Raw genomic sequence first — 115,343 nt, 5'->3', positions numbered from 1 at the left:
AAGGCCAACGAAACGCCTAAAAAACCGATTCCCATTTCCGGAAATCCTGCCGCTAAGACGGCACTACCACATCCACCCAGAACCAGCCAAAGGGTTCCAATAAACTCTGCTACTAGTTTTCTCATAATAAAAGAAGTTGAGGTTGATAAAAATTGATGGACTAAAAGATACTAAAAAAGGGGCAACTAGCTTATGCTAAGAGGGTTGTGAGGAAATATTTTTCACTCTTGTTTTTTTAAAAACACCGGAGCTAGCTGTGTACGAATCAGGGTATCAGTCAAAATCCTGGTCTCCTTGGATTGCCAGTCCATCAGGACGATGTGATATTGTCCCGAAATTGTATCCTGATACTGCTCATACACCAACCATTTCCCGTCTGGACTCCAGTCGTGATAGACTTCGTCTTTGCCACTTTGAGAGATCTGTTGATTGCTGGTTCCGTCAGGATTTATCCTAAAGATGAACGTATGCTCGCCTCTGGAACTGGCATAGGAAATGAAATTTTCCGTCGGGTGCCACTTCAGAGCACCGGCCTTGTAGCCGTGTCCCGTAGCTGCCGGATCATCGCCTGGAAAATGTGTCAGTTGCTTCTCTCCCGTACCATCCCGATTGATGAGGAAAACCTCCGGGAAAATACCTTCCACCTTCGCCTTTGGGCTTTTGACGAAAGCAATCTGAGATCCATCCGGCGAAAATACCGGATCCTGAAAGCGGAAAGAAGTGTCGTTGAGCAGTGGCTTTGAGCTTCCGTCCGTCAGGTTGATTAGAAAAAGCTGGTGTCTGACGTATGGTTCTGGTCGTGCCGACACAATCATTTCGTTGGCATTCGGATCGATATCCATCCAGCTGTCTTCCAATCTCAAGTCGCTGAGTTTTTTCAGGTTCTTTCCTTCGGAGTCCATCTCGTAAAGAAAGAAATTGCGATAGGCCGTATCCCTGTCACTGATGAAGTAGATCTTATTTTCGTGCGCCAAATAAGTCCAGGCTACGTCCGGATGATCGGTCAGTTTTGTCGAGACGGCTCCGGAGTCCAGTCCGATGATCCGGATTTCCCAATTGTCTGGTGCTGCGGAGTCCGGCTCGAAGGTATTGAAGGCGATCAGGTAGCTGTCGGCTTCTGTGTCGGCAGCTTTGTGGCTGCAGGAGCTAAGGAAAATCAGGGACAAAAAGGTAGCGTAGATCGAATTCATGGAAGCCCGTTTTCGGAATTTAGCCAAAACATTACTTTTTGAAAATAAAATAGACCGCCAATATCAGAAAGACTGCTCCGATGCCATGGTTGAGTTTTAGCGTTTCGTTCTTGAAAGCGATCAGGGTGAAAACCATAAAAACCACCAGCGTGATCACTTCCTGAAGGACTTTGAGCTGAACCAGGGAAAAAGGCCCGCCATTCCCCGAATAACCAATCTTGTTGGCCGGGACCTGAAAACAATATTCAAACAGGGCAATTCCCCAGCTGATCAGGATTACCGCTATCAGCCCGAGCTTGCTAAACCATTTCCACTCTGCAAACTTCAAATGGCCATACCAGGCCAAGGTCATAAAGGTGTTGGACAGGATCAGAAGTCCGATGGTGAGGAGTGCTTTCATTTGCGCGGATTTTAGCTGCGCGAATTTCCGCAAAAAACCGACCGCCTGTATCGCCCTCAGGGCTGGGAGTGCTACTGGATTTTCTTGCCATTTACCCGAACATTCTTCACCTGGAAGCCGTCGACGATCTCGGGATTGAAATCCGGTTTGTTGGCCTGAATTTCGAGATTTTCGAAAGTAAAATCCGCAAGTCTATCGTGCTCGGTGATCGCGACGTCAAAGAAGATCTCGCAGTCCAAGTCGATGTTTCGCATCGTGATATGATCTGAGTACGAGAGCGGCACATCTTGCCGGCCTTTCAGGTCAAAAAATTGCGTCCAGGGCTTCACATAGATCATGCTATGCGCTTGTCCGCTGATATTTTCGACGGTGATGTATTCGTAGTGCTGTGGCGTGTCCGGGCGCATCTTCAGCCAAAGAAGCCTGACCGCATCCTGTACCTTGATGTTACGCATGATCACGTTTTTGTTGTGGATGGCCTCGCTTCCCGCAGTCAAGGCCGCATGGCAAAAACCAAATTCGCTGTCCTCGATCAGGATGTGGGTATTCTCGCCGTTGTTGGGATCTTGGTCGGCCCAAGGCCCTTTGCCTCCCTTCAGCGCAATGGCGTCGTCATTGACCGCGAGGTAGCAGCCCTTGATGAGGACGTTGTTTACTACGTCCAGATCGATGGCATCCGTGCTGGGAGCTTTGACGGGAGCGTGAGGAGAAGTGATCGTTAGATCGAGGATTTTGACGTTTTCGCATTGGTAGTAGTGACTGCTCCAGAATCCCGCATTGATCAGCTTCACGTCCTGAAGCTGCACATCCTTGCTTTTCCAGATGAAAACCAGGCGTGGCCGGGAAACTTCCAGATTGGTGCAATTCGGGTCTTCCTCCCTTCTTTTCCAGAACGCGTCCCAAAACTTCAAGCCATTTCCGTCGATGGTGCCTTTGCCCGAAATGGTAAAACCGTCCACGCCGTAGGCATTGACCAAGGCGGCAAAGTAATCCAGGTTTTGGCCCTCCATGCGCGAAGGGATCTTGGGATAATTGGCGATGTCATCCGAGCCTTTGAGTACTGCGCCTTCTTCCAAGTGCAGGTGGGTTTTGGGTTTGAAAAAGAGTGCCCCGCTGAGGAAAGTGCCCTTGGGAATGACGATCACCCCTCCGCCATCCGCTGCCGCTTGGTCGATGAGCTGCTGGATTTGGACGGTTTGCAGAAGGGAGGGATCAGCTTTCACCCCAAAATCAGTGATTCGATAAGCCTTGCCGAGGTCTTCGACCTTCACTTTGCTGTAGTCGCGAAACCAGTCTGACATGGGACTGCCGTCTGGCCAGGTGTCGGTAGCTTGGTGCTGTGAAAAGGCCTGCTGGATCAGTAGCATCAAAAAGACGAAGGGGAATATGCTTTTCATCTGGGTGGTTTGAGGGTTTTATTTGCTTCAGAAAGTATCCAATTATAAGGGCTTTGAATTGAAAGTGGGCTTCATTTATCGATAAACCACTACTTATCCGGGCTCCAAAGCCACTTCAGTCCCTCTGGAAGCAAGGCTCCGGGATGCTTGTCGCTGTGCTCGCCATCCGTCCAAACGGCGGTGAATTCATACCTTGGAGCAGGGAGGTTCTTTTTGTCGGCGTTTAGATTGGCGTATTCCATGGCGGACACCATCTGCTGGTTTGCCAGAAACCAATTGCCCCATTCATTACTCAGGTCATGGCTTCCGTCTTGGATGAAAATTCGCATCGGTCTAATCGCTTCCCGGCGGATCAGCGCGGGATAATCTTGCCCGCCAAGCTTGATCGGCGTTTCATTGGGTCGAAAACCAATCGAAACATAGCTGCCGATGCCGCTGTAGACTTTGCGAAAGAAGTCAGGATAGTGCCAGCCCACTGTAAAAGCGGCAATCGCCCCGCTACTCGAACCTCCAATCGCTCGCTGATCCGGGTCAGTCGTTAGGTTATATTTTTGCCCAACCAGGGGCAGCATCTCCTCTATGACAAACCGGGCATAGCGATCATCCATCGCATCGTATTCGGCGGCGCGGTTGTCTGGATTGCTGGATCCCAGATCGCTCGGATAGCTCGTCGAGCGATTGCCCGGGGAAATGAAAATACCAATCGTGACAGGGATATCACCAGAGGCAATCAGGTTTTCCAAAACCTGCGGAGCACGGATGGCTCCTGCCGGATTGGTCGCCCTGAAACCGTCCTGGAAAACCAGCACACTTGCCGGTTTGCTGGCTTCGTATTGGGCCGGGACGAAAAGCCAATACTGCCTTACCGTCCCCTCAATGATCTTGCTGTGAAATTCATAGGGTCCGAGGAGCTCGCCTTTTGGCACTCCTTCCTGCGGAAAATGAGCTGGTGTGAGCTCAACGCCGGTTCGGATTTCCAGCTGGGCAAAAAGACCAAAGACCGTAAAGAAGGAAAACAGGAAAAGGAGAGTGGTTTTCATAGGCTTGAGAATTTTGGGCCTCTCAATTTAGCTTTCTTGGTCATGATTTTGACCAAGAAAGAATCTTTCTGTCCCCACTAAAAATTAGGAATACCCCCAAACACCCTCAGATGATTTGGTTTTTTAAGGCCCAAATTCTCCAGATCAAGTGATCGAGGCCTGATAGATCTGGTCAATCGCCGAACCCAAGGCCTCGGAAAAATCCCCGTCACTTTGGCTCACGCGGAGGTCATTCAACAAGGCTCTCGAAAAACTCGCTATCATCCCTTGATTTTCGCCCAATAGCTCGCAGGCCTCTTCCAGATCATATCCGCCAGACAGCGCGAAGACCCGCAGAACTTTGGGATGCTTGATCAGAGGCGAGTAAAGATTGGCCTCCGTAGGAATAGTGAGCTTCAGGATGACTGATTGTCCCTCTGGAAGCAGGTCCAATTCTGCCAAGAGCGCTTCGAGCAGCAGCTGTTCGATTTCACCTTTTGCTTTCGCGTGGATATCCACCTCCGGCTCCAAGATCGGAACGAGGCCGTGAGCCAGGATGACTTTTCCTACGGCAAATTGCTGCTTGGCGATGGAGACGATTCCTTCGATGTCATTTTCGAGGATCACCGACCTCATTTTGGTGCCAAAAATCCCCTTCTGCTTCGCGTCCGTCAGCATCTTGGGCAGGTCGGGAATGTCCTTCATGTGCTGGACTCCCTTGGCCTTAGATTCAAGGCCTTTGTCGATTTTCAGGAATGGGACGATGTCTTTAGCCCAAAGAAAAGCCGGTGTCGGCATCCCGTCTACCTTCCCATTCATCGTTTTTTCAAACAGAATGACTCCGATAATTTTATCTCCGTAAAAGCCGGGATCCCGCATCACTCTCGTTCGCATCTGGTGCATAAGGGCATACATTTCTTCCTCAGACTGGTATTCGCTTTCGGCAATCCCGTAGCCCAAAAGTGCTTTGGGAGTGCTTCCCCCGCTCTGGTCCAGAGCGGCGATGAAGCCTTTCCCTTCCTTGATTCGTTGCGTTTGTTTCTGAAAAGTGTCCATGGTGTTTTCGGTTAAGTTGAAAGATTCAGTATCAATTTAACTCAAAACCCGTGCGGGATTAAAATCCGGTGTCTTTCCGGATTTTTTTGATCATGCCTTCTCTGGTTCCCCAAGCCCTTTTGTTTCGAAGTGAAGAAGTGTGGGATTTCAACAGCTTCAGGATCCAGTCCAGCGACTGCCCAAAACGGGGGCCGCCGAAGGCGGTCTTTTCTTCTGTCTCAATCCAATTTAAGTTCCCGATTTTGATCGGAGTGCCTGCCCGCTGCAGGAGGGGCGAAGCTATGCCTGTGCCACAAAAAGCCCTTCCAAAACGGGTTTGAAAGAGCGGAAAAAACCAAGCATCGAAAGACTTTTTAAACGTGACCAAAAATTTTGAAGCGATTTTTTGAATTTCCGATCTTGCAAATATCCCTAAAATCCCGACACAATCCCCATAAGAACCTCCCCGGTTTCCCCGATACGCTGCGCTATCGGGACAGGCAGTGCAACAGCGGATTCATTGTTCGTGCTTCGCACGCAACGAAAACCTAGTTGTTGTAAGCCGTTTTATTTTTCACTTGTTTTTTCAACTTTTGGCCGTCCAGTTGATACTGTAAATTTCATACCTGAACTTTTTACCTCAAAGCTTTTACTTTTTTTAATTTTATTTGGAAGATTGATTTTCCACAATTCTTCTATAGTTTCTAACTCTTCTAGAAATTTTGCCTTATAATAACTTCGAAATGTATTATGAACTATTATTTTTTCCATGTTCTCTAATTCATTTACGAAATCATCAGACAAAAATGGCCTGATTCGTATATAATCAGGCGAATTTAGAAAGCGTTCTTCTTTGGGATCATTTTTTTCAAGATAGTAACGAAGATCATTTACCAACTGAATTTTGTTTCTTCGGTTTTCTTTTTTCTCTTCTATTTTCCAATTAACCCATGGCGCTAATAATGAGCCAAAAGCTCCAGTGGTTAATCCAACAATTCCAGAAATAATGTATTCTAATTTCATTCAGCTTAAGTTCTGTTTTTCAAAATTCTGATAACGGCACCCAAATCCCTTAAAATTCAGCTGTTTTGAGGCCTAGGTCATCTTCGGTGAGACCGAATTTATCGATTTGCTTCTTTATCCTCTTAACTAATCCCAACTTTCTTTTTTGATCCAGAAACAGGTATCCTTCCGGATCGACGTAGGGAGTTCCTTTTACTACCATGTTCCAAATGATGACTGCCAACTTTCGAGCGGTCGCACTGATGGCGGAGACTCGATCTTTCCTAAAACTTATCCTTTGGAAAAAGTCTCTCAGAGGCGTTGATTCTTTCAGGTTTCCGATGGCATTGGCTGCGTTTCGGAGTGCGATTTTGAGGCGATTGCTTCCTTTGGGAACTTTGCGCGAGAGAAGTTTTCCTCCGCTGACCTTGTTGTTGGGTGCCAATCGAAGCCAGGAAGCAAAGTGCTTGGCGGTTTTGAACTTTTTGATTCCTTCAGGCCCGACTTCGCTCATCAGAGATAGTACGTTGGAGAAGCTCATTCCTTCAATGGCCAACAGATCTGTTCCTTCAAAGAGTTGATAGGCTTTCAGATTGAGGTCAATGTCTTTTGGCGTGGTTTTGTTGACTCGTTTATGGACTTTGGGTTCTAGGTGGTGCTGTCTTTTGTTGTCATCGGATTGGATGATTTCATTGAGCATTTTTTCGATCTCCATGTCTCATCGGGTGATTTTTTCCTGGGTCTGATCATAGGTTTCCAGTTCCTGTCTGAGTGCGAAGAGGTAATCTCCTCGTCCGTTGCTTTGGAGCGCTTTGGCTACTTCTTCCTCGCTTTTTCGACAGTTTCCGTGGCGGAGAGCAGCCAGTTTTTGTGGGTCGGTTTCACCTTCGCAGATGGCCCGGATGATCAGAAGTCCGGTGAGTCCGCAGATGTCCCTGACTACTACGCCAAGCCGTAGATTGAGGAGGCGGAGGTACTTTTGCATTTTCTTGGAAGCAGATGCGGCAGAAAGCAGTAGATTTGCCCGATGACGACAATAGGTTCGCAATTCCTCTGTCTTGCCTTCAGGCAGAAAGCTGCCGGTCAACAGTCCCAGCGTATGCAGCTTTTGGATCCACTGACAGTCTTTGATGTCAGTTTTCTTGCCCTTGATGTTTTTGGTAAACTTTCCGTTGCAGAGAATCACCTCAAAGCTTCTTGAGATCAACACGGCATAAAGATTCTGCCAGTTAGGTCCCCGTATTTCCATTGCCACAGTTTTGATTCCTTTTTCCTTCAACCAGTCGGCCATGGCAAACAGATCTTGGTTGAACATCCCGTACTCCCGAACGTCCTGTTCGGACTGGCCCACTGCCACCCAGTGGGAACGACTACCGACGTCTTCTCCCGCAGCCTGCGGATTGACGACTTCCATTGAAATAGATTCCAGTTCCATAAAAATCAGGTTTTGGATACTCTCCAGGGATGTGCTTTTGGCAAGAAAATATTCTGAACGGGGTTGTCCCGCAAATGCGGGACACCGCCACTGAGGTCATCGCAAGCATCCCAACCAGAATGGAACCCGTGCTTCCCGAAGAATCAGGAGCGACAGTTCTAAAATCGGCCTTGCAGAGAGTCGTGGAATTTAGTAAAAAAGGGTTGAGGTGCCTTTACCCCGTTAGCATACGAAGTCAACTTTCTAAAAGTAGGGGGAATTACACACAACGTTTAGTATAAAAAGCGTTTTTAATGCTTTTCTGAGGTGACCATTTAAATTCATATCTTTAACCTGCATCAGCTTAAGGAAATGGACATTTTTAAAGGACAAAGCATCATAGAGTTTACTCAACGCTTCAAAACTGAAGAAGATTGTAAAAAGTAACTAAGTGAATTGAAGTGGAACCAAGGATTTATTTGCAGGATGTGCGGTCACAAGGGAAACCAGATCCGCAAAGACTACTCGAGAACCTGCAACAAGTGCAGTGATACGGAAAGCTCCGGCTCAGACACCTTGTTCCACAAAGTGAAATTTGGTCTGTTGAAGGCTTTTCACATCTGCTTTGAAATGGCCACTACCACCAAAAGCCTCTCTGCCCTCCAGGTGTCCAGACGCTACGCTGTCCGGCCGCAAACCGCCGGAATGTTCATGAACAAAGTGCGTGAGGCCATGAAATCCAGTGAATCTCAACCCCTCACCGGCACCGTGCATGTGGATGAGTTTGTTCTGGGAGGCAAGGATACAGGCCACGTAGGAAGAGGGTATGGAGGCGAAAAGAAAAAAGTCGTTTGCACAGCTGAATTGACTGATTCGGGTAAAGTGAAGCGGTTTTACGCCCTACAGATCAAGGATTTTTCGGCCAAATCATTACGGCCTCTCTTCGAAAGGCATGTTTCCAAAGATGCCCAGGTCACTACCGATGAATGGAAAGGCTATGGCCCAATTGGGAAAGAATATTCGATCCGTCAAATACCCAGCAAATTTGGGCTTAATTTCATCGCTTTATACAACCTGATCCATCAAGTAAAATCCTGGATCAGAACTACCTACTCCTGGGTAAGCAAAAAGCACATAGAACGCTACCTAAACGAATATTCGTATCGAATCAATAGATCGCAGTCCAAGCAAACTGTTTTTCATAATCTGATCACAAGAATGGTGTCAGCCAACAAACTATCGATCTACTCAATAGTATGATCCTAAATAGTCACCTCAGATGCTTTTTATACAGTGTTGTCAGCTTTTTTAAGTTCCTTTCTAAGCGGATATGATAAAATTGAAAAAATTATTCCTCCCAAAATTATTCCTATAAATGGTGTTATTATCTTTAGTGGATCATCCGTTACCAAACTAGTAATATTCTGGATTAGTATCATACTTGATAAGCCAAAAAATAAATACAACCCTGCTAGTCCCATCCCAATCAATCTAATTTTATTATTCTGTTTGAACATCATCTTATAAGCGATAGCATTACCTAACCACCAAATAATAATTAGGAATGCATAGCCCAAATTATCAAAAACCAAACTGGTAATTGTGTTGTATTCGGCAAAAGGATTGAAAATCCAGGGATGTTTATTTAGAGTAATTTTTGCGGCATCAAAAGCTTCAGCATCAAAGTTATTTTTAATTTCAATTATGATTGAATTAATATTATGAAGAAGCTTTACAACTTGAAAATTTAGCCCAACAAGCATTCCGTATATAAGAGGGCCAGCATTTTTTTTATCAATCTTAAAGCTCGCAAATTCCAGTTTATCATCTGGCCTAAAACTGGCTAGAACAACAATAAGTAACGTCACAAATATCCATGTGGTAGCCTTATCAAGCGCGTCAATATTAGCTTTTAATCCATCTAGCATAAGTTTGTCCATATCTTAATTGCTGATAACGTTTTTGTATATGAGCTGTGGCGTGTCTCGGCACAGACTTTCCTGATAAAAACTGGCTTTGGAAAATCCTGCGGATTTTCCAAGTGAGGACAGACCAAGCCATAACTTATATACGGTGTTGTGGCACGTTTTTTTCGCTTATTATTTCTTTATTGCTGAAATTATGATAAATATTGGTCTCCTCATTTCGTCTTTCATTTCTGGATATTTTTTTAAAATTTCCTCCGATGGTTTTGGTTCGGATATTTCTTGAATATCAAAATTTGATTGAATAACTGTATTTATTATAGTTTCCAAAGTCCGATGATATTTAGTTACTTCGTGTCCAAGAAATTGGGCTTTTCTTTTACTCTCGTCTTGATAATTATCAATTGGCCAATGTAGGCGACTCTCGTTTTCGTCCGTAAACCAATCTTGTTCGGCTCTTGAGGTAAAAACAGGATGTTCCATTGAGAATACAAAACTTCCTCCTTTTTTTAAGGTTTGGTTAATTTTCCCAAAAACAGTTTTCAGGTCTTTTAGGTAATGGAAAGCAAGCGAGCTAATAACCACATCAAATTGTTCAGTCTCAAAGTCAATATCCTCGATTGCCATTTGCTTGTAGTCAATTGCCAAGTCTTTGGAATTATCTTTGGCTTTATCAATCATTTTTTTTGATAAGTCAATTCCAATTACATTTTCTGCTCCTTGCTGTTTGGCAAAAATACAATGCCAACCATATCCGCAACCAAGGTCAAGAACATTTTTTCCTTTAAAATCAGGTAACATTTTTCTTAAAACATACCACTCTCCAGCCGAATTTAAACCGTCTATTGAACGTGGCATTTTTCCATAACTTTCAAAAAAGTCGTTGTCATCGTATTTATTCTGTTTCATCTTAATCTTCTATGTTTCGGTGTTTTTTTTAATGTGCCACAACACTTGAATTTACAGCATTCCCGCTACGTTATTGCGTCTATATCGCACTTGTCCACAGGCATTCGGGGTTCTGATGTGACCAAATTAAGAATTTCGTCTATCCCGTCAAGAGCGCTTTGAATATTTTTGTTGGAAATAGACAGCACATGGGTATAGATTTCAGTTGTCTTGCTGCTTTCATGCCCCAGTAGGGCCTGGACGTAGCGGAGATTGGTCCCCTTTTGAAGGAGGTGGGTAGCAAAACTGTGTCGCAGCGTGTGCACAGTCGCCCAGGGATTGGAATTGCTTTTCTCCACTGCCCGCCTAAAGACTGCCTGAATTTCCCCACCGTGGTTTGTGTCCTCTCAGACCCCCTTATTTCCAATTTTTTCCAAAAAAATCAACGGGTACACCCCCTCCAGCTTGCTCACCTAGACCACTTCGATCTGGATTTTCTTCAGGTTCTGCCCTTCCCCAAGGGTTATTTATTGAATCGGTCGGGATGCAATTCAGAATATTTTTTATCCTCGGAAAGGCCCATAAAAAGCGGCTCCATCAGCGTAGTCTTCCACTGCTCTATCAGCTTCTCCACCGCTCGAACCCGCTCGGCCTGACTGGCTGCCAGATTCACCTTTTCGGAGATGTCCTTTTGGATGTCGAAGAGGTAGATCTCGTCTTTCTGCATGATTTGCTTGCTGTCCACGGTTCGGATAGCAAACTTGTTGGCATCGTGATTTCTCCAGTAAAGTTCCTGATGGGGAAAGTCCCTGTTTTCGCCCGTGAGATACGGGATCAGATTGACCCCGTCCAATTCATTCTTGGGAGCCGTCTGGGAAAGTGCCGCGGCAGTCGAAAAGATATCCAGGGAAATCACCGGATGGTGATATCGGATTCCGCTTGGGATGACGCCCTTCCACTGCACGGCAAAAGGAACACGGACTCCCCCTTCGAAGAAATCTCCCTTAAAGCCCCTCAGCGGGGAATTGTCCGAGGCGTTGTGCGGAGTCGGTCCGCCGTTGTCTGAGAGAAAGAAGACCACGGTATTGTCGTCTATACCCAGTTCTTCCAGCTTATCAAGCAGCGTACCGACCCCGTCATCCACTGCACTGACCATCGCTGCGTAGGTTCTTCTCTTTTTGTCTTGGATATGGGAAAATCTTTGGAGGTATTTCTCCGTGGCCTGCAGTGGCGTATGCGGGGCATTGTAGGCCAAATAGATGAAAAACGGGTCTTTTTGATGCTTTTCCACAAATTCAACTGCTTCCCTGGACAGGGCATCCGTCAGATATTCCTTCTCCTCGACCCGGGTCGTATTGTGGAGTAACTTCGTTCGGTAGCCGTCGATCTGGGTTTTCGCCTGCTCGATATCCGCCAAAACCCAATCTTCGGGGAAGTAGTTGTGGCCTCCGGAGAGAAAGCCGTAAAACTCATCAAACCCTCTCTTGTTGGGCCGCAAATCCTGGTGTGCGCCCATGTGCCACTTGCCGAATGCGGCAGTGGTGTAGCCACCTTTTTTCAAAAGATCGGCCATCGTCTCCTCGCTCAGGGGAAGGCCTTGGGTGGGATCCTTGGGAGCCAACAGTGGATTTTTGGCAAAGCCGAATTTATCCTGATACCGACCCGTCAGCAGCCCGGCTCTGCTCGGCCCACAGACTGCGTAGGACACATATCCTGAAGTAAACACCACGCCGTTTTTGGCTATCCGGTCAATTCCGGGTGTGAGGATTTCCGTACTCCCATTGAAGCCGACATCCTTGTATCCCTGGTCATCGGTGAGGATGACAATGATGTTTGGTTTGTCCGAGGCCGCGCGGTTTTGCGCTATTGCACCTGCAGAGAGTACGAAGAAAAGGAAAAAGGCAATGGTTTTCATAATTAGTTATTGTTGTAGGATTTGGGTGGGCACCTAGCCAGCCAAATTAAAAGTAACTGCGGTCTTCCGAGATTGCATGCGGGCTCAGCAGGGGTTTTAATGATAAACCGGTGCTCAAAATCCAGACTCGTCTCGCTCCCAATTTTCGGGCAAGTTTATTCTTTAATTTCTTCACAGGGAAAATAATGCGTAAAAAAATTGAAGAATAGCGCCTAATTAATCGAAAAAACTGACAAAGCTTCTTTGTTCCAAATAAAAAATAATATTATTGGGCTGCGTTTTAGGAGAGAACTCTCCGAATCTATCCTCCGCCAATGAGTCTTGCGAATAAATGCAAGAACTCAAATGAGGATAAGAAGCGCTCCAAAAACGAACCAGGTAGCAAGCCGAGCGTATGTCCAAGGTCTTTTCAACCTATTCTGATAGTCAACTAATCACTTTTCTGAAGAGTGGAGACATACGCGCGTTTGACGAATTGTATCGGCGCTACGCAAAAAAGGTGCTGGCCTATGCCAAAACCTTCTTTTGGGATAAGACCGAAGCTGAGGAAGTAGTGCAGGAAGTGTTTGTGAAAATCTGGGAAACCCGCGAAAAGCTCAATGAAGAGTTGAGTTTCAGTTCTTTTCTCTTCACGTGTGTGAAAAATAGAATCTACAATCGGCTCAAAGCACAGAAAAAGAAGGTCATCCTTGAAACCGAGGAACTGGATTCCTTGGTGGACGAATCGGTTGAGGAGGAGCAACACTTTCTTGAAAACCGCAAACAAGTAGCCTTTCAGCTCCTGGGCCTATTGCCTCCAGTCCAAAAGAACATTTTTACACTGAGCAAACTCGAAGGACGCTCCCATCAGGAGATCGCAGAGATGCTCAATATTTCGATCCGTACGGTAGAGCATCAAGTCTATCTCGCCAAAAAGCAATTGAAAAGCCAACTGCTGGAGCAAACGCCCTTTGCCTTGGTGGTGGGTTTGTCACTGATTTCGTAGCTTTTTCTGAAAGAATCGTCGGCGGCTAGGTCACTAAACCGAGGGAGAAAAATCAAAGTCTGCGCTACTCCGCCCAAGCTTTCTTTCCCTTGATCTATCTTCCCTACTGCAGGATAGAATTTGGCACCGCAAAGATTTTGAAGAAATTTATGAAGTCCATACGGTTTGAAAATCAATATGTTACGTCCTGATTAAACCAATCCAAAATATTTTTTTCGAAAATCCCATAAGTAGTTGACGGCATCCGCTTGTATTAGCACCAAAGGATACCGACAACAGTGGATAAGAGATTGCTTATAAAGTTTTTGAACGGAGCTTGTTCCCCAGAAGAACAGTCGCAAGTCATGCAATGGCTGGATCAACCTGGATCCCAGGAGGAATTGGACGGCATGCTATCCGAGATGTGGGAAAAAACACCGGCCATAGGAGATGGGGAAGCGCTCGATCGGATCCTGGAAAACATACACGCAGAAGTAAACCCTCCTAAGAAAATCGCCTTTTGGAAGTCCACGGGCTTTCTTGGTAAGATCGCTGCCTGCTTTGCGTTGGTCAGTCTGCTGGCCTTCGGGCTATACAAGCAGACGGAGGTAGAGCCACAGCACATCGAGGACCAAGTCACCGTCTACGTCAGGGAAACCAAAGTAGGGGAAAAGCTGCGGATCAGACTCCCTGACCAGACTTATGTGGTACTCAATGCCAACTCCAGGATTGAGTTCGACTCGGACTATGGCAAGAAGAAAAGGATGATCAAGATCGCCGGAGAGGCTTTTTTTGATGTAGCTACTAATGAAAAAATTCCTTTCATCGTCGACTCGGGCGAGCTGAAAACCACGGCTTTGGGTACGGAGTTCAATGTCTTTTCGAGAGACGGCGTGGAGAAAATCGCCTTGACCGAAGGCAAGGTGAAAGTGGAGATAGAAGATGTCCCAACGTCGGAGTCGAAGTTTTTGGAACCAGGCCAGATGGCAACACTTCTGGAAGATGCCCGGGAAATCAAGAGCGGGACCTTTGATCCCAGCAGCTTGACTGCTTGGAAAGAGGGCCGCATACGCTTCAAGAGAACCCGTCTGAAAGACATCGTCTCAAACCTCCAAACATGGTACGGGGTGGAGATCGAGGTACAAAAGAAGATCGACCTCAACCGCAAGGTGTCCGGAGAATTCAACAACGAAAGCCTCGAGAATATCCTCGAAGGCCTCTCATTCTCCATGGGTTTCAACTTTACCATCAACGAAAATCAAGTGTCAATTACCAATTAAAGTCCCAAATGTCCAACAACTACCCGCTCTCTGCGCTTCGGCTGCTGGAGATTTTCGCAACTGGATCCACTAACCCTAAAACGCTATGAAACAAAAATTACTGCATCTAGGCAAGACATTGTCCAAGAATGTCCTCCTGGGGATATTCATTCAATGCCTCTGCCTGACCACGCTGATGGCAGGCGAAAGCACTGCCCAGATCAAGCCTATCGACAAGGCTACGATCAAAGTCGAAAAAAAGTCATGGAAGGCTACCGCGCTGTTTGAATATATCGAATCCACGACTGAGTATCTCTTTGTATATCCGGAGGATGTCGTAGCGGACCTGCCATCGGTCGATTTGACTGGCCAACACAAGACCGTGGAGGATGTGCTGACGACCGTGGCCCAAGGGACAGGCTTGAAATTCAAGCAAGTAAACAACAGTATCTATGTAGGAGGAAATCAAAAACAGAATATCCTCATTCAGGCACCGGCGGCAGATGTTATCGTCAGCGGCGTGATCAAAGACGACACCGATTTTCCCATTCCTGGGGCGACGGTCATCGAAAAGGGCACTACCAACGGTACGGTCACCGATGTGGATGGCAAGTACACGCTGACAGTCGAGGAAGGTGCGGAGTTGGTGTTTTCCTTTGTGGGATACCTTGCTCAGACCGTCCCTGTGCAAGGAAGATCCATGATTGACGTGGTCTTGCTGGAAGATATCGGCCAGCTCGAAGAAGTGGTCGTGGTCGGCTACGGTACCCAGAAAAAAAGCAACCTGACAGGTGCAGTGACTGACCTCAAGGCGGACAAGCTCGTCCAGACCCCAGTCACAAACGTAAAAGGCCTATTGATCGGCCAGATCCCAGGGTTGATTTCCAACCAAAACCCAGGCTTGCCAGGGGAAGATAATGCGACTCTGAGCATCCGGGGCTTCGGCTCCCCGCTTGTGATTGTAGACGGAATCGAGTCCTACCTGGATCGTCTCGATCCGAATGACATCGAGACCGTGACCGTGCTGAAGGATGCATCTGCTGCTATCTACGGTGCCCGTGCGGGTAACGGGGTAATCCTAGTGACCACCAAGCGTGGCAAAGAGGGAACCATGTCCGTGAACTATCACGGGTATGTCGCCACCCAAAAAAGGCTGACTTTCGCCGACCAAGTCGATGCGGCAGGCTTTATCAAACTGGGTAGAGATGCCGTGTTCAATGGACAATACAACCCACTCGATCCGGATGCACCGATCAGTTATGGTACGCTTTTCACCGAAGAGAATCTCGAAAAATACCAATCAGGAGCAGCACCGAGCTACGACTGGGTAGATGCCGTACTCAAGGATACCGGCTCACCGCTTATGAACCACAACCTGAGCATCCGGGGCGGAAGCGACAAGGTTCGATACTATTCTTCCGTAGGCTACAGCAGCCAATCCGGGATCTTCAAGGGCGACTATGAATACAAAAAGTTGACCTTGACCAATAACTTGGATATCGATCTGGGCAAAAACCTCGCCCTGATCATCAACGGTCAGTACATCAACGAAACCAAGGACTACTCTATCGTCGAGCCTTCACAGATTTGGAACGACCTGCAGACAGCCCAGCCGATCTACAATCCAAATTTGCCGGATCCTGACAAAGCCCCCTATTCCGGCTTCAACGAGAGATCTCCGGTAGCGAGAATCAACCAGCGCTTCTCCGGATACAGCAAGACTTACATGCATACGCTCACCGGATCTGCTGAGCTGAAGTATTCGGTGCCTTTTGTCAAAGGTTTGGCAGTAGGCGGCAAGGTAAACGTAAGGGCGAGAAACCTCCAAAATGCCTCCTTGGCTACTCCGTATGACGTGTGGACCTACGATGCAAATGCTGTCACAGATGATTTTGACGGATACACATTGCAGGGATCGATTCTGGGAAATTCCTTCACCAGATCCTACTACTACGGCGGAGCGGATGATCCTAACAGCCGAGTGCTTTCCAGAGGCTACGCTTCCTTTGACAGACAGTTTGACAAGCATGAGTTCGGCGTGTTGGTCTTTGGAGAAATTGAAAACAACATCTATCGATCACTCACGGTGAGACGAAGAGATCTTCTTTCTACAGAAGTTCCCCAAATCGGCGGTACGGATGAGCTTACCCGCTCTTCAGGTACTGGCCGTGATATCGAATACACCAGAGTGAGTTTCGCCGGTAGATTCAACTATGCCTACGACACCAAGTACCTCCTCGAGGCGACACTCCGTGCGGATGCCAGCTCTAAATTCGGTTCGAATGCCTGGGGCTATTTCCCATCCGTTTCCGTGGGATGGAATATTGCCCGTGAGGAATTCCTCGCCAATTCTTCCGTCTTGGATCAGCTTAAATTGAGACTTTCCTATAGCCAAACCGGCGTGGACAGCAACGTGGGCAATACCTCCTTTGAATTCCTGTCCGGTTACGAAGAGGCTGTAGGCTCCGTCTATTATCTGGATGGCGTGGCCAATCCCATCATCGCAACCACAGGTCTGGCAAACCCAAATATCACTTGGGAAGAAACCACCCTCTACAACGCGGGTGTCGATCTGACCATGCTCAGCGGTAGATTGTATGCGACGTTGGACGGATTCTACAGATACCGAGATGGCCTGCTGAGAATTCCGCTCGAAGCACTTCCAAGCACCTTCGGAGCCACTCTTCCTCAGGTCAACCTGGACTCCCGAAGCAACAGAGGCTTTGAACTCTCGATCGGAAACCAGGGAACTATCGGAGATTTCAAGTATGACATCAGTGCCGGAGTGGCCTATGCCAGAGAGAAATATGAAAACTATCAGGAAGACATCAACATGGACGATCCGATCCAAGTCGAATTCGACCAGCTCAGCGGCAGATGGGTGAATGTCACTTATGGCTACAAATCCGACGGGCTGTTCAACACGCAGGCGGAAGTGGATCAATATCTGGAGACCTACACGATCCAGGACATCAACACCCTGCCTAAGCCTGGCGATATCCGCTATGTGGATATCAACGGTGACGGAGTCATCAACAGAGCCGACCGCTACCAGATCGGCTACGGAGCCAACCCGGACATTACCTATTCCTTGTCTCCACGTGTGTCTTACAAAAACTTCAGCTTGGCGATGTTGTTGCAGGGCGGAACCCGATTCAATGTCAATATCTCCGGAGCCTTCAGGGGAGCATTCAACAATGAGCAGATCCCACTAGAACTTCATGAGCAATATACCTGGACACAGGACCCAAGCAATCCCGGAATCGGATCCAACCCCAATGCACAGCTTCCGGCCTTCGAACGAAGCGGAACCAGACCTTGGAACAACATCCAGTCTGACTTCTGGATGTACAACGGCACCTACGTTCGTCTGAAGACTGCGACCCTTACCTACTCAGTGCCTAGTAGCTTCCTGTCCAAGATCAAGATGAGCAGTGCCAATATTTACCTTTCTGGCGATAACCTGCTGTCTTTTAACAACATGGGGATCTTCAAAGATGCTGTCGATCCTGAGGAAGCCACCACGGCTAACGCCTACAAGCTGCCACTTCTGAGAACGATGTCATTTGGTGTACAACTTGGGTTTTAAAGAGTTAACAGAAAAAACATGAAAGTCATGAAACCAAAAATATTAATAGCAATACTAGGGTTGGCCATTTTTGCATCCTGCGAAAGTGAACTGACCAAGACTCCCGATTTTATCTCTGAGGAAGTAGTCTTTGAGGACAAAAACCTCACGGAGGCCTACCTGTCCAATATCTATCAGGACATGCTCTTCATTCACGTGAGTGGGGAAGGAAATATGGACATGGGGATGATCCCAGCCGCAGGTGCCGAGCACATCAACTTTGCCGATTGGCAGACTCCGAATACGACCTATCGAAGAGCCTATACCGCTGCGGCTGGAGCTGGCCCCCTGAACTATTGGGGATACAATTCCATCCGAGACATCAATTTTCTTTTGGAAAATATCGTCTCCAGCCAATCCCTGGATGAGACTTATATCCTCCAGAAGACCAACGAGGCAAGAGTGCTGAGAGCCTACACCTACTTCCAGATGGTCATCCGTTTTGGGGGGGTGCCTTTGATCACCAAGGTGCAGAACATTGATGATCCGGAGGAGGAGCTCTATCCGAAGCGAGCCACTGAGCAGGAGATCTATGAGTTTATCCTGTCGGAACTGGAGGACGTGATCAGTATGATGCCGGATACCAGAACCGGCGCTGCAGGCAGAGTGGATAAGTACACCGCTCTTTCCCTGCTTTCCCGCGCTTCCCTCTATGCAGCCAGCATTGGCAAGTTTGGCCAGGTACAGGCAAACGGCTTGGTGGGAATTGCCCCTGGTGACGTGCAGGAGTTGTACCAAACCTCCTACAACGCATCCAAGGAGATCATGGATTCGGGCGTGTTTGCCCTCTACAACAAGCACGCGGACAAGACCGTAAACTTCACGCAGCTATTCCTCGACGAGGGCAACAGCGAGGTGATCTTTGCGGAGGTTTTTGAGCCAGTGATCAAAGGTCACTCTTTGGACAACTTGGGCACACCCGCTGGATTTGCGGCTACTTGGAATTCCAACTATCCGGTGCTCTACGACATGGTCGAGCTTTTTGACTTTGTCGATGGCAGAAAAGGGACCGACATCTCCCGCAGCGACCTGGTAGCTTCCAAGTCTTGGGATATCGATGATTTCTTCGGAAAAAGAGATCCGAGATTTAAAGCTTCCGTCTTCTATCCGGAATCTGAATGGCAGGGCGATCTGGCCTATTTCCACACCAGCACGACCTATACCAACGCCGCCGGTAAGCGAGTGACTGCCACCAGCGGTACCCTTGACAGAAACGGGGAAAGCTGGCCTGCAGCCTGTGCCGCAAGAAATGCCCGAAATACCTCCTTGCTGCTTCGCAAAAAGCTCGATGAGTCCAACACCGAGCCTATCTCAGGCAGATCCGGACAGGACTTCTATGTCTTCAGATACGCCGAGACTTTGCTCAACTTTGCCGAAGCAGCCTTTTACCTGGGTAAGCCGGGAGAAGCGCTGGACGCTTTAAACCAGCTCAGAGATCGCGCCGGCATGCCGCTGCTCACCGAGGCGACGGAAGACAACATCAGACACGAGCGTCAGGTCGAGTTGGCCTTCGAGAGCCAGCGCTTCTGGGATCTGATCCGTTGGAGAATCGCCCCCAAATATTTGGACAAGGTGAGAACCAAAGGCTTGGTCTTCGCCTATGATATGGATATCGACCGCTATGTGATCACCCTGAAGAATGCCGAGAGCCAGGATCGCGTGTTTGGGCCAGAGCGGTTCTACCTTCCGATCTCCCAGAACTTGATAGCCGACAATCCCAACCTCGAGCAAAACCCGGGGTATTAATCAAAGTCTTCATTTGGTGTGTTGGGGGGCCGGAGAAATCTGGCCCTTTGACTTAACCTTGTTTTAAAGATGATTCAATTTGCAAAAATCGGGCTGGGCGGCGTCGCCTGCTTCGCCCTTTCCATCCTGGCTTCCTGTAGTTCCGGGACATCCCAGCAGATCCCCGCCAGCAAGCCCAACATTATCCTGATCTACACCGACGACGTGGGCTATGGGGACATTTCCGCCTATGGCGGCAAGATCCCCACGCCAAACATTGACAAACTGGCCCAAAACGGCCTGATGTTTACCAATGCCTACGCCACCGCGGCGACCTGCACGCCTTCCCGCTATTCCCTGCTCACCGGAGAATACGCCTGGAGAGCCAAGGGTCGTGGAGTGGCTCCCGGAGATACTTCGGCGCTGATCCGTCCGGGAGTGGAGACGCTCCCGCTGGTATTGCAGCGCAGTGGCTACCGCACTGCCGTAGTCGGCAAGTGGCATTTAGGCTTGGGAGGAGACGAAGGGCCGGATTGGAACGGGGACTTGAAGCCCGGACCGCTGGAGATCGGCTTCGACTATTCCTTTATCATCCCCGCTACGGGAGACCGAGTGCCTGCGGTATTTGTGGAAAATCACCGCGTCGTCGGACTCGATCCCACGGATCCGATAGCCGTCAGCTACCGCAAAAAGGTAGGAGAAAGACCCACAGGCAAGGAAAATCCCGAGCAGCTCAAGATGATGTGGTCCCATGGCCATGACCAGACGATCGTCAACGGCGTCAGCCGGATCGGCTACATGGCGGGTGGAGAAGCGGCACTCTGGCGGGATGAGGACTTTGCCCAGACCTTTGTGGACAAGGCTACGGATTTCGTGTCAGCTGAGTCGGACAAGCCCTTTTTCCTCTATTTTTCCACCCACGATATCCACGTGCCTCGCGTCGCGCATGAGCGCTTTCAGGGTGCAACCGAGTTTGGACCCAGAGGCGATGTGATCGTGCAGCTGGACTGGACGGTCGGTGAGCTGATGAAACTACTGCAATCCAAGGGGCTGGATCAAAACACCCTCGTGATCTTTACCAGCGACAACGGCCCCGTACTGGATGACGGCTATGTAGACCAAGCCAAGGAACTCGCCGGTGCGCATGATGCGGCCGGGGGTCTGCGTGGAGGAAAGTACAGCGGTTTTGAGGCGGGTACCCGGGTGCCGTTTATCGTGCATTGGCCAAGTGCCATACGAGAGGGTGCCAGCCAGGGAGCGCTGTTTAGCCAGGTGGATTTGTTGGGTTCCTTTGCGGCGGTCAACCAGGTCTCCTACGACTCTGCCCAAGCCATCGACACCCAAAACCAATGGGAAGTACTGATCGGGAAATCGGAAAAAGGCAGGTACAGCCTGGTTCAGGAGGCGTGGTACAGCAACCTTGCCTATGTCCGTGCGGATGGCTACAAGCTGATCCCAGGCAATGAAGGCCCGCAAATCGTGCCCTGGGGCACGGAGATCGAAACGGGCTTTGCAAAAACAGACCAGCTGTTTGACCTGACGGCTGATCCCCACGAAGAGACTGACCTATCGGCCACAAAGCCCGAGATCCTCAAGGAAATGCAGGACGAACTGATCGGGATTATGATTCAGAAGTAAGGAGTAACTGCCTAAGTAAGGCAAGGTAGAAAAACAAAATCCACCGTATCGCGGTGGATTTTGTCTTAAAGGCTTGGGGGGACTGGTGACGTTTTGCGGATTTGCGATGGGCGGGATTTTTACCACGAATGTTTGTTCGGAGCACAAAACATTCGGCTACCACTAAACTGTCTGTGGAGTATGGAAATTCCGGTCGATACTGATCCCTGTTCCGGGGATATTGACCCCCTCTAAAATGGTTTGGTATTGGATAGACCAACAGCCTGACAATTTTACATTTTTTTTCTTAAAGAGTCTCCGGTGAGTTCGATTCGGTAAGATGAATGCAGGAGACGGTCCAGAATAGCGTCGGCGATGGTTTCCTCTCCGATGACTTCATACCAGCTCTGTACGGGCAACTGACTGACGATGACGGTGGATTTTTTTCCGTGTCGGTCTTCGATGAGTTCCATCAGGTCCAGCTGGTGCTGTTTTTCCAGATGGGTAAGTCCAAAGTCGTCCAGTATTAGCAAGTCTGTTTTGGCGATGCGATCAAAGAACTTGATTGCTGTGCCCTCCAGCCTTGACATTTTGGTTTTGAGCATGAGTTTCTGGGTGTTGAAGTAGGCCGCTTTGAATCCGAGCAGACAGGCCTGATGTCCCAGGGCGGAGGCCAGATAGCTTTTGCCACATCCTGTGGCTCCGGTGATGAGTACCGATTCGCCTTTGGTGAGGTAAACGCCTGTGGCCAGGGATGCCAGCAGGAGGTCATCCAGTCCTCTGGTGCGGTCGAGTTTGAGTTCTTCCAGACTGGCTTTGTATCGGAACTGGGCGGTGTGTTCCAACCGTTTGAAGCGGCGGTTGTCCTTTTCCAGCTCTTCAGACTGCAGTAGGAGTTCGAGGCCTTCGGTCAGGGAAAGGCTTTGGTTTTTGCGGGCTTCCTTGAGTGCGGTCCAGGCCTTTGCCATGCCGTGGAGCTTAAGCCGGGTCATCTGTGTTTCTATCTGATTCATAAGATTAGGGGGTTAAAATTGAAGTTTCTGTTGTTGGTAATAGGCCTTTCCCCGGACGTTGCGGTGTTGGGGAAGAGGTTTTTCGGGTTCGGAGTGCTCTTCATGGGCGGTATGGTTCTCCAGCACATTTTTGATGAAGCGGTACGAATATTCGCCGTGATCCATTCCCAGCTGGCAGCTTTTTCCAGGGTGGTCAAGTCTGTCTTTCTACTCAGGGACAGGAGTCCGTCACAGGTTTTGTAGAGCTGTTCGGGGTAACGGTTTTGTTCAAAAAGCCCGGAAACATACCTGCCCAAAACCGGAGACTTTTTAGCCGCCAGATTCCGGTAATAATCTGGACTGCGGTCACGGTAGTGTTGGTGATGGGAGCATAGATGATCCTTGACCGTCGAGTAGGCTCCCGCTTTAAAGCTTCTCACGTGGGCAGCTACTTTCTTGCCCTGATGGTAAAGCTGAACCATGGACCGGGTGTAGATGACCTTGAGTTTTTTGCCGATCAGGGTATGGGGGGCGCTGTAGTAATGCCTGTCACGGGCCAGATAGACATGATTGTTTTTGGAAAGGGTAAGCTCGGTATGGTGCCGGAGTTCAAAACGTTCGGTGGGGAGCGGGTTGAGCAGGGGTTTTTCCGAGGCCAGAAACTGCTCTTCCCGGCAGTAGCCCTTTTGCTTCATGCGGGTTTGGTTGTGGGCTTTGAGCCGCAGCCGGATGGCCTCATTGAGGGAATACAGGTCAAAGAACTGTCTGTCCCGAAGCTTGGCGTAGATACGGGAATACAGGATCTTGACCTGATTCTCCACCCGGGCCTTATCCTTGGGCTTCACCGCACGGGTCGGGACAACGGCCATCCCGTAATGGCTGGCAAAATCCTCGAGGGCCCGGTTGAGATCGGGTTCGTACCGGTCAGCCTTGATCACGGCAGCTTTTAAGTTGTCCGGGACAAGGATCTGTGTAACTCCGCCCAGAAACTCCAGACAGCAGGCCAGTGCATACAGAAAATCCCCCAGCGTCTGAGAAGGCACAGCGATGGCAAAGGAATAGTCCGAAAAGGGCAGACAGGCCACAAACAGCTGGCATTGGATCAGTTCGCCTGTTTCCCGGTCGATATAGGGAATGGTTTTTCCCGCAAAATCAATGTAGAGCTTTTCGGCAGGGGCATGTTCCAGTACCAGTGAGGGCTTGGCCTTGGCGGAGCTATGCTGGTCCAGGTGATGACAAAACTGGGAATAGCCGTATCCGTCGGGGCGATCCTGCTTATATTCTTCCCAAAGCAATGCACGGCTGACCCCGGTACGGCGGAGTTCTTTCAGGAAGTAATCCAGCAGGCTCTTGAAGTGCCCGTATCGGGTATCCTTGTAGGAAGGGTTTCCGGGATGGAAGAGATGGTAAATCTCCGGTTCTTCCATTGCCATAATCTGCTCAGCACTTAGGTTCCCGGCAGGAGCACCGAGCAACTTTTCCAGTTTGAACAGGTAGGCTTTTACTGTATTCCTGCTCATGGACAGGTTGCGGGCAATGGCTTTGATCCCTTGTCCCTGACGGTGCAAAATGAGGAGTTGTTTGATCTGACTCATGGGTTTTGGTTTTCCGGCCATCGTCTTCCGCTTAGTGCTTGGTGAGCGACTAAGAAACCAAAACCATTAAAAAGAGGGGTCAACATGCTCCGGAATCAGAACCCAAGGGGGTCAACATGCTCCGGAATCCAGACGGAAATCCCGCTTTGGGGGGTCAACATCCGCCGGAATGTCAGTCGAATGAAGCGCCTGAAGGCACTTTTTGAAACTGAAAATCCTCCGGACTTAGGGGGTCAATATGCTCCGGAATATCCAGAGTACGAAACCCCGCCTATTGCCAATGTGCTGTGTGTGCCCAGCATGGGCATCTGGTATCGAAGATACCAAATTATTCCAGAGGGTGTAAGTCCCTTGCAGGCAAGTTGGTGAAGCCTGTTAGCAAGTCGCAAGCTGGTTGCCGTGAGGCATACAGTAAAGGAAGCGAGACTGCAAAATCCGGTACTGACGAACAGGAACGGCATACAGAGGCCAATAAGGGAGTGTAAGCAAGCACATCTTTGCAAAGCGCGTAACCAACAATCCCTTTTAGGTAGATGCCGCAGTAATCGGAGGAAGGAATATGCCTTTACCTGGGGAGATCTCAGATTCCACGAGCTGGAAACCGAGAAGTCAGCAGAGGCCATAGTAATCAACAGGACTTGAGCTTCGGAAAACCGAAGAGTTCTCACGGGTTGATGAAGGGCCGAACGTATTGTGAAGTGAAAATTCGATAAGGAGCCTTTGTGTAGCCTTATCTTAAAAGTAGCGGAAAGAGGTTGTTGGTGTAAAGAGCGGCAATCTTTTGCTTTACGAACCGCCGTATACGAGACCCGTACGTACGGTGGTGTGAGAGGCGCACCTCGCTAACTTAACGGTTGGCGAGGCCGTCTACTCGATGTGTGCTGTGTAAGCTATGATAAAGATGAGGGCAGGCCCCTCGGTGAGGTTTTTTAGGAAAACTCACCAAACCACTTCTATGATGCGTCTGCGGCAACAAGGATGTGTGAAGCGATAGAAGAAAAGGCTGTTTAAAATGGTCAGATAAGGATAGAAGAGATGAGCGAAAGCGAACCTTCCGATGAAGTGGCGAAAAGACCAGTCGTTGTCAAAATCCGATCTATATCGAGAGATCGGAGACAAGTGCAGAGGGCGCCTAATTACTGTCTGTGCGGCAACCGTCATAAAGGGGGCATGACTTCTATTCAGGCTTTATTGTGGAACCACAGGAAGCCTATATGCTATGCCAAAAGGAAAACACAAGCAGGAAATACCTGTAAGTTGATTACTGATGAGCATATTAGGTGACGGATGAAGCCGTAGTAGTGATGAAGTTCCTGTAATGGGAATAGAGCGAAGGGCTTCAATTATGCAGTTTTTATTTAAGAACAACTTAGAGGTTTTAAGGATGATTTTTAAAGAACAGACAAAGTCGGTACCGATTACCAAAGAGATGGTTTGGGAATCCTACAAACGAGTAAAAAGTAAGGGAGGTAGTGCAGGGATCGATCAACAAAGTCTGTCGGAATTTGACAGGGTGCGCTCCAAGGAACTGTACAAACTCTGGAACAGACTGGCTTCTGGAAGTTACTTTGCACCGGCGATCAAGCGGGTAACAATCCCCAAGGCGGGAGGTAAGACCCGTCCTTTGGGAGTTCCCACTGTAAGCGACAGGATTGCCCAGCAGGTAGTAAAGACATATGTTGAACCAAGGTTGGAATCGGTGTTTGTGGACAATTCTTACGGATACCGCCCGAACAAAAATGCACATTCAGCAATCGAAAAAGTACAACAAAATGTACGAAAGTTTAGCTGGGTAATTGATCTGGACATACAGGAGTTCTTTGAGAATGTCCGCCATGAGCTTTTGATGAAAGCGTTGGAAAGACATGTTTCGGAGAAATGGGTACTGATGTACATCAAAAGATGGCTGGAAGCACCCGTCCTACTTGAAGATGGAACCGTCAAAGTATCCACGGGAAAAGGTACGCCTCAGGGAGGGGTAATCAGCCCCCTTCTTGCCAATCTTTACATGCATTATTGTGTTGATAGGTGGCTGGAGAAATTCCACCCATCAGTCATTATGGTTCGGTACGCCGACGACCTTATTATCCATTGCAGTAGCTATCAGGAAGCTGTCGGAACACTTACAAATTTAAAGGATCGTCTTGAAAAGTGCGGTTTAAGAGCCCATCCGGAAAAGACGAAAATTGTTTACTGTAAGAAGGAAGGCAGAAATCTGAATGATCACCCTGTACAGTTTGACTTTCTGGGCTTTAGTTTTCAGCCCATGAGAAACAAATTAAGAAACGGGGGAAGTTTCCTGCAATTTGATTGTAAGATGAGCCGAAAGTCCAAAGTGCGTATCAACGGGGAACTCCGAAAGCTCAACTTTCATAACAAAACCCAACGGGGTATTCAGGATTTGGCAATAACGCTGAATCCAAAGATCCGAGGATGGGTGAATTATTATGGAAAAATCAGTCGTAGAAGTTTAAAACCTGTGTTTTATTACCTGCACCACCGAATGATCAGATGGATTCTGAACAAGTACAAAAGCTTCAAAGGAAGCAAGGTCAAAGCAGTTAAATGGCTTAGACAAGTTACGGTCTCTTATCCAAACCTGTTCTATCATTGGGAATTGGGATACAAGTTAGTCTAATAGACTAAAACCGACTGCATAATAAGAGCCGTATGAATCGAGAGGTTCACGTACGGTTCTGTGAGAGGTTTAGGGGTGGAATTCCCCTTTACCTACTCGACTAGCTGCAGGGCTATAACGATTCTAAGCTTTAATTATATCAATATTACCAAACTTAGCAATAATATCTGCGTCGGATACTTTACTCGGCACAGCTATACAAGCAAAAGATTCGGGTCGAGACAAAGCTACATATAGCATTCTTTGTTTTTCATTTGGTAAGTCTGCAGGTGATGTAAAATCGGAGATTGATATTTTTTCTCCAGAGCTGTTATCACTAAGAACCAGTAAAATGGAATTGAAAGTCATTCCTTTCACTTTATGAATCGTCGAGACAGGATATTGTAATACTGTCTGAGGATACATCAATGCTCGTAAGTTTTGCGAAGTATATACAGCTCCTTTCTTTTTCAATTGCAAATCTACTTCAACCCCAAAACAAGTTTTAATATAGCCTGTCGCTTTCGATGTCCAGTTCAGTAAAGTGTCATCAGTCGAAGGAATGTTTTTGATGAAGTCATGAAGTTTAACATTTAAAGTAAAATCTTCCTTTAGTTTGTTTTCCTCCACTAATTTCTCTTTGTAATCTTTCGCAGGATAATTTAATTCAATATATATTTTTCTGAGACTGTTAATACTATCTTTAATTTTCCCAACTCCGTAGTTATAAATAGCTAAAACTAAATCTTTTGCAATTTCGTTTTTCCATGGTGTTTCATGTGTTTGTTTAACACCAAACATTTCGAGGTGGGAGCTTCCTCTTACTAATATCTGGTGTGGTAAAGTTGTGTCTATATTCAAATTGTATTCGGATACCAAGGAATCCAATTTGTCTTCGTCATACTTAATTATTTTGACTGCTATGTCTGTGCCAAGCTTGCAAATTGATTTGATTGGCTTTTCAGTTGCTCTTCTAAAGATTTGATAGAAGTCAATGATTTTCTGAGAAGAACGTCGACATGAAGACAATTCATAAGCGTTCCAATTTACTTTGTCTTCATGTCGTTGAATAAATAAATCAGGTCTTGCCTCCCTAAATTCATAAAGGCTCTGATAAGGGTCGCCAATAAATTCGATGTTAGATAATCCATTTTTTATTAATTCATCAAATATTTTGTACTGAAGTTCTGACGTATCCTGAGCTTCATCAATAACGATGTATGGAAATCTTGCTACTAAGTCTTTTCCAATTTGAGGAAACGTTTTTAGTAGTTGTAATGCAATAAATGCTGAGTCATCATTGTTTAAATACCCATTTTCTAATTGCCAAGTTTTGAACTTTATTGCAAACTTTTCAAAAATAGCTAGGTCTACAATTGCTGGATTTGGCTTATTTCCATCCCAAGTAATTGTTCCATCAATTTCGAATTTCAATAATGATGGTTTATATGAAACACTAAGGGGTTGCTTTCTTTTATTTGGAAACCATCCTAAATTCATACTGTCCAAAAAATCAACGGAATTCAAAATTGCCGGTCTTTCAGATTTACGTTTCAATAAATAATAAAAGGGTAGCGTTATATATTTATTAATAAAACTGTCTAGGGTTGAAACTATATTTGGATATGAAAGAGTTTGAGCAGAAAGTTTTTCGAATTTTCTTGAAATCTCGTCTTTTGCAACATTTGTGAAAGATAGACATGCAATACCTGAATACTTCCCATATTGTTTAGTGCATTCATTTGACAATAAAGCTAATTTATAAGCAATGGCTGAAGTTTTCCCACTTCCTGGGCAAGCGTTCAATACAATTTTCCCTCTACCTTTTATGTAATTGTCATTTTCTGGGGTTATCTCAAATGTCATACTTAGGACGTTACATGGTTTATAGCCTTTTTGATATACTCAGGAACTGTAAATACAACGTGTGTCCCTTTTTTCAACTCCAATTCAATATCATAAGAAAAGTTTTGAGCAAATTCTGCTTTTGATGGTAATGCTTTCCAAACGAGAACTGCTATTTTTTGCCTTTCATCATCTGAAAATACCTCATTGGGTAAACTGTCAACATATTTTTGTACGAGTAAATATTTTGAATTATCAACTTTGCTTAAGTAGATTATTAAGAAGTTCTTTTTGAAGTCTGTTTTATTGTTTGCTATGTTTGAGTATGCTATTTCATATTCCAATGTTTTAAAAGCGGTAAATAGCTCAACTTTATTTTTTCTAGAAGCAATAGTTGATTTTAGGTTTGAAATTCGATTATTAATTTTTGCAGAGTATAATCCCTTGTGAAAGGCATTGAGTCTTCCGAATGTTTTTGAAGTCAAATTTTTGAAACTGTTTTTGGCTTTCGAATACCTGTCATCATCTGTAATAATTGATGCCTTTTGGGAAATTCTTTTACTTGAATCATTTGAATTAAATAAATGAATAAAAGGATAAAACGACACTCCTTCGATATTCACAATCTCACAACGGTGGTCTTCAAGGTTGGATTTTAAAATACCTGAAAATGTTTTTATTAGTAGCTTTTCTGATATACCCTCAACGAATAATATTCCTCTTGCAAAAAAAAGTTGACTTTTTGTTACGTCTAAATACCTCTCTAGTTGTTTCTTTCTTGATGTAAAATCTTCATCAGTAAGTGTTATCTTTTTTGTTGATATCTCTATAATATTTTCTCTCTCCCTGTCTTTATAACATCCGCCAATGTTAATAGCCTTTTTGCTTACTAGAATTAAGTTATCAAGATTAGCCTTAGAGGTCAAGGTAGGTGAATGAGAGGTTATGAATAACTGACAATTATTGGGGCTTCCAGCTGTTTTTAAAAAGTCATATAAATTCAATTGAAGCTGGGGATGAAGATGTGCCTCTGGCTCTTCTATCAATAAAACAAAATGTTGATTAGGATTGTCAATAGTTCTTTGTTTAATATCTCCCAGAATTATCGCTATGTAAATTAGGTTGTTAAAACCTAAACTGTTTTGCCATAAATTGAATCCGTCATCGTCAAGCTTTGTTTTGTCGTGAGGTAAATATGGCTTAATTACATTGACGATGCTTTCAATTTTTGAGGATTCTTCAATCCTCATTCCAATTTGATTGTCTTTCGATATTTTAAAAATATCATCTAAATGTTCATTGACACCTGTTCTTGTGCCTAATACTTCATTCCTTTTTAAAAGTTCAGTATTTGCAGTCTGTATTATTTTTTTAAATTCATCTTGTGTTTTTTCTCTTTCGACAATTCTTTTTATAACTGAACCAAGCATATTTGTTTTAGTATTCAACAAATCATTTGTACTATCTCTCAAGGCTCCTAAATAGTAGTGTTGAAAGATTTCAAATGTTCCTGAATCGGCTTTTTGTTCAGTGCTTGCGCCAGTATAAAATGAGAACTTCGGATAGTTGTTTGCTCTTAATTCATATATCAAGCTAATTTGTGCATATTCAATACTTGGTTCGATTACTAGATATTCATACAAAGCTCCTTTTTCTGAGCTTGATAGTCCGTCAAAAATATATCTTATCTCTATCTTGGAGTTTTGAGTATTGGTAGTTTTATCGAAATGGAAGTCGTCATTAGAAATATAGTAATCCTTTTTAGGATTCCCCAAATTATACAATAATCTAATTGCATCAATCAAAGCTGTCTTGTGACTACCGTTCTCTCCAATAATAATATTAAGTTTAGAGTCAAACGAAAACTCTTGGCTTTTAATCCCTTTAAAATTTTGAATGTGAACTTTTGAAAGAAACATGGAGTATGGTTTATTAGTAGGGTGTTCAAAAAGCCTTGCAGCTAACACTTGTATTTACAGCATTCCCGTTACCCTATTGCGTCTATATCGCCCTTATCCACAGGGTTTCGGGGTTCTGATGTGACCAAATTAAGAATTTCGTCTATCCCGTCAAGAGGGCTTTGACTATTTTTGTTGGAAATAAGAGTTTTCGCTACAGCTGTCGCTTCGCGAAAAGCTGATAAAATTTTCGCTTTTTAAAACACCCTCCTAAAAAATCCTCTGATACATCTCCTCCAGCTTGCTCAGGGCTACGACTTCGATCTTGTATTTGCTTAAGTCCAGTCCCTTGACGGCATATTTGGAGACGACAATCTTCTTGAAGCCCAGCTTTTCGGCTTCGGCGATGCGGTTTTCGATACGGGAGACCGCACGGATCTCGCCACCCAGCCCCACCTCTCCGGCGAAGGATATATGCTCCGAAACCGGCGTATCCTCGTAGCTGGAGATCAGCGAGGCACAGACGGCCAAGTCAAGTCCCGGATCGTCCACCCGAAGTCCGCCAGCCACATTCAGAAACACGTCCTGCTGGCCAAGTCGCATTCCACCTCGCTTCTCCAGCACAGCCAAGAGCATATTCAGGCGTTTGGCATCGTGCCCGGTGCTACTGCGCTGGGGCGTGCCGTAGGTCGCCGGGCTGACTAGGGATTGGATCTCGATGAGCAGGGGACGGTTGCCCTCCATCATCGCGCCGATGGCGACGCCATTGAGGACTTCCTCACGCTGGGTGAGCAGGATCTCGGAGGGGTTGGACACGGCCCGAAGTCCCTCGGCACGCATCTCGTAGATGCCCAGCTCGTGGGTGGAGCCAAAGCGGTTTTTGGAAGTGCGCAGGATGCGATAGGTCAGGTGCCGATCCCCCTCAAACTGCAAGACCGTGTCCACCATGTGCTCGAGGACTTTGGGTCCGGCGATGGAGCCGTCCTTGGTGATATGCCCGATCAGGAACACCGGGGTGCCGGTCTCCTTGGCGAATTTCATAAGTTCAGCGGTACATTCTCTGACTTGGGACACCGATCCTGCCGCGGACTCCACATACTGGCTGTTGAGTGTTTGTATCGAGTCGATGACCAAAAAGTCCGGCTTGAGGACTTCGATCTGCTGAAAGATCTGCTGGGTATTCGTCTCGGAGAGCACGTAGCAGTCCGGATTTTGGGCCTCCATACGGTCTGCCCGCATCTTGATCTGGGCCTCGCTTTCCTCCCCGGAGACGTAGAGAATTGTCTTCCCCTTTAGGATCAAAGCAATCTGCAGCATGAGCGTGGACTTGCCGATGCCGGGTTCGCCGCCGATCAGCACCAGCGAACCCGGCACGATCCCGCCTCCCAGCACCCGGTCAAGTTCCGGATCACCGGTGATCCAGCGTGCCTGTGCTTCGTATTTGACCTCCCCGATTTTCTGGGGGGTGCTGGCCTTTTTCAATCCCGAACCGCTGGGTTTCCAGGTTCCTTTTCCGGTATCCTCCTTTAGGATGATCTCTTCCACGTAGGTGTTCCACTCCCCGCAGGCAGGGCATCGGCCGATCCACTTGGGGCTTTGCGCTCCGCAGTTTTGGCAGAAAAAGGAGGTTTTGGTTTTGGCCATTTTTTGATTTTGGATTTATGAAGTACGATTTACGGGGCGAAGACTAGTCTAAAGGCAAAGTGCATTTTTGACCACTAATGTCGGTGTTGGACTGAGCGGAGTCGAAGTCCACATCTTCCCCATTCCTCCGAGTTTCAAATTTTTAACTCTTCCAATTTTTCAATAGCGAGAAAAGACTGCTTCCCCGAAAAAATCGGGTCTGGCTGTGCCTCGCAGTGGCGCAGCTACTGTCAGGCTGAGCGGAGTCGAAGCCTTCTTGCCTGAGATTCCGAAACATCACCCTTCGACTCCGCTCAGGGTGACACGAGTATCTCGTGTCTTGGTACTAAAATCTAGCGTCTTGCGTCTCCCTAGTGCGCCTGCAGCCAATCCGTTCCCACACCGACTTCGACCTCGATGGGCACATTAAGCTGGATGGCATTGGACATCAGGCCGGGGATATGCTTCTTAAGCAGCTCGACCTCGTCCTTGTGCGCGTCAAATACCAATTCATCGTGTACCTGCAGGATCATCTTGGATTTGAGGTTCTCCTTTTTCATCCACTCATGCACGTGGATCATGGCGACTTTGATCAGGTCGGCGGCGGAGCCCTGAAGCGGTGCATTGATGGCATTGCGCTCGGCAAAGCCGCGGGTGGTGGCGTTGCGGCTGTTGATGTCGCGCAGGTAGCGGCGGCGACCCAGGATGGTTTCGACAAATTCGGTCTGCTGAGCCTTTTGGATGGCGCCGTCCATGTAGTCTTTCACTGCTGGAAATTCCATGAAATAGGCGTCGATGATTTCCTTGGCCTCGGTTCTTGGGATGGATAACCGCTGCGAAAGCCCAAAGGCCGAGATCCCGTAGATAATCCCAAAGTTGGCTGTTTTGGCTTTTCTCCTCATGTCGGTGGTCACCTCTTCCAAAGGAACTTTAAAGATCTTGGCGGCGGTGGTGGAGTGGATATCGCGACCATTTTTGAAAGCATCCAGCATGGATTCATCACCGGAAAACTCCGCCATCAAGCGCAGCTCGATCTGGGAATAATCCGCCGAAAGCAGAAGGTGGTTTTCATCTCGTGGCACAAAGGCCTTGCGGATCTCGCGGCCTCGGGCGGTTCGGATCGGGATGTTTTGCAGGTTGGGGTTGATGGAGGAAAGTCGTCCGGTAGCGGCCACGAACTGATTGTAGGTCGTATGGATTCTGCCGGTCTTGGGGTTGATCATGGTCGGCAGGGCATCCACATAGGTGGACTTCAGCTTCACCATTTGGCGGAAATCAAGGATCGCTTCGGCGATCGGATGCTCGTTGGCCATCTTGCTCAGAATCTCCTCCCCGGTGGCGTATTGGCCGGTTTTGGTCTTTTTTGCTTTGGGATCGAGCTTCAGTTTTTCGAAAAGCACATCGCCCAGCTGCTTTGGCGAAGCCAGGTTAAAGCGCACTCCGGCAAGCTCGTACACCTTCTTTTCGATCTCCTTGCTTTCGGTTTCGAGCAGAAGGGAAAGCTCAGCCAAGCTTTGCGTGTCTATCCGCACGCCTTCAAACTCCATGGCGGTCAGTACTTCGATGAGCGGATTTTCCACCTCGTCGAAAAGCTTGGTCAGCCCGTTTGTCGTCAGAATCGGGTCAAACTTCTCCTTCAACTGCAAGGTAATATCTGCATCTTCCGACGCATAGGCGGTGACTTCGTCTTCGTCCACATCCCGCATGTTGCCTTGGGTTTTCCCTTTTTTGCCAATCAGTTCGGTGATCGACACAGGCTTGTAGTGGAGGTATTGCTCCGCCAGCCAGTCCATGCCGTGCTTGCCATCGGGATCGATGAGGTAGTGGGCGAGCATGGTGTCGTAGATCTTGCCCTTGACTTCGATGCCGTAGTTTTTCAGCACGAGCAGGTCGTATTTTACGTTTTGGCCGATCTTGAGGATGGCTTCCGCTTCGAAAAACGGCCGGAGGAGTTCGAGTACCTCCTGTACTTCTTTTTGGTCTTCAGAGACGGGGATGTAGTAAGCCTCCCCGCACACATAGGAAAAGGACAGGCCAACCAGCTCCGCCCGCATGGGGTCGAGATCGGTAGTCTCGGTGTCAAAGCAGACTTCGGTCTGTAGGAGTAGGTAGTCGACCAGTTCTTGGATCTGTTTCGCTCCTTTGATTTTATGATAATTGTGGACGTTGGCCCAGATCGTCTCCAAGACCGGCGGAGGGCCGATTTCGAGTGTGGTATCGACAGCATCACCGTCGCTTTCCACAACGACGGTTGCCACCGGCGCAGCAGGTGCTCCAAATAAATCCATCTGGGCAGGAGCGTTGATGGCTGCTTTTTTAGAGCCGGGCTCCTTGAAAATCCGTGCCGACAGCGTCCTGAACTCCAATTCCGTAAAGATCGCCCGTAGCTTTTCTTCGTCAAATCCCTCGTATTTCAGTTCAGACTCTACAAAATCTATCGGCACGTCGATCTTGATCGTCGCGAGCTCTTTGGAAAGTATTCCCTGTTGGGCGAAGTTTTCCACATTTTCCTTCTGTTTGCCCTTGAGCTTGTCCACGTTGGCGATGAGTCCCTCGACGGTGCCGTATTCTTTTAGGAGCTTGGTCGCTGTTTTCTCGCCGATTCCAGGGATTCCGGGGATGTTGTCCACTGCATCACCCATCAGGCCCAGCATGTCCCGCACCTGATCCACGTGCTCGATGTCCCATTTTGCGCAAACCTGCTTTGGTCCCATGACATCGACTCCATTGCCCAAGAAAGCCGGCTTGTAGAGAAAAATATGCTCATCGACGATCTGACCGTAGTCCTTATCCGGGGTCATCATATAAACGGTAAACATCTCCCGCTCTGCCTTTTTGGCAAGGGTTCCGATGATATCATCCGCCTCGAACCCGTCCAATTCCAGGATGGGAATATTAAAAGCCTTGACGATTTCCTTCACCCAAGGAATCGAAATCGTAATATCCTCTGGCTGTTCCTGGCGATTTGCTTTATAGGGCTCGTATTGGACATGGCGAAAAGTTGGGGCCTTGGTATCAAAGGCTACCCCAATGTGTGTAGGTTTTTCCTTATCCAGTACCTCCACTAGGGTGTTTGTGAAGCCGAGCATGACTCCTGTATTCAGACCTTTTGAACTGATCCTTGGGTTTTTGCTGAAGGCGAAGTGCGCACGGTAGATCAGGGCAAAAGCATCGAGTAAAAATAGCTTGCAGGCTTGTTTTTGGGACATTTCTCGCGGATTGTTTAAAATTTTTGAAGGCCGGATTGATGGGTCTAAGTTACAATTTTTCCGTCCACGACCACGGGAGATTTGTTTTTCGGACAGGAGATGACGGGCTCTGGAATCGATTTTGTTTAGCGCAGCATATAATTTTTAAAACAAACGACGATATGAAAAATCTCATACTCTTACTCGCATTTTCACTGATTGTTCTGAATACCGAGGCTATGCCTGAGAAAAATCCGAAACCGGAGTTGACTGAGGCGCAGCAAATACGGATGACAGAGATTGAAAACCGGCTGAAAGAAATCAAAGGGATGGATTTCAAGTCCATGAGCAAATCCGAGATCAAAGAGGTAAGGGCTGAAATGAAGGAGATGAAAGAAGATGCAAGAGCGATGGGCAATGGCATTTACCTATCCATCGGCGCGATCATTATTATCATTCTGCTTTTGATTTTATTGCTATAAAGTAGGGCAAATTTTACCACAGAGACAGGAGAGGTTTTGGTTTGGAAAAGTGAGCCATAATTGAACTGCAACCCAGAGCCGTCCTACAGTTCTTTTTCACGAGGGCAAAGAAAATGCTGGAGCTTTTGCCAAGATAAACTCTGTGTCCCTCCGTGGTTAAAGAAAGTCTTCCCAAGTCTTACTCCTCAATATCGTTTTCATTCAGGTAGCTTCTCACCTGCAGCGCTCTGAGAAAAATCAAAATCAACGGAATCAACCACACCAATTCGTTAAAAACCAAGTGAAAAATGCTCCGCTTGTTCCAACTCAAATCAGGAGCGAAACCCAGCGTAAACCAAATTGCTGAAATTATTTTTCCGGTGATCCCCGCTAAAATGAGCCACACCCACGTCACTGGGTAGAAGGCCGAAATAAAAATTACCAACCCCACCAACAAACCAAAAGATCCAAAATAGTTCGTCGGCAACTCAGCCAGCTCAGTATTTCCCATCGCCATCCATTTTAACAAAGCTGGGCCAAACCATTTAAAAAAGGCCGACCAGGCAATCGTGTACATTCCAGCCAACAGAAGCAACCCTCTGAAATGCATTGGAAATGTGGGAAATAGAGGTTTAGGGTCCATGGGTAGGTTGATTTATTTGGGCGAATTGGACACCTTCAAGGTGTCTAATCTTTGACGTCTATGCAAAACTATCCAATGCGGCGTAAAAACCACTTAAGGCTCTGTGCTTTTATGATCTTCGGGGCGTCGGCATTTCTGGCTCTGGGGTTTACACTTGGGCGAAATACCGGCGAAATCACTCCAGCCACCATCGATTCCGCGGCCGAGCTGATCGGATTGACTTTTTCCACTTCGGAAAAAGACAGCATGCTGAACGCCCTGAACACCCAGCGCGACAATTTTGAAATCCTGAGGCAGACCAAACTGGACAATTCCGTGGCTCCGGCCTTGATATTTAACCCACTTCCACAGGGATTTTTTCCTGATCAAGCCCAAGAAACCCTTGACTGGGGACTGGATGAAACCGTGACTTTACCAGCGGAAGAAAAGGACATTGCTTACCTGACCGTTTATCAACTAGCCGTCTTGATCAAAAACAAACAGATCAGCTCCGAGCGGCTGACACAAATCTATCTGAATCGAATCAAAACCTACTCCGACACGCTGCAAAGCCTGATTACTTTGCTGGAAAAACCTGCGCTGGCAAAAGCCCAAGCCATGGACGCGGAGCTTGCTGCCGGAAAATATCGCGGACCACTTCATGGCATACCCTATGGTATTAAAGATTTGCTTGCGGTAAAAGGGACGAAGACGACTTGGGGTGCCAATCCCTACAAGGATCAGGTGGTCGATGAAACGGCAACGGTGGTTGAAAAACTGGAGGAAGCAGGCGGGGTTCTGGTTGGAAAATTTACCCTTGGTGCCTTGGCGATGGGAGATGTTTGGTATGGAGGAGTGACCAAAAATCCCTGGAACCTCAAGCAGGGATCGAGTGGTTCTTCGGCAGGATCGGCCTCGGCGGTCAGTGCGGGTCTGGTGCCCTTTGCTATCGGAACTGAAACTTTGGGTTCGATCGTCTCGCCCTCGACTCGCAATGGTGTCACCGGACTTCGCCCGACTTACGGTAGGGTCAGCAAACATGGAGCCATGGCGCTCAGTTGGTCGATGGACAAGATCGGACCGATTTCCAGATCTGCGCTCGACAACGCAATTGTGCTGTCCGTCATCAACGGAATGGACGAAAAAGATGCCTCCAGTATCCCTGCCGCTTTCAACTATTCTGTGGAAAATGAGGTCAAGGAACTCAAGGTCGGGTATTTCAAATCGTTTTTCGAAGGAGATCGCCCCAATATCAAAAATGATCAGGCGGTGCTGGAAGTCCTGAAAAATCAGGGATTCGAGCTTCACCCACTCGAACTCAAGCCCAGCATCAACCCCGCTCCGATTGCCAACATGCTATTGGTGGAGGGTGCGGCTGCTTTCGATGAATTGACCCGACTGGATCTGGACGATCAGCTGGTCGCTCAGCATCGCAATGCCTGGCCCAATATCTTCCGCTCGGCGAGGTTCATTCCGGCTGTTGAATACGTGCAGATGAGCCGGCAGCGGACGCTTTTGATCCAGGAAATGCACGCGCTGATGAAAGACTACGATGTGATCGTAACGCCGTCTTTTGCCGGGCAGCAGCTGCAGATCACCAACCTGACGGGTCACCCGGCTCTTTGCCTGCCCAATGGCTTTGGGGAGAATGGCAGTCCTACTTCCATCACCTTGCTGGCAAATCTATTCGAAGAGGAAAAGCTGATTATGCTGGGGCGATTGATCCAGGAAAACACCGACTGGCAGAGCAAGCGTCCGCCGATGTTTGATCGCTAGGATCTAAAACTTGATTTTAACGATCAGATTCAAAAAATCCCCTGCCCTCCAAATTGGGAACCCTACTCCATTTCTTCACCGGCACCAATTTTCCTATTTCTCCCATCTTGATACTGGCGTCTGGCTACTTGATACTTTCATCCTACTTCACCACTCCCGAGATCTTAATATGCGTCGGATCGAGAAACCATACTTTTTGGCTGGTTTCGAGCGTGTAGTGATCCAGCTTTTCGTTGGCTTGACTGATGTAGAATTCCCCAATCGTAGTTGTCGAGAAAAAAAGGTTCTTGTCAGTCGTCTTGATACTCACCGAGACCGGATACTCTTTGATGTACTTGATCCTGATCTCCTTCACCTTTCCCTTTGCCTCCGGCAAAAGTCTGTGAATCAGGTATTCGCCCTCCGTCTCGGTCAAATAGGAAAGTGCCAGCGCGGGGGTATTGATGTCTGCACTGTAAAAAGCCTCGAATTCCTCTTTCCATTCTTTCAGCGAATAGGTCTTTTCGACCGTCGTCTCTTCGCCATTGATTTCAGAGATTTTGGATACTTCCGCACCATCCAGTTTGGCCAGCTCCAGGTCCATGAGACCCTTCAGATTGAAGTAGGGAAGGACTTCCATCTTCTTGGCCTCTTCAGGGGATATACATGAAAAAGCTGCCCAAATGAGCAGCCCAAATATTAAGTATGTCTTCGATTTCATTACTTCAATAGGATATCTCCGGTCATTTCCTCCGGAATCTGGACACCGATCAGCTTGAGTATGGTAGGTGCTAAGTCTCCCAATTTTCCGTCGTTGACGGCGAGCTGGTCATGGTCATCAACCATTATAATAGGTACCAAGTTCGTGGTGTGTGCGGTATTTGGCGTACCGTCTTCGTTGATCATCATGTCAGAGTTGCCGTGGTCGGCAATCACGATGATGGTGTAGTCATTGGCCAAAGCCGTGGTGATTACGCTTTGAGCACATTCGTCCACCGCCTCGCAGGCTTTGACCGCGGCATCAAAATCGCCGGTGTGACCGACCATGTCGGCATTTGCAAAGTTGAGGCAGATGAAGTCAGCACTCTTCTTTTTCAGCTCAGTATTGATCTTAGAGGCGATTTCATAGGCGCTCATCTCTGGTTTGAGATCATAGGTGGCGACTTTTGGAGAAGGGCAGAGGATCCTGCTTTCTCCATTGAATTCTGTCTCTCTTCCTCCGGAAAAGAAGAAGGTCACGTGAGGATATTTCTCTGTCTCGGCGATTCGGATCTGCTTTTTTCCGGCCTTTTCCAGCACTTCGCCGATGGTATTGTTGAGATTATCTTTTTCGAACAACACCTGTACCCCTTGGAATGTGTCGTCGTAATTGGTAAAAGTGATGTAGTCGACGTTGAGTTTTTTCATGTTGTAATCCTCAAAGTCCTTTTGCGTCAGTGCTTGGCTGATCTCTCTGCCACGGTCGGTTCGAAAATTGAAACAGATCACCAAATCGCCGTCCTCAATAGTTGCAAGCGGTTTATTGTTTGGCCCCACGTGGATGATCGGTCGGATAAATTCGTCGGTTACATTGTTGTCGTAGGATTTTTTGATGGCAGTGAGGATATCTTTGGATTTTTCACCCTCGCCCTTGACCATGGCATCATAGGAGAGTTTGACTCTCTCCCATCGGTTGTCGCGATCCATCGCGTAGTATCTTCCTACGACAGAGGCGATCTGCCCGGAGGAAGTTTTCAGATGCTCTTGTAGGTCCGAGAGGTATTTGATTCCGCCTTTTGGATCGGTATCCCGTCCGTCTGTGAATGCATGGATGTAAACCTGATCCATGTCGTGAAACTTCGCAGCGTCACAGAGACCTTTCAAATGCTCAATGTGGGCGTGCACGCCGCCATCCGATACCAAGCCGATGAAGTGTGCTTTTTTGCCGGCCGCTTTTGCTTTCGCAAATGCTGCTGCCAAAACGGGATGCGTATTGAGCTCACCGTTGGCGACGGCTAGATTAATCTTGACAAGGTCCTGAAAAACAATTCTCCCCGCGCCGATATTCATGTGGCCTACTTCGGAGTTGCCCATTTGACCTTCGGGCAGACCCACCGCCAGTCCGGAGGCTTCCAGCTTGGCATGCGGATATTTGGGATAAAGGCTGTCCACAAAAGGTGTTTTAGCTTTGTCAATTGCGGAAACCGCCGGATTGGTTGCGATACCCCAACCGTCCAAAATCATCAATAAAACTTTCTTGTCCATGCGGCAAATATATTACTTTTCAATCCAAACTTTCCCCCGATTTCTTTTCTGGCAGGACTTGTCTGCTTCATTTTCGTAGCGGAATAGACGGCCTTGCACCGATATTTTTTTGGCTTGGAATTTGCCAAACAAGGCTGATGCAATTGCTAAGTATTCTCTTATCCGTTTTCCTTTGGATCGCTCCCCCTACGATGGGAGATAAACTCGACGCTAGTATCGGGCCGGTCATATCTGCTCTCGAAAGTGGCTCCAGCAGTGATTTGGCGCGTTTTTTTGACTCCAGCATCTCGATGAACATCAATGGTCAACAGGGCGAATATTCCAAAAACCAAGCTGAAATCGTCCTTCGGGATTTTTTTAAGAAGAATCCGTCTTTAGGATTTTCGATCGTATTTCAGAACGAAAATCCAGGAAGTCTCAGTACCTATATCGGTGAGTATTCGAGCAATCCAGGAAAATTTCAGGTTTTTATCAAAGTCTCCGAAAATGGGAGCAGCTTTCGGATCTATAGTTTGGATTTTGTAAAAAGCTAGCCGCAAACCGCTTAAATCAACAGTTTTGGCTATTTTTGCGGCATGAAGCCATCTTATCTTACTCCTGAAGCCCTCCACTTTTTTATCACTTCGGCACTTTTGGAAGACATCGGCCCGGGAGATTATTCTTCATTGGCATCTATCCCCGTGGAAAAAACAGGCAAAGCTCAACTACTCATCAAGGATGATGGAATCATCGCCGGACTGGAATTGGCGGGAGAAATATTCAAAGCCGTCGATCCAGCACTTCAGGTGGAATTTTTGAAAAAAGATGGCGACGAAGTTAAATTCGGCGATGTGGGATTGATCGTTTCAGGCTCTTCCGCATCGATACTTTCCGCCGAGCGGCTGGTGCTAAACTGCCTACAACGCATGAGCGGCATAGCAACCAAAACTCAGCGACTGACTCGGCTGATCTCGCATACCAAGGCAAAATTGATGGATACGCGCAAGACCACGCCGAACTTTCGGCTGATGGAAAAATGGGCCGTACTCATCGGCGGAGGAGTCAACCATCGCTTTGCACTCTACGACATGGTCATGCTGAAGGACAATCACGTGGACTTTGCCGGAGGCATCCGTCCGGCAATTGAGAATACCCGCAGGTTCCTGGCGGAAAAAGGCCTGAACCTCAAGATCGAAGTAGAAACCCGAAATCTGGAAGAAATCCAGCAAGTCTTAGAAGTCGGCGGTATAGACTACATTATGCTCGACAACATGGATTATGACACGATGAAAACGGCTGTAAAACTGATCGACGGGCGGTTTTTGACAGAGGCGTCTGGAGGAATTACCGATGAAACGCTGCCTTTTGTCGCGGAATGCGGCGTTGACTTCATCTCTATGGGTGCGTTGACGTACTCAGTCACTGCGCTGGATATGAGCCTCAAAGCATTCTAACTACGTAGAACAGCGGCCATTGCTGCTTTTTTGGCCCTTTTTGTGCTTACTCTTACAAACTCATACATTCCAGATAGACTTATGAAAAATTTGATATTGGGCTTCGTCCTGCTGCTCTCTTTTTCTTCATGCAAAAGTAGCTTCCCTGATTCCAACTGGACAAACAAGCATTGGACTGTGGTAGAAATGCTCGGCGTACCGGTTCAAACCTCCAATTCTCTCCAAGATGCTCACCTCATTTTTAGTGCTTCTGACAAAACTGTGACCGGCAGCGGCAGTTGCAATCGGATTTCCGGGCCCTATGAAATGGGCAAGAAGCACTCTCTGAAATTTGGAAACTTGGCCGCTACGCGCATGACTTGTCAAAACCAAGCCTTTGAAAACAAACTTCTGGAAACGCTCCAAAGAGTCGAGTTTTACCAAGTTTCCACAGGCGAACTTTGGTTGAAAGACAGCAAAAAAAGAATACTCTTGAAGTTGAGATAAATCGAAATCAAGAACGATCTGGGGGAGCGGGAAGAAATTCAGCTCCCTTTTCTGTTTGCAAAAAGTTCAGATTCCTTTTCAAGCCAGAGAATTTAGTTCGTTTGACCGCCGACTTGGCAAAGACCCGCTTAAACGTTTCCTCGGTCATTTCTTTCCATTCCCGATTGGTAAATGCAGCCAATTCGGGATTCGCTTGAAAGGCAGGCTCTGAATGGGGTTTGGAGAAGCGGTTCCAAGGACACACATCCTGACAGATATCGCAGCCAAAGGCCCAATTTTCCATCTTTCCCTTGAACTCCTCCGGGATGGCATCCTTCAGCTCGATGGTCAGGTAGGAGATGCAGCGCGAGCCGTCGATCACGCCATCCCCGACGATGGCATCGGTCGGGCAGGCATCGATGCAGGCCGTGCAGGTGCCGCAGTAGTCTTTGGCTAGCGGCAGATCCGGTGTTGCCTCCAAGTCGATGATGAGATCAGCGAGAAAGAAAAAACTTCCCATTTCCCGGTTGAGGAGGAGACTGTTTTTCCCCAGCCAGCCCAAGCCGGCCTTTTGAGCCCATTGCCGCTCCATCACCGGTGCGGAGTCCACAAAAGAACGCCCGTTGATCTCCCCGATTTCTTCCCGGAGGATCTCCAGAAACTCGGTCAGCTTGGCACGGATCACGTCATGGTAATCGGCTCCATATGCATATTTGGCCAGCTTGATATCTCCTTTTTGGTGAGGTAGTTGTTTTTCGGGATAGTAGTTGTAGATCAGGGAGACGACGGTTTTAGCCCCGTCCACGAGCTTAGTAGGATCCAGCCGCTTGTCAAAATGGTTGGCGAGGTAGCCCATTTGGCCCTGGTAGTTTTGGCTGAGCCAATGTTCTAGCCGGGGTGCCTCCGACTCCAAAAATTCCGCCTTGGCTATGCCGCAGTAGTCAAATCCCAGGCGCTTGGCGGTGGACTTGAGGATGTCGGCATGTTTTTCGGCAGGACTCATGGACTGTTTTTTTCCGAAAAATAGTCCAAAAATTCGGCAAAGGCGGCTTCCTATCTGAGCTTACACTTCCCAGGTGCTGGGGACTTTTATCAAAAAAACAGCCCGAAACTTCTAATTCCGGGCTGTTCTGTTTAGAGTAAATCTTTGCCCCGGTCTGTGTCCTCACAGACCGGAACCATACAATTACCTCGCGTAGATCTTCATCTGTTTCATCGCCCAGGACTGTTCGCCTTTTTCGGTAGTCTGGATTTTGAGGAATCGGCCTGTTGCCTGTGCGTTGAGGCGGACGGTATTGAGGCCTTTTACACCCGTTCCGCTGCCGACTTCCGTCCAGCTCTTGCCGTCGATAGATACGGAGACCGTGTATTTCTTGGGAAACTGTTCCGCGCCAGAGTCAAATTCGACTTCGGCTAGCTGCCGTTCCTTGGGCAGCTCCACTTGGAACCACATGCCCGGTTCTTGGGCGGTCTCGGTTTTCCAGCCCTTGAAGCCGAAAGCATAGGAAGGATCCCGTGTCGAACCAACTCCCTGCAAGGAGGTGCTGCTGGCAGTTACTTTCCAGTTGTCCTGAAGGAAGAGCGCCTTGGGAATCTCGGCTACCAGCTCATCGTAGTTGTAGTTGGATTCACGGCTGGCGGTTTCCTTGCGAATCTGTGCGACGTAGTCAGCATCGACGAAACTGCCTTTGTTACCAAATTCATTGCGGATGTAGGATACCACCGAGGCGATATATTGGTCATCATTGGAGCTCATGGAGATCATGACTCCTTCGTATTCTTTGCCTTCGATCGCTCCAGTGAGGCCGTGCAACAAGGTTTTCACTGCATACTCCGGATGGCCCATGATCCGCGGCGAACCCGAGAATGCAGGAGCGATCAGATCCCCCGCACCGGTTGGGGTGCCAAGGCCTTTTACCCCATGACAGGTCGAGCAGTAGCTGTCAAAGATGGTCTTGCCTTGGGCAAAAAGCGCCTGCTCCTTCGGCGAATATCGGGTAGCAGCAGCCTTCTTCGCTTCTTCTTCTCTTTCCAAAAGCTGAGTGGTAACCAACTGAACACCTTTGCTTTGGTTAACTTGCTGGCTAGACTTTAAAAGTTTGTCGGCATCCTCGATCTTCAGGATGTAGGCACTTTGAAGAGCCTGGATGGCGACACTCGGATCAGCATCCAAAGGCATCGCCCGGTAATTTTCCGCCAGGCTTTTTTCTCCGTATTTGTACAAGGTCTCACTGGCTCTCAGTGCCTGGATTCGAATCACCGAGCTTGGGTCTTTCATCAGATTTTTGACCGTCTCAGCTTTCAAGCTTCCCAATCCTTCCAAAGTCCAAAGGGAGTGGATCCTCGCCAGTTCGTTGGATGAAGAAGTGACCATCTTTTCAAGCTCGCCCACCACGGATTTGTCTTGGCGAAGGATGATGTTTTGCTGGGCCATATCTCTCCACCAGCCGTTGGGATGCTCCAGATGCTTCACCAGCTCGGCGGTTGTTTCGTCGTACATGCGGGGCTTTTCTTTGCTCCGTGGCATGCCATCGTAGGTCACTCTCCAGATTCGGCCGTTGCCGATGATGTCATCCATCTGGTATTGTTGGATCTTGGTGCGGAGATAGCTTCCCTCCTGTGTCCAGTTTCCCTCCTGAATGATCCCTCGATACATGTCCACGATGTACATCGTCCCGTCCGGTGCAGTAGCGATGTCCACCGGTCGGAAAAGTGGATCGGTCGATTGGATGAACTCCGATTCCGAATCGATGTATTCGTTTTGGATATAGGTAAGGCCCTCCTCTTTGGTGGATTTCACCTGGCGGATGATTCGACCCACGGGTTCGCCGTAGAAATATTGCCCGATCAATTCTTTTGGCAGTTTGTCGCCTCGGAAAACGTCGTTTCCAGCCGAACCGGTCACATTGTTAAGTGACATATCCGCTTTGGTTTCCCGCATACCTGGTTCGAAGTCCGCCAGCTTCACCAAGCTGTAAGGAACTCGGAAACCCTCCTGGAACTGGCCTGGAACGCGGAAATTGCCATAGACGATCGGAAAGTTGAAATTTTGAGGGGTACCGCCTGCTCCATCCTGAAACCAAACCTGGCCGTGATTGTCTTGGGCTACGCCCCACTGTCCGTAAGGATTTCCTGTAGGCTCTTGGATCACGCCATCCGGCGTCCAACGGATTCGGTGGGCATTGTAGGTGCTATACATCCAGTTGTCCATCGTCCAGGTGAGGAAGCTGGTCTGGTGCTCGACGTTGCCAGAGCGGCCTAGACCGGTGGCGAAAAGCTCTTTTTTGTCGGACTTGCCATCGCCGTCTGTGTCGGTGTATTTGTAGACATGATCCTCGTTGGACTCCATCGAGAGGATGGTATTGGGTCCAAATGGAACCACAAACCTCGGGAAGACCAAGCTGTCCAAAAACACCACGCCGGTTTCATAGACCCCGTCATCGTCTTTGTCTTCCCATCGGGAAATGCGGGAAGTAGCAAACAGTTCTCCGCTGGCATCGATATCCTGCATGTAGCTTCTGAGTTCGAGCACGTACATGCGCCCATTTCCGTCAAACTGGATCGCTGCCGGTTCACGGATTTGGGGCTCGGAGAGGATCGGTTCGATCTTGAATCCGGGTTTCAGGACAAAGGATTTGGCCTCCTCGTTGGCAGAGACAGGGATCACCGGTGGAGCCGGGGTCAGGTCGATTCCTTTCCAGCGGGGAGATTCCATGTCCAAATCCGCCGGAATGGCGATTTGAGGATAAGGAGCTTCGGCCCGTTTGGGATCCAAGCTTTCCGCAGGGGAGACATCAAAGGGGGATCTCTCCGGGGTACAGCTGGCGATAGCCGCCAGTGAAGCACAGGAGAGGATAATAAGTTTTTTGGAAAAGTGCATCTACAATCAGGGTCAGGTTATTGGAGAAAGATTTACGGTTCTGTGGTTTACAATTTTTGGAGGGGCCAAAATAGGCGATTTTGTCCTGAAAGAGGTACCGCAAAAGTAATTTTTCGGGCTATGGATCGGTGGCGTAATCTGCGAAATCGAAAGCAGCTGTTCGTTTTTATAGTAGGTCTTGCAGAAAAAGCGTTGGAAATCGATGGTTTCCTGAATTCACACGTATATTTATTTCAAACACGTGTAGCCATGAAAACGAAACTGACGCTGACAATCAAAAAAGAAATTGTTGAAAAGGCAAAGAGGAAAGCAGCAAGCCAAGGGATCTCGCTGTCTAGATTAATAGAGGATGTTTTTGAAAAAGATGATACGTCCCTTCAAACGTCTGAGTCTCAACTTGCCGCCAAAAGGCTGTTGAAACGATTGGAGGAGATGCAGGCCACCCAGGCACCCCAAGAGTCAGACAAAGAAGCTTTGACCAGATACCTGAGAGAAAAATATGGTTAAGATCTTTTTGGATACCAATGTGGTCTTGGATCTTTTGGGGAAAAGAGAGCCGTTCTATAGCGATGCAAAGTTGTTTCTGGCCCTATATTCCGACGGACTTGCGAGGCTTCAAATTGCCGAATGCAGCTTGGGCAATCTCTACTACCTGGCGTTTAACGTCTACAAACTTCCCTATGCCGAGTTCACAATGAGCGATCTGATTACGGCCTGTGAGATTCTTTCAGCCGGAAAGCAAGTAATCTATAGCTCGTTAAACTCAAAATTCAAGGACAAAGAAGATGCTTTGCAATACTATACGGCTTTGGCTAACAAATCCGACTTTATAATTACCCGGGACAAAAAGGAATTCAAATATGCTAGCGATATTCCGGTGATGACGCCTGCGGAATTTTTTTCCTCTTAGTCCTCCTTAGCCTTTTCTCTTCAATTCCGGCCTATCCTGGTACCACTGCTCATCAAAAGTCTCCGGCACGTCCACCGGAGCGGTCAGCACCGTCCAAACCATCCAAATGAGAAAAACCGGACTGGCCAAAAAAATCCCCCAGGCCAGCAGCTCCGCAACCTGAAGCTGGATCAAAGTGACAAAGACGATCAAAATCCCGGTCACAACCCCCACCGATGTCAGATAGTTTTTCATATGGTTGGAACAGACATTTAACCGGCCGATGAAATCTCACAGACTTGAAATCCGCTCGTCTATTTGACGTTTTTGTCTGCTCGATTTCATCTTTTCGGAGTTTTTCTCTGTTATATTAAACTCCTATTGGCATCCGTTTGTTATCAACCCATGTTAAAGGACCCAGGCTTCATTCGCTTGGATTTGCCGCTTTTCGGCGATAGGTCTTGGGTCTAATATCTTGCTACTAACGTCTCAAAATGAAAGGCTTCCGCTTTACCCAGTACGTTCCTCCCCAAGATCCGGAGAAAAACACCTTCGAAAACCTCCTGAACATCTTCCTCCAGCTGGTGACGATGACCGGTGGCGACGTGGCCGAGGCGCTCAGCTGGCTGACCAATCTGGACAAGCGCTACAACATGACCAATCCCAACTATGGCATTGGCGACTTTATCGAAGATCTGAAGACCAAAGGCTACCTCACCGAGGAAAACCAAAAAGGCGAATTCAAGATCACCGGCAAGTCCGAGCAAACCATCCGCAAATCCGCTTTGGAGGAGATCTTTGGCAAGCTCAAGCGTGGCAAATCCGGCCAGCACAAAACCACCCACTCCGGCACCGGAGACGAGCGGGGCACCGACCGCCGAGTCTTCGAGTTTGGCGATAATCTGGATCAGATCGCACTGACCGATTCCCTGCGAAATGCCCAGGCAAACCATGGCTTTTCGGGTGATTACCTCCTGACTGAGGATGATCTGGAGGTGATGGAAAATGAGGTTCGCTCTCAGACCTCCACCGTACTGATGATCGACATCTCGCACTCTATGATTCTCTATGGAGAGGACCGGATCACGCCTGCCAAAAAGGTGGCGATGGCTTTGGCTGAACTCATCAAAACCCGCTACCCTAAAGACACGCTGGACATCATCGTCTTCGGAAATGACGCCTGGCAGATCGAAATCAAGGACTTGCCCTATCTGCAAGTCGGGCCCTATCATACCAATACAGTCGCGGGACTGGAACTCGCCATGGATTTGCTCCGGAGGAGAAAAAATCCCAACAAGCAGATCTTCATGATCACCGACGGGAAGCCTACCTGCTTGAAAGTCGGTATCAAATACTACAAAAATGCGTTCGGCATCGACAGCAAGATCCTCGGCGAAACGCTGAAACTCGCCGCCCAATGCCGCAAACTCAAGATCCCCGTGACGACCTTTATGATCGCCTCGGATCCTTATCTCAAGGAATTTGTGAAAGAATTTACCAAAGTGAATAACGGAAACGCCTACTACAGCAGCCTCAAGGGGCTCGGCGACCTGATTTTTGAAGACTATAGACGAAACCGAACCAAACGCTTTTAACCCACATGGACTACCAAAGACTGAGCGGAAAAGAACTTACCCAAATCAAAACTCTCGGCCAACTCAAGGCCTCTGGCTACCAGCCCAAATCCATCAAAGAAGAACTTCGCGACAACCTGATCCTCAAGATCAAGCGCAAGGAAAACGTCTTCGAAGGAATCTGGGGCTATGAGGATACGGTCATCCCAGACATCGAGCGGGCCATCCTATCCCGACATAATATAAATCTCCTTGGACTTCGCGGTCAGGCCAAAACCCGAATCGCGCGGATGATGACCCAGCTGCTGGACGAGTATGTCCCGGTGATCTATGGCTCTGAGCTGAACGATGATCCGATGCAGCCGCTTTCTTCTTTTGGGAAAAAGATGGTCGATGAGCGAGGCGACACCACGCCGATCGTCTGGATGCATCGGGATGAGCGCTATGCGGAAAAGCTCGCCACGCCGGACGTGTCGGTGGCCGATCTGATCGGAGACGTCGATCCCATCAAGGCTGCCACCATGAAGCTCAGCTACAACGACGAGCGGGTGATTCACTACGGACTCGTGCCCCGCTCCAACCGATGCATCTTTGTGATCAACGAGCTGCCGGATTTGCAGGCAAGGATTCAGGTGGCGCTGTTCAACATCCTGCAGGAGGGTGATATCCAGATCCGAGGCTTCAAGCTCCGACTTCCGCTGGACATCCAGTTTGTCTTCACTGCAAACCCGGAGGACTACACCAACCGGGGCAGCATCGTAACTCCGCTGAAGGATCGAATAGAAAGCCAGATCATCACGCACTATCCGAAATCTATCGAAATCGGCCGCAGAATCACCGCCCAAGAAGCAAACTTGAAAGGCAAGCCGGTGGAAAATATCTACGTGCCGGACCTGATGAAGGACCTTATCGAGCAGATCGCCATCGAGGCGAGAAGTTCGGAACTGGTCGATGAAAAAAGTGGGGTATCGGCCAGATTGACGATTTCGGCATACGAAAACCTCATTTCAGCGGCCGAAAGACGGCTTTACCTGAATGGAGAAAGCAATACTATCGTGCGGATCGCTGACCTCATTGGCGTGATCCCGGCCATTACCGGCAAGGTCGAACTCGTTTATGAAGGCGAGCAGGAGGGTGCCGGGCTGGTCGCTTACAACCTGATCGGAAAAGCAATCCGGACGCAATTTGTGAACTATTTCCCTTCTCCCGAACAGAAGAAAAAAGACAAAAACGGCAATCCTTATGTGATCCCATTGGCTTGGTTTGGCGAGGGAAATGCCTTGGATATCTTGGCTTCCCAGCCGGACAAGGAGTACAAGAGCCTCCTCCATTCTGTGCCTGGCTTGGAGGAAGTGGTGACCCAGCTGGTGAAAAACCTTCCCGAAAAGGAGAAGGAGTTCTTTATGGAATTTGCCCTGCACGGCTTGGCGGAATACTCCCAGCTCAGCAAAAAACTGCTGGACACGGGCTTGCAGTTCAAGGACTTGTTCAGCTCCATGTTTGATATGGGAGGAGATGAGGAGCTGGAGGAGGATGATTTGTGAGTTGATTTTGGATTTCAGATGTACGATTTACGCCGCATGACCCGGCGCAAACCGTACATCTAGAGTGGAGAAGCGGATTAAAGAAGGCAGGGTTTTTTTGAAGATCAGTTGGTCTGAAAGAGCAGGCAAACGATATTACATTTGACATGGCTCAAAGAGAAGTTATAGAACTGTTGAAAAAGTACATTGAGTTGCTCCGATCCGAAGGGATTTCGGTGAGCAAAGCTTTTCTATATGGAAGTTACTCAGATGATTCGGCAACGGATCAAAGTGATATAGATGTACTTTTAGTCTCCGATGGTTTTGAAAAATCAAATGACCGTTTGGCAGGAAAAGCTTGGCGCCTCACACGTCAAGTAAATTCGAGGATTGAGCCTTTTTTGGTTGGGACTGATCAATACGAAGATTCCGACAATTCACCTCTTTTGACAAAAGTAAAAGAAACCGGAATTCAGATTGTCTAATTCCATTTCACTGCGGTGAAATACTCCTACCTCAAATGCAGCAAGATCAAAGCGATCAGCGCCGGTAAGCCCTGCACAAAAAAGATCTTCTTACTTGCCGTCGCTGCGCCGTAAAATCCCGCTACCAGCACGCAGCTCAGGAAAAACACAGCCACATAAAACGACCAGTGATGATCCTCGATCAGCAGTGACCAAACCAAGCCTGCGGCCAAAAAACCGTTGTACAGACCTTGGTTGGCAGCCAAGACTTTGGTTTTGGGAAAAACCTCCGGCGGGATTTGCTTGAAGGTCTTTCGCCCAATCGTGTCCCAGGCGAACATCTCGAAATAAAGAAAGTAAAGGTGCAGCGCTGCGATAGCGGCAATGAGGATGTCGGCGATGAGTTGCATTCTTTTTATTTGGAAGATAAGGAAAAAGGTCAACATTCCACAGACGACGGACCACCGCAAGGCATTGCTAAAGCGATGTACCGTGGACTGTTGACTGTCGGCCGTTGGCCAAAAAAACTATCTTTGTCCCATGCCAGACATCCAGCTCCCTCCGGCCTTTGAGTCCCAGATGCTCGAGCTACTCGGCGATGCCGAATTTGAGCAATTCAAACAGGCGATCAACAAGCCCTCGCGCACTTCGATCCGTCTCAATGCCGCCAAACCTTTTTCACCTTCCTGGGCAAAAAGCCCGATTCCGTGGTCCCAGCGGGGATTTTTTCTGGAAGAACGGCCCAGCTTCACGCTCGATCCGGCCATCCACGCCGGAGCCTACTACGTGCAGGAAGCTTCCTCCATGTTCATCGAACACATCCTGAATTCACACGCGATCCCGAAGGGAGTTTATCTGGACTTATCAGCTGCTCCCGGAGGCAAATCAACCTTGCTATCCTCCTACCTTCGCAATGACGGCTTGCTCGTCGCCAATGAAGTAATTCAGCCGCGGGCTCAAATCCTCAAAGAAAACCTCGTCAAATGGGGACTCGGCAATGCGGTCGTCACCAACAACGACCCGGATCATTTTGAGCCTTTGGAGGGATTCTTCGACTTGGTGCTGGTGGATGCTCCGTGCTCCGGCGAGGGTATGTTTCGCAAGGATCCGCAGGCCCGGGAAGAGTGGTCGCCCGACAATGTCCAGCTCTGCTCCGCCCGCCAAAAGCGAATCCTGGATAAGGCCGGAGCATTGGTTAGGGGCGGCGGCTATCTGCTCTATTCGACCTGCACCTTCAACGAGTCGGAAAACGAAGACATGATCCGCTTTCTGACGGAAGAGTTTGCTTTTGAGCCCGTGAAAGTCCCGCTCGATCCGACCTGGAATATCGTAGAATCTTCGGTCGAAACTCCCGAAGGGACGTTTTTCGGTTATCGATTTTTTCCTCACAAAGTTCAGGGCGAGGGCTTTTTCATCACCGTCCTGAAACGACCCGAATCCGCCTCCACCTTGGAGCCGGGCAAGATCAAAGACTTCAAGCATCCGGTCTTGAAATCGGTCAGTATGAATGAAGAACGTGCCCTTGATGCCGAATTGGGCTTTGACGGAACGGGAAAGTACTACACGTTGAATGACTCTTACTTCCGAATCAACCGGGATTTTTTCAGGCATTTCGAAAAGCTATCGCTCCACCTGAGCCTGCGCTATTTTGGCGTGGAGTTGGGCAAAAAGCAGAAGAAAGACTGGATTCCTTCGCATGAGTGGGCGCTTTCTCTTTTGCCAAAAGATCAATTCCAAAGCCACGAACTTTCAACAGAACAAGCTTTGGAGTTCCTTCGGAAAAACGACTTTGAAATCGAAGGACTACTCAATGGTTGGGTGCTGATGACCTACCAAGACCTGCCTCTTGGTTGGGTCAAAAACCTCGGCAATCGCGTGAATAACTACTACCCCAAGGAGTGGCGGATACGAATGTGATTCTTTAGTACTGATGTTCGATACTTTGAGAGAAGAATAGAACGGCTTTTACATTGGTAAGTACGCGACTTTGGTCTCCCGTCTTCGGTCTTCCATCATTTACTCCTTCACAAACTCAAACCTCGCCCACTTTTTCCGGTGGCGAAGCTGGTTACCCCATGTCAAAAAAGGCGGCACATACGTCAGCTTTTCAAGCCTGATTTCGTGTATTCCCGGAGAGAGGTGACCCGTTGGGATCTGACCCAGCAGGGCTTTTTGACCGGCAAGTCCGGCTCGTACTTTCACCCATTTTTCGGCGTTGAGGAGGGAGTCGTTGAGATAGATCCGGTACTGATCTGCGAGTGATTCCACTTTTTCCCAAGCAATCGTGTCGCTCTCCAGCAGCAGTTCATTCATCTGCGGAATTGAATTTTCCTCCCGCTCGTAGCGAACAAGGTAGAGGTTCAGCACGTCTCCGGATACCATCTTGCTCGGTGTCCACATCCTTGCAAAGCGCTTTCCATCCGGATTATACTCCTCGAAATAGGCCCGATCATCCGGCCATTCGTAGTCGGAACTGTCTATGTCAATACTGGTGTAGTAAGCCGAAAATCCACTGAGATCCTGTACGATAAATGGCATCGCCAGCACGAGCAAGCCTAGAGAAAATGAAACAAAGAACCATTTTCCAAGATTGCTTTGATAGATCGCTCCGACCGTTCCACTCATACTTTTTCCCACCATAGCCTTGGTCTTGCTCCACACCAGAGTCGCAATGGAAAAACCAATCACTGTAACCATGAAAACTACGTAGACGACATCAAAATCAAGATTGAACACGAGATAGATCCCGATCAAAGCGATGAGATACAGCGTAAATGAGAAAATGGGAATGGCAACCGCAATCGGTGCCCCATACAGCATGCTGCACCATCGCTCCAACTTAAGCAGGTAGTATTGCGGGGGATAATAGTCCACCGATTGGGACATTTTAAACAGCTTTTCCTTCACGATCCCGTCCGGGAAAGCATAGGTGATCCCCAGCATCCCTGCCCAAACAAATCGCATCAACAGATGCGTGACCAAAAAGATCTTGAACACGGAAATGATCACCGAAAAATACACCAGCACCAAACTGGCCGGGATCTGCTCCAGCCCATAATCTTGGATCAGGATCACGGAGAAATCGAATAATCGGGAGGGAATCACAAAAAGGAAGGCGAGGGAAATACCCGAAATGATGACCTCAGGTTCCCAGCTGTTTTTCTGCAAATGTTCCAGCCAGGTCATGTCCTGCTGTTTTTTGATCTCAGAATCTTCCATCGAAAAATTAGAATAAACTACTTGTTGTTTTTGATCCAAGTCAGGACTTCCTGCTTGGGTAAGGCTTCGACGCCATGCCCGTCTTTTCCAGTCATCGTTTCCGCTGCGAAAAGTGAATTGACAATCGCCTCCTCGGTTGCTTCGATGACTGCGAGAAAAAGTGCCGTCATGTCGTCATTTCCGAGAAATTCTGCCGTCAGAAGTGCCTGAGAGGGATTGGAATAGGGCACCCGCAGTTTTTCATTGGTGGAGAAAGCAATCACATAGTCTCCCGATCCGTTCGATGCGATGCCGCCGGTCTTGGCCAAGCCCATCATTGCCCGCTGCGCCATGCGCTCGAGATTGCGTTCCAGCACGGGAGCATCCGTTGCCACGACGATCATGCAGCTGCCATCGGACTTTTCGAGCGCATCCTTGAAGGGATATTTGCCGAGCTTTTCTCCCACCGGCACTCCGGCAATTTGGAGATTTCCCCCAAAATTGGTCTGCACCAATACGCCCACCGTATAGCCCCCCAGCGACTCGGGGAGCTTTCTGGAAGAAGTTCCGATGCCGCCTTTCCAGCCAAAACAAACCGTCCCGGTGCCAGCGCCAACATTTCCTTCCGCCACAGCTCCGGGTTTAGCGGACTCGATGGCTTGGATGACTTCATCGGGAGAGATGTGCATGCCTCGGATATCATTGAGGTAGCCGTCATTGGTCTCGCCGACGAGCGCATTGACGGATTGCACGTTTTCATTTCCGGGTCGTGCCAAAGAATAGCGCACCGCTCCCTCGATCCCTGCTGCCACGCTGAGCGTGTTGGTGAGAATAATGGGCGATTCGATTGTCCCCAATTCTTGCACCTGAGTGACCCCGGCCAGCTTGCCAAAGCCGTTGCCGACGAAGATCGCTCCTGGGACTTTTTCTTGGAAAAGATTGCCTCCATGTGGTAGGATCCCGGTGACACCAGTCCGGATATTCTCTCCTTCGACCTTGGTAAAATGCCCGACTTTCAAGCCATTCACATCCGTGATCGCATTGAGCGGCCCGGTCGGCAAGATGCCAAAAGGTACTCCCAGCTCTCTGGGACGCGTTTGAGAAAATGAAGAAAGACTTGGCAAGAAGCTTAAAAAGAAAAGGAGAGCCATTCTTAGTTCCTCTTTTTCTAGGTAGCAAAAATTCATTTGTCAGCGTTTAGAATCGTTCATGTTTCAGTCATATCAAAAAGTGAATTCCAAAGATGACAAATTTCGGAAAAATCACGGGAAGCTTGGTCCGATCTTTCAAGGGCAATCACCAAATAAAATTGCCAGCAAACACATCAGTCAAATCTTGTATTATCAAGAGTTTTTTGATTAAAATCACTATCGAAAAACCTCCCGCAATGTCTGGACTGATTGAAGAACAGGATTTGGAAAAATCCCGAAAGAAAAACGCAAAGAAACTGATCCAATTGGAACGGACGCGGACTGCCTTTGAGCGACTTCAGCTGGCGTGGGTTCGCACAGCACTGACGTTTATCGGGATCGGAATTGGTATCTATGAGTTTTTCTACAGGCGGGTAGAATCTGGAAAAAGCCCGCTTTTTGAATCCTTCACCGGCAGAGAATTAGCCCTGGTATTTTATTTCATTTCCCAAGTGATCCTGATTTTATCCCTCTGGCAACACAGACTTAGCATGGCCAAATTGAAGGAAAGTTATCCGGAAAGCCGCTATTCTGTTGCTGCGCTCCTGTCCCTGACCCTCTTGGTATTTTCTTTTTTTCTGACCTGCCTCCTTCTGCTGAGAGCGCTTAATCCTTGATTATTTCCTGACAACCCAATAATTCAAATAGCCACTCGGAGTCTCCAGTACGACTTTGTAAAAGTCCGACTCCATTCCTTCAGTAGGGAAACTGGCGCGATTATCTTCCAATTTGACTTCGCCCATCAGTGAGTAATTGTCCAGCCCACCAGTTTGGAAATGGTTGGTCGTGCTTACCCACACCCTTCCGGTTTTTCCTTTGGAATAGGACTTCCAAGTCAGTTCCAGGTTTCCTCCCGACAGCTCGGCCTTTAAGTTTGCTCCATCCACAGCACCGATGAACGGGCTCCCGTCCAATTCCATCGCCTGTTTTTTTGGCAGTTCTAAACCCAGATGAAAGGCAACACTTGGAAAAATGTCCACCATCTCGGGAGAATCTTCAAAATGGGCATTCAGGTCTTTACCGTTCGTAGCGATCCAAATCGTCCGCTCTCGCTTGCTTTGTCCGCCGTGGCCGAAGCCATCGGCAGTCCTTCCGTGATCGGTCGTGATCACGATCAGCCAGTCCTCGTCAAAGTTCTTTTCCCGGTATTGGATCGCCTCCCAAATCCTGCCGATTTGAACGTCGGCTTTTTTAACGCCATCTACCATCTGAGGGCTGTTGCCAAAGGTGTGGCCCATGTCGTCGGAGTATTCCAGGTACATCCAGGAAAGATCAGGCGCTTTTTCGCGAAGGTAGCGTGCGGCTTCCTTCGACACCGCTTCGTCGATTTTGTGGATGTGTGAGCGGTCTTTTTGGTGGGGAAAATTAACTGTGTCCAACTCAAATCCATCAAAGTAGTAGTCCGGAGTGAAATGGCCCGTCTGCGGCAAATTGTCCCCAAGCAACTTGGTGCGATTGTCCAGCCAAGTAGAAAAAATCGCAGTCTTCTTTTCCGGATTGGCTTCCTGGAAAGCCCGGAAGATCGTCCAGTAATTAAAATTCGGATCCTCGATGCCGTTGCCCCAGACGTTGTGCTTGTTAGCCCAAACTCCCGTCAGCATCGAATTGTAACCCACCGCTGAGATGGTCGGAGTCTGACTGTAAGTGCCTGGATCGCCTCCCATGATCGCTTTGGTGAATCCACCTACCCGGCTGATCTGGTTAATATAAGGTGTAGGCACGGAGTCAACCACATCCGCAGGAATGCCGTCGACGATGATCAAAATGGCCTTTTTGGTTTTTTGCTGAGCCATAGCCGGGAAAAGAAGAAGGCCAAAGACGAGGGTTAACAGAAAGTTTTTCATTGTTGGCCAAAAATAAACCGGACTGACTACGCTGAAAAGAAAAGAATCAAAATTCGAGGCGACGTTACTGAATTTCGCTGATGCTCAGGCTTTTTCTGGCATAAATCTGAGCAAGATTAGGACATAACCAAGTCGATCAATGAATACTTGAAATATATTAGGTGATTACACAAAACATTTTCGGTGAAAATCCTTTTCATATCCAAGGCCTCAGCTAACTTCAAATCTCCAATAGTCCAAACTTGCATGCTCAAAAAACAGCGGTACGACGCATTTATCAGCCATTTTTCCGAAAACATGCCTGCAGCCGAGACAGAGCTGCACTATGAGAATCCCTTCCAACTGCTCGTTGCTGTCGTGCTTTCTGCGCAATGCACCGACAAGCGAATAAATATCGTGACGCCGCCATTGTTTCGGGACTTTCCCACCCCGGCGCATTTGGCGGCTTCCCACTTCGACGAACTCTACCCCTACATCAAGTCGGTCTCGTACCCGAGCAACAAAACCAAGCACCTGTTAGGCTTGGGAAAGATGCTCGTAGAGGATTTTGACAACGAGATTCCAGATACGGTGGACAAATTGATCAAACTCCCCGGCGTTGGACGAAAGACGGCAAACGTCATCACCTCGGTGGTGTGGAATCAACCCAACATGGCCGTTGACACGCATGTATTTCGCGTTTCAAGAAGACTTGGACTTGTACCATTGACTGCCAAAACACCTTTGGAAGTCGAAAAACAATTGGTCAAAAATATTCCCAAGCAATACATCCACGTCGCGCACCATTGGCTGATCCTCCACGGGAGATACGTCTGTCTGGCGCGCAGACCCAAGTGCGAAGCGTGTACGATCACCCATTTCTGCAAGTATTATTCTAAAAACCAGGGGAAAGTCACCCTCGAAGACCAAGATTCTTAATGTGTGGAATTCATTTAATTTGGGGAAAGGGGGCAAATAAGGAGGCGGTCCAGAAACTGGTCGATGCTTCCCAACACAGGGGGCCGGATCAGTCTGCAATTTATTCTCCCTGGACAGGGCTATGGATCGGGGTAAATCGGCTTCAGATTCTTCATCCAGGCCCCGATGCGGATCAGCCATATTGGGATTCCGAGGGAAAAAGGCTGCTGGTTTTTAACGGGGAGATCTATAATTTTCAGGAGTTAAGAAGTTTGCTGTCAAAGATTGGAATTGAGTTCGTCACCCAGTCAGACACGGAAGTTCTATTCCATTGCCTCAGGCTTTTTGGGGCACAGGGATTGGAAAAACTCAATGGGATGTTTGCGCTGATCTACATCGATCTGGTCAGTAAGTCTGTTTTGGTAGCCACCGACCGAAATGGCGAAAAGCCGCTTTACTATTCTCAGAATAATGAAACTTTGACGATTTCCTCTAAAATCAGTGGAATTGCAAGCCTTCAACCTCATCGACCCGACTGGGAGCAGGCGGAGCATTATTTCTATCTCAGGACACCATCGCCCGGCAAGACATTTTATCGTGGCATCCGAGCTTGGAAGCCCGGGCGATACAGCACTATTTCTAGACAGGACACTTTTCGATGGGATACAATCCATGCTCCCAAGGCTCCAGAAAATATCCCAAATCAAGCGACATTTCAGCTGACTTTGGAAAATGCCATCCTCAACCAGTTTCATGCAGACGTTTCGGTTGGCGTGCTCCTGAGTGGAGGTGCAGACAGCAGCTTGCTCTATGCGCTTTGGTACCAACAGACAGGGATTTCACTTCCCGCCTACACCGTTCAAGTTGAGAAAAAGTACCGGGCAAAATACAACGACGCTGATTCAGCTACCCGGTTTGCGAGGCAAATCCCCGCAGCCCATCGGCTGATTGAGATCGATCAAGATATCTTCTTCGAAAACTGGGATGCATACCTCCAGAGTGTCGATCTTCCAATAGGAGACTCGGCCGGTTTTCTGACTTGGATGATTGGAAAACGAGCTAAACCAGAAGTGAAGGTTCTGGTTTCCGGTGCGGGAGCTGATGAGCTTTGGGGCGGGTATCAGCGCCATGAAGCTTTTGCGAAGTATTGGAAACAACATGCCTTCTGGAGCAATTGGGCGGGAATTTTTGAGAAGTTACCTTTCGGAAGAGCTTGGAAAAAATACATGTTAGCAGTTACCAATGATCCCAATCAAACCTTTCTGAATTTCTCTGCTTTGCAAAATCCCCCATCGGACTTAAGTGCCGATTACGAGCGGATTTTCAATAATAATTTACCAGAATACAAGCGCATGCTGGACTTTGACCGGCAGGTATATCTGGTGCAGGACGTGCTGAAAATCCATGACAATGCCCTGATGGCCCATGGAATCGAAGGCCGTTCCCCGTACCTCGACGCATCGATTTTGGGGCTGTGGCAGAAAGTGAATGATCCAGCGTTTCTTATTGGAAAGCCTTGGATCAAAAATATTCTTCGCGAAAATGACCTCGGATGGATCGCAAATCGAAAAAAACTCGGGTTTGGTTTGCCACTTCAAGAGTGGCTGAGTGAAAAAGGAAACTTTTCAAGCCGGGTTTTTTTTACGCTGAAATCCTTCGACAAAAGTCACGGAGAGCACTTTTCTGCACCGATTCGCCAGCTTTTGCAAAACCCGGAGCAAGCTGCCAAAACCCAATTCTTGACGCTCTATAATCTGTTTCTTTTCGCGGAATGGGCGAACTTGCACCAGCTATGAGACTCATCTACGTCCATCAGTATTTCCGCACTCCCGAGCAGGGCGGGGCAGTGAGATCTTATCACTTGGCAAAGGGCCTCGTGCAAGCGGGAATAGCGGTAGATATGATCACGGCTCGTGATGAGCCTGGATATGATCAAAGGTGGATCGACGGAATTCGGGTGCATTACCTTCCTGTCGCATACGATCAGCGATTTGGGTTTTTCAAAAGAATCAGCGCTTTTTGGAATTTTGTTGTCAAGGCAAGAAGATTGATCAGAAAGCTTCCTAGACCGGATGTGTTGTACATCACATCGACCCCATTGACCACGGGGTCGATCGGCCTTTGGGCAAAAAAAAGGCTGGCATTGCCCTATATCTTCGAAGTAAGAGATCTCTGGCCGGAGGCACCAATTCAAGTCGGGGCGATACGAAACCCGATTCTAAAAAAAATACTCTACTCCTTCGAAAAGAAGATTTATGATCAATCCCTGAGTTTGGTGGCGCTGTCTCCCGGGATCGCGTCGCATCTCCAAAAAATCAGTCCTGACCGTGATGTTGCATTGATTCCAAACTTCTCTGATCTAGAAGCATTTTTCCCTACCGAACCCAATCAATGGCGAGCCAAGCAATTTGGATTGACCGGAGGACTCAAAATTGCCTATACGGGAGCTATCGGTCAGGTGAATGCCGTGGAGGAACTTTTGGACTTGGCAGAAATGGCCCAGAAACATCAAAAAAACTGGAATTTCTTGATAATGGGAGCGGGAAGTCATGCCGAAAAACTAACGAAAATAGCTGAATACAAACATCTGAGAAACGTCCGATTTATTCCTTTTGGCTCCAAAGTAGAAGTCAACGAAATCTTGAGTCTAAGCGATCTGGCTTGGATTTCTTTTGCACATCTGCCGGTCTTGAAAACCAACAGCCCCAACAAATTTTTTGACGCGCTGGCAGCCGGAAAAGCAATCTTGGTAAATCACAAGGGCTGGGTTTACAACTTGGTCATAACCCACGAACTTGGGATTTCATGTCTTCCGGGAAAGATGGAAACCGCTTTTTCAAGACTTGAAGATTTGGAAAAAAATCAACAAGAATTGGATCGAATGGGCCGAAACTCGAGAAAATTGGCGGAAAGATATTTCTCGAAGGAGATCGCTGTGAAGAGACTTTTGGAGGTGGTAGATCCCAAACCGAACTCTACTCCGGGCGACGTGGCCGATATCCAGACTGCCTGAAGATCACTTCAGCATCGGACTCTTTCATCAAGTCCGGTAAGGAAGCAGCTGCATTACTGACATAGTCGTCCACGATATTCCAACCCAGCCATCTGCCTAATCGTCCCGGTGCCTTAGTCGATATCGCATCCGTAAACGGTGCTTCACCGATGTACTTGCGGATTTCGAAGGGATTGGTTTCGTAGAGCAACTCGTTCTCCACGAAGTGCGACCAAATGAATTCCTCGTTGTCGTAGCACTCCGCAATCTCGGCAGGGGTGTAGCCGATGATGTATTGGTCCGGAGTGCAGGGCATGACGGCTTTGACAAAATGGTAGGCCTTGCCGTAGTAGAGCATCTCCGACAGCAGGCTATTGTCCTTAGGATTGATAGAATTGAATTGGGAGGAAATTGCCAAAACAATCATCGGCACCAAGTAGGGTTTTTCGTATCGCTCAGCCATGTAGCGAGCGATATCCGGCTGGAACGCATGATCAGCGGGAAGGAAGTAATCCAGCCCAATTACGATCAAATCTTCTGTTACGATCAGATCCGAATTGAGGCCGGAAACGAAAGTGTAAACGGTTGGTGTCTTGAAATCCGGAAAATAATGTTTGATGTATTTGAAGGCGTTTTCCAGATCTTTCTCGATATCCAAAATGTCCGGATATTCGACTTTGACAGAGTCGTAAAGCACCCTCATCGAGGAGTCCTGATGCACCTGTAGAAGGTTGGCGGTCAGAGAATCGGGGGATGCATATGCGTCGGACGGAAAATAGGCTTGCGCAAAGTCGGGATACTTTTCCAACAAAAACTGGAAGTCTTGAGCTGATTTTGCTCCAAAAAATTCGTCCTCCAATCGGGTAATTTTCACCGAAACATCCTGATCCAAGATTTCCTGATCCAGTTCGCAGGCTTCTTCTTTTTTGCCGCAGGCAAAAGCTAAAAACAGCAAAGGAATCAGAAATGCAAATCGGCTTAATTTCATGGAGTTTTTTGTTTCGGCCTCAAAAATAGGAATTCAATTCTTAATCCCTTGAAACGGCAACAGCGGGCTCTTGGTATTTTGCAGTTTGCGAGTTCCTGCCTTAATGCCGTATTTTCCGAAGTGAAAAACACGTGGATCACCGGGCTGGCATTTTTTCGATACCTGACTTTGCAAAAAGTCACCAATTACCTCCTGCTTCGGAGTTCCTTCCACCTAAGTCAAATCTTGGGCAAGCCGATCATGTGGGGTAAACCCACCACGCTCAGCATCGAGCCAACGACGAGTTGTAATCTTCGCTGTCCGGAGTGCCCTTCTGGCTTGAGATCATTTTCACGTCCGACTGGGATGTTGCAAGAGCAGCTTTTTGAAAAAGTAATCGATCAGTCCGCCCCCCATCTTTCTTGGCTCCATCTCTACTTTCAGGGTGAACCATTTTTGAATCCGAGGTTTCTAGAAATGGTAAAGTATGCAGATTCAAGGGGTATTTTCACCTCCACCTCGACCAACGCACACTACCTTCAAGCAAAGAAGGTGGAGGGTATTTTGCAAAGTGGATTGAAACAATTGACTGTGTCAATGGACGGCATCACCCAAGAAGTCTACGAATCCTATCGCATCGGGGGAAATCTGGAAAAAGTGCAGAATGGACTGAAATTGCTGATATCCGAACGAAAGAAAGCCGGCCGGAACTTTCCCAGAATCGTCCTCCAATTTCTCGTCACCGGACAAAATGAACATCAACTTCCTGTCTTAAAATCCTGGGCTCAGGCCATAAAAGTCGACGAGCTCCAACTCAAGACTACTCAAATCTATGGCTTCGAAAACGGCTCGGACCTGATTCCTTCTGACTTGGGCTACTCCCGATATGTGCCAACTGGCACCGGCAAGTGGAAGCTGAAAAAGCATCCAGAAAACAAATGCTGGAAAATGTGGGAAGGCGCCGTAGTCACTTGGGACGGGAAGGTTGTGCCGTGTTGCTTTGACAAGGACGCAAGCCACGTCATGGGCGAATTGAAAAGTCAGCCTCTGGCTTTAATCTGGAATTCTCTTGCCTATCTCAATTTTCGAAAACAGCTCCTCACAGATCGGACTCAAATTGAGATTTGCAGGAATTGTACGGAGTAGATAGCCCGCAACTGAGGCAGAAGCCCAGATTTTGGATCTATATTTGGTAGAATTAAGAAATTGACGGATTTTTGCCTCCAATATTCGACCGACTTTCACCCGGAACAGCCATTTAAAACATGATTTTAAACACAAGAATCTGGTATTTTTTTGCCTTAATCGTCCTCCTGGTTGGATCAGTTCCTCAGGCTTCCGCCCAGCAAAATACAGATTTGACGACGATCAAAGTCGATGAACTTTCCGACGACCAAGTAGCAGAATTGCTGAAGCGCGCGAGTGAAGCCGGAGTCGGAGCTGATGAATTCCTTCAAATGGCGCTACTCCGTGGAATGCCTTCCGCGGAAGTAGAAAAACTTAGAAATCGGATAGAGGAACTTGATTCGAGCGGTGCGGCAAGTAGAAGCACCAACGCGTCCCGCAGAGATCCGCGTCAACAGTTGAACCTGAATGAAATCACCAGAGGACTGTATCAACCCCAAGAGGAGATGTTGACCACTTCTGGCGGAAGCGAGATTTTTGGAAGCTCGCTGTTTTATCAGAAAAACCGCAGACTGAGCTTTGAGCCCAGTCTCAATCAGGCAACTCCCAAAAGTTACATCCTGGGCCCGGGAGATGTGGTTTTCGTAGACATCTACGGTGAATCCGAGCACTATTACGAGGCCACGGTCAATCCTGACGGCTTTGTCCTTTTGGACAATATCGGCCCAGTACCTGTATCCGGCAAAAGCATCGAATCCGCCACCGAGATTATCAAAAACCGTGTTGGCCAGTACTACCCCGGACTCACCGGGAGCAATCCCAACACCTTTCTTCAGGTGACTTTGGGAAACGTCCGTACGATCAAAGTACACATCCTTGGAGAGGTCAGATTGCCAGGAACCTTTACACTGAGCGCATTCTCTACGGCATTCAACGCCCTCTATGCCGCTGGTGGACCGAATGAAAACGGAACGATGCGCGCGATCAAACTGGTAAGAAACAAGAAAACCATCGCAGAGATCGACGTGTACGAGCTATTGATCAATGGCAGCGCCAATCTCGATCTTCAGCTGCAAGATCAGGATGTGATCTTGGTTTCTCCTTTTCAATCCAGAGTCAACGTAAAAGGAGAAGTGAAGCGTCCGATGACATTTGAGATCGGCGCCGAAGACACCTTCGAAGATCTACTCAGCTATGCCGGAGGATTTACTGATCTGGCTTTCAAAGACCGCATCGCCATCTCCAGAATCACAGGTAATCAGCGCTCCGTCTCTGATGTATATCAAAACCAATTCAATCTTTTTACCCTAAAAGGCGGTGACGAGATCACGGTAAGCAAGATATTGAACCGATACAGCAACCGCGTTCAGATCAAAGGCGCAGTCTATCGGGAGGGCGTATTTGCGCTTTCGGAGGGTTTGACATTGTCCCAACTGGTAAAAAATGCCGAAGGCCTGCGGGGCGATGCCTACACCGAGCGTGCGAGTATTCTCCGCACCAAAGCAGACCTCGGCACCGAAATGATCGAAGTCAATCTAGGCGCCGTGCTGGCTGGAACAGCCCCCGATGTCGTGTTAAAGCGAGAAGATGTGGTGCGGGTTTCCAGTATCTACGACATCCAAAACGAACATTACGTGCAGATTCTCGGTGAGGTGAAAAAGCCCGGAACCTATCCCTACTCCGATTCTATGAAGATCGAAGAGCTGATCATCTTGGCGGGAGGCCTGCAGGAATCGGCCAATTCCCAGGACATCGAGATCGCAAGAAGATTGGAAGATTCTGATCTTGGGACGCTTTCAGACATCATCCCCAGCCGCGTCAATCCGGATCTTTCTATCAATCCCGAGTCGCCTTCTCTTCAGCCCTTTGATCAGGTGATCGTGAGAAAGCGGGCCAATTTCACCATGCAGCGGCTCGTGGCGGTGGAGGGTCAAGTGAATGCTCCGGGCATGTTTGCCATTCAACATTCCGTCGAGCGGATCTCTGATTTGGTCAAACGAGCAGGTGGGCTGAATCAGTTCGCCTATGCAAGAGGTGCCTCGCTGATCCGCCGCACCGAATTTTTCAATACCGAGTCGGAGCAGATCCGGCGGCAGCGAAACCTGGAAGGCTTGAAGTTAAAACTCATCGAAGACCCCAATAACTCGGAAGCGCAGGAAGAGCTGCTTCAGCGCCTTTTCCGGGATCTTCCTGCGGAAAAAGTAAATGCGGTGGACACCTTGCTGGCCAATACCAAGAAAGAATCGCTCGATCAGGTCGCCGCAAGCACTCCGGGGTTTGCCGTGAAAATCAAGGAATCCGAAGCCGTCGCCATCGATCTGGAAAAAATCCTGCAAAATCCCGGTTCTGACGAGGATCTAATCCTGGAAGTTGGCGATATCCTGTCCGTGCCAAAGCTCCTGCAGACCGTACGCATGCGGGGTGACGTGGTCTACCCGACCACCCTACGCTACGAAAATAGCCGAAGTCTCAAACACTACATCAATGGCGCCGGGGGATTTGAGCGCCGGGCAAATAAGAAACAAACCTACGTGGTCTATGCCAACGGAGCGGTGAAGCGAACCAAAGGCTTCCTGGGTATAAGGAACTACCCTCCGGTAGAACCCGGAGCTGAGGTCATCGTGCCCACCAAAGGGCCGAAGGTGCCACTTCGACTTGGAGAAATCGTCGGAATCACCACCGGGCTGGCGACCTTGGCTTTAGTCATTTCACAAATCAACTGGGAGTAATGGCAGGATCACAACATTTTTCCCAAAGTCAGTTCACGCTCAAAGAAGTCTTCCTAAACGTAGAAGATTGGGGGCGGTTTTTCCTTTCCAAGTGGAAAATCCTGGTATTGGCTGGTATCATCGGGTTGGTAATCGGAGTCTTGTTTTCGATGTTCAAAAAGCCGGTTTTCCATGCCGAAACTTCCTTTGTCCTCGAAGAAGGCGAAGGTGGCGGCATCGGGCAGATGTCCGGATTGGCATCCTTGGTAGGAGTCAATCTCGGCTCGCTGGGCAGTACAAGCGGACTCTTCCAGGGAGACAACATCATGGAGCTGTACCGCTCAGACAGAATGCTTGGAGAGACATTGCTCAGTCCTTTCAGCGATGAGCAATTGCTCATTGACCGCTTTGTGGAGTTTGAAGAACTGGACAAGAAATGGGGATCAAAGGTTGATTTTTCCTCTCTGGACTTTTCTAAGTCAAGAGAGGAATTCACGATTACTCAGGATTCGGTGGTCAAGGAAGTATCCAGGTTGATCCGCGAAAACCAACTCGGTGTCGCAAAACCGGATCGGAAGCTGAGCATCATTCAAGTGAGTATTGCTTCGAAAGACGAGCATTTTGCCAAGGTTTTCAACCAAATGCTGGTGGATAAAGTGAACACGTTTTATTTTGAAACCAAAACCAAGAAAACCGGGGAAAACCTCTTCATCTTGCAAGGTCAAGCGGATAGCGTAAGGGCGATCCTGGACGAAAGTATCGGAGCCTATGCCAGCGCCACCGACCGGGTTCCCAATGCCAACCCATTGTTGAGTTCAGCCACTATAGAAAGTAAGAAACGTCAGATTGACGTACAGGCGACCGGTGCAGTCTATCAAGAGATTGTCAAAAACCTGGAGATCGCCAAGGTGAACCATCGCAACAATTCCCCTTTGATCCAAATCATCGACTCCCCAAGACTCCCACTGAAGCGCAGTGAAATCCGCTTGGTAAAAGGGATGGTTTTAGGAGCGATAATCACGGGTTTGTTGGTGTTTTTTGGACTGTATTTCCGCAGACTGTACCACAAGCATGTGCAGGAAAGCTAAGCATTAAGCTGCCATGTTCGAAAAACTCAACCTACTCATCCCGCTCGGGAACTACTTCCGAAACAAATCAATCCAGAATTTTCTATTCCTTTCTTTTATTCAGTCCTCCAATGTACTGATCTCCATCATTTCTATGCCTCTGTTGATCCAGAGTATAGGACTCGATCAGTTTGGGCTTGTCAATCTGGCGCTTTCGGTTATTGCCATGCTGAATATTCTGGTGGCTTTTGGCTACAACTTAAGTGCACCTAGGGAAGTGGCTATCAATCGCGAGGACAAGACTGCGCTCTCGCGTATTGTCTCCAATGTATTCTCAGCCAAGGTTTTTCTTGCTGGTATCGCTTCGCTGATTGTTTTGGTAGCAGCCTTCGGACTGGGACTTTTCAGCGAATACCGTATTATATTGATTTTCTCTCTGCTATTGCTCTTTTCTGAGGCTACACTTCCGCTGTGGTTCTTTCAGGGAAGAGAAAAAATGAAGCTCGTTTCGATTGCCAATGTGTTTTCCAAGCTGCTTTTTCTCTTGGGCATTGTGCTGTTCATCCATTCTCCAGAACAAAGCAAATGGGTAAACTTCATGTTGGGCCTATTAGGCTTGGGCATTAATCTACTGCTGCTTGGTTACATTCATACCTTTCTCGATATTCGCTTTTACCGTCCGGAGTTTAAAGCAATCTGGAAAAGTCTAAGGGAAAATGTCCTGCTCTTCTTAAGTAACTTCGCCAGCTTCATCTCCATCAACGGGGGTCTGATCATCCTGAGTTTTTTTTCTAATGCCGAAACGCTGGGAATGTATAGCCTCGCTGAGCGCGTAGTAATGGTGCTGAGGCTGTTCCCGGCACTGATCGTACAGGCGATCTTTCCAAACGCGTCAAAGCTGTACCAGGAAGACGCGAATAGATTTTATCGGTTTCTGCGCAGGGTACATATCCGCGTTCTACTCCTTGGAGTGGTGGTATTCGCCGGAGTCTACCTTACTGCGCCTTGGATTATCCAAATACTCTCCAGATCAACGCTCGATGAGTCTGTGAGCTATCTGCAAGTCTTGTCTGCGATCCCATTCCTAGCCTGTATGAACATTGGAAACGTTACCCTGATGCTGGTAGCTGATCTAAAAAAGCTCCTCTTTCGGGCCAGTTGGATGATGTGTGTGTATATGGTCGTCGTGTCGGCCATTCTTACGTCGATGCTTGGAGGAATCGGCCTCTGCATCGGGATCCTTTCGACCGAAGTCATTGTTTTCTTGATCTGCTTGGTATTGCTGTACCGGCATAATCGAACTTTGTTCCGTGGCTATTATTCCTGAGGCATCGGTCGCGATCATTCTGGTCAACTGGAACGGACTTGAATTTACCCGTGCCTGCTTAGAATCGTTGAGGCGGGTTGATTTCCCCGATTTCCGGGTGATCCTGGTGGACAATGCTTCGCAAAACCAAGAAAGCGGGCGACTGAATAGAGAGTTTCCCGAAATCATGTTGGTTGAAAACCAAGAAAATTTGGGCTTCGCAGGCGGTAATAATGCGGGAATCCGACTTGCCTTGCAGCAGGGCTTTAGCCACATCATGCTGCTGAATAATGACACGGAGGTGGAACCTGACTTTCTGGGAGAGATGATGATCCACTTCAGCAGAAATCCAAGTTTGGGGGTAGTGCAGCCCCTGATTCTGTTCCTGAATGATCGGAAAAAAATCTGGAACGCCGGTGGTAAATGGGTGGCTGCAACTGGGCGCGCGGTCACGTTAGGCGACCGGGAGCCGCTTGCGGATTTCCGGGTGAAAGACATGAAAATGGACTGGGCAACGGGATGTTGTATGCTGATCTCTCGTGAGGCATTGCTCAAAACTGGCCTGCTCAACGAGCAATACTTTGCCTATTTTGAAGACGTGGACTGGTCACTCCGCTTCAGGAAGGCCGGATTTGGAATTGTGTTGGCGGAAAGAGCCCGGATATACCACGAGGCTGGAGCCTCTTCCAAAAAAGCCCATGCCGAGGGTATGCTCAGTCCAAAAGTGTTTTACTACCACGTCAGAAACCAGTTATTTCTCCTACGGGGAACCCTCCAAGGGTTTCACACCTTAGTAGGGTGCAGCTACCATCTTTCAAGATTTATGCTTTGGATGGGGTATTTCTTGCTGAGGGGTAGATTTCAAAAAATGAAAGCCGTGGCAAATGGAATCCGAGACGGGCTGACCACTCCCCTAGAACCCGCACCAAGATGGCCCTGATATTCTTTATTCTATTGGCTGCTGCTGTCGGCATCGCATTTTTGTGGGTGCTGCAGGAGATGATTTTCAAAGGAAAATGGCACTACTTCATCTTCTTCCTGGCCGCTTTTTTACCTTTTTACATTACCAGTCTCAGCGTCATTTATCTGGCGACACGCTCCCCGGAGGTCGTTGGGATATTCCAGATTTTAAAAGAAGTGGTCGTATTGGTCGCTGTTTTGGTCTTCATCTTCTATCAAAAACGAATTTTTAATTACCCATTTCGCCTCCAAACTACCGATTGGCTAATGCTGGCCCTATTGAGTCTAGCATTTCTATACCTGCTGATCCCGCTGGGAGAGGCTTCTTTTCTCAACAAAGCGCTGTACTACAAAAGTATGTTGATTCCAGGGCTGGTCTACTTTTTGGGCAGAAACACGCGCTTTGACGCATTAGAAATTAGCTGGGTTTTCAAAATCATCTTTGCGATTGCCATCGGCGCTTTTTTGGTCAATTGCCTAGAACATTATGTATTGGATGCCCATTTACAGCAATTTAGCGGCTATGCGCTGTACAATGTGGTGATCAACAACATTGAACCGACTGGTCATTTTGACCTGACATGGACTTTTGAAACCCAAGCTGTCACCAAGCGGCTGGCTGGGTTTTTTTCCGATCCATTGGAGCTGGCCAGTTCTGTGCTGATGGGCTTTGCGGCCGGATTGATTTGGTTTTTGACTTCGAAAAAGGAATACTGCTGGCCCTACCTGTTGGTCATGGCTTGCTCTCTCGGCAGTATGGTGTTTTCCGCCTCCCGAGCTGCCTTTGGGGCTTTTTTCATCATGATTTTCTTTGTGGCCTTGGTCTTCCGACTATACAAGCTAATCGGTGCGGGCTTTGTTGTTTTGCTGGGTTTTGGGCTGTATATCGTGTTTTTCGCATCGGAGGATTTTTATTTCTTTGTGCTGGATACCCTGACTTTTGAGAACACCTCCAGTATGGGACATGTGGTGGAGTGGCTGCTGGCCTTGGACTCTATGCTCGCCAATCCCCTCGGAATCGGACTGGCGATGAGCGGAAACTTTGGCAGTGTGACGGATGAACTCCGGGTCGGAGGGGAAAACCAGTTTTTGATCTATGGAGTACAGCTCGGCTGGCTGGGCATGTTGCTTTACATTTTCCTTCTCGCTTCGGGGGTGAAAGACGCCATCACCACATTCCGAAACTCAGAAAATCTGGGAATCGCCCGCATCGCCTTCACCGGTGCGGTGGTAAAAGTCGGTCTGCTTTTGCCCCTTTTCACGGCCAATGTTGAAATTTACACGTACGTCTCCTGGCTATCCTGGTGGATGATCGGGGTCAGCGTCAACGAATATTCCAATTTAAAAACAGCTAATACTGTCTTAAATGATCCTTCATAGAAAATGCCCGATCTGCCACTCGGAAAGTTTACGTGGTTACGCCATTGACACTAGCAGAAAGGGCCCCCATATCTCCAGAGTTCAATGCAACGCCTGCGAATTGGTCTTTGCCAATCCCATGGCAGACGAGAAAGAGCTGGTCGAATACTACACGCAGTATTATGAAAAAGACCTCTACGAAGCGATGGACTATAAGACATTGGTGGAGGCGCATTTTGCAAGAATCAAGAACCTCACGCCAAAGACGATCAAAGATGATGCGCGGTACCTCCGTTGCCTGATGGAAGGAACAAAGTTTTTGGACGTAGGCTGTGGGTTGGGCTTAGGGCTCGCCTATGCCAATCAGTTTGGATGTGAATTGAGTGCCACCGAATTTGACCAGGGAGCGCTGGATTTTATATCAGGGCATTTTAATGTCAAGACTTTCAGGGGGGATGTTTGGTCTGCTGGTTTTCCCGATGACACGTTTGATTTTATTCACATTTCCCACGTGATTGAGCATGTGCTGGACCCAAGGGCTTATGTGCTTGAAATGAAGCGAATCGTGAAGCCAGGGGGATATATTGCCATCGGAACCCCGGATATCTCAAGCAGCCTCTATACACTTCACCGCTGGACAAAGCTATTGAGACTCCAAGTGCCTGATGTAATCGATGGGCTGGAGCATACCTTTATCTTCCCTAAGCCGGTGTTGCGATCGCTTTGTGAAGCAGAAGGCTTGCATGTAGTGGATCACTACACGCATTCCTTGGGAGAAAAACTGGGGAATTTAATCCGCTACAAGATGCCACTGACCCAGAAAATCAACCGACTAATCCAGAATTTTTTTCAGGTCAACCAGTGGATAGTTTGTCGGAAATAGGCTGAAGCTTCGATTGACGGTTTAAGTTTAGGGGAGGACAATTGACTAGTATTCTCAAAATGGACGGCTATTTTTGTCCGCAAAACATGGAGGAATTGAATAAGAGAACTATTTGCCCCGCTTGCGGAAATGGATTGGACAACGTGTTTTTTACCGGTTCCGAGCGGATGTTCGGACTTGGTGGAGAGTTCCCGTATGGTGAATGTGCCAGATGCACGGCGGTTTTCATCCGAGAGGTTCCCATCGATTTGGGGAGCTATTACTCAGGCAACTATTATTCCTTTCGGGAGTTTAGGCAAAGTGGAACTGTGGGGCGGATGTTGAAAAAGATGCGGTATAAAGCCTATCAGCGTGGAATTTCGCTGAAGGATCCGGTGTATTTTCGCTGGCTTTCGCTGCTGAGGGGCAAACCTTCCGACCGCATCGCCGATATCGGTTGCGGCAATGGGCAGCTTTTGGGTGAACTATCCTACTGCGGTTTCCAAACGCTCCATGGTTATGACCCTTTTTTGGATTCTTCGCGTGACTATTCTGGATTTTCCCTGCGAAAGACTGATTACTTCGATATCGAAGAACGCTACGATATCCTGATGTTTCACCACTCCCTGGAGCATTTAGCCGATCCGGCTGCTGTTTTTGGCATGTTGGAAAAGATACTGAACCCCGGCGGCCGGGTTTTGATCCGAGTGCCGGTCACCGATGGACAGGTGTGGAAGGAAGAACGCGAATATTGGTTCCAATTGGATGCGCCGAGACATCTTTTCATTCCAAGCACCAAGTCTATTCAATTAATGGCAGATCGATTTGGTTTGGAGCTTTACGAAAGTGAGTTTGACAGTTTAGACAATCAATTTTGGGGAACAGAGCTGTATAAACGTGGAAAGCCGTTTGCCGGAACCGACATCAAAAAAGAGTTTACCTCAAAAGAACTGAATTCTTTCGGAGACAAAGCCAAACTGTACAATCAAAAGCAGCAGGGAGACCAGGCTTGCTTCTACCTGAGAAAGCGATAAACATGGACAATTTTGAAATACTTGAACAGCAAATTGTGAGTTCATCGGAATCAGTTTCCAATGAAAAGGTCTATTTCGACTTTCATAGAAAGCGATTTCAGCGCTTCGATCAATTCCTGGACAAAATCGCTGTCTCAGATGCTAAAAATTTCCACGTGCTAGAGATAGGAAGTCACTACCTCCACACGTCACTTCTGCTTGCGGGTCGGGGCTTTCAGGTAGATGCCATGGATGTTGAGGAATTTTGGAACTTGGATTTCGTCAAAGCAAGGGGAAAAAAATTCGGACTGAATCCTATCATCGAGAATGACATTTCAAGGTTGGAGCGGTTCAGTGACATCTTCGACAGATACGACTTGGTCGTGTTTACGGAGATCATGGAGCACATTACATTCAACCCGATACAGTTTTGGAAAACCATCTACCAAATCTTAAAGCCGGGAGGACAGATCTACATCTCAACCCCGAATGCATTTGCTCTTCCCAACTACGTCAGAAATCTAAAGAACACCCTTTTTCTAAAATCCATCGGAATCACAGTGGGTGATATTCTGGCAAAAGTCACTTACGGGCATCATTGGAAAGAATATTCCCCAAATGAAGTCCGAGCTTATTTTGCCCTGCTGTCATCCGACTTTGAGGTCGAAATCCATCCCTATCACTACAAAGTGTATGACCTGAAGCCACCTTATCTGATGTTTAAACTACTTTCTAAACTCGGGAACATGACAAAGACCTTTGCAGACGATATAGAGGTGATTGTGCGTTTGAAGCAAAAAACTGGATGGAGTATCAAGGAGCCGGAGTATTGATTGATTTCTGGGGGTAGCGACCCCGGTTGGACGCTGTCCATTTTCCGGTAGATCAGAGTATTAAATAGTTTTGATGATTCTGATTATCTTTGGACAAATTCCCTCTTTTGAAAGTCCTCCTCGATCTCCAATACCTCAACGTCGCCACCACCGGGATCAAAACCTACATGCTCGAGTTGGCTCATGCTGCCCGGCAATTTCCGCATCCTGAGATCGAATGGATTTTTTCCCATGATCCGGAGGAGCAGGCAAATGATAAAACCTTTAAAGGTCCCCAATCCAAGATTCAGAAGCTGAACTACCACCTGGATTATTTTCGGTGGAAGGAGTTTCAGCTGCCCGATCTAGTCAAATACCATCAGCCGGATATTCTGATCTGCCCAGACTTTATCTCTCCCGCAGCATCTCTGCCTTGCCGGAGACTGACGGTAATCCACGATGCCTTTTTCTGGCAAATGCCTCAAAACTACCCGAAGTGGTGGAGAAAGTACTTCCTGAGTCTTATCAGAAAGGGCCTCAAAGAAAAAACTGAGATTATCACGACGACGGAATATTCCAAAAACTCCCTATTGGAGCATCTGGGAAATGACCTGCCCATCACTGTGGTCTATCAGGCTCCGAAGATTCTTAATGGAGTTTCTTCCCCCTCCTTTCTACCCGAACATAAGCTTGCCAAAGAAGGCTATTTTCTTCATGTCGGAACCTTTGACAAAAGGAAAAACCTGCCGTTGTTGGTTCGTTCCTATGCGGATTTTTTGGCTAAAAGCCAGTCTGCTAAAAAGTTGGTGCTCGTAGGAGGGCCGGGGCAGAGCACGGTGATGAATGACAAGCCGATTGTGGAGGAGTTGGTCAAAAGCCTCGGTTTGGAGGAAAAAGTAATCCTGCCCGGATACCTGGATGACAGTGATGTAAAAGCGCTTTACGAGGGAGCATTCTGCTACGTTTTTCCCTCCGAAAATGAAGGTTTTGGGATTCCGATTCTCGAGGCCATGGAGTTCGGTGTACCGGTGATCCACTCCGATCAGCTAGCCTTGATGGAAGTGGCTGGGGCCGCCGGCTTGCACTTTGCTACTGGAATACAGTCAGAATTGACAGAAAAAATGATACTTTTGGAACGTGAAAGAGATCTGAAAGCCCGCTTGGTTCAAGCGGGAAAAGCTAGGTCCGAAGATTTTTCCGCTCAAAAATTTATAGCTGCTTTTCAAGATACCATACTTCGTTCGCCACTTGCTAAATGAGGCAAATCACTTGTCCTATCTGTAGTCAACATCCTGAGTACGAGCCCGAAAAGGTGTCCGTTTGCCAGTGTGCATCCTGTGGTCTTCGGTGGACTTTTTTGCCGGACGACGTAGATGCTGAAGCACTCTACACCGACGAGGTGTACGCAGTGGTGGACAACAGAAATTCACCCTTTGAACGGATCATTTTTTCGGAAGCCTCGAAAATCCTGAAAAAAGCACGAAGAATACGCCCCGAAGGAAAAACACTGTTGGATTTTGGCTCGGGAAAAGGCCAGTTTCTCGCCGTCGCAAAAAATGCCGATTGGGAGGGATTGGGGATAGAGACCGCAACGGAACGATGTAATTTCGCTTCTGAAAAATATCAGGTCAAAGTCTTGAATACTTGGTATCAGGGTGGGAAAATTGCCGATGGAAATTTTGACATGATCACGCTAAATCATGTCTTGGAGCATTTGCCACAGCCTCTGGTTTTCATGGCGGAACTGTTGGGGGAAAACTTGGCAAAAGACGGTTTGGTCTATATTGAGGTGCCGCGCGCAGATTCCTGGCAGGCAGGCCTCTCCGGTAAAAAATGGATGCATTGGGATATTCCCAAGCATTTGACGCATTGGACGGAGTCGGATTTAGAAAAAGAGTTTTCCAAGATTGGCTATCAAAAAGTAGCTTCCCGGCGCATCTCGGTACATTTGGGTGTTTTGGGAATGCTGCAAGCGCTACTTTCGAGCTTAGGCTACCGAAAAAATCTCATTCTCCAACTCAAAAGACGCAAGTCTCCGTCACTTCTTTTTTTGATTGCTGTTGTTCTGCCTTTTGCCTGGGTTTTCGAACTGCTCTCTGCTTTGTTTGACAAGTCTGGAATTGTTGGCATTTACCTGAAAAGAAATGGCTAAACAACGCAACGTTCTTTTTTTGCAAAGCTCCTCCGAACTCTATGGCTCGGGTAGGATCATCCTGCAGGTGCTGAGACTATATAAGCGCGAAGGCTTTAACCCAATCGTCGTACTCACTGGCGAAGGATCGCTGGAGCCCATGCTAAAAGAAGAGGGGTTTCCTGTCTATATCCAAAATCTGGGGATACTTCGCAGGAAATACGTCAATCCTACGGGTCTACTTAATAGGCTGAGTAAAAACCTGAAGGCGTACCGATTTCTTAACGAGCTCCATGAGAAATATAGGTTTGAACTGGTGTACTCCAATACCCTTGCAGTAATCGTCGGGGCTTATTGGGCCAAGCGAAATGAAATTCCACACCAGTGGCACATCCATGAGATCCTTCCGGGCCCGGCTCCTTTGGTCAAAGTGCTGTGCGGCCTGCTTGATCAAAGTACGCCCAAACCTATTGCGGTTTCCCAGGCTGTTGCGGATCATTGGCAGCCGCTTTTGAAGAAATCAACGATCGAGGTTATCCACAATGGTATTCCCTACGATGAATTTTTAGAAGATTCTCCGCTGGCGAAAACGGAATTGGGTATTCCGGAAGATCACGTGTGCATCGGGATGATCGGAAGGATAAATCCCGGCAAAGGACAACTTTTCTTTTTGGAAATGGCTGAGCGTATAGCCAGAAACAACCCCAAAACCCATTTCGTCTTAATTGGAGATCCTTTTCCCGGATATGAGCCCATCTTGGAAGAAATAAGGACAAAGATTCGTTCCAAAAAACTCAGTCCTCGCATAAGCTATCTGGGATTCAGAGCAGATATTCCCGCAGTGATGAAGTCTTTGGATATCTTTGTCTTGCCTTCGATTTTGCCAGATTCTTTTCCTACCGTAATTTTGGAAGCTATGGCCTCTGCAAAACCCGTAGTAGCTACCTATTCTGGAGGCGCAGCGGAGATGGTTATCGATGGAAAAACTGGCTTTTTGATTCCAGTCGGAAATATAGAACTAGGTGTAGAGGCTATAGAAAAATTGATATTAAACCCTGAATTGCGCATGGAATTTGGAAATGCAGGAAGAGCAAGAGTTCTTACTGAATACAGCCTTAAGGCCTTCGAAGACAAAATTAAATCCATTTATGGCACAAGCTAAGAAGAAGTTAAAAGTCGCCATAATGGGTGCAAAAGGTTACCCGTACGTCTATGGAGGATACGATACTATGGTAAGAGAGCTTGGAGAGCGCCTGGTCCACAGGGGCGTGCATGTGAGGGTGTACAACCATCGCGCGCTGTTCCCTCAGAGACCTCGCTATGTAAACGGCATCGAATGTATCTACACTCCGGCGATTGAATCCAAAATCCTCACTCAGCTGTCACATACCTTTTTTTCCATGATTCATGCTTGTTTTTCAGACGTGGATGTGATTCTTGTGGTCAATAGCGCAAATGGTCCTTTCGGATTGATATCGAAGTTTTTTAGAAAACCGACGGCGATCAATGTCGATGGCTTGGAGTGGCTTAGACCCAAGTGGAAGGGATTAGGTTCGCGTTATTTTTTCTGGGCATCCAGAATAGCAACCAAACTATACGATCAAGTCATCAATGACTCGGTAGAAATGGAGCGTGTCTACAAAGAGCTCTTTAACGCCAAGTCAAAGGTTATAGCCTATGGCGCCAACCCGGTAGATGACGCAGATCCGGCGTATGTTGAAAAATGGGGGATCATACCCCAGGAATATTTCCTGATCGTGGGCAGACTCATCCCCGACAACAATGCAGACATCATCATCGAGGGGTTTCTCCAGTCTGATTCTGAACGAAAACTGGTAATAGTGGGCGATGTCCCTTATTTAGACGACTATGCAACTCTCCTGAAAAACATAGACGACGATCGCCTTCTTTTTCTGGGATACGTCACCGATGGAAATGAGTTGGCCGCTTGGTATTCCCATTGCTACGCCTATTTCCATGGGCACGAATTTGGAGGCACCAATCCTGCTATGCTCAAAGCACTCGGCTATGGATGTGCAATATTGGCGCTGGATACTCCGTTCAATCAGGAAATGCTTCAAGATGGAAAGCATGGTTGGTATTTTCAGAAGGACGCTGAATCCATCAGAGACATCATTGAGGCAGCGGAAAGTACCCCAAAAAGAATGGAGTATTTCAGGTCTATTGCAAGAAGTGGATTGGTGAAAAGATACAATTGGGATTATGTCACCGATCAATACCTCGAAGTGTTTCAAGAACTCGCGGGATTTAGACTGGAAGTGCACGTTCCTGAGGTGAACGAGGTCGAAAAAATGATTCCCTAGCAATTCTGTCGCCAGAATTTGTAATTTGATGCAAAATTTGTCTGGTAAATCTTAACCACAAAACTCTTTAATATCATGATCAGAAAAGCAACCGCCGTTTGGAATGGTAGCGGCAAAGAAGGCTCAGGCCACTTGACTACAGACAGTACCGTCCTTAACAAAACCCAATACTCATTTAACACTCGATTTGAAGACGGGGTCGGGACCAATCCCGAAGAATTGATCGCGGCTGCCCACGCAGGCTGCTTTGCGATGAAGCTGAGCTTCAACCTCACAGGAGCCGAATTTCCGCCAAAGGAACTCGAAGTATCTGCAAACATCACTTTTGAGGATGGCACTTTGAAAAAATCTCACTTGGTGCTCAAGGCTACCGTGGATGGTATTTCGGAAGAAAAGTTTGCCGAATTAGTGAAGGACGCCGAGGAAAACTGTCCCATCTCCAAAGCACTAAAGATGGAAATCAGCTCTGAATACACGCTGAACGCTTGATTCAAATAGAACCTTATGTGGTCTGTAAGTACACCACCACTAAAAAAGGCAGCGCATTCAAACTCTCCAAGGGATTCAAAATCTTTGGAGAGTTTTTTCATTTATCCCACCGGAAATTCTTCCAGACATCCTGTTGCTGGGAATTGAGAAAAGTCCAAGCGACGAAACGGCTTTGCTTATTGCCCTGAGCCATGGAAATGGTTTTATGAGTGATCGCTCCGGCATTTTTTAGCAATCCGATGATCGGTTTGAGATTTTCGGACTTCGAAACCAAGGTGGTGAACCAAAAGACTTGGCTCTGAAACTCGCCGCTTTCGAGGATCATTTTTCGGATAAATTCCAGTTCCCCGCCTGCAGTCCACAACTCCGCAGCCTGCCCTCCAAAATTCAGTTTCGCTTTGACAACGGCTTTTCCGGTAAGGTTTCGAACCTTTCGTTGACTTCCTGCCTGAGCCGCCTCCGCAGAGTCATGAAAGGGTGGATTGCACATCGTGAGATCGAAAAACTCATCAGGCTGAATGATTCCGGTAAAGATCTTCGAAGCTTGTGCTTGTGCTCGGAGTTTGATTTTCGTCTGGAAAGCAGGATTTTCCCTCAGGATTTTCGCAGCTGATTCCAGCGCCAAGGGATTCACTTCCGATCCCACCATCTTCCAATCATGGATCGCCGATCCCAGAAGTGGATAAATCAGATTCGCTCCCGTGCCGATGTCCAGGACGCGACCATTAGAACCGGAGGGCATCTTTCCGGCGTTGCTTTCTGCGAGTAAATCCGCCAAATAATGGATATAGTCAGCTCGCCCAGGAATGGGAGGGCAAAGAAAGCCGTCAGGAATGTTCCAAAATTCCACTTTGTAGAAGTGCTTCAGCAAGGCGCGATTGAGGGCTTTGACAGCTTCGGGATTCGCAAAGTCGAGTGTTTGATTGCCGTGCTCATTCTGAAAAACAAAAGGCCGGAGCTCAGACAGAGTTTCCACTAATTTATCCAGTTCGTATCGTCCTTGATGAAGGTTTTGGGGATGGAGTCCAGCGTGTTTTGGCTTTCTCATTCCCAAAGCTACTGATCAATCCACCTCAAAAACCAACTTCATGGTAATCGAAGCGGTTTTGTTTTTGGATGAAGTGTTAAATGCGCCGCCCCAAGAATAATCTTCTCCGGAGTTTTGTCCTGTGATCTGGAAGATTCCCATGTTGGCCGTGATCAGGTCACCAAGCGAAGAGTTAGAATTTTCCGCGATTCGTTCCGCTCTGATTCTGCCGTCTTCGGTGGCTTTGGCGATCATTTCCAGCTTAAGGGATTCTAGTTGGGTATAGTAGTAGCGTGGTGGCTGAGAATAAAAGGTGATTCCTTGATTGAGCAGTTCGGTGATTTCCCGGCTGATCTTCTCCACTTTTTCCACCTCTTTGGATTCGATGACGAGCGTCTGACTGAGCTGATATCCGGTAAAAGTCTGTCCTGCGTAGGTTCCATTTGCAGTATAATTCTGCTGGTACATCGGATTTGTCGAGACGGCATTGAACACCAACTGCTCTTGAGGAATTCCCTTTGACCTGAGGTAAGTGATCACTGCGGTCTTGTCACTTTCGAGGCTCGCGTAGGCAGCTTTTAGATCGCTGCTTTCCCGAGAAAAGTTTCCTTCCCACACCAGCAAATCGGAGGTGAAATTTTGCTCGCCAAGCCCAGTGACATTAACCGTTCCCTGAGGCCTGTTGCGGTTGATTATTGCATTTCCCAGTACAAAGGAGGCGATGACTATCGCAATTCCAAAGACGATTGAGGAGAAGTTCTTTGTCATAGATAAAGATTGGATGGATGGAAGTTACCTGAATTCCGTTTCGGAATCAAATGCAAAAAACCCGCCCAAATGACAGATTTTCAGTTGTTTTAACGTCTCAAATTCTAATTAAGAGAACTGAGATTTTAATTAAAAGCCGAAAAATAATTTTTCCTCCCAGAAGCCAAATGGCGTCCGATCAATCGGGGACCAGGTTGATCTGCGAAAGTTCGTTTCCTGTTTGATGAATTCCATCCATGATTTTTTTGGTTTGCTTGAGCGATGGTTTTTTGGCCTCGGACGTACTGAGAGAACATCATTGGATTCATACCGGTTTTCTCTGCCAAAAACTTGGAGTTTAGCAATCGGTAGTGTGGAATGAATTGCCGAAAGTCTGCTTCAATTTGATGTCAGCGAAAATGGAAATATTTTCCTCTTTGAAATAGAAAGAAGTGGATTCAACCGCATGGTCAATCAGTTCAGGAATCGTACCTCCGGTGACAAAGACCGGGAAATCGTTGGCATAAGCGGAAAACCCTGTTTCTGTCTTTTCCAAGGTGATTTTGATTGTTCTTGGAAACATTTCATTTCTAATAACATTCTAAAGGACTCTTTGCTTAAACTCCTGTTTTTTAGTGTTTTCCAGATCTATCAGGTAACCATTGACCACGGCGTATCTCAGTTTTCCCTCTTTTGCCAGAAAGAAATTGGGGGTCGAGCCAGTCATCCAGCCTCCGGAGAATTTTTCGGTGGTTTTGAGTACCAAAATCGGTAATTCATGAAGCTGTCGCGCTTCTGCTGTTTTGACTTTCACGGCCAAAAACCCTTGATTTAACAATTCTAAAGCTTTTTCTTCCGAGATGTCTTTTACGCTTTCGAAGGCCGTGGGATAAACCTTCCCCTGTGTATATTCCAATCCTGTCGCATCCAGTGTCTCAAATCCAAAATACACCTGCATGTCGCCTAGATCCTCCACGCTGCCGCTCATAAAGTACGCCCCATTTGCCTCGGACTCTCGTCTTCGGATCGCGAGATCTACCGGATAGCGCTTATCCTTGACCTTCACCTGCATCTCATTGATGATCAAGTCCATCAACTGGGAACCGTTGTCCGGAATGGTAAAATACTCCTCCGTGGTGTACTGCTCGTAGCCCTTGGTAGCGATCTGATGCAGCGCATTTAGGATGATCAGGAAGTTCAACTTGCGAATGAATTGCTTTTCTGGATCGCCCACGTATCCGCCTGACTCGATCAGGATGGTGCTCGTTCCCCATTTTTGAATATTGTCTCCGAACGCTCTCGGTTCGAAAGCATCATCGTATTTGCCCACTTGGCCGGGTATCAGTTGCTGAAGGACTTCATTCATACCGACGATGGTTTTCATGGCGTTTCCTCTCACGTCATTCACCTCAGTCTCGAGATTATAGGCTGGCGCCAAAACAGAAATCGTCGCCTGTTTCGGCGTGTTCGCTACATTGTAATAGATCTGCTGATCGTGGAGATTGAAGCCAAATGCCGGCTCAAAGTCATCCCTCGCTTTTTTCAAAATCACCGCCTCTGGCGAAATCTGCGAGATCGCATCCCGGTTCAGATCAATGTCCAAGGCATTTCTGCGCTTGAAGGCTTCGGCTCCATCCGGATTTATCATGGGGATAAATTTCAGGTTTAGCTGAGCTTGGAGCAGACTTCTTAAGTCATCTAATCCGTCGCCTTTTCCTTCCAAGAAGTTGAACAAGTCAAAAAGCGCCATCGTCGCCGTGCTTTCATTGCCATGCATCTGCGACCAAAGCATGACTTTGGTTTGGCCCTTGCCCCAGTCGAGCGCAGAGACGCTTCTTGCCTCGATGGACTCGCCCAGTTTTTCCACTTGAAAAGCCCCCGAATGCTTCTGAATCAATGGCTGCAGGTCGGCGTGGGTAAAGCGGCGATGGGTGATTGCGGGTTCTTTATACATCTCAAAAGCCGATTCCAGCTTGCTGAGAGGAATTTTAGAATAGGATACTTGCGCAATACTCTGACAGGCCGTAAACGCGACAAGAGTGAAAACCAGAGTTAAAATTCTTTTGAGGGGAAACAATTTCATAGGATGATAATTCAGTCAATTCTGATAAAACTAGGCATTCGAGAGAAATTATAGTGTGTATTTTTGCCTTTCCTTGAAAAATCATGCCATGAACTTAAGCTACCAAGTCTTTGATCTCGTGCTCAAGCACACCTTTACTATCGCCCACCAAAGCCGGGACGTTCAGGATACGTTGATCGTGAAGTTGGAAGGAGACGGATTCTATGGTTTGGGAGAGTCGACGACGAATCCCTTTTATGGCATGACCATAGAAAACATGACGGCCTGTTTGGAGAAGTTTCGCCCTGTGATGGAAACGGGCAGCTGGAAAACCCCCGAAGAACTTTGGGAGCTCGGGCGGGAAGTATTCAAAGAAAACCCTTTTGCACAATGTGCACTAGATATGGCGGCCTGGGATTGGTTTTCGAAGAAAGAGGGAAAAAAGCTCTACGAATACCTTAAGCTCGACCCCAATAAAATCCCGACTACTAACTTTACCATCGGCATCGATACAATGCAAAAGATGGTTGACAAGATGAAGGAAGTCCACTGGCCAATCTATAAGATCAAGCTGGGTACTGACAACGACTTGGAGATCATACGAGAACTCAGAAAGCACACCGACTCAGCCTTCCGCATCGACGCCAACTGCGCGTGGACTGCGGAGCAAGCCATCAGAAATTCAGAGGAACTCGCCAAGCTGGGCGTGGAGTTTATGGAGCAGCCCCTCGGCAAAGACGACCTGGAAGGCATGAAGGAAGTGTACAAACATTCCAAGCTGCCCGTGATGGCTGACGAAAGTTGCATCGTGGAATCAGACGTCAAGAAATGCCACGGACTCTTCCATGCCATCAATGTGAAGCTCGTCAAAGCCGGAGGTATCACGCCCGGCCTCCGGATGATCCGCGAGGCCAAATCGCTTGGAATGAAAACCATGGTCGGTTGCATGACCGAATCTTCCGTGGGGATCACTGCGATTGCTCATATTGCTCCACTCTTGGATTATGTCGACATGGATGGCGCAATGCTTTTGGCCAAAGATCCTGCGAGAGGTATCACGATCACGCCGGAAAAAGTCACTTTTCCCGAAGGAAATGGGATTGGGGCGGAGATCCTATGATAGAGTTAAGACATAATTTGCTTACTGCCTTTTTCGGGATTTAATTCAAAATAATTTTCAAAGAGATCTATGTTGGATCGGATTTTTGAGTGCTTTCTGATTGCAGTTTCCTATTTGACTTTTAAGATGGGATGATAAGAAAATGGTAGCGATGCCATTAGCTCTTCAATCAGGATAAGGTATTTCGGAGTGTCATTTTTGTGTTTATGTGCCCTTGTCGGTATTATTTTTTATCGTCTAAAAAATTAAAAATCCTGCAGAATTTCTGCTGCAGGATGTACAAGTCTTGTTTCTTGAGTCAATTTACCGAATCCAGAAAATTTGAAGTGTATGAATAGTATAGACTTCGACTCCGCTTCGTCTGAAAGTATGCCTAACATCTTGATACGAACATCTAGCTACTAGATACTCCAATCATCCTTCCCCCACGATCAGCTTAAACCCTTCCCCGTGGATGGTGATGATCTGAACTTTGGGATCGTCTTTAAGGATTTTTCGGATTTTGCTCAGATACACGTCCATACTTCGGGCGTTGAAGTAGCTGTCATCTCCCCAGATTTGCTTCAGCGCGTGGCTTCTGTTGACCAGTTTGTTAATCTCGGAAGCGAGGAGTCTGATCAGCTCATTTTCTTTGGAGGTAAGCTTGTGCTTGCCGTTGGGACCATCGATGAACTGCTCGTCGTAGTGCAAGACAAAATCTCCAAATGTGTAGGTCTTAAGCGCATTGATTTCAGTTGACTTTTGAGTTCTTCGCAGAATTGCGGTGATCCGAAGCAGCAACTCTTCCATGCTGAATGGCTTAGTAAGGTAGTCGTCAGCACCGATCTTAAGTCCTTCGATAATGTCGTCTTTTTGGTTTTTGGCAGTGAGGAAAAGTACAGGCAAGTCTTCCTGCACTTTCTTGATTTCCTTGGCTAGGGTGAAGCCGTCCTTTTTGGGCATCATGATATCCAAGAGACATAGATCGTATTTATCCTTCTTGAACTTGTTCCAGCCTTCCTCTCCGTCGCGGCAAAGCGTAGGTTCGTAGCCTTTCATTTCCAAATATTCCTTCAGGATGTCCCCTAGATTCGGGTCATCTTCTACTACTAATAATTTAGCCTTGCTCATTGTTTTTTGGGTAGGTTGATGGTAAATGTACTTCCTTTTCCGAGTTCTGATTCCACATGGATCTCTCCTTTGTGGGCTTCCAACATAGCTTTGACGTAGGACAGTCCCAGACCGAAGCCTTTCACGTCATGCACGTTGCCGGTAGGAACGCGATAAAATTTATCAAAAATTTTCTTGATAGCATCTTTGGTCATGCCAATTCCCTGATCACGGATAGTCACGATGACCTGGTCAGTATCATCCCAAGCCTCGACCCGGATGATGGGATTTTCCCTCGAATATTTGTTGGCATTGTCCATGAGATTATTGAAGATATGGGTCAAGTGGAAGGGATCCCCTTCGATCTCCGGACTTCTCAACTTATTGACAAATTCAATTTTTCCGCCTCTTTTTTCGATTTGCAAGCTGATGTGATCCACGGTATTTTCCAGCAGGGTGGACAGGTTGATTGGTTCGAGCTTAAGGTTGAAGTCCTTCTTGTCCAGGGCAGCAGCCTGTAGGACTTTTTCTACCTGAGTGACCAAGCGTTTGTTTTCATCTTTGATGATCCCCAAATACCGGGATCGAAATTTATCCTGGGAGGAAAGTTCGGGATCCTGCAGTGCCTCTACTGCCAGACTGACCGTAGCCAGCGGAGTCTTAAACTCATGAGTCATGTTGTTGATGAAGTCATTTTTGGTGTCGGAAAGGGCCTTTTGCCGAATGATGACTTGAATCGCATAGATGAAACAAAAGATAATCACCAAAATGAAGACAATCGAACTCGAAATAGGCAGCCAAACCTGATTGAAGACGTGACTGTTTTTGCCCGGAAAAAAGATGAACAGAAAGTTGTCCTTGCCGAGTATGTCGTTGGGAAAAAGCTTCGCCTGCACGCCACTTCTCTTCAATCGGAGAGGATCCGAGACCTTGCCGATCGGGACGATATCTGCTTTGTCATTCAACAGTCCCAGTTCAAAGTCTTCAGAGATGCCTTTTTCCAACAGCTGCTTCTTGAGTAAACCTCTCACATAGGCTGTGTCGAGTCGATCGAGTATAGCCTGCTGACCTTCTGCCAACTCGGCAAAAGCCTGATTCATCAAGTCGATTTTCAGATTGGTTTTCACGATTTTTTCCATCGCATCATCTGATATATTGATCTCGGCAAGAGTCGTTGAGCGTCGGTCCTTCGTCTGTCTGTTGTACGTGACGGAAGCCGGATTTTTGCTCATGTAGTCAAGCTGCCGCTCTTTTTCCTGCAGTAAGATCTGCATCTCGTCGGGCGTAAACATCGTGGACGCGATCTCGGGAGTCATATAAGCAAAGAAGTTTTCCAGCTCCGAAAGAATCGAGCTATCGATACCGCGGGACTGCAGCATCCGCCGGAAGGTCGGGCTCACCTGGGGTACGGGCATCAGCATCGTATCGACCATCGAGGGACGAGAATAGGTAGGGATGGTCTGGATACTCAATTCGATCGGATCGATCTTTTTGAAAACTGTCTCGAGCAGCGCCGAGTCTTGGATCAACTTGCTCAAAAGCACATCGCTAGTCTCTCCTTTTTCGAGCTCAGCGATAACGCCGGAAAGCGCTTGAAGCACATTTTGGTCAAATCGCTCCTGATTGATTCGAATGGCATTTCTGATCCAATAAGATTGAAAGCCCATCAAACCGAAGCTTGCTAGGGACATCAGGACTACTATCAGGGTGATACTTCCTTTGGTCATGTTACAAATTTATAGCGATTCGGAGCGATGGCACTTCCCTTAACATGTTTTAACTCAGGATTTACGCCAACGATTTTCCAATCTTAATCAAACCTGCTATCCTTGTTGTATTCATATTACGTTTTCTTAATTACACCATATCCGAAAAAAGGGGAAGTTTGTAGCTTCCCTTTTTTATTGAATTGGTAACTTGCGGCCTCAATTTCAAAAACTTAATTGCCGTGCCCAATCCTTCGCACATTCAGGGAGTATCTATCGCGTCGCTTGCAGACCAATTCGGGACGCCGCTCTACCTCTATGATGGAGACAAGATCTCCTCCCAAGTCAAAATCCTACAGCAGGCTTTTGCTGCCACTCCGCTGAAAATCAAATACGCCACCAAAGCCCTTTCGAATATCAATGTCCTGAAACTCATCCGAAAAGCCGGAGCAGGCGTGGACGCAGTGTCGATCGAGGAAGTGAAATTGTGTATGATGGCTGGATATACCGCCGAGGAGATCATGTACACACCTAGCGGGGTTTCCTTTGAGGAAATTCAGGAAGCTGTCGCCATGGGCATCATGATCAACTTGGACAGCATGCCCCTGATGGAACAGTTTGGTGAGAAATATGGCAATACGATGCCGGCGTGTATTCGGATCAATCCGCATATCATGGCGGGGGGAAATCTGAAAATATCCACTGGACACAGCGAGAGCAAGTTTGGAATCTCCATCGAACAGCTGCCGGCCATTCTGGCAATTGTAGAAAAATATAAGCTCCAAATCGTGGGGCTCCACATCCATACCGGTTCGGATATCTTAGATGCCGAGGTGTTTCTGAAAGGCGGAAATGTGCTTTTCGAAGCAGCGATCCAGTTTTCGGATTTGAAATTTCTGGATTTTGGAGGAGGCTTCAAAGTTGCATACAAGCCTGGCGACATCGCCACCGACATCATGGAAGTAGGCAAGAAAGTCGGGGAAGCATTTCAGGCATTCTGTCAGCGATACGGTCGGCAGTTGGAGCTATGGCTGGAGCCGGGCAAATTCCTGGTGAGTGAAGCCGGGTATCTCCTCGTCAAGGCAAACGTGGTCAAGGAATCGCCGAGCGTAACCTTCGCCGGTGTCGATACGGGACTGAACCACCTCATCCGGCCCATGATGTATGACGCCTACCACGGCCTCTACAACCTGAGCAATCCGGACGGTGAGAAAAGAAAATACAATGTAGTCGGCTATATCTGTGAGACTGATACCATTGCTGCACATCGAGAGCTGAACGAGATCAAAATTGGCGATTTGTTGGTCATCAAAAATGCGGGCGCTTATGGCTACAGCATGGCTTCCAACTACAATTCGAGGCTAAGGCCTGCCGAAGTAATGATTTTGGATGGGAAGGCCCATCTGATCCGCAAGCGGGAAAGTTTCGAAGACTTGATCCGGAATCAAGAAACACTCGAATTTTAGACAAAGGCGCCAAAACTGGCGCCTTTTTCATGGTGGTTGATTTTAGCGTAAGGAAGAAAGAAAGGATTTAAAACTTCCTGATTTTCAATTCCAATCTTTACCCTTTTAGTGCCGTCTACATGTCTTATATGCGTAGTTGATTGATGGGCTAGGCCAAGAAAACCCGCCCGAGCAATTGCTGAAATGTGGCGACTTTTTAGGCTTGAGCCTATGAAAAATGGAGGAAATAACAACGCCTCCAAGAGTTCACGCTTTTTGGTTGATTTATCTCCGATTCCGTAGCTAGAATCGCCAAGTAATGCTGCACTAGCCTACTGATCTTTAAACCAAAAGAGTATTGTGTAAAAAAGAAATAAACTTTTTTTAAGGTCTGCCACTCAGGTCTTTTTGAATTTCATGGAATGAAAAAAGCATCACCTCGACAGTTTTTTTATTTATAAGGTGGTTTGATCAAAAACTAGCTTTTTACTTTTCTTTCACCTCTATGTCCCACCCAGGTTTCCACTTGGAAAATAGAGATTTTTGCTACTATTTTCAGGAAATCAACTCATTGACAGAATATTAGCTTTATTATTTCTTATTGTCCGAATTAATATTTCGAAATATAAACTGCATAAAACGGGCCTTGTTAGGCGAAAATCCGTAGCCAAAACGTAATGAAATGTGAAAAAATGGAAAGGTATCGCAAATTATTCCGCATAAAGTATCTTTTGCTTGCGCTCAGCTCGTTGATCAATTATTCTGCGTGGGCACAATTTGCTTTTAACATTCCCAACCGGGCGAATGATAGAGTCGAGGGCTATTCAAGTCTAATGATAGAAGTGGAAGGAAAGCTGGCACTTTGCTCTTACAACGACAGAGGAAGTGTCTTTTTGCACGTCGAAGGGGGAGTTCCCCCTTACAAATTCAAGTGGAATACTGGCGAAACCGCTCAAGGGAGAACTGGTCTCAATTCGGGAACTTATACCGTGCTGATCACAGATTCGGAGGGAATGGACATTACTCAAAACGTAGTCATCCAGCCGTCAATTCCTTTGGTTTTAAATCTGGTCGAGAAAAAAGATGCCACCTGCTTATCGGCAAATGACGGGTCGGTTAAGATCGATGTAAACGTCGGCCGCAAAGACTACGAAGGAGACAGACCTCCTTACAAGATTGCTTGGAGTAACGGTCTAACAGACGTGAGAGAAGCAGAAGGGTTGGCGCCCGGTACTTACATGGTGGTCGTTTCGGATTTCTATGGTTGCGACACCAGTATGGCTTTTAATATTGAAGCTGCCGCATAAGGCATTCAGTTCGGCGAATCCAACCAACAGGTCAAGCGAGGAGTCGGCAATTCCTGACAAATATACTTGGACGTATTTGGAAGCTGTCGCTCTAGTGCCAGAAGAAAATACTCGATGCCATGGTTTAGAGCTTTAAGCCAGTGGATTTTCATTTTCGAAGGATTGCCCCTTTGCCGGAAAGTCTCTTAGGACAATCCTAGTTTTGGGAAGCGCATCCGGATAGGTCTTTTGAAGGAACTCCACCATTTTTTCCCGCACAAGCACTCGCAGATCCCAAGCCGTCGGAGAGTTTTTGGCGGAGACCAGAATGCGGCTTTCGACCGTACGTTCCTTGGCGTCGGTGACCTGCAGTACTTTGACCTTGCCGTCCCAAAGCTTGGTTTCTGCCAGGATTCTGTCCAGCTCTTCACGCATGGCCTCAAATGATACGGTGTAGTCGGTGTAAATGAATACCGAACCAATAATCTCTGCTGAGGTTCGCGTCCAGTTTTGGAAGGGATTTTCCAAAAAATAGGTCGATGGCAAGACCAATCTCCGCTGATCCCAGATTCGTACCACCACATAGTTTAGGTTAATCTCCTCGATCCAGCCCCATTCTCCCTCTACGACCACGGCATCTTCTAAGCGGAAGGGTTGCGTAAATGCGATCTGAACTCCCGCAATCAGGGTTCCAATGGCCTTTTGAGCCGAAATACCGATGATAATCCCAGCCACTCCAGCTGAAGCAAATAGACCGACACCGACTTGTCGCACCACCTCAAAGGAAATCAGGATCAAACCGATACCAATCACGATGATCATGAAATTGGCAACTTTCACCAGGACGTTGATCTGGGTGTACACCTTGCGTGCCCGAAGATTATCTTCTTCGTTTATATCAAATTGCCGGAGAAAAACCCGCTTTGAGATCTGAATCAAAACCAACAAGCACCAAGTGAATCCGATGATGATTAGGATGGTATTCAGGTGAGGCAGATAGGAAAAGGGGAATTCCCATTTCTTCGAGGCGTCTCCGAAATAGATTTTAGAAAACCCCAAAGCCAACGTGACCAGAAGTGGGAGGATAAGGCGAGCGTATCTTTTCATGTTCATCGGATTTGGCAGGTTCAAAAATAGGAAGCAACGAGCGCTGCAAATCAGGTGATTCTGGGCATAAAGTCAAAAAAGTAGGTAATCAAGTCCACTTATTCAAGTTTGGGGTCGAATTGAATACCAAGAATTAACGCCGCACCGATAGTCTGGAGGGTTGTGATTTTGATCCATGTTGCGAAAATCTGCCGTGATGAGAGTTTAGGCTGTAAATGTTGAAACTGCCTCGGTTGGGAGACTTACCTGAGTCTTGTATAAAATTGATCACATGGTACAGACACCAAATTTACCTCATGGCTGTAGTCCAGCGAGTCGATATTTTTATATGCCACTACTCCGTCAACTTCGTTGATCTCGCCATAGCCTTCTTTCCAGCCTTCCTTAAATCTCTTGAAAACCACCTGCCGAATCGAGGTGTCTCCCTCGGATAGAAAGGTGTATTCTGCAATCAGCAGCGAGTCCTCTAGGGTTCCCTCGATCTTGCCCCAACTTTTGTCTTTCTCAGACCATAAATATGCCAGCTCTCCGGTGACATTGACCTCTTCGGGCTGGATTCTCAGGCGGATGGTGTCTTTGCCATTCACAGCCTGAAAACATTCCTCCAGGATCTCTGCCCTGGCCACACTATCTGGGGAGAAATGGGCATCAATTGGGGAATCTTCCTTGGGACCATTGCATGCTATGGCTGTGAAAACCGCCAAAACGAGTAGATTGAGCGCTTTCATGGTTGTTTATCAATTAGTTATACTGATAGAGTCACAAAACTGAGTCCAAACGAGGATTCTTACTTTGATCCGCCCCACGACACATCGACGAGCTTTTACGAAACAGGGATCTCGAGCACGCCACTGCAATAGCCAGCCATCAGATCGCCGTCATATTGACCCAGGTAGTAGCGGATTTCCCATTCCTTGGACAAATCCGTAGTAACGGGCGAGAAAAAATCCATGTCCATGAATGGCACGGGGTTCATAGCAGCGGTGCCTCTGATCTTATGCTGATAGAGTTGCCGCAGCGGAATCCTGCTGAGCAGCCGATTGGCCAGCACCGTTGGACCAGTTGCTTGCGTAAAGAAGTTGACTGCATAGAGACGAGATCGGTAGGCTTCCACCAGTGCCGGTTTGTTCAGCGCCTGAGCTTCCACTATTTTTCCTTGCAGCCATAGCATCCGATTTTGAAAAAAGGTGGCTAGGCTGTCGGTACTCTGTCCGATCTGAGCCAGTCCTTCGGCTGAAAGTGCGAAACGTTGGGTAGGCAGTCTGCGATCTACTTCCTCATTGGGAAAAACCTGGTAAAGCTGTCTATCGGGAAACTCAAACGAAAGTGGGTCAAATCGGGATAGTATGAGTTTAGAGTCGTCGGGAGTGGAAATGGTAAATAAAAACGGATTTACCGTGAAGCGATCTGGATCTCCGTCTGAGGTGATTTGATTTCTCCCCTCGAATATGGGGCCTTTAAACGGACCATTGGATTGAGCCCTATTTGCAAACCTGCACAGACCGCCTTTAAGTTTGCTCTCCATCTCTGGCCAATTTTCCCCGTCAATCAATACCTGAGAGACATTGATGCCGATTCCTCTAGTATTGTACACTACATTATCCGGCGAAGCCTCGCGGATGTTTTTGATGTCGAATTGTGGATTGGACCGAAGCGGGTCTCGAAAAGCCTCGTCTTTGAGCCCATAGTTCGCTTCAATGTCCTTGGCCTGAGACCATATCGAAGGATCGAGCAAAGTCTCCCCAGCCACCGAATAGGTAAATCCACTCACGCCCCGCTGTTCGTTGGAAGGGTCTGGATCGGTCGCAAGTCTGCATTGAAAATAGCCGTCAAATAAAATCGAAAGTGTAGCCACGGGCGCTTAGTTAAAAGTGGAAGAATAATTCTGAAATCCTCTGGAAGACACCGGAGCAACCATTTGACCAGTCCAGTAAGCGGCAAAATTCTTGGAAATCCGCTCCAGATGTTCTGCCAGATAGGTAAAGGAAACATCAAAGTCCCGGGCATCGGGCTGCTGGTAAAAGGCCATGTGATACCCGCGAGTCTTACATGCTTCACTGAGCTTTAGTGCCGAAATTCGCATTTTTTCAAACGCATCCAAGTAATCCTGCAACTCCGAAAACGGAACCGTCATCTCTTTGATCGAACCCTCATTTAGTTGATCAACCGGAATCAGGAAATCAGGTCCAGCACATCTATTTGGTACTTTCCCACCATTTGGCACAAAGCCCTCATCCGCTGGCAGTCGGCAGATCATCTCTCCCAGAGGCCGGATCACATTGGTCATGAATGGGTAGAAAGCCGTTTGGAAATAGGCATTTACCTGTGGAGGTCTGATTCCTGTAGTTTGATCGATTTCGTAGTGACCAAAAAAACCACTCAACATCCGGATCATGACCTGATAGGCTTGATTGAAGAGCTGCATCGCCGCGATGGCTACTTCATTGGTGACTGGCGCAGTGACTGAGGTCTGTGTGCAGGTGCCTGGCGTAGACAGGTGAAATTCCGGGGGAGTCACATAGGACGGATTCCAGATGACGGGCAGCGCGGGGGCAAAGGGCAATCCTGTTTCTTTCTCCTCCTTTGCCATCGATTCCAAGATTGTCTGAAACACCCAAAAATGACTTCCCAGCGTGGGCGGAATCCCCCATACCCCTTCGCCCTCCTGGATGATCTGATCTATCGTTTCCTCCACATACCCTTCAAACTGCCCAAGTACGAGTGGATTGAGCACGATATTGAAACCATAATGCTCGTCCACGATGCGCTCCATGTTTTTCCCTTCCAAGATTTTGTACTTCAGACCCAACAGCAAATAGAGCTTGATGAAGGTGTAGAGTTTCTCGATACTATTGAAGAACGAGCCGTATTGCAAGGGACGTTTCACTTTGTTGAGCTGATCACCGTCGGCCGTGCCCTCTAAAAAATCGCTTAAGAAATCCAGTGCTTCTTTTTCCGCTACATCAGGATCAAAGGGTACTGGATCGAGGTGTGGCATGGAATACAACGGTTTGATGTGTGCCGGCAAATCTTCTGCCCACTTGGGGTCAGGAAGCGGCAGGTGGTCGGGCTTCTCCCAAAAGCGATAAATTTCCGTAGCTGCCTGCGAAAAAGGCATCAGGTTTACCGGTTTTGAAAGGGGGAAAGACTCCGCCGGTACTGGGAAATTAGGCCGAAAAAGATAAGGGTCTTTGCCCAAGATCGCCAAGAGGTTCATGTCGTAGCAGAGGTGCCCCATCTCCTCTCGGGATACCATGAGAATGTTTGCTTCCCAGCGCCTGATTTTTTCGACTTGAGCAAGTCTGATTTGATTGATACGCTGCTGAGCTGGATCGGGTGAATCGGGCAGGTAGTCTTCGAATTCTTCAGGGTATTTTTTCATCGTAAAACAGCTGAACAAATACTGCATGGCGAGCAGGTGTTCGGTCGTACTGGCCTGTTTTAACAAATCATAAATTAAATCGGTCAACTCATCTTTTGCGGTTTGATCAAGAGATTGAAGCTTTTGATGAAGCTTAGGGCTCAATTGAATTTTTTTCGGAATTTTTTGTGTCATAGTAGGAAAAATTATATTTATAGCGACTTCTAACCAAAACATTTTCAGTAAGTTAATATAGACTTATTCTTTGGTACAACAGGGATTTGAATTATATTCCAACTATCATTTTCAATTTATAACCCAACTTTTCTTATGTCTAATGTCAAAAATGGTGTCGACCTCGACAATATCCAGGCGCTGGTAGGCGCGATCCAAAGTGACCCGGCAATAGCCAAGGTCCAATTCAAGGCCCAATCCGAGTGGAAGGGCGGAACCAAAGCATCGGTGACTGTTTCTGAGCTTTTTTCCAATGGACAAAATATCCGCAGTGAAGCGAGTAAATTTCACCTGATGGTGGATGAACCCGGGGTTTTGGGAGGTACCGATGAGCATCCCAATCCGGTCGAATACCTTGCTTCGGCACTTTGCGGCTGCCTGACGGCCGGAATCGCGACCAATGCTGCACTTTTCGGAACGGAACTGGAAAAAATCAACGTGGAGGTCCTGGTCAACTTTGACATCCATGGGGTCTTGGGCTTGGATCGAAGCAAGCCAAGTGGGCCGCTGGATCTTCATTACAAGGTGACGTTGAAAGGGAAAAACGGAGCTACTGTAGATCAGCTGATCAAGTCCAAAGAGACATTGGACAAAAAATCCCCGATCAAAAACACCATCCAGTTGCCCCTGAATGTGACCACCGAGGTGGTAATAGAGGAGTAACGAAACCATGACGGCACAACGATCCAAATTTGGTGTGGGATTTTCGGATTCCGCAAATTCACTGAACGCAGGAAAGCTTGCTGCCGAAGCTGCCTTGAATCAAGCTGGACTTTCACCGGAGAAAGTTCAGCTTTGCTTTTTATTCTGTACCTCACGTCATGATCCGGCGGAGTTTTTTGCCGGGGTCAAATTTGTTTTGGGAGAAAAAACCAAGTTTTTCGGCGGTTTTGCGAACGGCACCTGCGACAACCTCTCCTTGGGTTACGATGGATACGAGACCGTCGTCGGCGTGTGGGGCGACAGTACAGCCAGGTTTGACCTATTTGTCCAAGAGGGGATCGCCTTCAATGAATATGAGACCGGCAAAGCGCTAGGCGCACAAATCGTCGCCAACGAATACCCGGAAGGCGCGCAAATGATCCTGCTTTTTGATGCCGTCAATCGACTCGAAGGAAAATTCAGAATGAACTACGGGACGCCTTTCATCAAAGGCATGAACGAAACAATCGGTCAGCTGCCAAACACGATTGGCGCGAGGATGCTCGGCGACATGCGTTTCAAACCAACCTATCAGTGGTATGACCAAACCATGACTCAAAATGCTGCAATGGCGCTGGTGATGTCTGGCGATATCCAGATCGACTACCAAATCATGCACGGATGTGAGCCGGTGAGCGCGTATCACACCGTCACGGCGGTCAAAGGAGCGACGATTTTGGAGTTGGATCACCGACCAGCATTGGATGTCATCATCGGCATCTTGGGAGAAGACCTTGCGGAAAAACCCCAGGAGGTGAAGTTTTTTGTCACACTTGGCAAAAATACAGGGGACAAATGGGAACGATACAATCCCGGAAGCTACATCAACCGGATGTGCGTGGGTATTGATCAGCAAAACAGAGGCCTCCATATGGCGGAGATGGATCTAGAGCCAGGCATGGAAATCCAATTGATGCGGAGAAGTTTTGACATGGAATATGTGGAGATCCGCACCCGTAAGATCATGCAAAAAGTGAAGGCGAAGAAACGCCGTATCATTTTCGGCTTTTACATCAACTGCTCGGGCCGCGCGGCTGCGTATTCCAATCAGACCGACGAAGATATCAGGTACGTACAGGCAGGAATCAATGGGGAGTTTCCCCTGATGGGCATCTATGAGGCTGGCGAGTTGGCTCCGATCGGAGGTGCATTGCAAGTCTTGGATTGGTCGGGAGTTTTGTGTCTATTTAGTGAACCGATCACCGAATGAGCGACTCAGAAAAAGATATTGAACTTGCGGATCTTCGTCGACAGGTGGAGTTTTACAAGCAGCTCTCTGACGAAGTAGCCGGACAGAATATCCGGAGCGACGCCACGATGTCTTTGCTGAAGCGAAAACTCCTGCAAAAAGAAAATGGTTTCACCATTCTTTCGGCGCTTCACGATGTATTTGGACAGCAGATCTATGAGAAGGACTTCTTCCTTAATATCCTGGAGCTTATCAACATCACCTTGAAGATGGACAAAACTCTCGTTGTTCAGCGGGTTGATCCTACAAACGCGTTGTTTGCCCACCAGTACTCCCTGGGCTATTCGCGCGAGGAACAGCAGCTACTCGATGCAAGTCCCATTGCGCTAGCCGAACCGGATGGAGAACTGACCAAGCCCTTTTTGCAAAATCAATCCACTCCACCTCAACCTATCTCGACCTCGATCAAAGACTCATTGCTCCTCAATTTCTTTATCGCGATTCCCATTCGCGTGCAGGGTAGCATTGAGAGCTGGCTGATCAGTGGAAGGGACAAAGAGGCCTGGCCATTCTATCCCCCGCTCGACGAGGGAGACATGGACACCCTGATTGCTATCGGGGGATTTTTGGAGGCTGGACTTGCCAATGCCCGCCTATATGCCAGTCTAGAGCAGGCCAATCGGGAACTCGAGACTTATAATCACGAGCTTGAGCTCCGCGTTGCCGCTCGTACCAAAGACCTGCGGGTAAGAAACATGGAGCTTTCCAAAGAAAAGAAGCGATCCGAGGACCTCTTACTCAACATCCTGCCTAAGGACACGGCAGATGAATTGAAAAAGAATGGATTCGCTAAAGCCAAACTTCAGAGTAATGCCACAGTGATGTTTACTGATTTCGTGAACTTCACTAAATTTTCTTCCCAAATCTCCTCTGAAGAGCTGGTAGCCGAACTCGACCATTGTTTCAGACAGTTTGACTCTATCACCACCAAGTACGGATTGGAAAAGATCAAAACCATCGGTGATGCGCACATGAGTGCCTGTGGCGTGACTGGCGAAGTGGGCACTGCAGCGGACGTCATCCGTGCGGGACTAGAGATGCGGGACTTTATCGAAGAATATCGCAAAGAAAAACCGGAGCACCTTCGCGAATATTTCCGAATCCGAGTTGGGATCAATTCAGGATCGGTGGTCGCTGGGGTAGTGGGACTCAAAAAGTTTTCCTTTGACATCTGGGGCGACACAGTAAACACCGCGGATCGCATTCAAACCGGCTCGGTCGCCGGCAAGGTCAACGTCTCACACAGCACCTTTCTCCAATGCAAGGACTATTTTGATTTTGAACCCAGGGGGAAGATTGCTGCCAAAAACAAGGGGGAAATTCTTATGTATTTCGTAGAACCAAAAACTCCAAAAGACTAACGCCTCTACCCAAGGCATCCTGTCAGAATCTTGCAACTCCGCCGTCTGAATGCTGTCCTAACCGACTTATCGACACAAAAAAGCCAAAGTCACCCTTGAAATGACTTTGGCCTTTTGCTTGCGATAAATACGGAAGCTAGGGAAGAAATACTCTCCCTAATACTAGCTTAATCCCCAATCCACTCCGCTACAAACAGGTTGGTGTCCCGCGTGCCGCCGTTGTTTCTATTGGAAGCAAAGACGAGGTATTTTCCATTGTTTGAAAATACTGGAAAGGCGTCAAAGGTCCCGTCATGCGTGATGCGGGTCAGGCCTGTGCCGTCGAGATTGATCATGAAGAGGTTGAAGGGAAATCCGCGCTCGGTCTGGTGGTTGGAGGCGAAAATAAGTTTTTCTCCGGAAGGATGGAAGAAAGGCGCCCAGTTGGCCTTGCCCAGGCTGGTGATCTTTTGGATGTTGGTGCCGTCGACATTGGCCACATAGAGCTCCATGTCGGTCGGTTTTACCAGGCCTTCTTTCAGGAGATCTTTGTATTCCTTGATATCTTCCTCGCTCTGTGGTCTGGAAGCTCTCCATACCAATTTGGTGCCGTCTGGGGAGAAAAATGCTCCACCGTCATAGCCCAAGTCAGAGGTAATCTGCTTCACGTCCGAGCCGTCGATGTTCATCGTATAAAGCTCCAGATCGCCGGTTCGCATGGAGGTGAAGACGATCTTGTCCCCTTTTGGAGAGACGGTCGCTTCCGCATCGTAGCCCGGATCATTGGTCAGCTGGTTCAAGATATTCCCGTCCAGATCTGCAGTGAAGATGTCGAAGGAATCATAAATCGGCCATACGTATTTGCCGTCAGTTCTTCTCTCCGGTACCGGAGGACAGGCATCACCGCCCAAGTGCGTGGAGGCGTAGACAAAAGTCTGGTCGCCCGGAAGGAAGTAAGAGCAGGTAGTGCGCCCAAGACCAGTGCTGATCTTCTTCGGCGTATTGTTTTTCAGATCATCCGTCTGCCAGTGGGTGAAATACATCTGGTCGCATTCGTTTCCCCAGCCCGCAAAGTCCGACTGGAAGACCAGCATGGAGTCGTCAAATGACCAATAGGCCTCGGCATTGTTTCCGCCGAAGGTAATCTGCTTGATGTTTTTGAGGTATTTCATCTCCTCGGGGTGGAGGAGTAGCGAGTCGGCCGCGGAATGTGCCTCAGGCTGTGTGACTTCGGTGTTTTCGGTCTTGGGACTACAGGCGACAGCTGCTAGTAAAGCAACAACAAGCAATGATCTCATTTGATTAATTAGATTGGTTATAAATTGCAGCGCGAAGATACCAATTATTATCTTTGGCCCGAATTTAAACTTAGTCATGAAAAACAACTTGAAATACTTTGCGATTCTGGCCGTTGCCGGGGCGTTTAGTTTTGGCTGTGCCACCTCCCCTACGGATGAATCCCTGCTCGCAGACTTGAAGGCTGACGTCACCTTTTTGGCTGCTGATGATCTTGGCGGAAGGGCAATCGGTACGGAAGGCGAGCAAAAAGCGTCTGAATATCTGGCCAAGGAATTCGAAAAAATCGGTTTGGAGCCAAAAGGAACCGAAGGGTATTTCCAGCCTTTCACCGTTTCGAAGCCTACCAATCCCCATGAAGAAGCCGTGATCGGAACAGATGGCGCTGGGGTTACCGGTAGAAACGTAGTGGCTTTCTTGGATAAAAAGGCGGACAAAACCATCGTGATCGGCGCACACTTTGACCACCTCGGCATGGGTGGCGAAGGCTCGCTTCACAGAGGTGACACGGCAATCCACAACGGTGCCGATGACAATGCCTCCGGCACGGCGGCACTTTTGGCCTTGGCCAAGATCCTGAAGGGCGAAGAACTGAAAAGCAATGTGCTCTTCATCGCTTTCTCCGGTGAGGAAAATGGCCTTTGGGGCTCGAACTACTATGTGAAAAACCCGACCATCGACCTAGCTACGGTCAACTACATGATCAACATGGACATGGTCGGCCGACTGAAGGAAGACAAGTCTCTCGCCATCAACGGAGTGGGGACAAGCCCGAGTTTTCCACCTGTTTTTGACACGATCAATTCAGACAGCCTGAAGCTGGTGACCTCAGAATCCGGCACAGGTCCATCGGATCACACCTCTTTTTACCTGCAGGATCTGCCGGTACTGCACTTCTTTACCGGACAGCACGAGGACTATCACAAGCCAAGCGATGACTCCGAATTGATCAACTACGAGGGTCTGGTGAAAGTCGTCCGTTACATTTCAAGATTGGTTATTGCCTTGAATCCAGCCGGAAAACTGGCCTTTACTAAGACCAAGGACTCCAGCGACAATCCAAGATTTACCGTTTCCATGGGTGTGGTGCCAGACTACATGTTTGACGGCAAAGGAATGCGCATCGATGGCGTGTCAGAAGACAAGCCAGCCAAAGCAGCTGGTCTGCTCAAAGGTGACGTCGTTGTACAACTCGGTGACTCCACCGTCTACGACATGATGAGCTACATGCGCGCACTGAGTGTGTTTGAAAAAGGCGATTCCACCCAAGTGACTGTCGAAAGAGAAGGTCAAAAGGTAGAAGCAAAGATCAAATTCTAAAACTTTTCACAGATAGCATCAATGTCCTGGAAGATATTCGGGGCATTTTTGCATTGTAACATTTCGATCTTCCAGCAGGTAGATCGTCAAACAACTGATTTTTCTATGACTAAAACATTCCTTTTCCTCGTTTTAACGGCCCTGCTGTTTACCTCCTGCAAAGAGGAGGAGGATACAATTCCGCAAAGCGAATTAGCCGGCACTTATGAAATTTCCAATGAGATCAATGCGACGGGAATCTGGATGGTGAACCAGTACATTTTCGCAGCAGATAGAACTATGGAGCAGATCGGACTGATGAGGGATTCCGAAAAAGGCGGTGTCCTTGGTTATGTCTACTACACGAGGGGCTCCTATTCGATCCGAGGTTTTAATCTTGTGATTTCGATGACCGAAGCGTATACGCTAAACTATCAAGCGAATCCTAAGGGCTATGCAGAAACTATCGAAGAGCTCAAAGCGGCTACGCTTTCTGCTGAATTCGTCGATTTCAATGGACGTGTGATTAGAGCAGCTGCTGGTACGAAGACATCGATCGCGCTGGTATGCAGTGAAATAATTGGACCCACGCCTACGAATTGTGTCGGCGAGCGAGTTTTTTACCGGGTAGATTGATCAAGCGCTGATCGTTGTGTGGGTGGATTCCACAAAATTCTCTGAGGCATTTAGCTTTTGTATCGGATCGCCACTCATCTTCGTCTTAGATGTGTACTATGACCAAATCCATTTTCCCATGATCAAATCATTGATTTTTCTCTTTTTGGCGGTCTTTCTGGTCACCTCCTGCAAGGAGGACGAGGCTCCGCAGGACTACCTGGAAGGAACCTATGAAAATGCCGGGTTCAATTCCGACTCGGGAGTTTCTTACGTGAGTCAGTATACGTTTCAAGCTGACGGGACTTATGAGCGGATTAGCCTCTTGAGGAAAGACGGGCAGCTGCTCGGCTATAACTTCTATTCCAATGGTACCTACACGCTGCGGGGCGAAGAGTTTACCCTGTGGGACCGAGAGATGGCTGGAGTGAACCACGATGTTCATCCCGATGGGTATGTGGAGAGCTTGGAGCTGCTGGAGGAATATGACATCGAACCCCATCAGTCAAATGGAGTTTTAAGGCAGCTTCACGGCAGGGATAGGATAGGGATACAGATGGAGTGCAGCGATCTTCTTTTGGCCATGTGCATCGGCGAACAGATCTTCGATAGGGTAGATTAATAAGAATCGACTAAACACCAAAGAAAATGCCTCTGGACGATCCGGAGGCATTTTTCAGTTTAGTGGAGTGAAGATCCAGCTTGGAGAATCACCTGTTTTATATTTTTTATAGAAAGTAAACATTGGATATCCACCGTATTGCCAGTGATCGAATCTACTTCTTCATACGGGTAGGAGGACGAATGAACGATGCTTCGGCTACGCTCAGCACAGGCGACCGATGTTTCGGCAAAGCCAGAGTTGATCGTTGTTTTGAATAGACCAATTCGGCTACTGGCATAAAAGCGGGTAACCATAAAGATTATCTCTTTGTTAAATCAGAGTAGGATTTTTAAGCAATTTTTTCACGTCCTTTTTTTCCGATTTTGGAAAAATCCGGGATGCTACAATCTTTCAAAGAAATCCCCATGAAGTTAAGTCCCGCAATTGGGGTTATTTTCAAAAAACAGCTTTTACAACGCGGGGAGGCCGAAACGGAGTCGTTAACTATTGATTAACGTCCTTTCATTAAAATAACAATTAGACAATCCAAATTCACATCCATGCTTAAGAAGGCTGGATACTTTTGTGCGATAAAGTCAGACTCAATCCAGATTCAGGATTGATTTCTCTGACTATCAATTATTTAATGTCAAACATTTTAATCGAAAAGATGAAGAAGACTTTTACTGTTTTTACACTGTTGATGCTGCTCCTCCCGGCCTGGGCATGGTCGCAGGTGCAGGTCAAGGGAAAGGTATCGGACCCGGCTGGGGATGGGCTTCCGGGAGTTACTATCCTGGTAAAAGGTACCAACAAAGGAACCGTCGCGGACTTTGAGGGAAACTATAGCCTCATGATCGACGGGGATGCTGTGCTGGTCTACAGTTTTATTGGTTTTTCACCCCGCGAAGAAGCGACCAACGGGAGGTCGGTCATCAACGTCACTTTACAGGAGGATAGCAAGGCGCTTGAGGAGGTCGTGGTCACCGCAATAGGTATCAAGCAGCAAAAGAAGAAATTGGGCTACGCAACCCAAGAGGTGAAGACGGATGTGTTGGCAGAGGCCTCCACCCTGAACATCGGAAATGCCCTTACAGGACAAGTGGCTGGCCTGACCGTCGTCAACCCGACAGGGATGTTCCAGTCTCCTTCCTTCAGTCTGCGGGGCAAAAGCCCGCTGATCGTTTTGGATGGTGTGCCTGTGGAAACAGATTTCTTTGACATCTCTCCAGAAAACATCGAAAGCATCAACGTACTGAAAGGCGGCTCGGCCTCGGCACTTTATGGTTCTCGGGGAAAAAACGGAGCGATCCTGATCACCCGAAAGAATGCTTCCAAAGAAGGTCTGACCGTGACCGCGACTACCAACAACATGGTGACGGCTGGCTTTACGGTTTTCCCGGAGACACAGACTGAATACGGCAACGGCTCCAATGGTAAATATGAATTTTGGGATGGTGCCGATGGCGGGATCTCCGACGGTGATATGATCTGGGGTCCCAAGTTCGAACCCGGTGTGATGGTGCCTCAGTGGAACAGCCCCATCCGTGACAAAGTGACCGGTGAGCAGATCGACTGGTACGGAAGTGTGACAGGAACAGTCTATGACGACAAATCCAGATATGAACGCGTGGCGACGCCATGGGTAAGACACGACAACCTGAAGGACTTCATGAGAACGGGCTTTGTGACCAAAAATGACATCTCCGTGGCTTATCAGGGAGAAAAAGCCCAGATGATGTTCTCTGCCAACTACGCCTATCAACAAGGCCAAGTGCCGAACACCTCCGTGAATACCGGCGGATTTAATTTCAATTCGTCCTTCAAACTCAGCGAAAAATTGCAGTTGGACGCGACGCTCGGCTACAACAAGGTCTATTCGCCCAACTATCCGCGCTACGGCTACGGACCAAAAAATCACATGTACACCATCCTCATCTGGATGGGTGATGATGTAAATGGGCAGGATCTGAGAGACCATATGTATGTACCGGGACTCGAGGGGTATCGCCAAGCCAACTTCAACTACGCTTGGTACAACAACGTCTACTTCGCAGCCCATGAACTCAACCAAGTTCATAACAGAAATGTCATGGACGGAAAGCTGAAATTGAAGTACCAGATCTCTCCCGACCTCTATGTTCAGGGACGATTTTCGGCCAGACAAAAGGGCCTGTTCGAAGACATGCAAAGCCCTAAGTCCTACATGAACTACGGCGACTCCAGAAACGGCGACTACAAGTTTTGGAAGGATGAGCAGCTCAATCTCGACACGGATTTCCTGGCTGTCTACACCAAAGAACTCAGCAAGACTGTGGGGTTGACAGTCAATGCTGGCGCTTCCAGCTTCTACAGAAGTTATCAGCAGTCCTATTCGTCCTCGGATGGTCTGATCGTACCTTATGTGTATAGTCTCAACAACACCCAAGGCCCGGTGCAAGCCACCAATTACGTCGAAGACCGGGAAATCCGAAGTGTCTACGGCTCAGCAGGTCTGGATCTATGGCAGGCCTTATTCCTGAACGTGACGGCAAGAAATGACTGGTCCTCCACGCTTCCGGAGCTGAACAATTCCTATTTCTATCCTTCGGCTTCGGTAAGTGCGATCATTTCGGAATTTATCACGATGCCAAAGGCTATCGACTTCGTCAAGCTTTACGGCTCTTGGTCAGAAGTATCCAGCGACCTGAGTCCGTACAGCATCTATTCTACCTACAACAAGGGTGTGACCTATGGATCCATCCCTTCGGTCACGTATTCTTCCAGCTTGGTAAACCCGGAGATCATGCCTCAAAAGTCCACGACCTTTGAAGCGGGTCTGTCGACTTCCTTTGCGCAGCGAAGATTGAGCTTGGAAGGTACTTACTATAGAATCTTGGATGAAAATCAAATCATCGATCTGAGCATTTCCGAGGCTTCCGGCTACACTTCCCGCAAAGTCAACGGCAACCAATATACTACCAACGGTTTTGAGGTGATGTTGAATTATGCGGCTATTCAGCGTGAGAAATTCAGCTGGGATATCGGTGTCAACTGGACCAAATTTGAAAAGAAGCTTACAGACATCTACGGGGATGATGAGAAGTTTGGAAACCTCAGAGAGGGAGACCGGGCGGACAGCTATTATGCTACCATCTGGCAGAAAAGCGCAGATGGACAGGTGATCCTCAATGGCACTTCGGGCTTGCCGACCAGAGATCCTTTCCTGTCTAAAATCGGTCATTTGGATCCTTCTTGGAGATTTGGTGTACAAAACCAATTTAAGATCAACAAATTTCGCGTAGCCATGGATTTCGACGGTGCTTGGGGTGGCTTGATCCGTTCGCTGACCATCGAGAAGATGTGGTGGGGAGGAAAGCATCCCAATTCTACCCAATATCGGGACGAAGAATACGCTGCCGGCAAACCGGTCTATGTACCAGAAGGCGTAGTCGTGACGGGTGGCGAACTGATCAGAGATGTCGACGGCACGGTGATTTCCGATACCAGAGAGTATAGACCAAATACCACAGCTGTCAGCTGGCAGACTTGGGCGCAGACCTATCCCTATCGTGCGCAAGTGACCGAGGACGAAAGCGAAATCTTCGCAAACGTATATGATGGCTCCTTCCTGAAGCTACGCAGATTGTCCGTAACCTATGACCTGATGAACATCATGCAGTCCAAGAAGATCAAAAATCTGGATCTTTCCCTATATGGATACAACCTGTTTGTTCTCAAAAATCTCCCATACCTTGATCCAGACTATGGCAACGACAGCAATCTCCAGGATCCCTCTTCGCGCTACGTAGGTATGACCCTCAAAGCCGTATTCTAATTGATTTTTCTGACTTACAAATACCAGAATAAAATGAAAAACAATATCGTAATCCTACTGCTGGCGATGGTGGTTTTTTCCTGCACGCCCTTGGAGGAGATGAACATCAATCCCAACCTGCCCACCGAAACTCACCCACAGCTCCTTCTGACCAATGTGGAATGGGAAGTGTTCAGGGCGTACGGAGGCACCTCTCCGCTGTATGCACAAAAGATGCTCGTGCAGACTGACGGAGAAAATGCCAACCAGTACTACAAATGGGACAGAGGCAGCTATGGCCCCTATTCTGTCCTTCGCAATGTCACCAAGATGATCGAAGAAGCGGAACGTATCTCCAACCCATCTTACGTTGCGTTGGGGAAATTCTTCCGAAGTTATTATTTCTTCAATCTCACCTTGAATTTCGGAGATGTGCCTTATTCCGCTGCGCTCAAAGGTGAAAAGGAAGAAGGATACGCTCCGGAGTATGATGAGCAAAAAGAGGTTTTCAAGGGAGTTTTGAAAGAGCTCGAGGAGGCAGAGATGATTCTCGCGGCTCAGAATACCATCATCGCAGGAGATATCATCTATGCGGGGAATGTGCTTTCCTGGAGAAAACTCATCAATGCCTTCCGCCTGAAAGTTTTGATGACTCTTTCTACTAAATCAGGAACGACAGACATCGATTTCAGCGAATTCAACTTCATCTACACCTCCAGTCCTCTGATGAAAAGTGAGTCAGAAAGCGGCCAGTTGGTGTTCCTGGACCAGCAAAACAATCGCTACCCGGATTTCAACAGCAGCGGATTCAGCTCTGGGATGTACATGGACTCGACCTTTATCCAGCGACTTCAGGATCGTAAAGATCCCCGCCTGTTCATCTATTCCACCCAGACCAAGTCTGCCAAAGAAGCGGGCAAGGCGATCGATGACTTCTCTGCCTATGAAGGTGGCGATCCAGCTGCTCCCTATGGACAGGTCAATGAAAAAGCGACTAAAGGGAATGTCTCTCGGGTAAATGACCGATATCACCGTGATCCAGTCAATGAACCCTACAAGCTCCTAGGCTACTCGGAGCAACAGTTGATCCTCGCCGAGGCGGCAGTCCGTGGCTGGATCAGCGCTGACGCAAAGATGCTGTACGAAGAAGGAGTAAAAGCTTCCTTCAAATTCTACGAGACCTATTCCGAAGAATACAGCAGCTATGTCGACAGTGAGGCGGCCATGAAGTATCTCAGCGAAGCAAAAAATGACTTTTCCAAAGCCACCACCATGGAGCAAAAGATCGAGCTGATCGTGATGCAGAAGTACCTGCAGTCCTTCTTTCAGTTGCAGTGGACCTCCTTCTACGACCATCACCGCACGGGATATCCCACCTTTAGAAGACCCGCAGGAGTCCAGATCCCTTATCGCTGGATTTATCCGCAGTCTGAGTATAATTTCAATGCAGACAATGTGAGCGCGGCCATCACCGAGCAATTTGGCCCTGGCAACGACAACATTCACCAAATGACTTGGTGGATTGAATAAATCCACTCCAACCTATTTACCTGCTGGACTTAGCCTGTTTTGGGCTAAGTCCAGTTATTATTGTGGGGCAGGCCGCCTGATCTTCCGAAAAAGAAAAAAAATAGGCGTTTCTCTAGACCACGAACATTCAATGCTAAACAGGGGCTGGTGACCAGCCCGACAATTTTCAGATCCATGAACGATTCCCGGAGAGAATTTCTCAAAAAAGCCGCCCTAGTCACGGGAGGTGCGAGTATCTGGAGCGCCATGCCCATGGCGATTCAGCGGGCAATGGCCATAGCCGCCGATCCAGGCACTACTTTTTACGACGCAGAGCATGTTGTTTTTCTGATGCAGGAAAACCGTTCCTTTGACCATTGCTTTGGAACGATGAAGGGCGTGCGGGGATACAATGATCCCCGGGCCATCTCCCTGCCCGACAAAAATCCCGTCTGGCTCCAGGCCGACAAGTCGGGCAATCGCTTTGCCCCCTTTCGGTTTGATATCAAAGACACCAATGCCACTTGGATGGGAGGCACCCCTCACTCTTGGGAAAATCAGGTCGATGCCCGAAATGAAGGAAAGTACGATGGATGGATCGATGCGAAGAGACCGGGAAAAAAGTTTGCTGATATTCCCCTGACCATGGGCTATTACAGCCGGGAGGATTTGCCCTTTTACTATGCATTGGCGGATGCATTTACGGTCTGTGACCAGCATTTCTGTGCAGCGCTCACCGGCACAACTACCAACAGAAGCTACTTCTGGACGGGCAAGACCCATGGCGAGTCTGGAGACAAAGCCAAGGTGCGAAACGGCGAGCTTACCTATGGCAGGGAAGCCGACTGGACCACCTTTCCCGAGAGACTGGAGGATGCGGGGATATCCTGGCGCGTGTACCAAAACGAAATCAGCCTGAGCACCGTGCTGGAGGGCGATGACGAATCACTGCTGGCCAATTTCACCGACAACAACCTGGAGTGGTTTTCACAATACGGCGTCCGCTATGCGACGGGACACTATGAGTATTTGTTGAAAATGAAAAAAACGCTGCCCAAAGAGATCAAGTCCCTGAAGAAGCAGCTGAAGACCAAGGGAGTTGATGCCGAAACCGTCCAAAAAACGCTTGCCGAAAAAGAGGAACAGCTGAGCCAGCTCGGGCCCTACCTCGAAAAGTGGAATCCGGAGAACTTTGCAAAGCTCGATGATCGAGCTAAAAGCCTCCACCAGAAGGCCTTCCAAACCAACATAGCAGATCCCGACTATCACAACACTGAGCTACTCACTTATACCGAAGATGGCGAAGAACGCCAGACGAAGATCCCAAAAGGAGACATTTTCTATCAGTTTCGCAAGGATGTGAAGGAAGGCAAGCTGCCAATGGTCTCTTGGATGGTAGCTCCGCAAAAATTTTCCGACCACCCCAGCGCGCCCTGGTACGGGGCCTGGTACGTATCGGAAATCATGAATATCCTTACAGAGAATCCTGAGATGTGGAAGAAGACCATATTCATGATCAACTACGATGAAAATGACGGGTATTTTGATCACATCCCACCCTTTGTTCCACCGAGTCCACTTACCAAAAATGGGGCAATGTCAGCCGGCTTGTCTGCGGAGGGAGAGTTTGTCACCCGAGCGCAAGAGATCAAAGCTGGATTTGAGGAAGACGAAGCCAGAACCAGCCCCGTTGGCCTTGGATATCGGGTTCCTCTAATTATTGCCTCGCCCTGGTCCAAAGGGGGATACGTCAACTCAGAAGTATGTGATATCACTTCCACGATCCAGTTTTTGGAGAACTTCCTTTCGAAGAAAACAGGAAAAAAAATCGAAGAATCTAACATCAGCTCTTGGAGGAGAACCGTAAGTGGAGACTTGACCTCTGCTTTTAGACCCTATCAAGGAGAGGCGATGGACCTGCCTGAGTCTGTGGACAAAGTCGCCTTTGTGCAGCAGATCTACAATGCGAAGTTTAAGAATCTGCCGACCAACTTTAAAGCGCTGAGTGATACCGAGGCACTGGAGATTGCGAGGAATCCTTTGGAATCAGCACTTTTGCCTAAACAAGAACCTGGAGTAAAACCTTCCAATGCGCTGAACTATGACCTAAGAGTGAATGGTGGTTTGGACACTTCCCGATCGCAATTCCAGATCAGGTTCAAAGCCGCAACTGATTTCTTTGGAGAAAAATCACTCGGAGCGCCATTTCATGTCTATGCGCCTGGCAACTACCTGAACATTGAAACGGGGAAATTTGAACCGGTGAAAACCTGGGCGTTTGCCGTCAAAGCAGGCGATGAGCTAACGTTTGACTGGCCTTTGGACGAATTCGAGAACAGACTGGTTCATCTGCAAGTCTACGGGCCAAATGGGTTTTTCAGGGAGTTCATGGGAGACTCTAATACAGCATTTGAAGTGAGCTGCCATGCCAAAGTTCAGAATCAAGGCCCGAGCATGATGCTGGATATTTTGGTGAAAAACAAGTCCTCCAAGTCCTTGAGTTTAACGGCAAAAGACGACATCTATCAGAAGCTTGAGGAATCTTTTGTGGTAGCGGCCGGGGCTGAGGAAAGGCTGACCATCGATACTGGCAAGTTTAAGGGTTGGTACCAGTTCAGCATCGAAGAGGCCACTGGCGCAAACTTGAAATACACACTGGCGGGGCGAATCGAGACGGGTAAGGAAAGCATCTCGGATCCCCAAATGGGCCGAACAATCTGATTTTAAAAATTGAAATAACGAACCGGGAAGGAGGAGTTCAGGACTTTTTTCCCGGTTTTTTTCCAATCCGATGGGCTCAAATCCAATCAATGTGCAGCCCAGAGGCCTTTCTTGCCTGATCGTGCTTTCTTTTCCAGTTCCTGAAAGCGAGCAGCATACTTGACATTGGGCGGATAAGTGGCCACGGTGGCGTAGCCATTTCCGACCAAATGGGCATTCAAAAAAGTGCCGTCCTCCAGATAGACATAGGCCAAGGTTCGCTTGTATCTGTCCAGGCGCTGCACGTCATACTCCAACCTGACCTTCTTTCCGGTCAGATATTTTTTGACGTAAGCTGAGGCTTCTTTGCCAAAATACTCGACTTGCGTTCTGCCGGTATTTCTAGCCTCCGGTGTATTGACTCCGATTAACCTGATTTTTTCATCAGTTCCGTTTGGATGCTTAACCCAAAAGGTATCCCCATCCACAAACTTGGAGATCTCCAAAAAGTCGCCCTGTTTTGGTACCGACGAAGAGTGGATGAGAAAAAAGGAAAGGAAAAGAAGGAAAAGGGACTTTTTGAGAATCATTTGTTGCATAGATCTCATCGAATGGGATTTGCAGCCACACCCTCAAAAGTCATCTTGATCGGCTTGATTGTGCCGTCTTCGTTGAATTCCATCACGTCGATGCTGGTCACGCGGTGATCTCGGCCTTCAGTGGGAATGGGTCGGCGGTGATAGACCATGTACCATTCGTCTGTGCCGGGTTTTTGAATCACCGAGTTGTGGCCGGCTCCCGTCGCGATGGTGGTGTCAGATTCGAGGATGGTTCCGATCCGTCGATAGGGCCCGGTGGCTTTTTCGGCCATTGCATAGGCCACTTTGTAGCTGTCATTGGTCCAGCCGCCCTCCGACCACATCAGATAGTAAATTCCTTTTCTCAAAAACATAAATGGTCCCTCGACATAGCCCTCAGGCGTGATTTCGTGGAAAAGCTCTCCATCTTCCCAAGGTTCAAAGCCAGTGAAATCGGCATTCAGCTTCCCGATATTGCAATGGCTCCAGCCGCCGTAGAAAAAGTAATGTGTGCCGTCAGTGTCTTTGAAAACAAACTGATCAATCGGCTGGGCACCGTTGTGGAAATCGGAAAGCAGCGGCTTCCCCAGATGATCCTTGAATGGACCTCCAGGGCTGTCGGCCACGGCGACGCCTATGCCTCCAAAATGGTTGATGTCATTGTCGGGATCGTATCCCGGACGCTCCGGAGTCAGGGGATCATTGGCTGCGAAAAACAGGTAGTATTTGCCATCTTTCTCGATGGCAGCCGGTGCCCACATGGCTTGTTTAGCCCATTTGATGTCCGCAGAATCGAGGATCCGCTCATGCTTTTCCCAAGTCACCAAGTCCTTGGATGAGAAGGCGTCGAAGTGCATCTGCTCCTCAAATGCCGCCGAGAAGGTCGGATAAATCCAATACTCATCCCCAAAGACTATTCCCTCAGGATCGGCATACCAGCCTTCAAAGATCGGATTGCCGGAGCGTTTTTCGGCAGTCGCTTCCTCTGTTTTCGGAGAAGAGCAGGCGATGGCCAAGGCAAGAAAAGGAAGGAGGGTTTTGAGCTTCATCGAAAGGGTTTTTTATTCGGTCTCAAATTAGCTGAATCCCCAAGAAATGAAAAACCGATGATGGGTTCGGTTATTTGAGCGCCGGCAAATACCGTTATCGACTGAGGCTCTTCTTAGGCGGCTCCCCCTTTTCAAGGGGCTTGGGGGGATTTCCCAAACTTGAATGATCGCTCACAATGTTGCGTACAATTAGACTACTGTTTCGCCAATTTGATCGCCATTTCCAAAAACTCGTCAGTTCCCGCCTTCACTCCCTCAGTCGTCTTTTCGACATACACATCGGGCAAGATGCCCACTCCGTGAAATTTAGATCCATCATGCTTGACGACCCGCATTCCGGTAAAGGTAATCCTATAGCCGCCCGGCAGGTCAAACTGATTGATGTTGCCGTTAGTACCCGAGGTCGGTTGGCCGACGATGGTAGCGAGGTCATGTGCTTCGATAAAACCCATATAGCTTTCGGCATAGCTTACTGCCTGAGCATCGGTGATGAAAATAATTTTCTTGGCTCCCAAATAGGGTTTTGTTGGACTGAGATCCCAACCTGATTCAGTAAATCCAGCGGGCTCTTCCTGATCAGGATAGATCAGTTGAGCGACTTCCATCCATTTGTCTTTGTCGGGTTTGGAGAGGAGGTGTTGGATCAGTTGATGGTTTCCGCCGGTCGGATAGCCACGCAGGTCGGCGATGATTGCCCGGCTTTTTTCCAACTGAGGCATCAGCAGATTGATGGTGTCCATCGGCACCAGATCCAGGTTGAGATAGATGATGTCTTCCTCGATGATTCGATACTTGGGTTGAAAAGCTTTCAGCTCATTTTGCTTTTGGTAGTAATTTGCATCGCGAGTGAGAGCAATCGACTCGCCTTCCACCTGAATGTTCATTGTAGAATTTTGCAGTCCCAATAGGCTTTCGATACCAGCCCGATAGCTCAACCAACCATTGCTTGCAGCGGAGATTCCGGCTTCGATTTTGGCAAAGTACGCTTCAGGCGATTGACCTTCGATCTCCTCGACCTGATCTCCGACTTTTAGGTTCAGAGTTGGATCCAAAACCTGGGTAATCAGCAGTTGCTTTTTGATCCACTCCCACCGGATCGGCGGTGCAAAAAAGAGCGACTGCATGCTAAAGACTGAGACGTGATTGTCTTTTAATTTTGCGGTGAGGAGTTTGAGCTCGTTCAGGTGTCCAGGTTCATTGCTTTGGAAACTGGCAAGCAGACTTTCCTCCAGTGCCGCTTCCCAATCGACTCCAGTCTCCTCAAAATAAGGATAGAAATGCTGGAAGACGTTCCAAGCGTTGATCAAATTCCCGATTCGAAACTCCAGCGCCTCAGCAGTAGTCGGAGTATTCGTCTCCAGGCTATCGATCAATTGGTCCATAGACATCTGGCTTTTTGGAAAAGTTTGCCCGTCCTTGCTATAGAGTGACAGCGGCATGTTAATCCAGGTCTCGGACGAAAGTTCTTTAATCCAAAATTCATCCGCTGCGGGAGAGGTGTCAAAGAGAGCTTTGGCAGGCAGGTATTCGGGATCTTTGAAGCGGATTTCCAAGCCACTTGCTCCCTGCGTTTTCTCTTCCGAATTGGTTTTGATTTCGACTCCGCCACCCATCGTAGCCCAGTCTGTGCCAGAAAGATTGGAATTCTCAAAGTTGCCGTTCTTGACTTCAATCGGGTGCCAGGCCCCATTTTCCTCATAAGCCAGCTCCAGTTCATCGACAAACAAGGCTCCTTGCCCTTTCAAAAAACCGCCGAGATAGATCATTTTCGCTTTTTCCCCGACTTCCCCTTCAAAGGAATAGCTTGCCCATCGAGCATTTCTGATCGGGCTGTCTTCCATGTTGTTGAAAAAACCGGGGCTTTTGTCGGCATTATCCACTCGCATCCATAGATGTCCCGACCCTTTGCTTTCAGAAGCGAGTTTCGCTTTGCCGGATAGTCTGATCCGCTTTCCCAAATAAGGTTTGGCGTCGATCTGAGTCCCTATGCCACCAAATCCCACGCTATTTTCCACCTCTTGTGGAGCATTCACGCGAACGCTTTTGTAGAGCTTGCTCGGGTTGACCATGTCCTTTCCGACTCCGTAGTGCTGCCAATAAGTGTTCAAATAGTCCTTTTTATTTTCTGGCGTTTGCAAACTCATCAGCTGGTTTTTTGGTAGAAGATCAGCGGAAAAAACCACAGTGGGGGCAATGCTTTTGAAAATCCGGTTAAGCGTCTTGTTCAGTTCGTCGCTGTTTTGACATTGCAGGACTTCCTGTGCACCATAGACCGCAAACCAGCCCCAATCGAGTTCGGCTGCTTCGGTACTGGGGTGAAAATACTTCACGTACCCATAGGCTTTTGCAAATGCTTTCAGGTTATCGATCTCCCGCTCACTCTGTGCAGACAGGTTGCTGGTGATGGAAAAAGCAAAGGCAAATGCCAGACAAAGAGATTTCAGTCTAAAATTCATAAGTGACGATTAAAAAGGGCTATTCAAATTTTCGAACGTCTAGATACAAAAACCAACTCAACTGTATCGGTCAACATATAATTTAATCACAAACGACAGGTATCAACATTTGGTGTGTGCACGGGACTTCAATTCTGTTTTCCGATAAACTATCACTCAGCCTATCTAAAGGCAAAATATTATTCTGAATAAAATCTGTATTTTAGGATTATCGTGTGGAAAACAACCCATTGATATTCTTTCCAATGCCTCGATTAACGTGTTAGCCCATGAAAACGATACGGATTTTTATTGCCTCCTCGTCAGAACTCAAAGAGGATAGGGATAAATTCAGAATATTTATCAGCAAGGAAAATGATCGCCTGATCAAACACAAAAAGAACATCTACCTGGAGTTGGTGCAATGGGAGTACTTTCTGGACGCAATCTCCGACACCCGTCTCCAGAGTGAATACAACAACGCGATAAGGAATTGCGACATCGTCCTGTGTCTCTTTTTTACCAAAGTGGGAAAATACACCGCCGAGGAATTTGATACGGCCTATGAGACTTTCAAAGATCAAGGCAAACCCAGAATCTGGACTTACTTTAAGAATGCCAATATCACTACCGGTGCCATTACCGACGAGATTAACACGCTGTTGGAGTTCAAAAAGAAAATTGATGGGCTCGGTCACTTCTTAACCGAGTACTCCAACAGTGACAATCTGATCAATCTATACCGCAGCCAAATGGACGAGATTATGCCGGTATTTGAGGCGGAAGCTGCGTCAGGCTCAAGTGGGGTAGCTGATATTGAACGCAAAGGGGATGCTCAAATTCCCGTCAAAAACACTTTCAATGACCTACTTACCACTAGGACGCTGCTGGCGATCAGTGCACACAACAGAAAAGCCGGGGATTTTTTGGCTTCCAATCCTGACTGGGCCGAAAAGGTAGAATTGGTCCGAACCGCAAAGCAAATTATCATCAACGGCTATGTCGGTGTGATCGGTGGTCACATCCGCAAACTGATGTCCATCGGAGAGCAGGACTACTCAGAGAGCAAGATGAAGCGATACCTGCAAAACTGCCATTTGACCGCAAAAAGGGGCTTGCAACTCATTTGTTTTAGTTTGATCTCGACTTTGTGGGATCATCAGCTCTCTAAAAAGGTGAAATTTTCTTCGGCTCAATCTGAGGCCTTGGTCAAATTCTTTAGAGATGCTTCCGAAGAGGATCTGCTTGGATTTGCAGTCTTGCTGAAAAATCTCCTGGAAATCTTTGCCGCCAACAACTTGGATTTCCTGATTTCCGAAGCTCAAGGACTCCTTCCAAAACTCGCCCCAGAAAGTGATTTTTTCGAAGCCTGTGAAAAGCTAAACGAGATTCCTCAGCTGATGAAAGGTTCGGGATTTCAATTGGAAGACTGCCTAATCGCAGAAACCAACCTTACGATAGTGTTGGAAAATTTGGCCTTTCTGGCCGAGTACCGCATGATCTCGATCAACGAGATTGACTACAATCAGCAGCGATACGATAACGAAGGCCTGTATCTGCACAACTACACCCTGCTGGTAGGCGAAAGCCAAGCCAACAGCAACAGTCAAAGCAAGGTCAGGCGTGAGTCCTCACCGGTGATTTCTCACGCAGTCATCCTGTTCAAAGACAACTATCGGCAGAACATCAATCTCGATCCGTTTATCATTGACTTCAATGGATTGGCGCTTTCTGGCGGATCAAAAATCTGCTTTTATTCCTACTGCAACACCTTCGGCAACTTGGATCTCAACTTCAGTTTTATCGAAGACAACAGCCCAGAAATCGTCAGAAAATCTGATAACCCCAAACCCGATGCGTCCAACCTGAACTCGCTCAACGGCTGGCTTTCGAAGAAAGAAAACAGACGAGACATGAACTTCGACAAGGTTTACAGCTTGTTTTTTCAGGCAAAAAAGACCCTCACCGGAATCGAAGAAGAAGCCACGGAAGACACCTTTTAATTTTTTTCAAGTTCCAAAAATCCTCTAGTCCCAAAAATAGAATACTATGAAAACCTATCCTTTCAAATTTCTGGATTCCTATCGGCGAGAAGATCGGGGGGTGTTTTTTGGGAGAGACGAGGAGATCAACGCCCTGTACGAAATGGTATTTCAGTCGGCAATCGTACTGGTCTATGGGGCCTCTGGAACTGGGAAGACCAGCTTGATCAATTGCGGACTGGCGGGGAAATTCCAATCGCATGACTGGCTGGATTTGATGATCCGCAGAGGTAGCAATATCAATGACTCCTTGACCGCAGCATTGGAGCAGGCAGGAGGAAAAGTGGATGCCAGATCGGTCGAATCCAAATGGCTGGATGATTGGGAAGACGAACCGGGAAAACCCACCGAAGAATTGACGCCAACGGCCCGATCCATCAAGGCAGTTTATCAAAAATCTTTCCGGCCGGTCTATTTGATCTTTGACCAGTTTGAGGAGCTTTTCATCCTGGGAACGCCCTCGGAGCAACAGGTTTTTATTGATACAATCCAAGGGGTTTTGCGGGCGGAGCTGCCGGTGAAGTTGATTTTTTCGATTCGTGAAGAATACCTCGGTCATCTGTTTGACTTCGAACGGGCCATCCCAACTTTGCTTCGCAAAAAGCTGAGGGTGGAGCCGATGAACCTGGAAAAGGTGAAGCTGGTCATCAAGGGCGCGGCGGCTTATGAGACTTCTAACATCAGCATCAAAGCCGGCGAAGAAGATGCTGTAGCAGAAGGAATATTTCACAAGATCAAAGGCGGAAAGAAGTCACTGACGATTCAGTTACCCTTCTTACAGGTATTTCTCGACAAGCTCTATCTGACTATCACCCGAGACAAAACCCGTGAATCACCCGCTGAGTTTGCGCTGGCCAAGGTGAACGAAATGGGCGAAATCGGGGATATCCTGAGCAATTTTCTAGAAGAGCAGGTCGCTGATATTTCTAAAGAATTAAAAGGGAAATACTCAGACCTAAAACCAGAGCTTACTTGGAAAATCCTTTCTCCATTTGCCACTTTGGAAGGCACTAAAGATCCGATTACCAAGAAAGAGTTGTTTGAGCGGGTGCCAGATTTAGATCAACAAATGGTGATAGATGTGGTAGAAGCGTTTTCCAACAGCCGATTACTTCGCTACAATGAGAGTACGGATACGTACGAGATTTCCCATGACTCGCTGGCCAGGCCAATCGCAGAGATTCTGTGTTTAAGATCAAGAAGAAATAAGGATTTTCTTAAATTTCGTTACTCAAGTCGGCGTCAGCCAGACTGT

97 protein-coding genes and 1 pseudogene (1 of these 98 running past the window's edge) are annotated in these 115,343 nt (G+C 47.8%); 51 read left to right on the top strand and 47 right to left on the bottom strand.

Going from position 1 to position 115,343, the window contains the following annotated elements; all coding sequences use genetic code 11:
* From aqpZ to ABD031_RS01475, 10 genes are all read right to left on the bottom strand, one after another.
* Positions 1-125 carry the beginning of an aquaporin Z gene (gene aqpZ, locus ABD031_RS01520; RefSeq protein WP_343848028.1) on the bottom strand. 559 nt of this gene lie to the left of the window's left edge, so 125 of the gene's 684 nt are visible here — the first part of the coding sequence; the start codon lies at positions 123-125; the stop codon falls past the left edge of the window.
* A gap of 96 nt (positions 126-221) precedes the next feature.
* Positions 222-1,190, bottom strand: coding sequence for a TolB family protein (locus ABD031_RS01515; protein ID WP_343848027.1), 969 nt, complete (start codon positions 1,188-1,190; stop codon positions 222-224).
* 31 nt (positions 1,191-1,221) lie between these two features.
* Positions 1,222-1,590 carry a DMT family protein gene (locus ABD031_RS01510; RefSeq protein WP_343848026.1) on the bottom strand — a complete coding sequence of 123 codons (369 nt, stop codon included), beginning with the start codon at positions 1,588-1,590 and terminating at the stop codon, positions 1,222-1,224.
* A 71-nt stretch (positions 1,591-1,661) separates the two neighbouring features.
* Positions 1,662-2,987 carry a rhamnogalacturonidase gene (locus ABD031_RS01505; RefSeq protein WP_343848025.1) on the bottom strand — a complete coding sequence of 442 codons (1,326 nt, stop codon included), beginning with the start codon at positions 2,985-2,987 and terminating at the stop codon, positions 1,662-1,664.
* 89 nt (positions 2,988-3,076) lie between these two features.
* The gene (locus ABD031_RS01500) at positions 3,077-4,027 is read right to left on the bottom strand and encodes an alpha/beta hydrolase (RefSeq protein WP_343848024.1); all 951 of its coding nucleotides are present in this window, start codon (positions 4,025-4,027) and stop codon (positions 3,077-3,079) included.
* 144 nt (positions 4,028-4,171) lie between these two features.
* The gene (locus tag ABD031_RS01495; protein WP_343848023.1) at positions 4,172-5,062 is read right to left on the bottom strand and encodes a fructose bisphosphate aldolase; all 891 of its coding nucleotides are present in this window, start codon (positions 5,060-5,062) and stop codon (positions 4,172-4,174) included.
* A gap of 58 nt (positions 5,063-5,120) precedes the next feature.
* The gene (locus tag ABD031_RS01490) at positions 5,121-5,429 is read right to left on the bottom strand and encodes a hypothetical protein (protein ID WP_343848022.1); all 309 of its coding nucleotides are present in this window, start codon (positions 5,427-5,429) and stop codon (positions 5,121-5,123) included.
* Between the two features lie 179 nt (positions 5,430-5,608).
* Positions 5,609-6,064: a hypothetical protein gene (locus tag ABD031_RS01485; protein WP_343848021.1), complete on the bottom strand. Its 456-nt coding sequence runs from the start codon at positions 6,062-6,064 to the stop codon at positions 5,609-5,611.
* A gap of 49 nt (positions 6,065-6,113) precedes the next feature.
* Positions 6,114-6,758, bottom strand: a complete 645-nt coding sequence (locus ABD031_RS01480) for a transposase (protein ID WP_343848020.1) — start codon at positions 6,756-6,758, stop codon at positions 6,114-6,116.
* A gap of 3 nt (positions 6,759-6,761) precedes the next feature.
* Positions 6,762-7,478 (bottom strand): IS110 family transposase, encoded by a 717-nt coding sequence (locus ABD031_RS01475; RefSeq protein ID WP_343848019.1) that lies wholly within the window; start codon positions 7,476-7,478, stop codon positions 6,762-6,764.
* A 351-nt stretch (positions 7,479-7,829) separates the two neighbouring features.
* Here ABD031_RS01475 and ABD031_RS01470 point away from each other — a divergent pair.
* Positions 7,830-8,717 (top strand): annotated as a pseudogene (locus tag ABD031_RS01470) (IS1595 family transposase).
* 26 nt (positions 8,718-8,743) lie between these two features.
* Here ABD031_RS01470 and ABD031_RS01465 read toward each other — a convergent pair.
* The 4 genes from ABD031_RS01465 to ABD031_RS01450 all read right to left on the bottom strand — a co-directional run bounded on the left by ABD031_RS01465 (position 8,744) and on the right by ABD031_RS01450 (position 12,185).
* A complete protein-coding gene (locus tag ABD031_RS01465) occupies positions 8,744-9,397 on the bottom strand; it encodes a hypothetical protein (RefSeq protein WP_343848018.1) in 654 nt (217 codons plus the stop codon).
* 159 nt (positions 9,398-9,556) lie between these two features.
* Entirely contained in the window at positions 9,557-10,291 is a 735-nt protein-coding gene (locus ABD031_RS01460; RefSeq protein WP_343848017.1) for a class I SAM-dependent methyltransferase, read from the bottom strand.
* A gap of 65 nt (positions 10,292-10,356) precedes the next feature.
* A complete protein-coding gene (locus ABD031_RS01455) occupies positions 10,357-10,653 on the bottom strand; it encodes a tyrosine-type recombinase/integrase (RefSeq protein WP_343849125.1) in 297 nt (98 codons plus the stop codon).
* Positions 10,654-10,793: 140 nt separating this feature from the next.
* Complete coding sequence (locus ABD031_RS01450; RefSeq protein WP_343848016.1) at positions 10,794-12,185, bottom strand: sulfatase-like hydrolase/transferase; 1,392 nt, start codon at positions 12,183-12,185, stop codon at positions 10,794-10,796.
* A gap of 394 nt (positions 12,186-12,579) precedes the next feature.
* On the opposite strand from ABD031_RS01450, the gene ABD031_RS01445 reads away from it, so the two are divergent.
* The 5 genes from ABD031_RS01445 to ABD031_RS01425 all read left to right on the top strand — a co-directional run bounded on the left by ABD031_RS01445 (position 12,580) and on the right by ABD031_RS01425 (position 21,399).
* Entirely contained in the window at positions 12,580-13,170 is a 591-nt protein-coding gene (locus tag ABD031_RS01445; protein ID WP_343848015.1) for an RNA polymerase sigma factor, read from the top strand.
* Positions 13,171-13,514: 344 nt separating this feature from the next.
* Positions 13,515-14,429 (top strand): FecR family protein, encoded by a 915-nt coding sequence (locus ABD031_RS01440; protein ID WP_343848014.1) that lies wholly within the window; start codon positions 13,515-13,517, stop codon positions 14,427-14,429.
* Positions 14,430-14,514: 85 nt separating this feature from the next.
* Entirely contained in the window at positions 14,515-17,997 is a 3,483-nt protein-coding gene (locus tag ABD031_RS01435) for a TonB-dependent receptor (RefSeq protein WP_343848013.1), read from the top strand.
* A 27-nt stretch (positions 17,998-18,024) separates the two neighbouring features.
* Positions 18,025-19,782, top strand: a complete 1,758-nt coding sequence (locus ABD031_RS01430; RefSeq protein WP_343848012.1) for a RagB/SusD family nutrient uptake outer membrane protein — start codon at positions 18,025-18,027, stop codon at positions 19,780-19,782.
* Positions 19,783-19,851: 69 nt separating this feature from the next.
* A complete protein-coding gene (locus ABD031_RS01425; RefSeq protein ID WP_343848011.1) occupies positions 19,852-21,399 on the top strand; it encodes a sulfatase family protein in 1,548 nt (515 codons plus the stop codon).
* A gap of 272 nt (positions 21,400-21,671) precedes the next feature.
* On the opposite strand, the gene istB is transcribed toward ABD031_RS01425, so the two are convergent.
* Together istB and istA are read right to left on the bottom strand one after the other, a co-directional pair.
* Complete coding sequence (istB, locus tag ABD031_RS01420) at positions 21,672-22,391, bottom strand: IS21-like element helper ATPase IstB (protein WP_343848010.1); 720 nt, start codon at positions 22,389-22,391, stop codon at positions 21,672-21,674.
* Positions 22,388-23,965, bottom strand: a complete 1,578-nt coding sequence (gene istA, locus ABD031_RS01415; RefSeq protein WP_343848009.1) for an IS21 family transposase — start codon at positions 23,963-23,965, stop codon at positions 22,388-22,390. Before istA ends, istB begins: the two co-directional genes overlap by 4 nt.
* 84 nt (positions 23,966-24,049) lie before the next feature.
* On the opposite strand from istA, the gene ABD031_RS01410 reads away from it, so the two are divergent.
* Both ABD031_RS01410 and ltrA read left to right on the top strand, forming a co-directional pair.
* On the top strand, positions 24,050-24,334 hold the full coding sequence (locus ABD031_RS01410) for a hypothetical protein (RefSeq protein WP_343848008.1): 285 nt from the start codon (positions 24,050-24,052) through the stop codon (positions 24,332-24,334).
* Between the two features lie 1,015 nt (positions 24,335-25,349).
* Positions 25,350-26,603 (top strand): group II intron reverse transcriptase/maturase, encoded by a 1,254-nt coding sequence (gene ltrA / locus ABD031_RS01405; protein ID WP_343848007.1) that lies wholly within the window; start codon positions 25,350-25,352, stop codon positions 26,601-26,603.
* A 123-nt stretch (positions 26,604-26,726) separates the two neighbouring features.
* Here the strand turns inward: ltrA and ABD031_RS01400 are convergent, their stop codons facing one another.
* The 4 genes from ABD031_RS01400 to polA all read right to left on the bottom strand — a co-directional run bounded on the left by ABD031_RS01400 (position 26,727) and on the right by polA (position 35,157).
* The gene (locus tag ABD031_RS01400; RefSeq protein WP_343848006.1) at positions 26,727-28,448 is read right to left on the bottom strand and encodes a UvrD-helicase domain-containing protein; all 1,722 of its coding nucleotides are present in this window, start codon (positions 28,446-28,448) and stop codon (positions 26,727-26,729) included.
* A 2-nt stretch (positions 28,449-28,450) separates the two neighbouring features.
* Positions 28,451-30,346, bottom strand: coding sequence for an ATP-dependent nuclease (locus ABD031_RS01395; RefSeq protein ID WP_343848005.1), 1,896 nt, complete (start codon positions 30,344-30,346; stop codon positions 28,451-28,453).
* A 249-nt stretch (positions 30,347-30,595) separates the two neighbouring features.
* Positions 30,596-31,969 (bottom strand): DNA repair protein RadA, encoded by a 1,374-nt coding sequence (gene radA, locus ABD031_RS01390; protein WP_343848004.1) that lies wholly within the window; start codon positions 31,967-31,969, stop codon positions 30,596-30,598.
* Positions 31,970-32,319: 350 nt separating this feature from the next.
* Positions 32,320-35,157: a DNA polymerase I gene (gene polA / locus ABD031_RS01385; protein ID WP_343848003.1), complete on the bottom strand. Its 2,838-nt coding sequence runs from the start codon at positions 35,155-35,157 to the stop codon at positions 32,320-32,322.
* A 161-nt stretch (positions 35,158-35,318) separates the two neighbouring features.
* Between polA and ABD031_RS01380 the strand changes: the two genes are divergently transcribed.
* Positions 35,319-35,618: a hypothetical protein gene (locus tag ABD031_RS01380; RefSeq protein ID WP_343848002.1), complete on the top strand. Its 300-nt coding sequence runs from the start codon at positions 35,319-35,321 to the stop codon at positions 35,616-35,618.
* Positions 35,619-35,796: 178 nt separating this feature from the next.
* On the opposite strand, the gene ABD031_RS01375 is transcribed toward ABD031_RS01380, so the two are convergent.
* Entirely contained in the window at positions 35,797-36,240 is a 444-nt protein-coding gene (locus ABD031_RS01375) for a hypothetical protein (RefSeq protein ID WP_343848001.1), read from the bottom strand.
* Between the two features lie 75 nt (positions 36,241-36,315).
* On the opposite strand from ABD031_RS01375, the gene ABD031_RS01370 reads away from it, so the two are divergent.
* Positions 36,316-37,995 (top strand): amidase, encoded by a 1,680-nt coding sequence (locus ABD031_RS01370; protein ID WP_425542705.1) that lies wholly within the window; start codon positions 36,316-36,318, stop codon positions 37,993-37,995.
* A gap of 142 nt (positions 37,996-38,137) precedes the next feature.
* Here ABD031_RS01370 and ABD031_RS01365 read toward each other — a convergent pair whose 3' ends face one another.
* Both ABD031_RS01365 and gpmI read right to left on the bottom strand, forming a co-directional pair.
* Positions 38,138-38,695 carry a hypothetical protein gene (locus tag ABD031_RS01365; RefSeq protein ID WP_343848000.1) on the bottom strand — a complete coding sequence of 186 codons (558 nt, stop codon included), beginning with the start codon at positions 38,693-38,695 and terminating at the stop codon, positions 38,138-38,140.
* Positions 38,695-40,218: a 2,3-bisphosphoglycerate-independent phosphoglycerate mutase gene (gpmI, locus tag ABD031_RS01360; RefSeq protein WP_343847999.1), complete on the bottom strand. Its 1,524-nt coding sequence runs from the start codon at positions 40,216-40,218 to the stop codon at positions 38,695-38,697. The genes ABD031_RS01365 and gpmI overlap by 1 nt, the downstream gene beginning before the upstream one ends.
* 137 nt (positions 40,219-40,355) lie before the next feature.
* Between gpmI and ABD031_RS01355 the strand changes: the two genes are divergently transcribed.
* The 3 genes from ABD031_RS01355 to ABD031_RS01345 all read left to right on the top strand — a co-directional run bounded on the left by ABD031_RS01355 (position 40,356) and on the right by ABD031_RS01345 (position 42,137).
* On the top strand, positions 40,356-40,751 hold the full coding sequence (locus ABD031_RS01355; protein WP_343847998.1) for a DUF4783 domain-containing protein: 396 nt from the start codon (positions 40,356-40,358) through the stop codon (positions 40,749-40,751).
* A 42-nt stretch (positions 40,752-40,793) separates the two neighbouring features.
* Positions 40,794-41,651 carry a carboxylating nicotinate-nucleotide diphosphorylase gene (gene nadC / locus ABD031_RS01350; protein ID WP_343847997.1) on the top strand — a complete coding sequence of 286 codons (858 nt, stop codon included), beginning with the start codon at positions 40,794-40,796 and terminating at the stop codon, positions 41,649-41,651.
* A gap of 81 nt (positions 41,652-41,732) precedes the next feature.
* On the top strand, positions 41,733-42,137 hold the full coding sequence (locus ABD031_RS01345) for an META domain-containing protein (RefSeq protein ID WP_343847996.1): 405 nt from the start codon (positions 41,733-41,735) through the stop codon (positions 42,135-42,137).
* A 7-nt stretch (positions 42,138-42,144) separates the two neighbouring features.
* Here the strand turns inward: ABD031_RS01345 and queG are convergent, their stop codons facing one another.
* Positions 42,145-43,119, bottom strand: a complete 975-nt coding sequence (queG, locus tag ABD031_RS01340; protein ID WP_343847995.1) for a tRNA epoxyqueuosine(34) reductase QueG — start codon at positions 43,117-43,119, stop codon at positions 42,145-42,147.
* A 183-nt stretch (positions 43,120-43,302) separates the two neighbouring features.
* Positions 43,303-45,996 carry a DUF7133 domain-containing protein gene (locus ABD031_RS01335; RefSeq protein ID WP_343847994.1) on the bottom strand — a complete coding sequence of 898 codons (2,694 nt, stop codon included), beginning with the start codon at positions 45,994-45,996 and terminating at the stop codon, positions 43,303-43,305.
* A 249-nt stretch (positions 45,997-46,245) separates the two neighbouring features.
* Here ABD031_RS01335 and ABD031_RS01330 point away from each other — a divergent pair, with 249 nt between their 5' ends.
* Together ABD031_RS01330 and ABD031_RS01325 are read left to right on the top strand one after the other, a co-directional pair.
* Positions 46,246-46,503, top strand: coding sequence for a DUF6364 family protein (locus ABD031_RS01330; RefSeq protein WP_343847993.1), 258 nt, complete (start codon positions 46,246-46,248; stop codon positions 46,501-46,503).
* Positions 46,496-46,906 carry a type II toxin-antitoxin system VapC family toxin gene (locus ABD031_RS01325; protein ID WP_343847992.1) on the top strand — a complete coding sequence of 137 codons (411 nt, stop codon included), beginning with the start codon at positions 46,496-46,498 and terminating at the stop codon, positions 46,904-46,906. Before ABD031_RS01330 ends, ABD031_RS01325 begins: the two co-directional genes overlap by 8 nt.
* A gap of 6 nt (positions 46,907-46,912) precedes the next feature.
* On the opposite strand, the gene ABD031_RS01320 is transcribed toward ABD031_RS01325, so the two are convergent.
* On the bottom strand, positions 46,913-47,140 hold the full coding sequence (locus ABD031_RS01320; protein WP_343847991.1) for a hypothetical protein: 228 nt from the start codon (positions 47,138-47,140) through the stop codon (positions 46,913-46,915).
* Between the two features lie 239 nt (positions 47,141-47,379).
* Between ABD031_RS01320 and ABD031_RS01315 the strand changes: the two genes are divergently transcribed.
* From ABD031_RS01315 to ABD031_RS01305, 3 genes are all read left to right on the top strand, one after another.
* On the top strand, positions 47,380-48,480 hold the full coding sequence (locus ABD031_RS01315) for a vWA domain-containing protein (protein WP_343847990.1): 1,101 nt from the start codon (positions 47,380-47,382) through the stop codon (positions 48,478-48,480).
* 5 nt (positions 48,481-48,485) lie between these two features.
* Complete coding sequence (locus tag ABD031_RS01310; protein WP_343847989.1) at positions 48,486-50,003, top strand: magnesium chelatase; 1,518 nt, start codon at positions 48,486-48,488, stop codon at positions 50,001-50,003.
* 146 nt (positions 50,004-50,149) lie between these two features.
* Positions 50,150-50,467, top strand: a complete 318-nt coding sequence (locus tag ABD031_RS01305) for a nucleotidyltransferase domain-containing protein (protein ID WP_343847988.1) — start codon at positions 50,150-50,152, stop codon at positions 50,465-50,467.
* A 26-nt stretch (positions 50,468-50,493) separates the two neighbouring features.
* Here the strand turns inward: ABD031_RS01305 and ABD031_RS01300 are convergent, their stop codons facing one another.
* A complete protein-coding gene (locus ABD031_RS01300) occupies positions 50,494-50,856 on the bottom strand; it encodes a DUF1304 domain-containing protein (RefSeq protein ID WP_343847987.1) in 363 nt (120 codons plus the stop codon).
* Between the two features lie 130 nt (positions 50,857-50,986).
* On the opposite strand from ABD031_RS01300, the gene ABD031_RS01295 reads away from it, so the two are divergent.
* The gene (locus ABD031_RS01295; protein ID WP_343847986.1) at positions 50,987-52,363 is read left to right on the top strand and encodes a methyltransferase RsmF C-terminal domain-like protein; all 1,377 of its coding nucleotides are present in this window, start codon (positions 50,987-50,989) and stop codon (positions 52,361-52,363) included.
* A gap of 99 nt (positions 52,364-52,462) precedes the next feature.
* Here ABD031_RS01295 and ABD031_RS01290 read toward each other — a convergent pair whose 3' ends face one another.
* Positions 52,463-53,665: a hypothetical protein gene (locus ABD031_RS01290; protein WP_343847985.1), complete on the bottom strand. Its 1,203-nt coding sequence runs from the start codon at positions 53,663-53,665 to the stop codon at positions 52,463-52,465.
* A gap of 17 nt (positions 53,666-53,682) precedes the next feature.
* Entirely contained in the window at positions 53,683-54,795 is a 1,113-nt protein-coding gene (locus ABD031_RS01285) for a DmpA family aminopeptidase (RefSeq protein ID WP_343849121.1), read from the bottom strand.
* A gap of 236 nt (positions 54,796-55,031) precedes the next feature.
* Between ABD031_RS01285 and ABD031_RS01280 the strand changes: the two genes are divergently transcribed.
* Positions 55,032-55,451 carry a YidH family protein gene (locus tag ABD031_RS01280; RefSeq protein WP_343847984.1) on the top strand — a complete coding sequence of 140 codons (420 nt, stop codon included), beginning with the start codon at positions 55,032-55,034 and terminating at the stop codon, positions 55,449-55,451.
* Here the strand turns inward: ABD031_RS01280 and ABD031_RS01275 are convergent, their stop codons facing one another.
* Positions 55,452-56,678, bottom strand: a complete 1,227-nt coding sequence (locus ABD031_RS01275) for an alkaline phosphatase family protein (protein ID WP_343847983.1) — start codon at positions 56,676-56,678, stop codon at positions 55,452-55,454.
* 246 nt (positions 56,679-56,924) lie between these two features.
* On the opposite strand from ABD031_RS01275, the gene nth reads away from it, so the two are divergent.
* From nth to ABD031_RS01260, 3 genes are read left to right on the top strand one after another with little or no spacing between them, the layout of a single operon-like run.
* Entirely contained in the window at positions 56,925-57,596 is a 672-nt protein-coding gene (gene nth, locus ABD031_RS01270; RefSeq protein ID WP_343847982.1) for an endonuclease III, read from the top strand.
* Complete coding sequence (gene asnB / locus ABD031_RS01265) at positions 57,596-59,371, top strand: asparagine synthase (glutamine-hydrolyzing) (RefSeq protein WP_343847981.1); 1,776 nt, start codon at positions 57,596-57,598, stop codon at positions 59,369-59,371. Before nth ends, asnB begins: the two co-directional genes overlap by 1 nt.
* Entirely contained in the window at positions 59,368-60,588 is a 1,221-nt protein-coding gene (locus ABD031_RS01260; RefSeq protein WP_343847980.1) for a glycosyltransferase family 4 protein, read from the top strand. The genes asnB and ABD031_RS01260 overlap by 4 nt, the downstream gene beginning before the upstream one ends.
* On the opposite strand, the gene gldB is transcribed toward ABD031_RS01260, so the two are convergent.
* Positions 60,551-61,555 carry a gliding motility lipoprotein GldB gene (gldB, locus tag ABD031_RS01255; protein WP_343847979.1) on the bottom strand — a complete coding sequence of 335 codons (1,005 nt, stop codon included), beginning with the start codon at positions 61,553-61,555 and terminating at the stop codon, positions 60,551-60,553. The two genes, ABD031_RS01260 and gldB, sit on opposite strands and share 38 nt — an antisense overlap.
* Positions 61,556-61,675: 120 nt before the next feature.
* Between gldB and ABD031_RS01250 the strand changes: the two genes are divergently transcribed.
* The 14 genes from ABD031_RS01250 (at position 61,676) to ABD031_RS01185 (ending at position 77,690) form a co-directional block, all read left to right on the top strand.
* The gene (locus tag ABD031_RS01250; protein WP_425542704.1) at positions 61,676-62,680 is read left to right on the top strand and encodes a radical SAM/SPASM domain-containing protein; all 1,005 of its coding nucleotides are present in this window, start codon (positions 61,676-61,678) and stop codon (positions 62,678-62,680) included.
* A 119-nt stretch (positions 62,681-62,799) separates the two neighbouring features.
* The gene (locus ABD031_RS01245) at positions 62,800-65,388 is read left to right on the top strand and encodes an SLBB domain-containing protein (protein WP_343847977.1); all 2,589 of its coding nucleotides are present in this window, start codon (positions 62,800-62,802) and stop codon (positions 65,386-65,388) included.
* Complete coding sequence (locus ABD031_RS01240; RefSeq protein ID WP_343847976.1) at positions 65,388-66,455, top strand: GumC domain-containing protein; 1,068 nt, start codon at positions 65,388-65,390, stop codon at positions 66,453-66,455. The genes ABD031_RS01245 and ABD031_RS01240 overlap by 1 nt, the downstream gene beginning before the upstream one ends.
* Positions 66,456-66,468: 13 nt before the next feature.
* A complete protein-coding gene (locus ABD031_RS01235) occupies positions 66,469-67,761 on the top strand; it encodes an oligosaccharide flippase family protein (RefSeq protein ID WP_343847975.1) in 1,293 nt (430 codons plus the stop codon).
* Complete coding sequence (locus ABD031_RS01230) at positions 67,745-68,680, top strand: glycosyltransferase family 2 protein (RefSeq protein ID WP_343847974.1); 936 nt, start codon at positions 67,745-67,747, stop codon at positions 68,678-68,680. The genes ABD031_RS01235 and ABD031_RS01230 overlap by 17 nt, the downstream gene beginning before the upstream one ends.
* Positions 68,671-70,080 carry an O-antigen ligase family protein gene (locus tag ABD031_RS01225; protein ID WP_343847973.1) on the top strand — a complete coding sequence of 470 codons (1,410 nt, stop codon included), beginning with the start codon at positions 68,671-68,673 and terminating at the stop codon, positions 70,078-70,080. Before ABD031_RS01230 ends, ABD031_RS01225 begins: the two co-directional genes overlap by 10 nt.
* Positions 70,067-70,942, top strand: a complete 876-nt coding sequence (locus ABD031_RS01220; protein WP_343847972.1) for a class I SAM-dependent methyltransferase — start codon at positions 70,067-70,069, stop codon at positions 70,940-70,942. The genes ABD031_RS01225 and ABD031_RS01220 overlap by 14 nt, the downstream gene beginning before the upstream one ends.
* An 86-nt stretch (positions 70,943-71,028) precedes the next feature.
* Positions 71,029-71,955 carry a class I SAM-dependent methyltransferase gene (locus tag ABD031_RS01215; protein ID WP_343847971.1) on the top strand — a complete coding sequence of 309 codons (927 nt, stop codon included), beginning with the start codon at positions 71,029-71,031 and terminating at the stop codon, positions 71,953-71,955.
* A gap of 35 nt (positions 71,956-71,990) precedes the next feature.
* Positions 71,991-72,767, top strand: a complete 777-nt coding sequence (locus ABD031_RS01210) for a class I SAM-dependent methyltransferase (RefSeq protein WP_343847970.1) — start codon at positions 71,991-71,993, stop codon at positions 72,765-72,767.
* A gap of 107 nt (positions 72,768-72,874) precedes the next feature.
* Entirely contained in the window at positions 72,875-74,005 is a 1,131-nt protein-coding gene (locus ABD031_RS01205; RefSeq protein ID WP_343847969.1) for a glycosyltransferase family 4 protein, read from the top strand.
* The gene (locus ABD031_RS01200; protein ID WP_343847968.1) at positions 74,002-74,898 is read left to right on the top strand and encodes a class I SAM-dependent methyltransferase; all 897 of its coding nucleotides are present in this window, start codon (positions 74,002-74,004) and stop codon (positions 74,896-74,898) included. Before ABD031_RS01205 ends, ABD031_RS01200 begins: the two co-directional genes overlap by 4 nt.
* The gene (locus ABD031_RS01195) at positions 74,891-76,039 is read left to right on the top strand and encodes a glycosyltransferase family 4 protein (RefSeq protein WP_343847967.1); all 1,149 of its coding nucleotides are present in this window, start codon (positions 74,891-74,893) and stop codon (positions 76,037-76,039) included. The genes ABD031_RS01200 and ABD031_RS01195 overlap by 8 nt, the downstream gene beginning before the upstream one ends.
* Entirely contained in the window at positions 76,026-77,201 is a 1,176-nt protein-coding gene (locus ABD031_RS01190; RefSeq protein WP_343847966.1) for a DUF1972 domain-containing protein, read from the top strand. Before ABD031_RS01195 ends, ABD031_RS01190 begins: the two co-directional genes overlap by 14 nt.
* Positions 77,202-77,276: 75 nt before the next feature.
* A complete protein-coding gene (locus ABD031_RS01185) occupies positions 77,277-77,690 on the top strand; it encodes an OsmC family protein (RefSeq protein ID WP_343847965.1) in 414 nt (137 codons plus the stop codon).
* Positions 77,691-77,787: 97 nt separating this feature from the next.
* On the opposite strand, the gene rlmF is transcribed toward ABD031_RS01185, so the two are convergent.
* The 4 genes from rlmF to ABD031_RS01165 form a co-directional block, all read right to left on the bottom strand.
* Positions 77,788-78,738 (bottom strand): 23S rRNA (adenine(1618)-N(6))-methyltransferase RlmF, encoded by a 951-nt coding sequence (gene rlmF / locus ABD031_RS01180; protein WP_343847964.1) that lies wholly within the window; start codon positions 78,736-78,738, stop codon positions 77,788-77,790.
* Between the two features lie 15 nt (positions 78,739-78,753).
* The gene (locus tag ABD031_RS01175; RefSeq protein ID WP_343847963.1) at positions 78,754-79,485 is read right to left on the bottom strand and encodes an SIMPL domain-containing protein; all 732 of its coding nucleotides are present in this window, start codon (positions 79,483-79,485) and stop codon (positions 78,754-78,756) included.
* A 337-nt stretch (positions 79,486-79,822) separates the two neighbouring features.
* Positions 79,823-80,047 carry a hypothetical protein gene (locus tag ABD031_RS01170; protein ID WP_343847962.1) on the bottom strand — a complete coding sequence of 75 codons (225 nt, stop codon included), beginning with the start codon at positions 80,045-80,047 and terminating at the stop codon, positions 79,823-79,825.
* An 18-nt stretch (positions 80,048-80,065) separates the two neighbouring features.
* Entirely contained in the window at positions 80,066-81,547 is a 1,482-nt protein-coding gene (locus tag ABD031_RS01165; protein ID WP_343847961.1) for a M14 family zinc carboxypeptidase, read from the bottom strand.
* Between the two features lie 88 nt (positions 81,548-81,635).
* Between ABD031_RS01165 and ABD031_RS01160 the strand changes: the two genes are divergently transcribed.
* Positions 81,636-82,646 carry a dipeptide epimerase gene (locus ABD031_RS01160; protein WP_343847960.1) on the top strand — a complete coding sequence of 337 codons (1,011 nt, stop codon included), beginning with the start codon at positions 81,636-81,638 and terminating at the stop codon, positions 82,644-82,646.
* A gap of 414 nt (positions 82,647-83,060) precedes the next feature.
* Here ABD031_RS01160 and ABD031_RS01155 read toward each other — a convergent pair whose 3' ends face one another.
* Both ABD031_RS01155 and ABD031_RS01150 read right to left on the bottom strand, forming a co-directional pair.
* Positions 83,061-83,756, bottom strand: a complete 696-nt coding sequence (locus ABD031_RS01155) for a response regulator transcription factor (RefSeq protein ID WP_343847959.1) — start codon at positions 83,754-83,756, stop codon at positions 83,061-83,063.
* Positions 83,753-85,462, bottom strand: coding sequence for a sensor histidine kinase (locus ABD031_RS01150; RefSeq protein ID WP_343847958.1), 1,710 nt, complete (start codon positions 85,460-85,462; stop codon positions 83,753-83,755). Before ABD031_RS01150 ends, ABD031_RS01155 begins: the two co-directional genes overlap by 4 nt.
* Positions 85,463-85,683: 221 nt before the next feature.
* On the opposite strand from ABD031_RS01150, the gene lysA reads away from it, so the two are divergent.
* Complete coding sequence (lysA, locus tag ABD031_RS01145) at positions 85,684-86,907, top strand: diaminopimelate decarboxylase (protein ID WP_343847957.1); 1,224 nt, start codon at positions 85,684-85,686, stop codon at positions 86,905-86,907.
* On the opposite strand, the gene ABD031_RS01140 is transcribed toward lysA, so the two are convergent.
* Positions 86,904-87,149 carry a hypothetical protein gene (locus tag ABD031_RS01140; protein WP_343847956.1) on the bottom strand — a complete coding sequence of 82 codons (246 nt, stop codon included), beginning with the start codon at positions 87,147-87,149 and terminating at the stop codon, positions 86,904-86,906. The two genes, lysA and ABD031_RS01140, sit on opposite strands and share 4 nt — an antisense overlap.
* A 414-nt stretch (positions 87,150-87,563) precedes the next feature.
* Here ABD031_RS01140 and ABD031_RS01135 point away from each other — a divergent pair, with 414 nt between their 5' ends.
* The gene (locus tag ABD031_RS01135) at positions 87,564-88,193 is read left to right on the top strand and encodes a SprB repeat-containing protein (protein WP_343847955.1); all 630 of its coding nucleotides are present in this window, start codon (positions 87,564-87,566) and stop codon (positions 88,191-88,193) included.
* A gap of 132 nt (positions 88,194-88,325) precedes the next feature.
* Here the strand turns inward: ABD031_RS01135 and ABD031_RS01130 are convergent, their stop codons facing one another.
* From ABD031_RS01130 to ABD031_RS01115, 4 genes are all read right to left on the bottom strand, one after another.
* Positions 88,326-89,279 (bottom strand): mechanosensitive ion channel family protein, encoded by a 954-nt coding sequence (locus tag ABD031_RS01130; protein ID WP_343847954.1) that lies wholly within the window; start codon positions 89,277-89,279, stop codon positions 88,326-88,328.
* A gap of 242 nt (positions 89,280-89,521) precedes the next feature.
* Positions 89,522-90,007: a hypothetical protein gene (locus ABD031_RS01125; protein ID WP_343847953.1), complete on the bottom strand. Its 486-nt coding sequence runs from the start codon at positions 90,005-90,007 to the stop codon at positions 89,522-89,524.
* A gap of 95 nt (positions 90,008-90,102) precedes the next feature.
* The gene (locus ABD031_RS01120) at positions 90,103-91,134 is read right to left on the bottom strand and encodes a hypothetical protein (protein ID WP_343847952.1); all 1,032 of its coding nucleotides are present in this window, start codon (positions 91,132-91,134) and stop codon (positions 90,103-90,105) included.
* A 6-nt stretch (positions 91,135-91,140) separates the two neighbouring features.
* A complete protein-coding gene (locus tag ABD031_RS01115; RefSeq protein WP_343847951.1) occupies positions 91,141-92,835 on the bottom strand; it encodes a ferritin-like domain-containing protein in 1,695 nt (564 codons plus the stop codon).
* Between the two features lie 135 nt (positions 92,836-92,970).
* Between ABD031_RS01115 and ABD031_RS01110 the strand changes: the two genes are divergently transcribed.
* From ABD031_RS01110 to ABD031_RS01100, 3 genes are read left to right on the top strand one after another with little or no spacing between them, the layout of a single operon-like run.
* Positions 92,971-93,537, top strand: coding sequence for an OsmC family protein (locus tag ABD031_RS01110; RefSeq protein WP_343847950.1), 567 nt, complete (start codon positions 92,971-92,973; stop codon positions 93,535-93,537).
* 7 nt (positions 93,538-93,544) lie between these two features.
* Positions 93,545-94,786: an FIST signal transduction protein gene (locus tag ABD031_RS01105; protein WP_343847949.1), complete on the top strand. Its 1,242-nt coding sequence runs from the start codon at positions 93,545-93,547 to the stop codon at positions 94,784-94,786.
* Positions 94,783-96,186 (top strand): adenylate/guanylate cyclase domain-containing protein, encoded by a 1,404-nt coding sequence (locus tag ABD031_RS01100; protein ID WP_343847948.1) that lies wholly within the window; start codon positions 94,783-94,785, stop codon positions 96,184-96,186. Before ABD031_RS01105 ends, ABD031_RS01100 begins: the two co-directional genes overlap by 4 nt.
* A gap of 167 nt (positions 96,187-96,353) precedes the next feature.
* Here the strand turns inward: ABD031_RS01100 and ABD031_RS01095 are convergent, their stop codons facing one another.
* On the bottom strand, positions 96,354-97,463 hold the full coding sequence (locus ABD031_RS01095) for a TolB family protein (RefSeq protein ID WP_343847947.1): 1,110 nt from the start codon (positions 97,461-97,463) through the stop codon (positions 96,354-96,356).
* Between the two features lie 76 nt (positions 97,464-97,539).
* Here ABD031_RS01095 and ABD031_RS01090 point away from each other — a divergent pair, with 76 nt between their 5' ends.
* The 3 genes from ABD031_RS01090 to ABD031_RS01080 all read left to right on the top strand — a co-directional run bounded on the left by ABD031_RS01090 (position 97,540) and on the right by ABD031_RS01080 (position 99,997).
* On the top strand, positions 97,540-98,781 hold the full coding sequence (locus ABD031_RS01090) for a M20/M25/M40 family metallo-hydrolase (RefSeq protein ID WP_343847946.1): 1,242 nt from the start codon (positions 97,540-97,542) through the stop codon (positions 98,779-98,781).
* Positions 98,782-98,886: 105 nt separating this feature from the next.
* The gene (locus ABD031_RS01085; protein WP_343847945.1) at positions 98,887-99,396 is read left to right on the top strand and encodes a hypothetical protein; all 510 of its coding nucleotides are present in this window, start codon (positions 98,887-98,889) and stop codon (positions 99,394-99,396) included.
* Between the two features lie 118 nt (positions 99,397-99,514).
* On the top strand, positions 99,515-99,997 hold the full coding sequence (locus tag ABD031_RS01080; protein WP_343847944.1) for a hypothetical protein: 483 nt from the start codon (positions 99,515-99,517) through the stop codon (positions 99,995-99,997).
* Positions 99,998-100,056: 59 nt separating this feature from the next.
* Here ABD031_RS01080 and ABD031_RS01075 read toward each other — a convergent pair whose 3' ends face one another.
* Complete coding sequence (locus tag ABD031_RS01075; protein ID WP_343847943.1) at positions 100,057-100,293, bottom strand: hypothetical protein; 237 nt, start codon at positions 100,291-100,293, stop codon at positions 100,057-100,059.
* Positions 100,294-100,625: 332 nt separating this feature from the next.
* Between ABD031_RS01075 and ABD031_RS01070 the strand changes: the two genes are divergently transcribed.
* The 3 genes from ABD031_RS01070 to ABD031_RS01060 all read left to right on the top strand — a co-directional run bounded on the left by ABD031_RS01070 (position 100,626) and on the right by ABD031_RS01060 (position 108,005).
* Positions 100,626-103,796, top strand: a complete 3,171-nt coding sequence (locus ABD031_RS01070; RefSeq protein ID WP_343847942.1) for a SusC/RagA family TonB-linked outer membrane protein — start codon at positions 100,626-100,628, stop codon at positions 103,794-103,796.
* 33 nt (positions 103,797-103,829) lie between these two features.
* A complete protein-coding gene (locus tag ABD031_RS01065; protein WP_343847941.1) occupies positions 103,830-105,305 on the top strand; it encodes a SusD/RagB family nutrient-binding outer membrane lipoprotein in 1,476 nt (491 codons plus the stop codon).
* 174 nt (positions 105,306-105,479) lie between these two features.
* Positions 105,480-108,005 (top strand): phosphocholine-specific phospholipase C, encoded by a 2,526-nt coding sequence (locus ABD031_RS01060; protein WP_343847940.1) that lies wholly within the window; start codon positions 105,480-105,482, stop codon positions 108,003-108,005.
* Between the two features lie 86 nt (positions 108,006-108,091).
* Here the strand turns inward: ABD031_RS01060 and ABD031_RS01055 are convergent, their stop codons facing one another.
* The 3 genes from ABD031_RS01055 to ABD031_RS01045 all read right to left on the bottom strand — a co-directional run bounded on the left by ABD031_RS01055 (position 108,092) and on the right by ABD031_RS01045 (position 112,067).
* Positions 108,092-108,583: a thermonuclease family protein gene (locus ABD031_RS01055; RefSeq protein ID WP_343847939.1), complete on the bottom strand. Its 492-nt coding sequence runs from the start codon at positions 108,581-108,583 to the stop codon at positions 108,092-108,094.
* A 5-nt stretch (positions 108,584-108,588) separates the two neighbouring features.
* Positions 108,589-109,611: a glycoside hydrolase family 43 protein gene (locus ABD031_RS01050; RefSeq protein ID WP_343847937.1), complete on the bottom strand. Its 1,023-nt coding sequence runs from the start codon at positions 109,609-109,611 to the stop codon at positions 108,589-108,591.
* A 194-nt stretch (positions 109,612-109,805) separates the two neighbouring features.
* Positions 109,806-112,067, bottom strand: a complete 2,262-nt coding sequence (locus ABD031_RS01045; protein ID WP_343847936.1) for a S41 family peptidase — start codon at positions 112,065-112,067, stop codon at positions 109,806-109,808.
* A 269-nt stretch (positions 112,068-112,336) separates the two neighbouring features.
* On the opposite strand from ABD031_RS01045, the gene ABD031_RS01040 reads away from it, so the two are divergent.
* Positions 112,337-114,049: a hypothetical protein gene (locus ABD031_RS01040; RefSeq protein WP_343847935.1), complete on the top strand. Its 1,713-nt coding sequence runs from the start codon at positions 112,337-112,339 to the stop codon at positions 114,047-114,049.
* A 46-nt stretch (positions 114,050-114,095) separates the two neighbouring features.
* Positions 114,096-115,343, top strand: a 1,248-nt coding sequence (locus tag ABD031_RS01035; RefSeq protein WP_343847934.1) for an nSTAND1 domain-containing NTPase, incomplete at its 3' end; no start/stop codon positions are given.

It is taken from the genome of Algoriphagus jejuensis, from assembly GCF_039523455.1.
Classification (GTDB): domain Bacteria; phylum Bacteroidota; class Bacteroidia; order Cytophagales; family Cyclobacteriaceae; genus Algoriphagus; species Algoriphagus jejuensis.
The sequence above is the reverse complement of the archived record's forward strand: the minus strand, read 5'-3'. Positions and strand labels throughout refer to the sequence as shown.

What these genes read in the sequence shown, in the direction of transcription:
- ABD031_RS01515 (WP_343848027.1), bottom strand. Translation starts at nt 1,190, where the DNA reads ATGAATTCGATCTACGCTACCTTTTTGTCCCTGATTTTCCTTAGCTCC.
- ABD031_RS01510 (WP_343848026.1), bottom strand. Translation starts at nt 1,590, where the DNA reads ATGAAAGCACTCCTCACCATCGGACTTCTGATCCTGTCCAACACCTTT.
- ABD031_RS01505 (WP_343848025.1), bottom strand. Translation starts at nt 2,987, where the DNA reads ATGAAAAGCATATTCCCCTTCGTCTTTTTGATGCTACTGATCCAGCAG.
- ABD031_RS01500 (WP_343848024.1), bottom strand. Translation starts at nt 4,027, where the DNA reads ATGAAAACCACTCTCCTTTTCCTGTTTTCCTTCTTTACGGTCTTTGGT.
- ABD031_RS01495 (WP_343848023.1), bottom strand. Translation starts at nt 5,062, where the DNA reads ATGGACACTTTTCAGAAACAAACGCAACGAATCAAGGAAGGGAAAGGC.
- ABD031_RS01485 (WP_343848021.1), bottom strand. Translation starts at nt 6,064, where the DNA reads ATGAAATTAGAATACATTATTTCTGGAATTGTTGGATTAACCACTGGA.
- ABD031_RS01480 (WP_343848020.1), bottom strand. Translation starts at nt 6,758, where the DNA reads ATGGAGATCGAAAAAATGCTCAATGAAATCATCCAATCCGATGACAAC.
- ABD031_RS01475 (WP_343848019.1), bottom strand. Translation starts at nt 7,478, where the DNA reads ATGGAACTGGAATCTATTTCAATGGAAGTCGTCAATCCGCAGGCTGCG.
- ABD031_RS01465 (WP_343848018.1), bottom strand. Translation starts at nt 9,397, where the DNA reads ATGGACAAACTTATGCTAGATGGATTAAAAGCTAATATTGACGCGCTT.
- ABD031_RS01460 (WP_343848017.1), bottom strand. Translation starts at nt 10,291, where the DNA reads ATGAAACAGAATAAATACGATGACAACGACTTTTTTGAAAGTTATGGA.
- ABD031_RS01450 (WP_343848016.1), bottom strand. Translation starts at nt 12,185, where the DNA reads ATGAAAACCATTGCCTTTTTCCTTTTCTTCGTACTCTCTGCAGGTGCA.
- ABD031_RS01445 (WP_343848015.1), top strand. Translation starts at nt 12,580, where the DNA reads ATGTCCAAGGTCTTTTCAACCTATTCTGATAGTCAACTAATCACTTTT.
- ABD031_RS01440 (WP_343848014.1), top strand. Translation starts at nt 13,515, where the DNA reads ATGCAATGGCTGGATCAACCTGGATCCCAGGAGGAATTGGACGGCATG.
- ABD031_RS01435 (WP_343848013.1), top strand. Translation starts at nt 14,515, where the DNA reads ATGAAACAAAAATTACTGCATCTAGGCAAGACATTGTCCAAGAATGTC.
- ABD031_RS01430 (WP_343848012.1), top strand. Translation starts at nt 18,025, where the DNA reads ATGAAACCAAAAATATTAATAGCAATACTAGGGTTGGCCATTTTTGCA.
- ABD031_RS01425 (WP_343848011.1), top strand. Translation starts at nt 19,852, where the DNA reads ATGATTCAATTTGCAAAAATCGGGCTGGGCGGCGTCGCCTGCTTCGCC.
- istB (WP_343848010.1), bottom strand. Translation starts at nt 22,391, where the DNA reads ATGAATCAGATAGAAACACAGATGACCCGGCTTAAGCTCCACGGCATG.
- istA (WP_343848009.1), bottom strand. Translation starts at nt 23,965, where the DNA reads ATGAGTCAGATCAAACAACTCCTCATTTTGCACCGTCAGGGACAAGGG.
- ABD031_RS01410 (WP_343848008.1), top strand. Translation starts at nt 24,050, where the DNA reads ATGCTCCGGAATCAGAACCCAAGGGGGTCAACATGCTCCGGAATCCAG.
- ltrA (WP_343848007.1), top strand. Translation starts at nt 25,350, where the DNA reads ATGATTTTTAAAGAACAGACAAAGTCGGTACCGATTACCAAAGAGATG.
- ABD031_RS01400 (WP_343848006.1), bottom strand. Translation starts at nt 28,448, where the DNA reads ATGACATTTGAGATAACCCCAGAAAATGACAATTACATAAAAGGTAGA.
- ABD031_RS01395 (WP_343848005.1), bottom strand. Translation starts at nt 30,346, where the DNA reads ATGTTTCTTTCAAAAGTTCACATTCAAAATTTTAAAGGGATTAAAAGC.
- radA (WP_343848004.1), bottom strand. Translation starts at nt 31,969, where the DNA reads ATGGCCAAAACCAAAACCTCCTTTTTCTGCCAAAACTGCGGAGCGCAA.
- polA (WP_343848003.1), bottom strand. Translation starts at nt 35,157, where the DNA reads ATGTCCCAAAAACAAGCCTGCAAGCTATTTTTACTCGATGCTTTTGCC.
- ABD031_RS01380 (WP_343848002.1), top strand. Translation starts at nt 35,319, where the DNA reads ATGAAAAATCTCATACTCTTACTCGCATTTTCACTGATTGTTCTGAAT.
- ABD031_RS01375 (WP_343848001.1), bottom strand. Translation starts at nt 36,240, where the DNA reads ATGGACCCTAAACCTCTATTTCCCACATTTCCAATGCATTTCAGAGGG.
- ABD031_RS01370 (WP_425542705.1), top strand. Translation starts at nt 36,316, where the DNA reads ATGCGGCGTAAAAACCACTTAAGGCTCTGTGCTTTTATGATCTTCGGG.
- ABD031_RS01365 (WP_343848000.1), bottom strand. Translation starts at nt 38,695, where the DNA reads ATGAAATCGAAGACATACTTAATATTTGGGCTGCTCATTTGGGCAGCT.
- gpmI (WP_343847999.1), bottom strand. Translation starts at nt 40,218, where the DNA reads ATGGACAAGAAAGTTTTATTGATGATTTTGGACGGTTGGGGTATCGCA.
- ABD031_RS01355 (WP_343847998.1), top strand. Translation starts at nt 40,356, where the DNA reads ATGCAATTGCTAAGTATTCTCTTATCCGTTTTCCTTTGGATCGCTCCC.
- nadC (WP_343847997.1), top strand. Translation starts at nt 40,794, where the DNA reads ATGAAGCCATCTTATCTTACTCCTGAAGCCCTCCACTTTTTTATCACT.
- ABD031_RS01345 (WP_343847996.1), top strand. Translation starts at nt 41,733, where the DNA reads ATGAAAAATTTGATATTGGGCTTCGTCCTGCTGCTCTCTTTTTCTTCA.
- queG (WP_343847995.1), bottom strand. Translation starts at nt 43,119, where the DNA reads ATGAGTCCTGCCGAAAAACATGCCGACATCCTCAAGTCCACCGCCAAG.
- ABD031_RS01335 (WP_343847994.1), bottom strand. Translation starts at nt 45,996, where the DNA reads ATGCACTTTTCCAAAAAACTTATTATCCTCTCCTGTGCTTCACTGGCG.
- ABD031_RS01330 (WP_343847993.1), top strand. Translation starts at nt 46,246, where the DNA reads ATGAAAACGAAACTGACGCTGACAATCAAAAAAGAAATTGTTGAAAAG.
- ABD031_RS01325 (WP_343847992.1), top strand. Translation starts at nt 46,496, where the DNA reads ATGGTTAAGATCTTTTTGGATACCAATGTGGTCTTGGATCTTTTGGGG.
- ABD031_RS01320 (WP_343847991.1), bottom strand. Translation starts at nt 47,140, where the DNA reads ATGAAAAACTATCTGACATCGGTGGGGGTTGTGACCGGGATTTTGATC.
- ABD031_RS01315 (WP_343847990.1), top strand. Translation starts at nt 47,380, where the DNA reads ATGAAAGGCTTCCGCTTTACCCAGTACGTTCCTCCCCAAGATCCGGAG.
- ABD031_RS01310 (WP_343847989.1), top strand. Translation starts at nt 48,486, where the DNA reads ATGGACTACCAAAGACTGAGCGGAAAAGAACTTACCCAAATCAAAACT.
- ABD031_RS01305 (WP_343847988.1), top strand. Translation starts at nt 50,150, where the DNA reads ATGGCTCAAAGAGAAGTTATAGAACTGTTGAAAAAGTACATTGAGTTG.
- ABD031_RS01300 (WP_343847987.1), bottom strand. Translation starts at nt 50,856, where the DNA reads ATGCAACTCATCGCCGACATCCTCATTGCCGCTATCGCAGCGCTGCAC.
- ABD031_RS01295 (WP_343847986.1), top strand. Translation starts at nt 50,987, where the DNA reads ATGCCAGACATCCAGCTCCCTCCGGCCTTTGAGTCCCAGATGCTCGAG.
- ABD031_RS01290 (WP_343847985.1), bottom strand. Translation starts at nt 53,665, where the DNA reads ATGGAAGATTCTGAGATCAAAAAACAGCAGGACATGACCTGGCTGGAA.
- ABD031_RS01285 (WP_343849121.1), bottom strand. Translation starts at nt 54,795, where the DNA reads ATGGCTCTCCTTTTCTTTTTAAGCTTCTTGCCAAGTCTTTCTTCATTT.
- ABD031_RS01280 (WP_343847984.1), top strand. Translation starts at nt 55,032, where the DNA reads ATGTCTGGACTGATTGAAGAACAGGATTTGGAAAAATCCCGAAAGAAA.
- ABD031_RS01275 (WP_343847983.1), bottom strand. Translation starts at nt 56,678, where the DNA reads ATGAAAAACTTTCTGTTAACCCTCGTCTTTGGCCTTCTTCTTTTCCCG.
- nth (WP_343847982.1), top strand. Translation starts at nt 56,925, where the DNA reads ATGCTCAAAAAACAGCGGTACGACGCATTTATCAGCCATTTTTCCGAA.
- asnB (WP_343847981.1), top strand. Translation starts at nt 57,596, where the DNA reads ATGTGTGGAATTCATTTAATTTGGGGAAAGGGGGCAAATAAGGAGGCG.
- ABD031_RS01260 (WP_343847980.1), top strand. Translation starts at nt 59,368, where the DNA reads ATGAGACTCATCTACGTCCATCAGTATTTCCGCACTCCCGAGCAGGGC.
- gldB (WP_343847979.1), bottom strand. Translation starts at nt 61,555, where the DNA reads ATGAAATTAAGCCGATTTGCATTTCTGATTCCTTTGCTGTTTTTAGCT.
- ABD031_RS01245 (WP_343847977.1), top strand. Translation starts at nt 62,800, where the DNA reads ATGATTTTAAACACAAGAATCTGGTATTTTTTTGCCTTAATCGTCCTC.
- ABD031_RS01240 (WP_343847976.1), top strand. Translation starts at nt 65,388, where the DNA reads ATGGCAGGATCACAACATTTTTCCCAAAGTCAGTTCACGCTCAAAGAA.
- ABD031_RS01235 (WP_343847975.1), top strand. Translation starts at nt 66,469, where the DNA reads ATGTTCGAAAAACTCAACCTACTCATCCCGCTCGGGAACTACTTCCGA.
- ABD031_RS01225 (WP_343847973.1), top strand. Translation starts at nt 68,671, where the DNA reads ATGGCCCTGATATTCTTTATTCTATTGGCTGCTGCTGTCGGCATCGCA.
- ABD031_RS01220 (WP_343847972.1), top strand. Translation starts at nt 70,067, where the DNA reads ATGATCCTTCATAGAAAATGCCCGATCTGCCACTCGGAAAGTTTACGT.
- ABD031_RS01215 (WP_343847971.1), top strand. Translation starts at nt 71,029, where the DNA reads ATGGAGGAATTGAATAAGAGAACTATTTGCCCCGCTTGCGGAAATGGA.
- ABD031_RS01200 (WP_343847968.1), top strand. Translation starts at nt 74,002, where the DNA reads ATGAGGCAAATCACTTGTCCTATCTGTAGTCAACATCCTGAGTACGAG.
- ABD031_RS01195 (WP_343847967.1), top strand. Translation starts at nt 74,891, where the DNA reads ATGGCTAAACAACGCAACGTTCTTTTTTTGCAAAGCTCCTCCGAACTC.
- ABD031_RS01190 (WP_343847966.1), top strand. Translation starts at nt 76,026, where the DNA reads ATGGCACAAGCTAAGAAGAAGTTAAAAGTCGCCATAATGGGTGCAAAA.
- ABD031_RS01185 (WP_343847965.1), top strand. Translation starts at nt 77,277, where the DNA reads ATGATCAGAAAAGCAACCGCCGTTTGGAATGGTAGCGGCAAAGAAGGC.
- rlmF (WP_343847964.1), bottom strand. Translation starts at nt 78,738, where the DNA reads ATGAGAAAGCCAAAACACGCTGGACTCCATCCCCAAAACCTTCATCAA.
- ABD031_RS01175 (WP_343847963.1), bottom strand. Translation starts at nt 79,485, where the DNA reads ATGACAAAGAACTTCTCCTCAATCGTCTTTGGAATTGCGATAGTCATC.
- ABD031_RS01170 (WP_343847962.1), bottom strand. Translation starts at nt 80,047, where the DNA reads ATGTTTCCAAGAACAATCAAAATCACCTTGGAAAAGACAGAAACAGGG.
- ABD031_RS01165 (WP_343847961.1), bottom strand. Translation starts at nt 81,547, where the DNA reads ATGAAATTGTTTCCCCTCAAAAGAATTTTAACTCTGGTTTTCACTCTT.
- ABD031_RS01160 (WP_343847960.1), top strand. Translation starts at nt 81,636, where the DNA reads ATGAACTTAAGCTACCAAGTCTTTGATCTCGTGCTCAAGCACACCTTT.
- ABD031_RS01155 (WP_343847959.1), bottom strand. Translation starts at nt 83,756, where the DNA reads ATGAGCAAGGCTAAATTATTAGTAGTAGAAGATGACCCGAATCTAGGG.
- ABD031_RS01150 (WP_343847958.1), bottom strand. Translation starts at nt 85,462, where the DNA reads ATGACCAAAGGAAGTATCACCCTGATAGTAGTCCTGATGTCCCTAGCA.
- ABD031_RS01135 (WP_343847955.1), top strand. Translation starts at nt 87,564, where the DNA reads ATGAAATGTGAAAAAATGGAAAGGTATCGCAAATTATTCCGCATAAAG.
- ABD031_RS01130 (WP_343847954.1), bottom strand. Translation starts at nt 89,279, where the DNA reads ATGAAAAGATACGCTCGCCTTATCCTCCCACTTCTGGTCACGTTGGCT.
- ABD031_RS01125 (WP_343847953.1), bottom strand. Translation starts at nt 90,007, where the DNA reads ATGAAAGCGCTCAATCTACTCGTTTTGGCGGTTTTCACAGCCATAGCA.
- ABD031_RS01115 (WP_343847951.1), bottom strand. Translation starts at nt 92,835, where the DNA reads ATGACACAAAAAATTCCGAAAAAAATTCAATTGAGCCCTAAGCTTCAT.
- ABD031_RS01110 (WP_343847950.1), top strand. Translation starts at nt 92,971, where the DNA reads ATGTCTAATGTCAAAAATGGTGTCGACCTCGACAATATCCAGGCGCTG.
- ABD031_RS01105 (WP_343847949.1), top strand. Translation starts at nt 93,545, where the DNA reads ATGACGGCACAACGATCCAAATTTGGTGTGGGATTTTCGGATTCCGCA.
- ABD031_RS01100 (WP_343847948.1), top strand. Translation starts at nt 94,783, where the DNA reads ATGAGCGACTCAGAAAAAGATATTGAACTTGCGGATCTTCGTCGACAG.
- ABD031_RS01095 (WP_343847947.1), bottom strand. Translation starts at nt 97,463, where the DNA reads ATGAGATCATTGCTTGTTGTTGCTTTACTAGCAGCTGTCGCCTGTAGT.
- ABD031_RS01090 (WP_343847946.1), top strand. Translation starts at nt 97,540, where the DNA reads ATGAAAAACAACTTGAAATACTTTGCGATTCTGGCCGTTGCCGGGGCG.
- ABD031_RS01085 (WP_343847945.1), top strand. Translation starts at nt 98,887, where the DNA reads ATGACTAAAACATTCCTTTTCCTCGTTTTAACGGCCCTGCTGTTTACC.
- ABD031_RS01080 (WP_343847944.1), top strand. Translation starts at nt 99,515, where the DNA reads ATGATCAAATCATTGATTTTTCTCTTTTTGGCGGTCTTTCTGGTCACC.
- ABD031_RS01075 (WP_343847943.1), bottom strand. Translation starts at nt 100,293, where the DNA reads ATGGTTACCCGCTTTTATGCCAGTAGCCGAATTGGTCTATTCAAAACA.
- ABD031_RS01070 (WP_343847942.1), top strand. Translation starts at nt 100,626, where the DNA reads ATGTCAAACATTTTAATCGAAAAGATGAAGAAGACTTTTACTGTTTTT.
- ABD031_RS01065 (WP_343847941.1), top strand. Translation starts at nt 103,830, where the DNA reads ATGAAAAACAATATCGTAATCCTACTGCTGGCGATGGTGGTTTTTTCC.
- ABD031_RS01060 (WP_343847940.1), top strand. Translation starts at nt 105,480, where the DNA reads ATGAACGATTCCCGGAGAGAATTTCTCAAAAAAGCCGCCCTAGTCACG.
- ABD031_RS01055 (WP_343847939.1), bottom strand. Translation starts at nt 108,583, where the DNA reads ATGCAACAAATGATTCTCAAAAAGTCCCTTTTCCTTCTTTTCCTTTCC.
- ABD031_RS01050 (WP_343847937.1), bottom strand. Translation starts at nt 109,611, where the DNA reads ATGAAGCTCAAAACCCTCCTTCCTTTTCTTGCCTTGGCCATCGCCTGC.
- ABD031_RS01045 (WP_343847936.1), bottom strand. Translation starts at nt 112,067, where the DNA reads ATGAATTTTAGACTGAAATCTCTTTGTCTGGCATTTGCCTTTGCTTTT.
- ABD031_RS01040 (WP_343847935.1), top strand. Translation starts at nt 112,337, where the DNA reads ATGAAAACGATACGGATTTTTATTGCCTCCTCGTCAGAACTCAAAGAG.